111 protein-coding genes, 1 other RNA gene and 1 riboswitch are annotated in these 108,676 nt (G+C 63.1%); of the genes, 67 read left to right on the plus strand and 45 right to left on the minus strand.

From position 1 onward, the window contains the following. From LB558_RS27980 to LB558_RS28015, 8 genes are all read left to right on the plus strand, one after another. The coding region (locus tag LB558_RS27980; RefSeq protein WP_224700505.1) for an ATP-binding cassette domain-containing protein at window positions 1-1,098 on the plus strand (1,098 nt) is incomplete at its 5' end. Further along, window positions 1,098-1,826: an ABC transporter ATP-binding protein gene (locus tag LB558_RS27985; protein WP_127260487.1), complete on the plus strand. Its 729-nt coding sequence runs from the start codon at window positions 1,098-1,100 to the stop codon at window positions 1,824-1,826. The genes LB558_RS27980 and LB558_RS27985, both read left to right, overlap by 1 nt. A gap of 111 nt (window positions 1,827-1,937) precedes the next feature. Continuing rightward, window positions 1,938-2,285, plus strand: coding sequence for a DUF6867 family protein (locus tag LB558_RS27990; RefSeq protein ID WP_023811804.1), 348 nt, complete (start codon window positions 1,938-1,940; stop codon window positions 2,283-2,285). A 137-nt stretch (window positions 2,286-2,422) separates the two neighbouring features. After that, entirely contained in the window at window positions 2,423-3,541 is a 1,119-nt protein-coding gene (locus LB558_RS27995) for a branched-chain amino acid ABC transporter substrate-binding protein (protein ID WP_224700506.1), read from the plus strand. 290 nt (window positions 3,542-3,831) lie between these two features. After that, on the plus strand, window positions 3,832-7,290 hold the full coding sequence (gene pyc / locus LB558_RS28000) for a pyruvate carboxylase (RefSeq protein ID WP_224700508.1): 3,459 nt from the start codon (window positions 3,832-3,834) through the stop codon (window positions 7,288-7,290). Window positions 7,291-7,446: 156 nt separating this feature from the next. Continuing rightward, window positions 7,447-7,707, plus strand: a complete 261-nt coding sequence (locus LB558_RS28005; protein ID WP_013529099.1) for a DUF2312 domain-containing protein — start codon at window positions 7,447-7,449, stop codon at window positions 7,705-7,707. A gap of 50 nt (window positions 7,708-7,757) precedes the next feature. Further along, window positions 7,758-8,198: a DUF4268 domain-containing protein gene (locus LB558_RS28010; RefSeq protein ID WP_224700509.1), complete on the plus strand. Its 441-nt coding sequence runs from the start codon at window positions 7,758-7,760 to the stop codon at window positions 8,196-8,198. Between the two features lie 7 nt (window positions 8,199-8,205). Beyond that, a complete protein-coding gene (locus LB558_RS28015; protein WP_224700510.1) occupies window positions 8,206-8,517 on the plus strand; it encodes a hypothetical protein in 312 nt (103 codons plus the stop codon). Between the two features lie 93 nt (window positions 8,518-8,610). Here LB558_RS28015 and msrB read toward each other — a convergent pair whose 3' ends face one another. From msrB to LB558_RS28040, 5 genes are all read right to left on the minus strand, one after another. Then, window positions 8,611-9,015 (minus strand): peptide-methionine (R)-S-oxide reductase MsrB, encoded by a 405-nt coding sequence (gene msrB, locus LB558_RS28020; RefSeq protein WP_013529102.1) that lies wholly within the window; start codon window positions 9,013-9,015, stop codon window positions 8,611-8,613. Between the two features lie 196 nt (window positions 9,016-9,211). Beyond that, complete coding sequence (locus LB558_RS28025; protein WP_224700511.1) at window positions 9,212-10,009, minus strand: MBL fold metallo-hydrolase; 798 nt, start codon at window positions 10,007-10,009, stop codon at window positions 9,212-9,214. 19 nt (window positions 10,010-10,028) lie between these two features. Then, the gene (locus LB558_RS28030) at window positions 10,029-11,219 is read right to left on the minus strand and encodes a vWA domain-containing protein (RefSeq protein ID WP_224700512.1); all 1,191 of its coding nucleotides are present in this window, start codon (window positions 11,217-11,219) and stop codon (window positions 10,029-10,031) included. 7 nt (window positions 11,220-11,226) lie between these two features. Beyond that, a complete protein-coding gene (locus tag LB558_RS28035) occupies window positions 11,227-11,673 on the minus strand; it encodes a GNAT family N-acetyltransferase (protein ID WP_224700513.1) in 447 nt (148 codons plus the stop codon). Window positions 11,674-11,764: 91 nt separating this feature from the next. Further along, window positions 11,765-12,604 (minus strand): AAA family ATPase, encoded by an 840-nt coding sequence (locus LB558_RS28040; protein WP_224700514.1) that lies wholly within the window; start codon window positions 12,602-12,604, stop codon window positions 11,765-11,767. Window positions 12,605-12,752: 148 nt separating this feature from the next. Between LB558_RS28040 and ssrS the strand changes: the two genes are divergently transcribed. The 4 genes from ssrS to LB558_RS28060 all read left to right on the plus strand — a co-directional run bounded on the left by ssrS (window position 12,753) and on the right by LB558_RS28060 (window position 15,316). Next, window positions 12,753-12,908, plus strand: a non-coding RNA gene (ssrS, locus tag LB558_RS28045) — 6S RNA. Between the two features lie 96 nt (window positions 12,909-13,004). Continuing rightward, window positions 13,005-13,592, plus strand: a complete 588-nt coding sequence (locus LB558_RS28050; RefSeq protein WP_224700515.1) for a 5-formyltetrahydrofolate cyclo-ligase — start codon at window positions 13,005-13,007, stop codon at window positions 13,590-13,592. 63 nt (window positions 13,593-13,655) lie between these two features. Next, complete coding sequence (locus LB558_RS28055) at window positions 13,656-14,480, plus strand: YmdB family metallophosphoesterase (protein WP_027037218.1); 825 nt, start codon at window positions 13,656-13,658, stop codon at window positions 14,478-14,480. Between the two features lie 74 nt (window positions 14,481-14,554). Then, on the plus strand, window positions 14,555-15,316 hold the full coding sequence (locus tag LB558_RS28060; protein ID WP_224700516.1) for a TerC family protein: 762 nt from the start codon (window positions 14,555-14,557) through the stop codon (window positions 15,314-15,316). A 16-nt stretch (window positions 15,317-15,332) separates the two neighbouring features. Here LB558_RS28060 and LB558_RS28065 read toward each other — a convergent pair whose 3' ends face one another. From LB558_RS28065 to LB558_RS28075, 3 genes are read right to left on the minus strand one after another with little or no spacing between them, the layout of a single operon-like run. Next, window positions 15,333-15,800: an SRPBCC family protein gene (locus LB558_RS28065; protein ID WP_224700517.1), complete on the minus strand. Its 468-nt coding sequence runs from the start codon at window positions 15,798-15,800 to the stop codon at window positions 15,333-15,335. 26 nt (window positions 15,801-15,826) lie between these two features. Beyond that, a complete protein-coding gene (locus tag LB558_RS28070) occupies window positions 15,827-16,189 on the minus strand; it encodes a VOC family protein (protein WP_127411811.1) in 363 nt (120 codons plus the stop codon). Window positions 16,190-16,209: 20 nt separating this feature from the next. Continuing rightward, on the minus strand, window positions 16,210-16,692 hold the full coding sequence (locus tag LB558_RS28075; protein WP_224700518.1) for an SRPBCC domain-containing protein: 483 nt from the start codon (window positions 16,690-16,692) through the stop codon (window positions 16,210-16,212). A gap of 52 nt (window positions 16,693-16,744) precedes the next feature. Here LB558_RS28075 and LB558_RS28080 point away from each other — a divergent pair, with 52 nt between their 5' ends. The 3 genes from LB558_RS28080 (at window position 16,745) to LB558_RS28090 (ending at window position 18,348) form a co-directional block, all read left to right on the plus strand. Beyond that, window positions 16,745-17,068: an ArsR/SmtB family transcription factor gene (locus LB558_RS28080; protein WP_224700519.1), complete on the plus strand. Its 324-nt coding sequence runs from the start codon at window positions 16,745-16,747 to the stop codon at window positions 17,066-17,068. Between the two features lie 213 nt (window positions 17,069-17,281). Then, entirely contained in the window at window positions 17,282-18,031 is a 750-nt protein-coding gene (locus tag LB558_RS28085) for a YebC/PmpR family DNA-binding transcriptional regulator (protein WP_224700520.1), read from the plus strand. A 20-nt stretch (window positions 18,032-18,051) separates the two neighbouring features. Continuing rightward, entirely contained in the window at window positions 18,052-18,348 is a 297-nt protein-coding gene (locus LB558_RS28090) for a SelT/SelW/SelH family protein (RefSeq protein WP_224700521.1), read from the plus strand. Here the strand turns inward: LB558_RS28090 and LB558_RS28095 are convergent. Next, window positions 18,321-18,515: a hypothetical protein gene (locus LB558_RS28095; RefSeq protein WP_224700522.1), complete on the minus strand. Its 195-nt coding sequence runs from the start codon at window positions 18,513-18,515 to the stop codon at window positions 18,321-18,323. The two genes, LB558_RS28090 and LB558_RS28095, sit on opposite strands and share 28 nt — an antisense overlap. Window positions 18,516-18,536: 21 nt before the next feature. Then, entirely contained in the window at window positions 18,537-19,016 is a 480-nt protein-coding gene (locus LB558_RS28100; protein ID WP_224700523.1) for a DUF1772 domain-containing protein, read from the minus strand. A gap of 119 nt (window positions 19,017-19,135) precedes the next feature. Here LB558_RS28100 and LB558_RS28105 point away from each other — a divergent pair, with 119 nt between their 5' ends. Next, window positions 19,136-19,777 carry a TetR/AcrR family transcriptional regulator gene (locus LB558_RS28105; RefSeq protein WP_224700524.1) on the plus strand — a complete coding sequence of 214 codons (642 nt, stop codon included), beginning with the start codon at window positions 19,136-19,138 and terminating at the stop codon, window positions 19,775-19,777. 127 nt (window positions 19,778-19,904) lie between these two features. On the opposite strand, the gene rpmE is transcribed toward LB558_RS28105, so the two are convergent. Continuing rightward, the gene (gene rpmE / locus LB558_RS28110) at window positions 19,905-20,126 is read right to left on the minus strand and encodes a 50S ribosomal protein L31 (RefSeq protein ID WP_023811830.1); all 222 of its coding nucleotides are present in this window, start codon (window positions 20,124-20,126) and stop codon (window positions 19,905-19,907) included. Window positions 20,127-20,332: 206 nt separating this feature from the next. On the opposite strand from rpmE, the gene LB558_RS28115 reads away from it, so the two are divergent. Beyond that, complete coding sequence (locus LB558_RS28115) at window positions 20,333-22,132, plus strand: ABC transporter transmembrane domain-containing protein (RefSeq protein ID WP_224700525.1); 1,800 nt, start codon at window positions 20,333-20,335, stop codon at window positions 22,130-22,132. A gap of 37 nt (window positions 22,133-22,169) precedes the next feature. Here LB558_RS28115 and LB558_RS28120 read toward each other — a convergent pair whose 3' ends face one another. Beyond that, entirely contained in the window at window positions 22,170-23,657 is a 1,488-nt protein-coding gene (locus LB558_RS28120) for a carboxypeptidase M32 (RefSeq protein WP_224700526.1), read from the minus strand. 243 nt (window positions 23,658-23,900) lie between these two features. Between LB558_RS28120 and LB558_RS28125 the strand changes: the two genes are divergently transcribed. After that, a complete protein-coding gene (locus tag LB558_RS28125; RefSeq protein ID WP_224700527.1) occupies window positions 23,901-24,254 on the plus strand; it encodes a DUF1304 domain-containing protein in 354 nt (117 codons plus the stop codon). Between the two features lie 58 nt (window positions 24,255-24,312). Here LB558_RS28125 and LB558_RS28130 read toward each other — a convergent pair whose 3' ends face one another. The 9 genes from LB558_RS28130 to LB558_RS28170 form a co-directional block, all read right to left on the minus strand. Continuing rightward, on the minus strand, window positions 24,313-24,750 hold the full coding sequence (locus tag LB558_RS28130; protein WP_224700528.1) for a hypothetical protein: 438 nt from the start codon (window positions 24,748-24,750) through the stop codon (window positions 24,313-24,315). A gap of 237 nt (window positions 24,751-24,987) precedes the next feature. Beyond that, complete coding sequence (locus tag LB558_RS28135) at window positions 24,988-26,019, minus strand: peptidoglycan -binding protein (RefSeq protein ID WP_063173252.1); 1,032 nt, start codon at window positions 26,017-26,019, stop codon at window positions 24,988-24,990. Between the two features lies 1 nt (window position 26,020). Next, window positions 26,021-27,046: a MotA/TolQ/ExbB proton channel family protein gene (locus LB558_RS28140; RefSeq protein WP_127261658.1), complete on the minus strand. Its 1,026-nt coding sequence runs from the start codon at window positions 27,044-27,046 to the stop codon at window positions 26,021-26,023. A 104-nt stretch (window positions 27,047-27,150) separates the two neighbouring features. Beyond that, complete coding sequence (trhA, locus tag LB558_RS28145) at window positions 27,151-27,837, minus strand: PAQR family membrane homeostasis protein TrhA (RefSeq protein WP_224700529.1); 687 nt, start codon at window positions 27,835-27,837, stop codon at window positions 27,151-27,153. Window positions 27,838-27,942: 105 nt separating this feature from the next. Beyond that, entirely contained in the window at window positions 27,943-28,743 is an 801-nt protein-coding gene (locus LB558_RS28150) for an inositol monophosphatase family protein (protein WP_224700530.1), read from the minus strand. Between the two features lie 86 nt (window positions 28,744-28,829). Then, window positions 28,830-29,396, minus strand: a complete 567-nt coding sequence (efp, locus tag LB558_RS28155; protein ID WP_013529127.1) for an elongation factor P — start codon at window positions 29,394-29,396, stop codon at window positions 28,830-28,832. Between the two features lie 173 nt (window positions 29,397-29,569). After that, the gene (locus LB558_RS28160; RefSeq protein ID WP_224700531.1) at window positions 29,570-30,604 is read right to left on the minus strand and encodes a tetratricopeptide repeat protein; all 1,035 of its coding nucleotides are present in this window, start codon (window positions 30,602-30,604) and stop codon (window positions 29,570-29,572) included. A gap of 1 nt (window position 30,605) precedes the next feature. Beyond that, entirely contained in the window at window positions 30,606-31,253 is a 648-nt protein-coding gene (locus LB558_RS28165) for a thiamine phosphate synthase (protein WP_224700532.1), read from the minus strand. A 135-nt stretch (window positions 31,254-31,388) separates the two neighbouring features. Beyond that, complete coding sequence (locus LB558_RS28170) at window positions 31,389-32,306, minus strand: DMT family transporter (RefSeq protein ID WP_224700533.1); 918 nt, start codon at window positions 32,304-32,306, stop codon at window positions 31,389-31,391. A 133-nt stretch (window positions 32,307-32,439) separates the two neighbouring features. Between LB558_RS28170 and LB558_RS28175 the strand changes: the two genes are divergently transcribed. From LB558_RS28175 to LB558_RS28185, 3 genes are all read left to right on the plus strand, one after another. Beyond that, window positions 32,440-32,946 carry an Lrp/AsnC family transcriptional regulator gene (locus tag LB558_RS28175; protein ID WP_224700534.1) on the plus strand — a complete coding sequence of 169 codons (507 nt, stop codon included), beginning with the start codon at window positions 32,440-32,442 and terminating at the stop codon, window positions 32,944-32,946. A gap of 65 nt (window positions 32,947-33,011) precedes the next feature. Then, window positions 33,012-33,743: a class I SAM-dependent methyltransferase gene (locus LB558_RS28180; RefSeq protein WP_224700535.1), complete on the plus strand. Its 732-nt coding sequence runs from the start codon at window positions 33,012-33,014 to the stop codon at window positions 33,741-33,743. A gap of 117 nt (window positions 33,744-33,860) precedes the next feature. Continuing rightward, a complete protein-coding gene (locus tag LB558_RS28185) occupies window positions 33,861-34,631 on the plus strand; it encodes a sulfite exporter TauE/SafE family protein (RefSeq protein ID WP_224700536.1) in 771 nt (256 codons plus the stop codon). A gap of 35 nt (window positions 34,632-34,666) precedes the next feature. Here LB558_RS28185 and LB558_RS28190 read toward each other — a convergent pair whose 3' ends face one another. Continuing rightward, window positions 34,667-35,218, minus strand: coding sequence for a DUF2269 family protein (locus LB558_RS28190; protein ID WP_224700537.1), 552 nt, complete (start codon window positions 35,216-35,218; stop codon window positions 34,667-34,669). A 579-nt stretch (window positions 35,219-35,797) separates the two neighbouring features. On the opposite strand from LB558_RS28190, the gene LB558_RS28195 reads away from it, so the two are divergent. From LB558_RS28195 to LB558_RS28225, 7 genes are all read left to right on the plus strand, one after another. Further along, on the plus strand, window positions 35,798-36,331 hold the full coding sequence (locus LB558_RS28195) for a DUF1465 family protein (RefSeq protein ID WP_109664757.1): 534 nt from the start codon (window positions 35,798-35,800) through the stop codon (window positions 36,329-36,331). 76 nt (window positions 36,332-36,407) lie between these two features. Beyond that, window positions 36,408-36,917, plus strand: a complete 510-nt coding sequence (gene ruvC, locus LB558_RS28200; protein ID WP_224700538.1) for a crossover junction endodeoxyribonuclease RuvC — start codon at window positions 36,408-36,410, stop codon at window positions 36,915-36,917. A gap of 62 nt (window positions 36,918-36,979) precedes the next feature. After that, window positions 36,980-37,231 carry an AbrB/MazE/SpoVT family DNA-binding domain-containing protein gene (locus LB558_RS28205; RefSeq protein ID WP_224700539.1) on the plus strand — a complete coding sequence of 84 codons (252 nt, stop codon included), beginning with the start codon at window positions 36,980-36,982 and terminating at the stop codon, window positions 37,229-37,231. A 2-nt stretch (window positions 37,232-37,233) separates the two neighbouring features. After that, complete coding sequence (locus LB558_RS28210) at window positions 37,234-37,647, plus strand: type II toxin-antitoxin system VapC family toxin (protein WP_224700540.1); 414 nt, start codon at window positions 37,234-37,236, stop codon at window positions 37,645-37,647. 15 nt (window positions 37,648-37,662) lie between these two features. Next, window positions 37,663-38,283, plus strand: a complete 621-nt coding sequence (gene ruvA, locus LB558_RS28215) for a Holliday junction branch migration protein RuvA (RefSeq protein WP_224700541.1) — start codon at window positions 37,663-37,665, stop codon at window positions 38,281-38,283. Between the two features lie 43 nt (window positions 38,284-38,326). Further along, the gene (ruvB, locus tag LB558_RS28220; protein ID WP_127261675.1) at window positions 38,327-39,364 is read left to right on the plus strand and encodes a Holliday junction branch migration DNA helicase RuvB; all 1,038 of its coding nucleotides are present in this window, start codon (window positions 38,327-38,329) and stop codon (window positions 39,362-39,364) included. 159 nt (window positions 39,365-39,523) lie between these two features. After that, a complete protein-coding gene (locus tag LB558_RS28225) occupies window positions 39,524-40,420 on the plus strand; it encodes a metallophosphoesterase (protein ID WP_224700542.1) in 897 nt (298 codons plus the stop codon). Window positions 40,421-40,487: 67 nt separating this feature from the next. Here LB558_RS28225 and LB558_RS28230 read toward each other — a convergent pair whose 3' ends face one another. Further along, entirely contained in the window at window positions 40,488-41,738 is a 1,251-nt protein-coding gene (locus tag LB558_RS28230) for a glycoside hydrolase family 5 protein (protein ID WP_224700543.1), read from the minus strand. 56 nt (window positions 41,739-41,794) lie between these two features. Between LB558_RS28230 and ybgC the strand changes: the two genes are divergently transcribed. The 10 genes from ybgC (at window position 41,795) to ftsH (ending at window position 52,216) form a co-directional block, all read left to right on the plus strand. Beyond that, a complete protein-coding gene (gene ybgC, locus LB558_RS28235) occupies window positions 41,795-42,277 on the plus strand; it encodes a tol-pal system-associated acyl-CoA thioesterase (protein WP_224700544.1) in 483 nt (160 codons plus the stop codon). A 271-nt stretch (window positions 42,278-42,548) separates the two neighbouring features. After that, window positions 42,549-43,259, plus strand: a complete 711-nt coding sequence (gene tolQ, locus LB558_RS28240) for a protein TolQ (protein ID WP_127260357.1) — start codon at window positions 42,549-42,551, stop codon at window positions 43,257-43,259. Window positions 43,260-43,269: 10 nt separating this feature from the next. Beyond that, window positions 43,270-43,722 (plus strand): protein TolR, encoded by a 453-nt coding sequence (gene tolR, locus LB558_RS28245; protein ID WP_023811855.1) that lies wholly within the window; start codon window positions 43,270-43,272, stop codon window positions 43,720-43,722. Window positions 43,723-43,729: 7 nt separating this feature from the next. Beyond that, window positions 43,730-44,887 (plus strand): energy transducer TonB, encoded by a 1,158-nt coding sequence (locus tag LB558_RS28250; protein ID WP_224700545.1) that lies wholly within the window; start codon window positions 43,730-43,732, stop codon window positions 44,885-44,887. Window positions 44,888-44,926: 39 nt separating this feature from the next. Then, window positions 44,927-46,237, plus strand: a complete 1,311-nt coding sequence (gene tolB / locus LB558_RS28255) for a Tol-Pal system beta propeller repeat protein TolB (RefSeq protein WP_224700546.1) — start codon at window positions 44,927-44,929, stop codon at window positions 46,235-46,237. Window positions 46,238-46,273: 36 nt separating this feature from the next. After that, complete coding sequence (locus LB558_RS28260) at window positions 46,274-46,651, plus strand: four helix bundle protein (RefSeq protein ID WP_224700547.1); 378 nt, start codon at window positions 46,274-46,276, stop codon at window positions 46,649-46,651. A 244-nt stretch (window positions 46,652-46,895) separates the two neighbouring features. Next, a complete protein-coding gene (gene pal / locus LB558_RS28265; protein ID WP_013529149.1) occupies window positions 46,896-47,402 on the plus strand; it encodes a peptidoglycan-associated lipoprotein Pal in 507 nt (168 codons plus the stop codon). A 225-nt stretch (window positions 47,403-47,627) separates the two neighbouring features. Continuing rightward, on the plus strand, window positions 47,628-48,737 hold the full coding sequence (gene ybgF, locus LB558_RS28270) for a tol-pal system protein YbgF (RefSeq protein WP_224700548.1): 1,110 nt from the start codon (window positions 47,628-47,630) through the stop codon (window positions 48,735-48,737). 57 nt (window positions 48,738-48,794) lie between these two features. Then, entirely contained in the window at window positions 48,795-50,162 is a 1,368-nt protein-coding gene (gene tilS / locus LB558_RS28275) for a tRNA lysidine(34) synthetase TilS (protein ID WP_224700549.1), read from the plus strand. A 125-nt stretch (window positions 50,163-50,287) separates the two neighbouring features. After that, entirely contained in the window at window positions 50,288-52,216 is a 1,929-nt protein-coding gene (gene ftsH / locus LB558_RS28280; RefSeq protein WP_224700550.1) for an ATP-dependent zinc metalloprotease FtsH, read from the plus strand. Window positions 52,217-52,463: 247 nt separating this feature from the next. On the opposite strand, the gene LB558_RS28285 is transcribed toward ftsH, so the two are convergent. Further along, entirely contained in the window at window positions 52,464-52,916 is a 453-nt protein-coding gene (locus LB558_RS28285) for a hypothetical protein (protein WP_224700551.1), read from the minus strand. A gap of 240 nt (window positions 52,917-53,156) precedes the next feature. Further along, a complete protein-coding gene (locus LB558_RS28290) occupies window positions 53,157-54,017 on the minus strand; it encodes a hypothetical protein (RefSeq protein ID WP_224700552.1) in 861 nt (286 codons plus the stop codon). A gap of 367 nt (window positions 54,018-54,384) precedes the next feature. On the opposite strand from LB558_RS28290, the gene glmM reads away from it, so the two are divergent. The 7 genes from glmM to LB558_RS28325 all read left to right on the plus strand — a co-directional run bounded on the left by glmM (window position 54,385) and on the right by LB558_RS28325 (window position 61,523). Beyond that, complete coding sequence (glmM, locus tag LB558_RS28295) at window positions 54,385-55,737, plus strand: phosphoglucosamine mutase (protein WP_027037180.1); 1,353 nt, start codon at window positions 54,385-54,387, stop codon at window positions 55,735-55,737. Between the two features lie 346 nt (window positions 55,738-56,083). Further along, a complete protein-coding gene (locus LB558_RS28300) occupies window positions 56,084-56,920 on the plus strand; it encodes an outer membrane protein (RefSeq protein ID WP_224700553.1) in 837 nt (278 codons plus the stop codon). A 208-nt stretch (window positions 56,921-57,128) separates the two neighbouring features. Next, complete coding sequence (locus LB558_RS28305) at window positions 57,129-57,893, plus strand: outer membrane protein (protein ID WP_224700554.1); 765 nt, start codon at window positions 57,129-57,131, stop codon at window positions 57,891-57,893. Window positions 57,894-58,094: 201 nt separating this feature from the next. Next, on the plus strand, window positions 58,095-59,270 hold the full coding sequence (locus LB558_RS28310) for a phosphoserine transaminase (protein ID WP_224700555.1): 1,176 nt from the start codon (window positions 58,095-58,097) through the stop codon (window positions 59,268-59,270). Window positions 59,271-59,331: 61 nt separating this feature from the next. Continuing rightward, complete coding sequence (gene serA, locus LB558_RS28315) at window positions 59,332-60,933, plus strand: phosphoglycerate dehydrogenase (RefSeq protein ID WP_224700556.1); 1,602 nt, start codon at window positions 59,332-59,334, stop codon at window positions 60,931-60,933. A 94-nt stretch (window positions 60,934-61,027) separates the two neighbouring features. Further along, the gene (locus LB558_RS28320; protein WP_224700557.1) at window positions 61,028-61,255 is read left to right on the plus strand and encodes a DUF1902 domain-containing protein; all 228 of its coding nucleotides are present in this window, start codon (window positions 61,028-61,030) and stop codon (window positions 61,253-61,255) included. Between the two features lie 73 nt (window positions 61,256-61,328). Continuing rightward, window positions 61,329-61,523 carry a type II toxin-antitoxin system HicA family toxin gene (locus LB558_RS28325; protein ID WP_224700558.1) on the plus strand — a complete coding sequence of 65 codons (195 nt, stop codon included), beginning with the start codon at window positions 61,329-61,331 and terminating at the stop codon, window positions 61,521-61,523. Here LB558_RS28325 and LB558_RS28330 read toward each other — a convergent pair whose 3' ends face one another. Then, window positions 61,524-62,414 (minus strand): DMT family transporter, encoded by an 891-nt coding sequence (locus LB558_RS28330; RefSeq protein WP_224700559.1) that lies wholly within the window; start codon window positions 62,412-62,414, stop codon window positions 61,524-61,526. Window positions 62,415-62,622: 208 nt separating this feature from the next. On the opposite strand from LB558_RS28330, the gene LB558_RS28335 reads away from it, so the two are divergent. Both LB558_RS28335 and LB558_RS28340 read left to right on the plus strand, forming a co-directional pair. Then, on the plus strand, window positions 62,623-63,921 hold the full coding sequence (locus LB558_RS28335; RefSeq protein ID WP_224700560.1) for an adenylosuccinate synthase: 1,299 nt from the start codon (window positions 62,623-62,625) through the stop codon (window positions 63,919-63,921). A 77-nt stretch (window positions 63,922-63,998) separates the two neighbouring features. Then, window positions 63,999-65,657, plus strand: coding sequence for a hypothetical protein (locus tag LB558_RS28340; RefSeq protein WP_224700561.1), 1,659 nt, complete (start codon window positions 63,999-64,001; stop codon window positions 65,655-65,657). A 19-nt stretch (window positions 65,658-65,676) separates the two neighbouring features. Here LB558_RS28340 and LB558_RS28345 read toward each other — a convergent pair whose 3' ends face one another. From LB558_RS28345 to LB558_RS28360, 4 genes are all read right to left on the minus strand, one after another. Then, window positions 65,677-65,976, minus strand: coding sequence for a CcdB family protein (locus LB558_RS28345; RefSeq protein WP_224700562.1), 300 nt, complete (start codon window positions 65,974-65,976; stop codon window positions 65,677-65,679). Continuing rightward, complete coding sequence (locus LB558_RS28350) at window positions 65,976-66,218, minus strand: type II toxin-antitoxin system CcdA family antitoxin (protein ID WP_224700563.1); 243 nt, start codon at window positions 66,216-66,218, stop codon at window positions 65,976-65,978. Before LB558_RS28350 ends, LB558_RS28345 begins: the two co-directional genes overlap by 1 nt. Window positions 66,219-66,445: 227 nt before the next feature. Continuing rightward, window positions 66,446-68,266: an ABC-F family ATP-binding cassette domain-containing protein gene (locus LB558_RS28355; RefSeq protein WP_224700564.1), complete on the minus strand. Its 1,821-nt coding sequence runs from the start codon at window positions 68,264-68,266 to the stop codon at window positions 66,446-66,448. A 1-nt stretch (window position 68,267) separates the two neighbouring features. Further along, complete coding sequence (locus tag LB558_RS28360) at window positions 68,268-68,912, minus strand: thiamine diphosphokinase (RefSeq protein ID WP_224700565.1); 645 nt, start codon at window positions 68,910-68,912, stop codon at window positions 68,268-68,270. A gap of 87 nt (window positions 68,913-68,999) precedes the next feature. Beyond that, a riboswitch (TPP riboswitch) is annotated at window positions 69,000-69,114 on the plus strand. A 43-nt stretch (window positions 69,115-69,157) separates the two neighbouring features. Here LB558_RS28360 and thiB point away from each other — a divergent pair. From thiB to LB558_RS28380, 4 genes are all read left to right on the plus strand, one after another. Beyond that, window positions 69,158-70,156, plus strand: coding sequence for a thiamine ABC transporter substrate binding subunit (gene thiB, locus LB558_RS28365; RefSeq protein ID WP_224700566.1), 999 nt, complete (start codon window positions 69,158-69,160; stop codon window positions 70,154-70,156). Window positions 70,157-70,343: 187 nt separating this feature from the next. After that, window positions 70,344-71,927, plus strand: a complete 1,584-nt coding sequence (gene thiP, locus LB558_RS28370) for a thiamine/thiamine pyrophosphate ABC transporter permease (RefSeq protein WP_224700590.1) — start codon at window positions 70,344-70,346, stop codon at window positions 71,925-71,927. Then, window positions 71,920-72,720, plus strand: coding sequence for an ATP-binding cassette domain-containing protein (locus LB558_RS28375; protein ID WP_224700567.1), 801 nt, complete (start codon window positions 71,920-71,922; stop codon window positions 72,718-72,720). The genes thiP and LB558_RS28375 overlap by 8 nt, the downstream gene beginning before the upstream one ends. 213 nt (window positions 72,721-72,933) lie before the next feature. Continuing rightward, window positions 72,934-74,403 (plus strand): M48 family metalloprotease, encoded by a 1,470-nt coding sequence (locus LB558_RS28380; RefSeq protein WP_164754363.1) that lies wholly within the window; start codon window positions 72,934-72,936, stop codon window positions 74,401-74,403. Window positions 74,404-74,427: 24 nt separating this feature from the next. On the opposite strand, the gene LB558_RS28385 is transcribed toward LB558_RS28380, so the two are convergent. After that, the gene (locus LB558_RS28385; RefSeq protein WP_224700568.1) at window positions 74,428-75,291 is read right to left on the minus strand and encodes an RNA polymerase factor sigma-32; all 864 of its coding nucleotides are present in this window, start codon (window positions 75,289-75,291) and stop codon (window positions 74,428-74,430) included. Window positions 75,292-75,602: 311 nt separating this feature from the next. On the opposite strand from LB558_RS28385, the gene LB558_RS28390 reads away from it, so the two are divergent. The 3 genes from LB558_RS28390 (at window position 75,603) to LB558_RS28400 (ending at window position 77,966) form a co-directional block, all read left to right on the plus strand. After that, the gene (locus LB558_RS28390) at window positions 75,603-76,376 is read left to right on the plus strand and encodes an amino acid ABC transporter substrate-binding protein (RefSeq protein ID WP_127260379.1); all 774 of its coding nucleotides are present in this window, start codon (window positions 75,603-75,605) and stop codon (window positions 76,374-76,376) included. Window positions 76,377-76,515: 139 nt separating this feature from the next. Continuing rightward, on the plus strand, window positions 76,516-77,196 hold the full coding sequence (locus LB558_RS28395; RefSeq protein WP_127267252.1) for an amino acid ABC transporter permease: 681 nt from the start codon (window positions 76,516-76,518) through the stop codon (window positions 77,194-77,196). After that, window positions 77,193-77,966 (plus strand): amino acid ABC transporter ATP-binding protein, encoded by a 774-nt coding sequence (locus LB558_RS28400; RefSeq protein WP_224700569.1) that lies wholly within the window; start codon window positions 77,193-77,195, stop codon window positions 77,964-77,966. The genes LB558_RS28395 and LB558_RS28400 overlap by 4 nt, the downstream gene beginning before the upstream one ends. Window positions 77,967-78,049: 83 nt before the next feature. Here the strand turns inward: LB558_RS28400 and LB558_RS28405 are convergent, their stop codons facing one another. The 6 genes from LB558_RS28405 to LB558_RS28430 all read right to left on the minus strand — a co-directional run bounded on the left by LB558_RS28405 (window position 78,050) and on the right by LB558_RS28430 (window position 86,136). Continuing rightward, window positions 78,050-78,631, minus strand: a complete 582-nt coding sequence (locus tag LB558_RS28405; protein WP_013529179.1) for a CarD family transcriptional regulator — start codon at window positions 78,629-78,631, stop codon at window positions 78,050-78,052. Between the two features lie 367 nt (window positions 78,632-78,998). Then, a complete protein-coding gene (gene fdxA, locus LB558_RS28410; protein ID WP_023699302.1) occupies window positions 78,999-79,337 on the minus strand; it encodes a ferredoxin FdxA in 339 nt (112 codons plus the stop codon). A 233-nt stretch (window positions 79,338-79,570) separates the two neighbouring features. Beyond that, on the minus strand, window positions 79,571-79,957 hold the full coding sequence (locus LB558_RS28415; RefSeq protein ID WP_127297242.1) for an RNA-binding S4 domain-containing protein: 387 nt from the start codon (window positions 79,955-79,957) through the stop codon (window positions 79,571-79,573). A 16-nt stretch (window positions 79,958-79,973) separates the two neighbouring features. Then, window positions 79,974-83,399: a helicase-related protein gene (locus LB558_RS28420; RefSeq protein ID WP_224700570.1), complete on the minus strand. Its 3,426-nt coding sequence runs from the start codon at window positions 83,397-83,399 to the stop codon at window positions 79,974-79,976. Window positions 83,400-84,139: 740 nt separating this feature from the next. Further along, the gene (gene phbB / locus LB558_RS28425; protein WP_224700571.1) at window positions 84,140-84,865 is read right to left on the minus strand and encodes an acetoacetyl-CoA reductase; all 726 of its coding nucleotides are present in this window, start codon (window positions 84,863-84,865) and stop codon (window positions 84,140-84,142) included. A gap of 92 nt (window positions 84,866-84,957) precedes the next feature. Then, the gene (locus tag LB558_RS28430; RefSeq protein WP_224700572.1) at window positions 84,958-86,136 is read right to left on the minus strand and encodes an acetyl-CoA C-acetyltransferase; all 1,179 of its coding nucleotides are present in this window, start codon (window positions 86,134-86,136) and stop codon (window positions 84,958-84,960) included. A 300-nt stretch (window positions 86,137-86,436) separates the two neighbouring features. On the opposite strand from LB558_RS28430, the gene phaR reads away from it, so the two are divergent. Further along, a complete protein-coding gene (gene phaR, locus LB558_RS28435; protein ID WP_023814312.1) occupies window positions 86,437-87,048 on the plus strand; it encodes a polyhydroxyalkanoate synthesis repressor PhaR in 612 nt (203 codons plus the stop codon). Window positions 87,049-87,069: 21 nt separating this feature from the next. Here the strand turns inward: phaR and LB558_RS28440 are convergent, their stop codons facing one another. Further along, window positions 87,070-88,209: a citrate synthase gene (locus LB558_RS28440; protein WP_224700573.1), complete on the minus strand. Its 1,140-nt coding sequence runs from the start codon at window positions 88,207-88,209 to the stop codon at window positions 87,070-87,072. Between the two features lie 93 nt (window positions 88,210-88,302). Between LB558_RS28440 and LB558_RS28445 the strand changes: the two genes are divergently transcribed. The 3 genes from LB558_RS28445 (at window position 88,303) to LB558_RS28455 (ending at window position 91,541) form a co-directional block, all read left to right on the plus strand. After that, entirely contained in the window at window positions 88,303-89,391 is a 1,089-nt protein-coding gene (locus LB558_RS28445; protein WP_224700574.1) for a citrate synthase/methylcitrate synthase, read from the plus strand. 187 nt (window positions 89,392-89,578) lie between these two features. After that, window positions 89,579-90,361, plus strand: a complete 783-nt coding sequence (locus LB558_RS28450; protein ID WP_224700575.1) for a 3-hydroxybutyrate dehydrogenase — start codon at window positions 89,579-89,581, stop codon at window positions 90,359-90,361. Window positions 90,362-90,410: 49 nt separating this feature from the next. Next, window positions 90,411-91,541, plus strand: coding sequence for a patatin-like phospholipase family protein (locus LB558_RS28455; RefSeq protein ID WP_224700576.1), 1,131 nt, complete (start codon window positions 90,411-90,413; stop codon window positions 91,539-91,541). A gap of 147 nt (window positions 91,542-91,688) precedes the next feature. Here the strand turns inward: LB558_RS28455 and LB558_RS28460 are convergent, their stop codons facing one another. Continuing rightward, window positions 91,689-92,288: a TetR/AcrR family transcriptional regulator gene (locus LB558_RS28460; RefSeq protein ID WP_224700577.1), complete on the minus strand. Its 600-nt coding sequence runs from the start codon at window positions 92,286-92,288 to the stop codon at window positions 91,689-91,691. 121 nt (window positions 92,289-92,409) lie between these two features. Between LB558_RS28460 and LB558_RS28465 the strand changes: the two genes are divergently transcribed. The 6 genes from LB558_RS28465 to LB558_RS28490 all read left to right on the plus strand — a co-directional run bounded on the left by LB558_RS28465 (window position 92,410) and on the right by LB558_RS28490 (window position 100,596). Beyond that, window positions 92,410-92,871 (plus strand): (2Fe-2S)-binding protein, encoded by a 462-nt coding sequence (locus tag LB558_RS28465; RefSeq protein WP_224700578.1) that lies wholly within the window; start codon window positions 92,410-92,412, stop codon window positions 92,869-92,871. Between the two features lie 2 nt (window positions 92,872-92,873). Further along, window positions 92,874-95,147, plus strand: coding sequence for a xanthine dehydrogenase family protein molybdopterin-binding subunit (locus LB558_RS28470; protein ID WP_224700579.1), 2,274 nt, complete (start codon window positions 92,874-92,876; stop codon window positions 95,145-95,147). Beyond that, window positions 95,144-95,752, plus strand: a complete 609-nt coding sequence (locus LB558_RS28475; protein WP_224700580.1) for a hypothetical protein — start codon at window positions 95,144-95,146, stop codon at window positions 95,750-95,752. Before LB558_RS28470 ends, LB558_RS28475 begins: the two co-directional genes overlap by 4 nt. Window positions 95,753-95,905: 153 nt before the next feature. Beyond that, window positions 95,906-97,078 (plus strand): efflux RND transporter periplasmic adaptor subunit, encoded by a 1,173-nt coding sequence (locus LB558_RS28480; RefSeq protein WP_412033505.1) that lies wholly within the window; start codon window positions 95,906-95,908, stop codon window positions 97,076-97,078. Window positions 97,079-97,165: 87 nt separating this feature from the next. After that, window positions 97,166-100,345 (plus strand): efflux RND transporter permease subunit, encoded by a 3,180-nt coding sequence (locus tag LB558_RS28485; protein WP_224700581.1) that lies wholly within the window; start codon window positions 97,166-97,168, stop codon window positions 100,343-100,345. 92 nt (window positions 100,346-100,437) lie between these two features. Then, window positions 100,438-100,596, plus strand: a complete 159-nt coding sequence (locus tag LB558_RS28490) for a DUF3309 family protein (protein ID WP_224700582.1) — start codon at window positions 100,438-100,440, stop codon at window positions 100,594-100,596. Between the two features lie 61 nt (window positions 100,597-100,657). On the opposite strand, the gene LB558_RS28495 is transcribed toward LB558_RS28490, so the two are convergent. Both LB558_RS28495 and LB558_RS28500 read right to left on the minus strand, forming a co-directional pair. Continuing rightward, the gene (locus tag LB558_RS28495; protein WP_224700583.1) at window positions 100,658-101,617 is read right to left on the minus strand and encodes an SDR family oxidoreductase; all 960 of its coding nucleotides are present in this window, start codon (window positions 101,615-101,617) and stop codon (window positions 100,658-100,660) included. Between the two features lie 54 nt (window positions 101,618-101,671). Further along, window positions 101,672-101,881, minus strand: a complete 210-nt coding sequence (locus tag LB558_RS28500) for a DUF680 domain-containing protein (RefSeq protein ID WP_224700584.1) — start codon at window positions 101,879-101,881, stop codon at window positions 101,672-101,674. Between the two features lie 111 nt (window positions 101,882-101,992). On the opposite strand from LB558_RS28500, the gene LB558_RS28505 reads away from it, so the two are divergent. After that, a complete protein-coding gene (locus LB558_RS28505; RefSeq protein ID WP_224700585.1) occupies window positions 101,993-102,901 on the plus strand; it encodes a LysR family transcriptional regulator in 909 nt (302 codons plus the stop codon). Here the strand turns inward: LB558_RS28505 and LB558_RS28510 are convergent. The 3 genes from LB558_RS28510 to LB558_RS28520 all read right to left on the minus strand — a co-directional run bounded on the left by LB558_RS28510 (window position 102,865) and on the right by LB558_RS28520 (window position 105,274). Further along, on the minus strand, window positions 102,865-104,040 hold the full coding sequence (locus LB558_RS28510; protein WP_224700586.1) for an MFS transporter: 1,176 nt from the start codon (window positions 104,038-104,040) through the stop codon (window positions 102,865-102,867). The genes LB558_RS28505 and LB558_RS28510 overlap by 37 nt on opposite strands. Before the next feature lie 116 nt (window positions 104,041-104,156). Then, on the minus strand, window positions 104,157-104,465 hold the full coding sequence (locus tag LB558_RS28515; RefSeq protein ID WP_224700587.1) for a DUF1244 domain-containing protein: 309 nt from the start codon (window positions 104,463-104,465) through the stop codon (window positions 104,157-104,159). 11 nt (window positions 104,466-104,476) lie between these two features. Beyond that, window positions 104,477-105,274 carry an N-formylglutamate amidohydrolase gene (locus LB558_RS28520; protein WP_224700588.1) on the minus strand — a complete coding sequence of 266 codons (798 nt, stop codon included), beginning with the start codon at window positions 105,272-105,274 and terminating at the stop codon, window positions 104,477-104,479. A gap of 245 nt (window positions 105,275-105,519) precedes the next feature. Between LB558_RS28520 and LB558_RS28525 the strand changes: the two genes are divergently transcribed. After that, window positions 105,520-106,008 (plus strand): DUF1036 domain-containing protein, encoded by a 489-nt coding sequence (locus tag LB558_RS28525; RefSeq protein ID WP_127260459.1) that lies wholly within the window; start codon window positions 105,520-105,522, stop codon window positions 106,006-106,008. Continuing rightward, entirely contained in the window at window positions 106,005-107,441 is a 1,437-nt protein-coding gene (gene pyk, locus LB558_RS28530; RefSeq protein ID WP_224700589.1) for a pyruvate kinase, read from the plus strand. Before LB558_RS28525 ends, pyk begins: the two co-directional genes overlap by 4 nt. A 146-nt stretch (window positions 107,442-107,587) precedes the next feature. On the opposite strand, the gene LB558_RS28535 is transcribed toward pyk, so the two are convergent. Then, window positions 107,588-108,652: an alpha/beta fold hydrolase gene (locus LB558_RS28535; RefSeq protein ID WP_224700592.1), complete on the minus strand. Its 1,065-nt coding sequence runs from the start codon at window positions 108,650-108,652 to the stop codon at window positions 107,588-107,590. Between the last annotated feature and the right edge of the window lie 24 nt (window positions 108,653-108,676).

Genomic DNA, 108,676 nt, shown 5'->3' on the forward strand with positions numbered 1-108,676 from the left:
GAGCTTGCCAAGCACTGGCTGGAAAAGGCCGATCTTGTCGACCGTGCCGACGACCCGGCCGGCGACCTGCCCTATGGCGCGCAGCGCCGTCTCGAGATCGCTCGCGCCATGTGCACGGGACCCGAGCTTCTGTGCCTCGACGAGCCGGCCGCCGGCCTCAATCCGAAGGAATCGGCGGCGCTCAACGAGCTGTTGATCGACATCAAGAACACTTCCGGCGCCTCGATCCTGTTGATCGAGCACGACATGTCGGTGGTCATGCAAATCTCCGACCATGTCGTGGTGCTGGAGTATGGCCGCAAGATCTCGGACGGCAGTCCGCAGTCGGTGCGCACAGATCCGCGCGTCATCGCCGCCTATCTCGGCGTCGACGACGAGGAAGTCGAGGCGGTCCTCACCGAAGTCGGCGACGAAGATGTCATCGAACAGCTCGATACAGGGCCGGATGCCGCGCATGGTCCGGGAACATCGTCATCCTATCTCGCCGGGCCGGTGACCGACACGGTCGGCCATAGTTCGGGCGAGCGGGTTACGGTGGCCAAGGGAGCGTCAAAGGCCGGTCAGGTCGACGCCAGGTCGCTCGCCGCGGCAAACAAGGCAGCCTCGCTGGCAACCGTGCCGGCGACGAAGGCAAAGCCCGCTCCGAAAGCGACAAAGGCGGCAACCGGCACGGCGGCGAAGTCGACTGCATCCGCCAAGCCTGCGGCGAAGGCTGGAGAGATCTCCAACCGGCTGGCTGCGCCTCGCGGCGGCAAGGCCGACAATTTGACCCGCATCAAGGGCATCGGTACGGTCAACGAGAAGAAGCTCAACGATCACGGCATCTTCCACTTCGACCAGATCGGCGCCTGGAAAAAGGCCGACGTCGAGGCCGCCGAAGCCTATCTCGCCTTTGACGGACGTATCGCCCGCGAGGAATGGGTCAAACAGGCCAGGTTGCTCGGCCAGGGCAAGGACACGGAATTCTCGCGCCGCGTCGATGCGGGCAAGGTGTCGACAAGCCATGCTTCCGCAAAGACTGCAAAGGCAGCCTCCGGAAAGACCGCGAGCAAGACCGCTGCCAAGCCCGTGGCGGGCAAGCGTGGAGGGGGCAAGTGATGGCCGCGACAACGCTGCTCGATATCAAGGGCGTGCAGACCTATTACGGCAACATCCGGGCGCTGAACGGCGTCGATGTCACCGTCAACCAGGGTGAGATCGTGGCGCTGATCGGTGCCAATGGCGCCGGCAAGTCGACGCTGATGATGACCATCTTCGGCGCGCCGCGGGCTCGCGCCGGCACCATCACCTTTGCCGGCACCGACATCACCCAGATGCCGACGCACGAGATCGCACGCATGCGCATTGCCCAGTCGCCCGAGGGTCGGCGGATCTTTCCGCGCATGACGGTGATGGAAAACCTGCAGATGGGCGCCAGCCTCGACAACCTCAAGCACTATGACGAGGACGTCGAGAAGGTGTTCACGCTGTTCCCGCGCTTGAAGGAGCGCATCGCGCAGCGCGGCGGCACGCTGTCGGGCGGTGAGCAGCAGATGCTGTCGATCGGACGCGCGCTGATGGCACGGCCGAAGCTGCTTTTGCTCGACGAGCCGTCGCTGGGCCTTGCGCCGCTGATCGTCAAGCAGATCTTCGACGCCATCCGCGAACTGAACCGCACCCAGGGGCTGACCGTGTTCCTGGTCGAGCAGAACGCCTTCGGCGCGCTCAAGCTCGCCACGCGCGGCTATGTCATGGTCAACGGCAATGTGACGATGAGCGGCACCGGCAAGGAACTGCTCGCCAATCCGGAAGTGCGCGCCGCCTATCTCGAAGGCGGACACCACTGAGTTCGGAGCGGAATGCGTGCATTCGCCATTCCGCTCCAGATTGTTTGTTTGTCGCATGATCTTGTCCGGAAAGTCCGCAACTTTTCGGGATCATGCTAAGGAGACTTCACCATGCAGGGCATTCTTTACGAGGAACCCTCGATCTGGCAGTTCTTCTTCGTCACCTGTCTGCTCGGCGGCTGGGCGGCGTGGATGACGGGCAAGGCCAGTGCTCAGACGTGGCGCAGCTTCATCCAGCTGTTCGCCTATATGCTCGGCCTCGGCATCGCGATCCGCTTCATCCATCACGCGCTGTTCGGCGGCACTATGTTCTCGCTGCACTATTATGTCGTCGACACCATCGTGCTGATGATCCTCGGCTTCGTCGGCTATCAATACACGCGCACCAACCAGATGGTGACACAGTATAATTGGCTCTACGAAAGAGCTTCACTCTTGAGCTGGAAACCGAAAGGTTGACGTTCATCATTAACGCCGCCTCGAAATTGAATCGGCGTGACAAGTGCCTGAAAATCGGCAAACTATGCTTTCTGCGATAAGGGTGGGCATCGCATGAAAGCTTCATCCACGCCCACTCCGTTAATGGGAGCGTTTAAATGAAAAAGTCACTTTTGTCCGCCGTCGCCCTGACCGCGCTTGTCGCGTTCGGCGGTGCCGCGTGGGCTGATGTAATGGTGGGCGTCGCTGGCCCGGTTACCGGTCCGAATGCCGCCTTCGGCGCGCAGTTGCAGAAGGGTGCGGAAGCTGCTGTCGCCGACATCAATGCGGCTGGCGGCATCAATGGCGAGCAGATCAAGCTCGAAGTCGGCGACGACGTTTCCGATCCGAAGCAGGGCATCTCGGTCGCCAACAAGTTCGTCGGCGACGGCGTCAAGTTCGTGATCGGTCACTTCAACTCCGGCGTCTCGATCCCGGCCTCGGAAGTCTATGCGGAAAACGGCATCGTCGAAGTGACGCCTGCCGCGACCAACCCGCAGTTCACCGAACGCGGCCTGTGGAACGTGTTCCGCACCTGCGGACGCGATGACCAGCAGGGCAGCATCGCCGGTGCTTATCTGGCCGCCAACTTCAAGGATGCCAAGATCGCCGTCGTGCACGACAAGACCACCTACGGTCAGGGCCTTGCCGACGAAACCAAGAAGGCGATGAATGCCAAGGGCCTGACGGAAGTCATGTATGAAGGCATCAACGTCGGCGACAAGGACTTCTCGGCGCTGATCGCCAAGATGAAGGAAGCCGGCGTTTCGATCATCTATTGGGGCGGCCTGCACACCGAAGCCGGCCTGATCATCCGTCAGGCCGCCGACCAGGGCCTCAAGGCGACGCTGGTTTCCGGCGACGGCATCGTGTCGAACGAGTTGGCTTCGATCGCGGGCGACGCGGTTGCAGGCACGCTCAACACGTTCGGCCCGGATCCGCGTCTGATCCCCGCCAACAAGGAACTCGTCGAGAAGTTCCGCGCGCAGGGTTTCGAACCGGAAGCCTACACGCTCTACTCCTACGCAGCCATGCAGGCGATCGCCGCGGCAGCCACCGCTGCCAAGTCGAACGATCCGCAGGCGGTTGCCAAGGCGCTGCATGAAAACGGCCCGTTCAAGACCGTGCTCGGCGACCTGTCCTATGACGCCAAGGGCGACCCGACGCTGCCCGGCTACGTCATGTACGAATGGAAGAAGGGGGACGACGGCAAGTACACCTACATCCAGAAGATGTAAGCTCGTCAGTCTCCAACCATTTACGGATGCCCGGCGCCTCGCGCCGGGCATTTTCTTTTGCCATCGTCATATTCAGGGGGGCCGATGGAGCCGGGTGCTTAGCCAGGGAATGATCGTGCGTTAGCCGCAAAGCCGGCGCTTTTCGGGCTGTTTGGATGAATGCGAGAGGCCTCTGGCGCAACGATTCCATTTCAATCGGTTTAAATGGGCGTCAATTTCGTTTGCACTGCAGCATTTTCACGCTAATCATTGCGCCGATTTCTCTTCTTTCCGTCGCTGGAGCCCAGTCCTTGGCCATTACGAAGATCCTCGTCGCCAACCGGTCCGAAATCGCCATTCGCGTCTTCCGCGCGACCAACGAACTCGGCCTCAAAACCGTGGCGATCTGGGCCGAGGAAGACAAGTACTCCCTGCATCGCTTCAAGGCCGACGAGAGCTACCAGGTCGGACGCGGGCCTCATCTGACCAGGGACATGGGGCCGATCGAAAGCTATCTGTCGATCGAGGAGGTGATCCGCGTCGCCAGGCTGTCGGGTGCCGATGCTATTCATCCCGGCTACGGATTGTTGTCGGAAAGTCCCGAATTCGCCGACGCCTGTGCCGAGGCCGGCATTACCTTCATCGGGCCGAAGCCGGACACAATGCGGCGGCTCGGCAACAAGGTCGCGGCGCGCAATCTCGCCATCGAGGTCGGCGTGCCGGTGATCCCCGCCACCGATCCGTTGCCGGATGACATGGAGGCGGTCAAGAAACTGGCCAAGGAAATAGGCTATCCCGTGATGCTGAAGGCATCATGGGGTGGCGGCGGCCGCGGCATGCGCTCCATCCGTTCCGAAGCCGACCTTGCCCGTGAAGTCACGGAAGGCAAGCGCGAGGCGAAAGCCGCCTTCGGCAAGGACGAGGTCTATCTCGAAAAGCTGATCGAACGCGCTCGCCATGTCGAGGTGCAGGTGCTGGGCGACACTCATGGCAATGCGGTGCACCTGTTCGAGCGCGACTGTTCGATCCAGCGCCGCAACCAGAAGGTCGTCGAGCGGGCGCCGGCGCCATATCTCGAATTGTCGCAGCGCGAGGAGCTTTGCGGCCATGCGCTGAAGATCGCCCGCGAGACCAGCTATATCGGCGCCGGCACGGTCGAGTTCCTGCAGGACGCCGACACCGGCAGATTCTATTTCATCGAGGTCAACCCGCGCATCCAGGTCGAGCATACCGTCACCGAGCAGGTGACCGGCATCGATATCGTCAAGGCGCAGATCCATATCCTCGACGGCTTTGCCATCGGCACGCCAGAATCAGGCGTGCCGGCGCAAAAGGACATCAGGCTGAACGGCCATGCCTTGCAGTGCCGCATCACCACCGAAGATCCCGAGCACAATTTCATCCCGGACTACGGCCGCATCACCGCCTATCGCGGCGCCACCGGTTTCGGCATCCGCCTCGATGGCGGCACCGCCTATTCCGGCGCCGTCATCACCCGCTTCTACGACCCGCTGCTGGAGAAGGTCACGGCCTGGGCGCCGACGCCGGCCGAGACGATCGCGCGCATGAACCGGGCGCTGCGCGAATTCCGCATCCGCGGCGTCGCCACCAACCTGACCTTCCTCGAAGCGATCATCAACCACCCGAGCTTCGCCGACAATTCCTACACGACCAAGTTCATCGACACGACGCCGGAACTGTTCCAGCAGGTCAAGCGTCAGGATCGCGCCACCAAGCTCATCAACTATCTCGCCGACGTCAGCGTCAACGGCCATCCCGAGACGCGCGGCCGGCCGCAGCCGAAGGCCGATGCCGCGGCACCCGTGGTGCCTTACCTCAACGGCAATGTGCCCGGCGGCAGCAAGCAGAAGCTGGATGTGCTCGGGCCGGAGAAGTTCGCCGCCTGGATGCGCGATCAGAGGCAAGTTCTGGTCACCGACACGACGATGCGTGATGGCCATCAATCGTTGCTGGCGACGCGCATGCGCACGCATGACATTGCCGGCATCGCCGGTACCTATGCGCGTGCCTTGCCGCAGCTTCTATCACTGGAATGCTGGGGTGGCGCCACCTTCGACGTCGCCATGCGCTTCCTCACCGAGGATCCGTGGGAGCGGCTGTCGCTGGTGCGCGAGGCGGCGCCCAATCTGCTGTTGCAGATGCTGCTGCGCGGCGCCAATGGCGTCGGCTACACCAACTATCCCGACAATGTCGTGCAGCATTTCGTCAAACAGGCAGCAAGCGGCGGCATCGACCTGTTCCGGGTCTTCGATTGCCTGAACTGGGTCGACAATATGCGCGTCGCCATGGATGCGGTCGGCGCCGAGGGCAAGCTGATCGAAGCGGCGATCTGCTATACCGGCGACATCCTCGATCCGGCGCGGGCAAAATACGACCTCAAATACTATGTCGGCCTGGCCAGGGAATTGCAGGCGGCGGGCGCCCACATCATCGCCGTCAAGGACATGGCCGGCCTGCTGAAGCCGGCGGCGGCTCGCGTGCTGTTCAAGGCGCTGCGCGAGGCGACCGACCTGCCGATCCATTTCCACACCCACGACACGTCGGGCCTGTCGGCGGCGACGGTGCTTGCGGCGGTGGAAAGCGGCGTCGACGCCATAGACGCGGCGATGGATGCTTTCTCCGGCAACACCTCGCAGCCATGCCTTGGCTCGCTCGTCGAGGCGCTGAAGGGCACCGAACGCGACCCCGGTCTCGACCCGCAATGGATCAGGAAGATCTCGTTCTACTGGGAAGCGGTGCGCAACCAGTACGCCGCCTTCGAAAGCGATCTGAAAGGGCCGGCCTCGGAGGTCTATCTGCACGAGATGCCGGGCGGGCAGTTCACCAATCTGAAGGAACAAGCGCGCTCGCTCGGGCTGGAAACGCGCTGGCACGAGGTGGCGCAGACCTATCACGACGTCAATCTGATGTTCGGCGACATTGTCAAGGTGACGCCGTCGTCCAAGGTCGTCGGCGACATGGCATTGATGATGGTCAGCCAGGATCTCACCGTTGCCGATGTCGAAAACCCGGACAAGGATATCGCCTTCCCGGATTCGGTCGTCTCGATGCTGCGCGGCGATCTCGGCCAGTCTCCAGGCGGGTGGCCGGCGGCGCTGCAGAGGAAGGCGCTGAAGGGCGACAAGCCGATCACGGTGCGGCCCGGCTCGCTGCTCAAGCCGGCCGACCTCAAGGCCAACCGCAAGGAAATCGAGGAAAAGCTCGAGCGCAAGCTGTCTGAGTTCGAATTCGCCTCGTGGCTGATGTATCCGAAAGTGTTCACGGATTTCGCCGGCGCGCAGGAAACCTATGGGCCGGTCAGCGTCCTGCCGACGCCGACGTATTTCTACGGCATGAAGCCGGAAGACGAGATCTTCGTCGACATCGAGAAGGGCAAGACGCTGGTGGTGCGCTGCCTGGCCATCGGCGATGTTGACGAGAAGGGCATGGTCACCGTGTTCTTCGAGCTCAACGGCCAGCCGCGTCGTGTCAAGGTGCCCGACAGGGCGCATGGCGCGTCCGCCGCCAAGGCCCGCCGCAAGGCTGAGCCCGGCAACGAGGCACATGTCGGTGCACCCATGCCGGGGGTCGTCTCGGCGCTTTCGGTGGCCGCCGGCCAGGCTGTGAAGGCCGGTGACGTGCTGCTTTCCATCGAAGCGATGAAGATGGAGACGGCGCTGCATGCCGAGCGCGACGGCACGGTCGCCGAGGTGCTGGTCAAGGCGGGCGACCAGATCGATGCCAAGGATCTGCTGATCGCTTTCAATTAAGAGTTCGCAAAACGGACTGGCTGTCGGCTTCTGGCGGCAGCCCGCGTGGCTTGGTCGATAACGGCTTGACCCGCCGCCGCCGGTCGGGCATCGAACCGGCTCAAATTTTGCCGCAGTCGTCCGCGAGTCGCGGAGCCGATTCTTTTGGAGAAAAATATGGCCGACGATATCACCGATACCAGCCAGACTGTTGCCGCCGGCCAGCTGCGTGCCTTCATCGAGCGCATAGAGCGGCTCGAGGAAGAGAAGAAGACCATTTCCGACGACATCAAGGAAGTGTTCGCCGAGGCCAAGGGCACCGGCTTCGACACCAAGGCGATGCGCACGATCATCCGGCTGCGCAAGAAGGACCAGGCCGAGCGGCAGGAAGAGGAAACCATTCTCGATCTATACAAGGCCGCGCTCGGCATGGTGTAAGACTAGCCGGCCCCGGCACCGACACGGTTGCCGGAGATACGGTTTGAGCCATGAGCGAATTCGACTTCGGCGCCCGCCGCGCCTCTGAATTCCGCCAGCGCGGCTTCTGGACGCTGTTCGCCGAGCGGCACCCGGAAGAAAGGGCTCTGATGGCGAGGCGCGGACCCTGGTTCTGGCAGCGCGGGCTGCCCGATTTCGCTTTGGTCCTTTCCATGTATGTCGCGCCGGCGCAGAGCCAGGTCGGCGTCTTCTTCGGCCGCAACGAGAAGTTCGGCGCCACGCAGGCGTGGTCGCGGTTGAAACCGTTCCAGCCTGATATCGAAGCCAGGCTGAAGCTCAGACCGGAACAGAGCTGCGAGGATCTCGGCATCAATTCGATGTGGCGGGTGAACTGCTATGCCGAGGATAACTGGCCAGCCATGGCCGACTGGCTGGTGACCGAATGCTCGCGCTTCGAGCGTGCGGTAACCGAAGTCCTGGGACAGGGGTAGAGATCAGGTGTTGCCAGGAGGCGTCGGATCCTTCTTGCGCTCACGCTGGCAAGGGCTGGTGCCGCTCGACCGGCTGTTCTGGCGCGACCTTGTTCTTGTCGGCACGGCGCTCAACGTCGCATCTTTGGTGGCCGCGATCATCCTGCTCGGACTGAAGCTGCCGCTCGCGCTGGTTCTGGCGGTGCATTTCGCGCCGGTGCCCTACAACATCTTTCTGACCTTTGCCGTATGGCGAACAACGGAAAAGGCCAGTGGCGCCAAGGCCTCGCTGATGACGCTCGGCGCCACATTGTGGCTAATCCTGACGGTCGTGGCCTGAGCGGGCGTCGGCGCACCAGCCAACTTCACAGACGCAAACAAAAAAGGGCGGCCGCAGCCGCCCTTCCCACTGTTTCACGATCAAATTTCGGGTTCAGGCCGCCGGCTCGAATTTCAGCGCCACGCCGTTGATGCAATAGCGCAGGCCGGTCGGCGGCGGGCCGTCCTCGAAGACATGGCCGAGATGGCTGCCGCAACGGGCGCAATGGCATTCGGTGCGAACCATGCCGTAGCTGCGGTCGACGGTGTTTTCGACCGAACCCGGCACCGGGTCGTTGAAGCTCGGCCAGCCGGTGCCGCTCTCGAACTTCAGCTTGGATTCAAACAAGGGCTGGTCGCAGCCGACGCAGGAAAAGGTGCCGGCGCGCTTCTCGTAGAGCAAAGCGCAGCTTCCCGGCCGCTCGGTGCCGTGGCCGCGCATGACGGCATACTGCTCCGGCGTCAGCCGGGCGCGCCATTCGGCGTCGGTGCGGGTTACAGGGTAGGTGTGGGTGTCCATGTGATCTCCTCAGCCTTGCCGGCTCGCTCCTGCAGCGCCGCGCGTCCATCGGACGCGCAAAGGGCGCTGTAGTATTTTGGTTTTGCGCATGATCCTTTCCGAACCGGAGGTTCGGGATCATGCGCGGATTGCAACCTCGTATTCGCACCAAGATAGGCATTTGTTACGCGATTTGCCCGCATTTCGATCGTGATCTTTATGCGATCGCCGCCAGATAGCGATCGACCGAAGCAGCCAACGCCGCTTTTGCGCCCCCGATGACATTCTGGTTCCACCATGCACCATAGATATGGTCGAACGCGAATGGCTGCAGCGCCGCCGCGATGCGGCGCACGGCCGCTGCGTTGAGCGGAATGTAGTTCGGATAGCTGTACATGAAGCTGACGTGGCGGCGCGTCGGCGTCACCTGCAGGATATCGCCGGCCAGCAAGACGTCGCCGTCATCGCGTTTCCAGTGCAGCACCTGACCGCCGGCAAAGTGGCCACCGCAGCGGATGAGCGTCAGCGAAGGGTTTATGGCCAGCGTCTCGCCTTCCCAGCTGACGATCGCCTTGTGCGGTTGCATGATCCATTGGCGGTCATCGGCATGGAGATAGATCGGCACGCCGCCAAACGCCTCGCTCCAACAGGCCATCGCCGAATAATAATGGCAGTGCGAGATGGCGATCGCCGTCAGGCCACCGCGGCGGTTGATCTCGGCCACCGTCTCGTCGCTGACCATCGAGACGCAGTCCCACAGCACGTTGCCGTGCGGCGTCTGTGCCAGCAGCGCCCGCTGGCCAATGGCGAAGCGCGGCTCGATGCCGAAGGCGAGAACGCCGGTATCATCCTTCATCACAAGCCGGTGCCTTTCAGCAAGTTCCTCCGGCGTGATCCACGCTTGGCCCTCCCAGCGCACATATTGGCGCTCGTCCTCGCAGATCGGGCAATGTTTTGGCGGCGTCTCTGTCGCCGCGAACTGGACGCCGCATTGCAGGCAGAGGAAGCAGATCATCGGATCTCCTTGTCGGTCTTCAGTGCTTTCTTGAAAGCTGCTTGGTCGCGCCCTCAAGTCCGGCCAGCGTCAGCGGGAACATGCGGCCGCCGAAGATGTCGCGGATCATCGCAATCGAATGGGTGTAGCTCCAGTTCTTGGGGTCTTCGGGGTTCAGCCATACCGCGTTCGACCATTGCTGCAGCAGACGGCCGAGCCAGACGCTGCCTGCCTCCGGATTCCAGTGCTCGACCGAACCGCCGGGGTGAGCGATCTCGTAAGGGCTCATCGAGGCGTCGCCGACGACGATCACCTTGTAGTCCGGCCCGTATTTGTGGAGCAGGTCGAAGGTTGGAATCACCTCGGCATGCCTGCGGCGATTGTCCTTCCACACGCCCTCATAGAGGCAGTTGTGGAAATAAAAATATTCGAGCTGGCGGAATTCGGCGCGGGCGGCCGAGAACAGCTCCTCGACGCTCTTGATGTGGTCGTCCATCGAGCCGCCGACATCGAAGAACATCAAAAGCTTCACCGCGTTGCGCCGCTCTGGCCGCGTCTGCACGTCGAGGTAGCCATGTTCGGCCGTCGCGTGGATGGTGCCGGGCAGGTCGAATTCCTCCTCGGCGCCCTCGCGCACCCAGCGGCGCAGGCGCTTCAGCGCGATCTTGATGTTGCGGGTGCCGAGCTCGACCGCATCGTCGAAATTCCTGAACTCGCGTCTGTCCCACACCTTCACCGCGCGGCGGTTGCGGCCTTCATGCTGACCGATGCGCACGCCTTCGGGATTGTAGCCATAGGCGCCGAAGGGCGAGGTGCCGCCGGTGCCGATCCATTTCGAGCCGCCCTGGTGGCGGCCTTTTTGCTCCTGCAGCCGCTGTTTCAATGTCTCCATCAGTTTCTCGAAACCGCCGAGCGCCTCGACCAGCTTTTTCTCCTCGTCGGTCAGGTGCTTTTCGGCGAGGCGGCGCAACCATTCCTCGGGGATGTTGGCGACATCGACGGCATCCGGCCCGCCCAATGCTTCAATGCCCTTGAAGACATGGGCGAACACCTGATCGAAGCGGTCGATATGGCGCTCGTCCTTCACCAGCGCCGCGCGGGCGAGGTAGTAAAAACCTTCGACGTCGTAGTCGACCAGCCCGGCTTCCAGCCCCTCCAGCAGCGACAGATATTCCCGCAGCGAAACGGGAACACGAGCGGCCTTCAATTCGAGGAAGAAGGGGATGAACATTGTCTATCTACAGCAAATCATACTCGATGAAGCCCGTGCGGCGCGCGACATGATCGTAGAGATTGCGCGCCGTGGTATTGGTCTCGTGCGTCATCCAGTAGACGTTCTTGACGCCGATTTTCGCGGCTTCCTGTTTTACTGCCTCGATCAGCGCCGCGCCGATGCCCTTGCCGCGCACGTCAGGGTCGGCGAACAGGTCCTGCAGATAGCAGTTGTTTTTTTCCGACCAGCCGGAGCGGTGGTAGAGATAGTGGGTGAGGCCGACCGCCTTGCCGTCCAGCGTGGCGATGAAGCCTTTCGGCTCGAACTCACCCGCCGTGAACAGCCGCTTCCAGGTGACGGCGTAGACCTCTTCGGGAAGCTTGGTCTCGTAGAAGGTCAAATAGTCTGTCCACAGCCGCCGCCAGTCGGCATGGTCGGACTGCGCGAGCGGGCGGACGATAATCTCAGACATTTCATCTCCTTCGAAGGTTCTTGCCGAAGCTGCTTGCCTGTTCGGTTGCCGGCAACGGTCCACAGACAGGAAAGCGCTAAACGCTGCTGACCTATTGCTGCCTTCGTGTCATGAAAGCCAGCCGCTCGAACAAATGCACGTCCTGCTCGTTCTTCAGCAATGCGCCATGCAGCTTGGGCAGTGCGTTCTTCGGATCGGCGCGCAGATCCTCGGGCGCGATGTCGTCGGCGACCAGCAGCCTTATCCAGTCGAGCGCCTCGGATGTCGACGGCTTCTTCTTCAGCCCCGGCACATCGCGGATCTCATAGAATTGGGTAAGGGCTGCCCGAACCAGGTTCTGCTTGATGCCGGGATAGTGGACATCGACGATTCTGTGCAGCGTCTCGACGTCGGGAAAGCGGATGTAGTGGAAGAAGCAGCGGCGCAGGAACGCGTCCGGCAACTCCTTCTCGTTGTTGGAGGTGATGATGACGATCGGCCTGACGGCGGCGCGGATGGTTTCGCCGGTCTCGTAGACGAAGAACTCCATCCGATCGAGTTCCTGCAGGAGATCGTTGGGGAATTCGATGTCGGCCTTGTCGATCTCGTCGATCAAGAGCACGACCTTCCTGCCGGCGGCGAACGCCTCCCAGAGTTTGCCGCGTTTGATGTAGTTCCTGATGTCGTTAAAGCGCTCGTCGCCCAACTGGCTGTCGCGCAGGCGCGAGACGGCATCATACTCGTAAAGACCTTGCTGCGCCCGCGTCGTCGACTTGACGTGCCATTCGATGAGGTCGAGCCCGAGTGCAGCAGCCACCTGGCGGGCGAGTTCCGTCTTGCCGGTGCCGGGCTCGCCCTTGACCAGCAAAGGCCGCTCCAGCGCGATCGCCGCGTTGACGGCCACCATCAGATCCTTGTCGGCGACATAGGCCGCCGTGCCTTCAAAACGCATTCTTGCTCCTCGGTTGGTCATCGCGACCGTAAGGACGCGGCCGTGCCTGTGCAAGGGTGAGGTGTTGGCGGCGCGAGGGCCTGAACCCAACACGGAAAGAACGCCTGTCTCACTGGCGCTTAGCCGGCCGGCAGCCTATATTGGGCGGGACGGTCTGTGCTTCCCGGCAGGAGAACATTTTCCCCGGGGCCTTAACGATCCTTAGGGAGCTGTCCCTGGGAAGACCCGTGGGTTTTCTCACACGGCGCCCACCTACTTTGTAGGTTCCCGGGATCGCTCTCTCCACCGGTTGCGTGGATCGTCACTTATCGCCACTCGTCCCGCATTTCGGTGGATGATTGCGGAGGAAAACGTCGCTCCCAACACTCCATCCAAATCTGACCTTTTCTACCCTGGCTGCATGACCTCTCTCAAAGACCTGAAAAAGCAGCTTCGCCGTGAGGCCCTCGGACGCCGCGATGCGCTCGATGAATTCTGGCGGGTGGAGGTCGCGCTTGAAATGGCCGAGACGGCACGCGATCACCTCCATGTCGAGCCGGGCCAGATAGTTTCCGGCTTCTGGCCGATGCGTTCCGAAGTCGACGTTCGGCCGTTGATGTTTGCCTTGCGTGAAAAGGGCGCACGGCTTTGCCTGCCGGCCATTCTCGACAAGACCACCATCGTCTTTCGCGAACTGGTGCGCGACGCGCCGATGGTCGAGATGGGTTTCGGCACGGTCGGCCCGCACGAGGAAGCCGAGGTGCTCGACCCCTCGGTGATGCTGGTGCCGCTCGCCGCCTTCGATGCGCGCGGCCATCGCATCGGCTATGGTGCCGGCTATTACGACCGCGCCATCGCCAAGCTGATCGACAAGGGACAGCCGCCGCGGCTGGTCGGCATCGCCTTCGACTGCCAGGAGGTGGCAATGGTGCCGGATGAGGAACATGACGTCGTCATTCCGGAAATACTGACCGAGAGCGGGTTGCGCCGCTTCGCGCCAAAATTGTAGATAGGAGACGCATGATCTTCACTGGCGTCATGCAGCTTTCGCTGACCTTCGGTGCGGGATCATATGAGACTTCTCTTCCTCGGTGACATGGTTGGAAAGACAGGACGGACGGCGGTGTGGGAACAACTGCCCGGCCTGATCTCCGACTTCAAACTCGATTTCGTCATCGTCAATGGTGAGAACGCCGCCGGCGGCTTCGGCATCACCGAAGATATCTTTCGCGAGACGATCGCCGCCGGTGCCGATGTCGTCACCACCGGCAACCATGTCTGGGACCAGCGCGACGCGCTCGCCTTCGCGCCGCGCGAAGAGCGCTTCCTGCGCCCCTCGAACTTTCCCAAGGGCACGCCCGGGCGCGGCTCCGGTGTCTACATTGCCAGGAGCGGCGCGCGCGTGCTGGTCGCCAACATCATGGGCCGGGTGTTCATGCATCCCGAGCTCGACGATCCCTTCCAGGCCGGCGAACGCGAGCTTGCCGCCTGTCCGCTCGGCGAGCAGGCGGATGCCGTGATTATCGACTTCCATGCCGAGGCGACCTCGGAAAAAATGTGCTTCGCGCATTTCGTCGACGGTCGTGCCAGCCTCGTCGTCGGCACCCACACCCACCAGCCGACCGGCGATCACCAGATACTCAACGGCGGCACCGGTTATATTTCCGACGCCGGCATGTGCGGTGACTATGATTCCTCGCTCGGCATGGACAAGGAGGAACCGCTCAACCGGTTTCTGTCGAAAGTGCCGAAAGGCCGCTTCGAGGCGGCGACCGGACCGGCGACCTTGTGCGGCGTCGGCGTCGATATTTCCGACCGCACCGGGCTGACCGAGCGGATCGCGCCGTTTCGTCGCGGGCCGCGGCTGGAGGAAACCGCACCCTCCTTCTGGTCGTGACATTGATATAGGCACCCTTAGTACCTAACTGCCGGCGACACTGCTCTAGATCGTTAAAAGAGGGGACGACCTCCATGCAGCTCATCGAATTCCTGGCGCCGCATTTTCAATTTGTTTCCGACCCGACGGCCTGGGTCGCGCTGCTGACGCTGATCGTGCTCGAGGTCGTGCTCGGCATCGACAATCTGATCTTCATCTCGATCCTGACCAACAAGCTGCCGGAAGCACAACGGGCCCGTGCCCGCCGGCTCGGCATCTCGGCGGCGCTGATCATGCGGCTGGTGCTGCTGGCCACCATTTCGATCATCGTCCAGCTGACCACGCCGGTGTTCACGGCCTTCGGCCACGGTTTTTCCTGGCGCGACCTGATCCTGATCGCCGGCGGCCTGTTCCTGGTCTGGAAGGCGACCAAGGAGATCCATCACACGGTCGATCCCGACGACCACAAGGATACGATGATGGGCGAGACGCTGCAGATCAGCCTTGCCGGCGCGATCTTCCAGATCCTGCTGCTGGATCTCGTCTTCTCGATCGATTCGATCATCACCGCCGTCGGCATGACCGACGAGATCGCCATCATGTACATCGCCGTGATCGTGGCGGTCAGCGTGATGATGCTGGCGGCCGGGCCGCTGGCCAATTTCATCGCCAAGAACCCGAGCATCGTCATGCTGGCGCTGGGCTTCCTTCTGATGATCGGCATGACGCTGATCGCAGACGGCATGGGTTACCATGTGCCCAAGGGCTACATCTATGCGGCGATGGGCTTTTCGGCGCTGGTCGAGGGGCTCAACATGCTGGCGCGGCGGCGCAAGAAGCGGGGCGGAGGGCATTAAGGCAGGCCCTGAGCACCTAGTGCCCTGGCACGCCCTTGGGGTGACGGTCGCCGATCAGGCCGAGCGTCAGGCCCTGTTCCAGCCACGCCTTGGCACCGGCCAGCACCAGCGTGAAGCCGCCGGTTGAGCCGACGGCCTCTTTCACCTGCTCGTCGCCATCGCCGGCGAAGCCGAAATTGCGAACCTCGAGAAAGGTCGTCTCGCCAGGCATTTCGGTGAAAGTCCAGACCACGGTGGTCGGTGGATCGCTCCATTGCATGACGATCTTTTCATTGGGAACAATCTCGCTGACAGCGACCGTCGTCGACACGTCATACATGCGCCATTCCCAGCGGATCTGCTTGCCGCTGTCCAAGCGGCCGCTGCCATGGGTGAACCAGAATTTCGTGGTGATGGCAGGATCGACGATCGCCTCGAACACGTCGGCGACAGGCCGCCGGATCAGCATGCCGGCTTCGGCGGTCGGTTTTTCGTGGATGTCCATCGGATGCTCCTTTCGTGGCTTGGCGCTCACCAGGCATCGGGCTCGCGCAGCATGTGCACGATGTTGGCCGGGTTGGCGATCCAACCGCCTCGAAAGCCCTCGCCCAAGGGCTCGATAACGTCGCAACGCACGACGCCAGCCTTGGCGAGATGATCCGCAGCCGTCGAAAAATCGTCGGTAAACAGCTCCAGCCACACCTCGGCCTGGCTCATCATCGGCGCTTCATCGATCCACAGGCGGTTGGGCCCCAGCTCGAAGCCGACGGCCGGTGCCTTGTCCGTGAACGGCTTCAGGCCGACAACGTCGCGGTAGAAGGCGATCGTCGCCTCATATTGGTGCGGCGGTACCTTCATGGCGATGTTGATGCCGCCGGTGATTGTCGCGGTCATAGCTGGCTCCGTTGTCGGGTTCAAACGTTGGTCTCATTGGCGGGTTCGCCCCTCATCTCGCTGCGGTAGTAGCCGTCGCGCAAATTGATGCCGTATTCGACATAGGCTTTCATGCAGGCCAGCATCTGCGACCAGCCCTCGCAATTGAGGTAGGACTTCTTCAGGCCGACCGCACCTTCCTGCCAACCGCTCTCGGCGATGGTGACGAAGGTGCCGCCATCGTCCAGCGGTTCGAAATTCATCTCGATGCGGGTCTTGTAGGCCGGCTTGCCATCGGCATCGGTGGCATCCCAGCGCAGCACGATGCGGCGGTCCTTGATCACTTCGTCGACCTCGACCGGCACCTTGCCCCACCAGACGACGCCGGCGCCGGCTTCCAGCGGGGCGCTGGCGCCGCCGATCGTGGTGAAATAGCCGCTCAGTTTCCTCGGGTTGACGACTGCGTCGAAGACGTCGGCGACCGGCTTGCCGATGCGTCCGGAAACACTGAATCCAAGTGACATATCCACAACTCCTTCCCTTGATCGGCTCAACAATATGTTATATAAACATAACATGTCAAGCCGATCGCAAGATGACAATGTTTTCAAGGCGCTGGCGCATCCGCGCCGGCGTGAAATACTGGATCAGCTGAAGGATACACCGAAGACGACCGGCATGCTGTGCGAGGCCTTTCCCGATATCGATCGCTGCACCGTGATGCTGCATCTCAAAGTGCTGGAGGAGGCCGACCTGATCGTTGCGCGGCGCGATGGCCGCGAGCGCTGGAACCATCTCAACGCGCTGCCGATCAAGCAGATCCACGACCGCTGGATCAGCCAGTATGCCGGGCATGCCCTCAGTATCATCGACCGGCTGAAATCCGATCTGGAGGCGTGAACGTTCGCAGCAGCCCATGTCGCACGTCCCGTGCGCGGTGCGGCTGGACGAATTGAGCCGATTTAACTATAAGCCGGCCATTCCGACAGAGAACGCCGTGCTTCCACGAGGTGCACCTGGGACGCTCTGAAATTTTGAATTCGGGCATTGCGGAAGACGAGGTCAGATCACTTCGCTTCGGGATGCTCTAGCCGAGAAGACGACAGGGGTGCCATGGCTGGCCATTCACAGTTCAAGAACATCATGCACCGCAAGGGCCGCCAGGATGCGGTGCGGTCTAAAATGTTTTCCAAGCTGGCGCGCGAAATCACCGTCGCCGCCAAGAGCGGCACGCCCGATCCATCGATGAACCCGCGCTTGCGGCTGGCGATCCAGAACGCAAAGGCGGTGTCGATGCCGAAGGACAACATCCAGCGCGCCGTCAACAAGGCCTCGATGGGCGATGCAGAGAACTACGAAGCCGTGCGCTATGAGGGCTATGGTCCGGGCGGCGTCGCCGTCATCGTCGAAGTGTTGACCGACAATCGCAACCGTTCGGCCTCGAATGTGCGCGCCGCCTTCACCAAGGCCGGTGGGGCGATGGGCGAAACCGGCTCGGTGTCGTTCATGTGGGACCGCATCGGCGAGATCTATTATCCGGCATCGGCCGGCAGCGCCGACAAGGTCATGGAAGCGGCGATCGAAGCCGGCGCCGACGACGTGGAAACCGACGAGGAAGGCCACACCATCTATTGCGCCTTCGAGAATCTCGGCGAAGTGTCGAAAGCTCTGGAAACCGCGCTCGGCGAGGCAGAATCGGTGAAGCTGATCTGGCAGCCGCAGAACAACATTCCGGTCGACGAGGAGCGGGCACAGTCGCTGATGAAGCTGGTCGCCACGCTCGAGGACGACGACGACGTGCAAAGCGTCTACGCCAACTTCGAAGTCGACGACGAGACCATGGCCAAGCTCAGCGCGGCATGAGCGGAGGAGCTCAGCCCGGCATGAGCGAGCAGCTCCTCCCTGCCATCCGTATCACCTACTGCACGCAGTGCCAGTGGCTGCTGCGCGCTGGCTGGATGGCGCAGGAGCTGCTGTCGACCTTCGGCACCGATCTGGGCGAAGTGACGCTGGTGCCCGGCACCGGCGGCATCTTCACCATTTCCTGCAATGACACGCTGGTCTGGGACCGCAAGCGCGACGGCGGCTTTCCAGACGCGGCCAAACTGAAGCAACTGGTCCGCGATGTCATTGATCCGGACCGCGATCTCGGTCATTCCGATCGGAAGACAAAGGCGTAGAGCTCGCCGGCGCTTCCGTCAGTTGCGTCGCCACGCTCCGAGCCGGCGCCAATCGCAATACCCACGGCGACGCCCATCGGAAGGTCATCCAGAGCAGTGCCGATCGCGGCACCGACACCAACTCCGATGGCCATGCCGAAGGCCATATTTGCGTATTGATCCTTCATCGGTCGCTCCATCCATCGTCGTCAACGCGTGGCGAACCAGAAGGATGCCAGCGCGGCTATGCCGCTGATGGTGCGGACATGGTTCCACATCACCCATTCATTGAGGTAGCGCGACCACAGGCTTGCGCCATTGCTGCTGGCCGGATCGACGGCGGCGAGCGCATCGTTCAGCGGGACGTTGAAGATCATCGTCACCACCACGATGCCGATGAGATAGAGCAGGCTGCCGGCAATCAGCCAGAGCGAGCCCGGCTGGCTCCAGCCGATCACCGCACCGATAGCGACAACAATGCAGACGAGGGCCGTGCCGAACAGCGCTGTCATGAACAGCGGGGTCACAGCTGTGACATTGATCGAATTCATCGCGGCAATCCCGCTTGCGGCTGGCATGCGGGCGAGGCCCGGCATGACGAAGCTGGAGAAAGCAAAGAAGACGCCGCCGACGAGGCCAGAGCCGAGTGCGGCGATGAAGATGAGAGTGGGAAGAAGTTTCGCGATCATGTCAGTTGCTCCAAGCCCGTTGTGTTTTCCGGCAAACATGAATAATCCTCATGTTTGCAAAACGTGATAAACCCTCGTATTTTATGAGTCAAGCGATTTTGATGCATTTGGAGTCAGTCATGGAAGACGCGGCAGCCCCCGTTTCCGCACAGGAGCAGGTTGCTTCACCGCGCCGGGCGCCGAGCCAGCAGCGCAGCCGCGAGCGGGTCGAGCGCATGCTGGCGGCTGCCTCGGCGCTGATCGCCGAGCAAGGCAGCGATGCCATGCGCATGGGTGAGGTGGCGGAACGGGCAGGGGTGTCGATCGGCTCGCTCTACCAGTTTTTTCCGGACAAGCGGGCGATCATCTGGGCGCTGGCCGAGCGCTACACCGCCGAAAGCCAGGCCTGCATCTCAGCCGCGCTCGCCGGTGTCAGCGATGCCGAAGGGCTGGGCCGGGCGTTTACGGAACTGGTCGATATCTATTACGGGCTGTTCCTGGCGGAGCCGGTGATACGCGACATCTGGTCGGGCACGCAGGCCGACAAGGCGCTGCGCCAACTCGAACTCGCCGACAGCCGCGCCAACGCCGGGTTTCTGACCACGGTGCTCAAACGCTTGCGACCCGACGCCGATCCGGCGGCTCTCGACACCACAGCGTTCCTGGTCTGGCAGATGGGCGAAGCCGCCATGCGGCTGGCGATCTCCGTCGAGCGGCAGGAGGGCGACAGGCTGGTCGCCGCCTACAAGCGCATGGCGCTAAGGGAATTGCTGGCCCAGTAGCGCCGCGCCGCAACAAAAAACCCGCCACGGAGGCGGGTTTTGATCTGCGAAAGGTCGTTTGGCTTAAGTTCTTACTTGATGCAAGTCGTTATCCCAAAACCGCTTCGCACTTTTGGGCGACATGCAATTAGATGCCGAAACCTTCGAAACGCTTCTTGAACTTCGACAGGCGACCGCCGCGATCGAGCAGGGTCTGCTGGCCGCCGGTCCAGGCCGGGTGAGTGGTCGGGTCGATATCGAGGTTCATCGTATCGCCTTCCTTGCCCCAGGTCGAACGGGTCGTGTATTCGGTGCCGTCGGTCATGACGACCTTGATGGTGTGGTAGTCGGGATGAATAGCGCTCTTCATGGCTCGGTTCCTGGCTTGCCGGCGCGGCTGACGGGCATAAGCCTGCGTCGATGCGCCTCTTTTTAAAACTCGAAGCCGCAGCTATTGAGGAGCCACGGCTTCTAAAACGGTCGGCGAGCCTATACATCAGCCGGAATTGAATCACAAGGCCGCGGCAAGCGCATATTGAGGCGCAGACCCCAAGGGCGGCTGGAGGAAACATCGGGATGGCGCAAATCACCAGCGCAGACGAGCGCCGGCGTTCGCTCAAGCCGCTCCGGCGCCTGTTTCCGTATATCACGCACTACCGCACGCTGGTCGTCGGCGCCATCATCTCGCTGGTCATCGCGGCGGCAACCACGCTGGCGCTGCCGCTGGCGGTGCGGCGCATGATCGATCATGGCTTCTCGTCGGCCAGCACCACCTTCATCGCCGAATATTTCGCCGCCTTGGTGGCGATGGCCGCCGTACTGGCGGCAGCATCGGCCGGCCGCTACTATTTCGTCATCACGCTCGGCGAGCGCGTCGTCGCCGATATCCGGCGCGATGTGTTTGCCCATGTGACGACGCTGTCGCCTGCCTTCTTCGACACCGCCCAGTCGGGCGAAATCGTGTCGCGGCTTGCCGCCGACACGACGCAGGTCAAGTCGGCGGTCGGGGCGACCGCCTCGGTGGCGCTGCGCAACGTCATCCTTGGTCTTGGCGCGGTGGGGATGATGGTCGTCACCAGTCCGAAACTGTCGGGCCTGGTCATCGCAGCGATACCCGTCATCGTGCTGCCGCTGGTCGCTTTCGGCCGCTCGGTGCGGCGCAAATCACGCCAGGCGCAGGATACGCTGGCCGATGCCACCGCCTATGCCAGCGAGCAGATCGGCGCGGTGCGCACGCTGCAGGCCTTCACCAATGAGAAACTGGTCACCGGGCATTTCTCGGCCGCGGTGGAAGCTGCTTTCGAGGCGGCACGCTCCTCGATCTTCGCGCGCTCCTTCCTTACCTTCTTCGCCATTTTCACCATCTTCTCGTCAGTCGTGGCGGTGCTGTGGTTCGGCTCGCGCGATGTGCTCGAAGGCTCGATATCGCCGGGCACGCTCGGCCAGTTCCTGCTCTATTCGGTGTTCGCCGCCGGCGCGTTGGGGGCGTTGTCGGAAGTCTGGGGCGAGCTTGCGCAAGCGGCGGGTGCCGCCGAACGGCTGACCGAGATCCTGGCCGAGAAGCCGGCGATCCAGGCTCCCGCCGATCCAAAGCCGCTGCCGACCGTCGCCAAGGGCGCGATCGTCTTCGACAATGTCTCCTTCTCCTACCCGGCAAGGCCCGACCGCGCTGCCGTGCACGGCTTGAGCTTTCAGGTCATGCCGGGCGAGACGGTGGCGATCGTCGGGCCGTCAGGGGCCGGCAAGAGCACGGTGTTTTCGCTTATCCTGCGCTTCTACGATCCCGAAACTGGCAAGATCCTGATCGACGGCGTCGACGTGCGCGAGGCCGATCCCGTTTCGGTCCGCCAGCGCATCGCGATCGTGCCGCAGGACGTCACCATTTTCGCGGCAAGCGCTCGTGACAATATCGGTTTCGGCCGGCCGGGAGCCAACAAGGCCGAAATCGAGACGGCGGCGAAGGATGCGCTTGCCGATGAATTCATCCTCAAGCTGGAAAAAGGCTATGACAGCCAGGTCGGTGAGCGCGGCGTGACGCTGTCAGGCGGCCAGCGCCAGCGGGTTGCGATCGCCCGCGCCATCCTGCGCGACGCCCCGATCCTGCTGCTCGACGAGGCCACCTCCGCCCTCGACGCCGAGAGCGAGACGCTGGTGCAGACGGCGCTGGAACGCCTGATGCAGGGCCGCACCACGATCGTCATCGCCCACCGCCTGGCGACGGTGCTGAAGGCCGACAGGATCCTGGTCATGGATGGCGGCTCGATCGTCGAGGAAGGCACGCATCAGAGCCTTGTCGCCAAGGGCGGCATTTATGCGCGGCTGGCCAAGCTGCAGTTCGAAACCGGCGCGAGTGCTTTCAGGGGCGCGGCTGAGTAGTCAGAACCATCTTGCGTTCCTGATGTGCCGACCGTCCTTACGCGGCTCCGTAGCGCTGTTTCAGATGGTTCACGAAATAGGTGGCGTTGAGCTTTTCGCCGGTGGCGCGTTCGAGCAGGTCCGGCGTCGACCAGCGTGACCCCTGCGACCAGATCTTTTGGCGGCGCCAGTCGTTGATCACATCGAAATTGCCTTTGGCGAGATCGTCATCGGCGGCCGGATGTTCCCGCGTCAGCGCTGCCCATTGCTGCGCCGCCATCATCGCGCCCAGCGTGTAGGACGGGAAGTAGCCGAAGGCGGCCCCCGGCCAATGCACGTCCTGCATCGGCCCGTCGGCGGGGTTGTCGATGGTGGAAAGGCCGAGATAGTCGCGCATCTTGGCGTCCCAGGCTTCGGGCAGGTCGGCCACTTCAAGCTTGCCGGCGACGAGATCCTGCTCCAGTTCGTAGCGCAGGATAACATGCAGGGGATAGGTCACCTCGTCGGCATCGACCCGGATCAGTCCGCGCTCGACGCGATGCACATGCGGCAGGATATCGTCGAGTGACCAGGCTTCGCCGAGATGCTTTTCGACCACCCGCAGCGCCCAGCGCCAGAAGGCCGGGTTGCGGCCGAGCTGCTTTTCGACAAAAAGGCTCTGGCTTTCATGCACCGCCATGCCGCGCGCCTTGCCGAGCGGCCAGTGCGACCACGCCTTGGGCAGGTTCTGTTCGTAGAGCGCATGGCCGGTCTCGTGCAGCACACCCATCAGCGCCGACAGGAAATCGGAGGTCTTGTAGCGGGTGGTGATGCGCACGTCGCTCGGCACGCCGCCGCAGAAAGGGTGGTGCGACACCGACAGCGACCCGTGCGTCAGGTCGAAGCCGACCGACGCCATCATGGCAAGGCCGAGCTCGCGCTGCCGATCAATCGCATAGGTGCCCGACAGCGGCTTCAGCGGGCGCTTGCGCAGCCGCGCGTCCTGGATCGCCAGCGCCTCCGGCACGAAGCTTTTCAGGAAAGCCTTCAGGTCGGTGAAGACTGGCGTGATGTCGGCGGTGCGGTTGCCGGGATCGTACTGCTCCATCAGCGCGTCATAGGGGGCTAGGCCGAGCACGTCGGCACGCAGCGCCGCCTCCTCGCGCACCAGCGCCACGACGCCCTCCAGCGCCGGCTGGAAGCCTGCCCAGTCGTTCTTGGCGCGCAGGCCGCGCCACAGCTGCTCGCAACGCATGCGCGCGGTCGTCTGGCGTTCGACGAATTCGACCGGCAGGCAGGTCAGGTTGGTATATTGGCGCCGCAGTTCCAAGACCGCGGCGCGCTGCTCTTCACCCAACGCTTCCTGTTCGGCCACGACGATCCAGTCTGCTATCTCCGGCGCCGTCGCCCTGGTGTGGTACATACCGGCCAGTGCAGACATCGCCTCGGCGCGCTTCTCGCCACCGCCCACGGCCATGTGGGTGGCCTCGTCGGCGCCGAGGATGGCCAGCGCGTGCTCGAGCGCTTCGAGCTTGTGGCCGAGATCATCGAGTTTCTGAAAGGACATGGCGGCTTCCGTGATTGGGGACGGCGCGAAAAGACACCAACGCAAATGCGTTGGCAACCCTCAGATGCCGTCGGGCAAATGCACCTTGCGCAGGCGATGCCGCGCATGGAATGCTGACAGAGCGGTTCATCGTTTCACGGAAACGCAGAACCGCTCTATCTCTTGTTCTTGGCGCAATTCCGGACGGAAAACCGCTTCGCACTTTTCCTGGAATTGCTGCCGGCAACCAAAGAAGGGGAGCAAATGATCGGCAACATCCTTGTCGGGCTGGTGGCCTTGATCCATGCCTACGTCGTCTATCTGGAGATGGTGCTGTGGGACACGCCGCGCGGACACAAGGCTTTCAACCTGACTCCGGAATTCGCCAGTGCCTCGAAAGTGCTCGCCGCCAATCAGGGGCTCTACAACGGTTTCCTTGCCGCCGGCCTGATCTGGGGGCTTTGTCTCGGTGCGGCCGGTTTTCAGGTCAAATTGTTCTTCCTGTCGTGCGTGGCCATTGCCGGCCTCTATGGCGCGGCAACGGTTGGCCGCAAGATCCTGTTCATCCAGACCGTGCCGGCGGCGGCTGCCCTGATCGCGGTGTGGCTCGGCTGGTAAAAAGGACGCCCGCGGAATGGCTCCCGAAGGCGTCAGAGGTCCCTTCCTCTTGGACCCTTCAACCGTTCGGGTAGTTGCCGCCGTCGGAGCCGTCGCCTATCAGGAAACCGCTGCCGGTATCGATCATCAACCGCTGGTCGACATTGTCGAGACGACGCAACAGGTCGTGGTATTGCGCGGCCGGTATCCTGCCATGATAGGACGCGGCGACTTTCTCGGCCGCTTGACCGATGTGGGCCGTGCGCATTTCCAGGCGTTCCGCCACGGCCGGGGTGATGTTGTTGGCCTGTCTTGCGTCCACGATGCCCTGCCGGACGCCCTGCACCTGTGCGGTAAGCGCCTCGACACGCGGGCCGGTCATATCGGTTGGATCGGTCGCGTCGAGAGCGCCCTTGTTGTGATGGCCCGCGGCATAGGCGCCGGCAAGCGGGACGGCGATGAGGAATGCCGTGAGTGTCGCAGTTCTAAGCGAGGTCTTGGGAGTAAAAGAGCGCATCACGCGTCTCCTCTTGTAGAGGAAGGCGGCGGTTGTCCGCCTGCCTTCCGGCCTTGGGCCGTCCGGTTCCGTCGCGTCGCGATGAGGAGATTCATCGCCGGCGGTTCTCGGCCCGGGCGGGAAGCTAGGCCCGCCCTGCGACAATGTGTAATTAAAAAAAGATAATCTTTTCAGGCCTTGCCGGCCTCGACTTACGCCCTAGAGTTGAGCCGGCGAACAAGTTCGCGTGACAATGGATCAACGTTCGGTGAGCTTCAGTTCAATACGGCGGTTCTTGTTGCGCGCCTCTTCGGTGTCGGCGGGGTCGAGCGGCTGGAACTCACCGAAGCCGGCTGCTACGAGCCGGTTGGCCGGCACGCCGTTCTCGATCAGGAATTTTACCACCGAGGTCGAACGCGCCGTCGACAGCTCCCAATTGTCGCGGTAGCGGCCGGTGCCGGAGAGCGGCTTGTTGTCGGTATGGCCGTCGACGCGCAGCACCCAGTTGATCTCGGGCGGGATTTCCTTCTGCAACTCGATGATGGCGTCGGCGAGCTTTTTCATCTCGACCTTGCCGGCATCGTTGATCACCTCGGAGCCGGTCGGGAACAGCACTTCCGACTGGAAGACGAAGCGATCGCCGACGATACGGATGTTCTCGCGGTCGGCGAGGATTTCGCGCAAACGGCCGAAGAAGTCGGAGCGGTAGCGGTTCAATTCCTGCACGCGTTGCGCCAGCGCGACGTTGAGGCGACGGCCGAGATCGGCGATCTTGGTGTTGGAATCGCGGTCGCGGATTTCGGAGACGTTGAGCGCATCCTCGAGCGCGCCGATCTGCTTGCGCAGTGCCGCAATCTGCTGGTTGAGGATCTCGACCTGGCTCAGTGCCTGCTGGCTGATCTGGCGCTGGCTGTCGAGTTCGCCGCCGAGCGCCGCGGCGCGCTGGTTGGCGGCGTCGCCGGCACCGGCACCTTGCGCCAGCAGCTGTTCGAGCCGGCTCTTTTCCGCTTGCGCCGCTGACAGCGACGCCTGCAGATTGGCCAGTGAATCATCCTTGTCCTGCGCCGTCGAGCGCTCCAGCGCCAGCAACTGGGTCAGCTCGTTGATCTGCGAGTTGAGGCGCGAGAGTGCCGTATCCTTGCCGGAGATTTCGCGTCCCAGCAGGAACTGCGCCAGCACGAAGACCGTGAGCAGGAACATGATGGCCAAAAGTAGCGTCGACAGCGCGTCGACGAAGCCCGGCCAGTAGTCGATGCGGCGATCGGTACGCCGGCCCCTGGCGAGTGCCACTTCAGTGCACCCCGGGCTTCTTCAGGGCATCGGCGATCTTTTCCAGCGTGTTGCGCATCGCCTTCTGCTCGTCGGACTGGGCCTCGACCCAGTCGCGCATGATCTGCTGTTCCGAGCGCATGTTCTTGACCAGGCCGGAAATGCCGTCGGCGAGATTGGCCATGGCGGTGGCGACGCGCGGGTTGGAGCCGCCGCCATTCTCCTGCATGCTGCGCAGCCGTTCCGACAGCACCCGGATCTCGTCGGAGGATTCAGTCTTGGCCGGATCGGCGACGATGATGTCCGACGACAGGTCGGTGACCGAGGAAAGCCAGTTTTCGAGTTCGGTGTAGAAGCGCGTCTGGGCGCGGCCGGCCTGCAGGTCGAGGAAGCCGAGCACCAGCGAGCCGGAGAGGCCGAACAGCGAGGACGAGAAGGCTGTGCCCATGCCGGCCAGCGGCGCCGAAAGCCCCTGCTTCAAGGAATCGAGAACCGCGGCGGCGTCACCGGTGCCGGGATCGAGCGATTCGATGGTCTCGCGGATCGAACCGATGGTGTTCAACAGTCCCCAGAAGGTGCCGAGCAGGCCGAGGAACACCAGCAGGCCGACGAGATAGCGCGAGGTGTCGCGGCTTTCGTCGAGGCGGGTGGCGATGGAATCGAGCATGGTGCGCATCGAACTGGTCGAGAAGGCCGTCGCCGAGGAGCGGCCGATCATCGCCTTCATAGGCGCCAGCAGCACCGGTTCTGTCGTCTCCGAGCCGGCACGGAAGGAGTTGACCCAGCGCACTTCGCGAAACAGTCGCCCGACCTGGGCGAAGGCCAAAAGGATGCCGACCACCAGCACCCCGACGATCAGGCCATTGAGGCCGGGATTGCTGCCAAAAGCGGTTGAGATCTGTCGGGTGAGGATGGCGGCGATGAAGGCGACGATGACCAGGAAGATCACCATAGTCAGCAGGAAGACCTGCGGGCTTGATAATTTATGCGGGTCGTAGATCAGGACATCAGAACGTCTGCCCATGCCGAAGGATCTGAGAAAAGCCATCCGTGCCCCGTTTCCGATGCCGCCGCCGATCACGTAAACCGCGACTCTAAACGGAATTGTGACCAAATTGAATGGCGCTTGGCAATATTGCCGCGTCGATAATGTCAGAGGCGATTGATGACCAGACAGTCGACCATGGCGGCCAGATGCAGGCCGGCGCCGGCGACGACGAAACCGTGCCACAGCGCGTTGTGGAAGCGCAGCCCCTTCCAAGCGAAGAAGATGACGCCGCAGGAGTAGACGATGCCGCCGGCAACGATGAGCGCGATCGATGTCGTCGGCAGCGTCTGGACAAGCGGCTTGAACAGGATGATGCCGCTCCAGCCGATGGCGAGATAGAAGCCGATCGCCAGCCGGTCGAAACGGCCGGGCAAGAACACCTTGATGGCAATGCCCAGCACTGCCGCCGTCCAGACCAGCACGATCATCCATCGCGCCAGCGGCGAGCCTTCGAGCTGCGCCAGGAAAGGCGTATAGGTCGCGGCGATCAGCAGATAGATCGCGGCGTGGTCGAAACGCCGCAACACCCATTTTGCCGGCGACGACACCGGCCACAGATTGTAGGTCATCGACACTGAGAGCACGGTGAGCAGCGAAACCACGTAGAAGGCGGCGGCGATGTATTCGCCCGGTCCGACACGAAACGCCGCCAGCGCCAGCAGTGCGGAACCGGCCGATATCGCCAGCACGATGCCGACCGCATGGACGATACCGTCGGCGATCATCTCGGCGCGCGAATAGTGCCAGCGTCCGATGAACGGGATGTCGGGGTAGGGTTGGTTGTCGTTCACTGCCGGGTTTCCTGCGCCGCGCACCCCAATTTGGGCGCTCGCAGGGCAGTATTTCAAGCTTTCGTTGCGGTCTTGCGACTGCGGCGCATCAGCGCGGCGTGCCTGTCAACGAGGGGGGAGCGGCTTCTTCACGGCCTTCAGCAGGGCGCGCTGGATGACCTCGTTGCCGGCGACAACCGAGCCGTTGTCGAGCATGTCCTGGCCGCCATCCATGTCGGAGACGAAGCCGCCCGCCTCGCGGATCAAAAGCAGCCCGGCGGCGATGTCCCAGGCGGACAGGCCGGTTTCCCAGAAGCCATCCATGCGGCCGGCGGCGACATAGGCGAGGTCGAGCGATGCGGAGCCGAGGCGGCGGACACCGGAAACCTCGGCCATGACATTGCGCAGCTCGACGAGGAAATTGCCGTGGTGGCCGCGTCCGAGATGCGGCATGCCGCAGCCGATGACCGTGTCGACCAGCTTGGTACGGCCGGCGACGCGCAGGCGGCGGTCGTTCATGAAGGCGCCGCCGCCGCGTTCGCAGGTGTAGAGTTCGTCCATCGCCGGATTGTAGATGACGCCGGCAACGATCTGGCCCTGGCGCTCCAGCGCGATCGAAACGGCAAAGAGCGGAATGCCGTGCAGGAAATTGGTGGTGCCGTCGAGCGGGTCGATTATCCAGCGATGCTGGCCGTCGTCGCCTTCGACCACGCCGCGCTCTTCCATCAGGAAGGCATAGCCCGGCCGTGCCTTGGACAGCTCGGCGAAGACGATGTCCTCGGCCTTGCGGTCGGCCTGGCTGACATAGTCGCCGGGGCCTTTCATCGAGACCTGCAGGTTCTGCACCTCGCCGAAGTCGCGCGACAGCGAGCGGCCAGCCTTCATTGCGGCCTGGACCATGACGTTGAGAAGGGCTGAGCGTGCCATAGTGCTTTTTCCCGGTGCTGCGCTTTAAACTCTGCCTCGATGCATGTCGGTGACCCAAAACCGGGGCCACTTTTGGGCGACATGCGTCAGTCGGCGCGGCGCACGTAAGTGATTTCGTTGGTGTCGACGATGATCCGCTCGCCGGCACCGATAAAGGGCGGCACCAAGACGCGGATGCCGTTCTCCAGGATCGCCGGCTTGTAGGACGATGCCGCCGTCTGGCCCTTCACCACCGGGTCGGCCTCGGTGATGGTCAGCGTCACATAGTCGGGCAGCGAAATGCCGATCGGCCGCTCTTCGTAGAGCTGGACCGTCACCATCATGCCGTCCTGCAGGAAGGCGGCGCGATCGCCGACGAAGTCCTTGTTCAATTCGAGCTGCTCGTAGCTCTGGGTATCCATGAACACCAGTGCGTCTTCCTGCGCGTAGAGGAAGGAAAAATCCTTCAGGTCGAGCCGGATCTGTTCGACCGTCTCGGCCGAGCGGAAGCGCTCGTTGAGCTTGGTGCCGTTGATGAGGTTCTTCAGTTCGACCTGATTGTAGGCGCCGCCCTTGCCAGGCTTGACGGTGTTGGTCCTGACCGCCACCCAAAGGCCGCCATCATGCTCGATGACATAGCCGGGACGGATTTCGTTGCCATTGATCTTGGCCATGATGAGGTGATCCGGAATGATGCCAACAGCCACGCCGTTGGTATGGGATGTTCGCTGGGAAAGCGATTTCGGGCTCCCAAGACCACAAATCGCCAGAAGAGGCAAGGGAGCGGGCAGGTTGGGACCAGGCGAGGAAGCCGGGGTTACACTTGCAATGACAGCGAGAACCGCCGTCAAGGCAGCCGGTTCGCCTTCTGCAGCGCCTGCTTGGTCTGGTCGTCGTCCAGCCCCTGCAGGAAGTCGTCCATCTGCGGGTCGATGAGGCCGGCACGGCGGGCGACGACGTACCAGGCGCCGGCAAGCACCAGGTCCGGATCGGTGCCGATGCCTTGCATATAGAGCTTGGCCAGGCGGTTCTGGGCGGCGACATTGCCGCCCTCCGCCGCCTGCTTCATCCAGCCGAAGGCGGATTTCAGGTCGCGCGCACCGCCGCGGCCTTCGATCATCCAGGCGGCGAGATCGATCTGCGCGGTGTCGTAGTTCTGCCTTGCGGCCTGCGCCAGCAGGCGCCTTGCCTGGGCGTCGTCGCGTGGCTTGCCGCCGACACCGTTGGCGTAGATCTGCGACATTGCATATTGCGCGTCCGCGAGGCCGGTCGCGGCGGCGCGCTCATAGTAGGAGACCGCCTTGGCCATGCCGGCGTCGCCGGGGTCCTGCTGGACCAGCATCTGCGCAAAATTGAATTGCGCCAGCCGGTTGCCGGCTTCGGCGGCGGCCTGCATCAGGGCGTAGGCCTCTTTTCCATCCTTTTTGACATAGCGGCCGTCGAGCAGCATCAGCGCATACTGGAACTGCGATTCCGGCACACCCTGTTCGGCGGCCAAGGCGTACCATTTCGCCGCCTGCGCCGAATTGACCGGCACACCGAGACCTCGCGACAGGATCTCGGCCACCAAGGTCTGCGCCGCCGGATCGCCGTTTTGCGCCCGGACCAATGCCAGATTGTAAGCTGTCTTGTAGAGACCGCGCTGGAAGGCGCCATAGGCCGCGTCGGCGGGTTTTGCGCCGAAGCGGTCGGGATTGATGGCGTCGGCCGATGGCAGCGGCGCCGGTTCTGCCGTGGTGGCGGGCTGCGGCAATGGCTTTTCGATCGGCTTATCGGTGTGGATTTCCGGCTTGGGCTGCGGCAGAGGGATGGTCTCCGCAGCGGCAGCCTGGACCATCAGCACCGCAAGCAGAGCCTGGAGGGGAAGCGTCGCCGAGGACATTTCAGTCCTCGAAGCGCGGCGCGGTCTCGTCGAGCAGCGCGTTGGCGGTGGCGACCGCTGTCTTGGGATCGGTGCCGTCGGCGAACACGGCGCTCGACAGCGCCACGAATTCAGCGCCGGTGGCGCCCACGGCTTCGACCGAGGCGATGTCGGATCCGGCCATGACGATGCAAGGGATTTGGATCATGTCCGCCCACCATGCGCCGAGCGACAGGTTGCGCGGGTGCGGTTCCGGCTTGTTGTCGTAGCCGAAGCGGCCGAAGAAGATGTAGTCTGGCCGCGTCTCGCCAAGCTCGAGCGCGTCGTCACGCGTCTTGGCGCCTCCGGTGCCGACCATCATCTTTGCCTGGAAATGCTCGATCGTCTCGGCAAGTTCGGCCTTGGAGACCTCGACATGGATGCCATCGGCCTGGACGCGGCCGGCTATGCGGGTGTCGCCGGCGATGATGACAGCAACGCCGGCGGCTTGCGCTGCCGGCACAATCTGTTCGGCAAAAGCCTGGAAGGAGGCTTCATCCATGCCGTTCTCGGGCAGGATCAGCGAAGCGACATCGCCGCCATCGAATGCCGCGACAATACGGGGCGCCGGCACGCCGGGTGGCGCGATCAGCACGATGCGACAGCGATTGGGGGGCGTTGCTTCATTCATGGTTCTTCGGGTCCCGCGTTTCGCCTATGCCGGGCGAAGATGGTTGGATTGCGGCATAGAGCAAAGTGCCCGCCTTGAACAGGCGGGCAGCCGGGATCGCGATGTTTGATCCGCCGGGCAGCCGGCGGGGGCGCTTCACTTGATCGGGTGCGGGCTCGCGATGGGCGGTTTGCCCTTCCACAGCGTCCAGCCGAGGTTCATGCCGGCGGCGGCGATCAGGATGGCGGTGGCGCCGACGACCTGGCTCAGATGCAGCCGATGGCCGAAGGCGATGACGTCGACCAGAATGGCGACGACGGGATAGATGAACGACAGCGATCCCTGCAGATGCGTCGGCAGCTTCTGGATGGCGCCGTACATGAGTATGTACATCAGGCCGGTGTGGACGATGCCGAGCGTCGCCAGCATGGTCCAGATCCAGGCATCGGCCGGAAGCTGTGAAAGATTGGCGAAGGGCGCCAGCATGACGACGCCGACGCAGACCTGGATCAGCGCGATGAGGTGCGGCGGCGTGCCCTTGAGCTTCTTGGTGACGATGGCGGCAACGGCCCAGAAGAAAGCCGCGCCCAATGCCATGACGATGCCGGTAAAATAATCCGTGCCGGCCATGCCGGCATTGGGGCCAGCGTCGGGGGCCGACTGCACGATCAGCACCATGCCGGCGAAGGCGATGGCCAGCCAGGTCAGCTTGGTCAGGGTCAGCCGCTCGGCGAAGAACAGCGCGCCGAAGCCGACCAGCATGAAGGGCTGCGTGTTGTAGACGGCGGTGGCGATCGAGATCGATGCGCGTGAAAAAGCGCTGAACAGCAAAAGCCAGTTGACGACGATGGCGACGCCGCCGAGCGCGGCGATGCCGATGACGCGTAGCGACAGTCGGTTGCGCAGCATCCCCAACCCGGCGCAGATGATGAGCAGCGTCAGCGCGCCGAAAGCGCAACGCCAGAACACCACATCCATGATCGGCTGGCCGGACAGGACGACGAACCATCCGATCGTTCCCAGGATCGCCATTGCGGCTGACATTTCGACCGTGCCGCGTACTGTCTCGTTCACAACAAACCTCCGTATCCCTGCAACCGCTATGATCTCATGCGGCTACGCGGCTTTCCATCGGATTAGAAAAGGGGTATGGGTAAACGGCCTAATTATATTAGGTTATGGGTTCCAAATCGGCAGGAAATGTAAAATGCTGGATGACCTCGACCGAAATCTCCTTGAAATCCTGGTCAAGGATGCGCGGGCTTCGCTGAAGGAACTGGCCGCCCAGGTCGGGCTGTCGTCGCCAAGCGTCTCGGAGCGGCTGCGACGGCTGGAGGAGCGCGGCGTCATCCGGGCGTTCACTGTCGAGATCGATGCGCTGGCGCTCGGTTATACCTTGCAGGCCATCGTGCGCATCCGGCCTCTGCCCGGCAAGCTGCACATCGTGCAGAAGCTGATCGAGGACATCCCCGAATTCGGGGAATGCGACAAGGTGACGGGCGATGACTGCTTCGTCGCTCGCCTGTTCGTGCGATCGATCGGTGATCTCGACGGGATTCTCGACCGCATCGCCGACAAGGCCGAAACCAGCACCGCCATCATCAAGGCGCAGCCGATCCGGCGGCGCCCGCCGCCGCTCGATGCGGCCTCGCCGCGCGACAGGGCAAAGGTCGTGCAAGCATCCTGGGCCACGCCCTGGGTGCCAGAGGGCTGATTGCAGCGGGTGGAAAGCCGGCGGCCGGTTGGTTAGGGTGCCGTCCAAACGAGGCTGAGACGATAATGGCGCAGAACATATACGACCGTGAGGATTTCTTCGCAGGCTACAGCCAACTCGGCCGTTCGATCGAAGGGCTGGAGGGTGCCGCCGAGTGGCCGGCGCTGTGCACGATGCTGCCCGATGTCAGCGGCTTGAGGGTCCTCGATCTCGGCTGCGGCTTCGGCTGGTTCTGCCGCTGGGCAAGCGAGCATGGGGCGGCGCAGGTGCTTGGCCTGGATCTGTCGGAGAAGATGCTTGCCCGGGCAAGGGCCGCCGCCGGCCCGGATGCGGGCATACGTTATGAGACGGCCGATCTCGATCGGCTCAGCCTGCCGCAAGCCAGCTTCGATCTCGTCTACAGCTCGCTCGCCTTGCACTATCTCGAGGATGTGCTGCGTCTGTTCGGGACCGTGCATCAGGCCCTGTCGCCCGGCGGACATTTCGTCTTCTCGACCGAGCATCCGATCTTCATGGCGCCGACCAAACCCGGCTGGGTGATCGATGCCGAAGGCCGCAAGACGTGGCCTGTCGACCAATATCTGGTGGAAGGACCGCGCAGCACGGACTGGCTGGCCAAGGGTGTCGTGAAACATCACCGCACGATCGGCACCACGCTCAACGCTCTGATCCGATCCGGCTTCACCATCGACCATGTCGAGGAATTCCGGCCGACCGATGCGCAGATCGCGGCCAAACCCGAACTGGCGGAGGAACTCGAGCGGCCGATGTTCCTGCTGGTCTCGGCCCGCCGATAGACACAGGCCGGCGACGGCCGGATGTGTGGCCGCCACGCTCACATTTGCTGTCGCTCCGCCCGGCATTCTGGGCTATTCAAGCGTCGACACGCTTTCCCTCCGGACCAGCCCCCTCCCATGTCAGGCCTGCTTCTCGATCCGTGGTTCTATGCGGCCGCCCTTCCGGCGGTCATTCTGGTCGGCCTGTCCAAGGGCGGCTTCGGCGGCGCCGTCGGCTTCGTCGGCGTGCCGCTGATGGCACTGACCATGCCGCCGGTGCAGGCGGCAGCCATCCTGCTGCCGATCCTGTGCCTGATGGACATCGTCTCGGTGTGGACGTGGTGGGGCGTCTATAACAGAAAGATGCTGGTCGACATGATGCCGGGCGCCGTCATCGGCATCGGCCTTGGCTGGCTGACGGCGGCCTTGGTGACCGAAGAGGCGGTGCGGCTGATCGTCGGCGCCGTCGCCATCATCTTCGTCCTGCGCTGGCTCTATCTGCAGTTCCGCCACGGCGCCGACCACGCAGCCGCGCCCAACCGCGTGGCCGCCGCCGTCTGGGGCACGGTCGCCGGGTTCACCAGCTTCGTCGCCCATGTCGGCGGCCCGCCCTTCCAGGTCTATGCCTTGCCGATCCGGCTCGATCCGAAAGTTCTGTCGGGCACCGCCGCGATCTTCTTTGCCGCCACCAATGCGCTGAAGCTGGTTCCCTATTTCGCGCTCGGCCAGTTCGACACCGCCAATCTGACGGCGTCGGCGGTGCTGATGCCGCTGGCGCCGCTGTCGACCATCGCCGGGGCGTGGCTGGTGCGGAGGATGCGGCCGGAAACCTTCTATCCCTTCACCTACGCGACCGTGGCGGTCGTGGCGCTGAAGTTGCTGTGGGATGGCATAGCTGGGCTTATGTAGAAAGGCAGCCGCGCAGCCTTCCGTCACCATCAGGGTCAGGCAGCGCTCGGCACGAGGCGACGGTTGCCACCAAAGGCAAGTGTGGCGCCTGCCGCAACGACCAGCACCATGCCGGCGAGGATTCCGATGTCATGCACGGTCGGCTTGAGCACCATGTCGGCGATGATCACCAGCATCACCGCGTAGTCGAAGCGTGCCGCGCTCATCATCCGCTGGCCGATGGCAAGAACGGCTGGCGTGACGCCCTCCTTGGCGATCATCTCGCCCATGCGCTCGCCGGTCGGCTTGAAGATCAACATGCCGATCGAAAAGGTCGTGGCGTAGCCGGCCAGGCCGATCAGGATCCACAGATCGGAGAAGCCGACCCAGAACCAGCACATGATGAGGCCGAAGATCAGCGTCAGCATCGACATCGGCGCAAAAAACCTGCCGCCCAGCTGGCCGCTGGCGCGCATCGCCTGCAGCTTGTCCTCGATGTTGCCCGCCCGCTCGGCAAGCATGCCCAGCAGGAACAGTACGAAGCCACCGCCGACCCACAGAATGGCGGTAGTGACGTGGAGGAATTTAACGATCGAGTACCAGTCCATGGGTTGCTCCTGCAGTGTTCCGGTCAGGTTTGCGGCGGCCCGGATGGCGCCGCCGTCAGAGGAGCAGGCGTTTAGCGCGGCGCCTGTTTCGGAACGATGTCGCGTAAAAACCGGCTCTGTTTCAGCGCAATGAAAAAGCGGCTGAGATTGAGATTGTGAACGCGCTATCTGATTTCCTGTTAGCTAGCCTGACGCTGGAGATGCTGTGCTGTTACGGCACAATATGGCGGCGTTCGGTCAAAAAACATTCGCGTCGTTAAGGCTTCATTAAGCTTTACAGGTGTTTACTATGTTCATCCAGTGATCTGGATTCTTACCGAGTGGTTGGAGCCACTTTGTTTGACGCCTCCCTGTTAAACTCCTGAGAGCCGCCTTATCCGCGGCTCTTTTTTTGTCTTCATTTCCCTTTTTGTCCGCGTCTCAGCGGGGCCGCCCGACAGAGGCTTGCCGTTAACCTTCTGTTAAACATGTGCTTGCCTTCACCGGTGACGAAGCGCATTTTCAAGCTTCAGTCAGATAGGGTTCCGGGTGTATCGGCAGGGAGCCGAATCAGCCGGTTGCAAGTGCAGGGGCGTATCAATGAACGAGCCTTCGAAGGGCAGTGCGAAAACCGTCAAGCTGGCGGAACGCCGGGTTTTCTCGCAATCCTTCAAGCCGCTTTACCAGGAAGGTATGGGCCTGGTCGAACAGGCGGCGGAATATCTCGACGGCAAGGGCCGGGCCGAGGCGAAGAAACTGTCCAGGCTGGCAGCCACGCTCTACGCGGCCGAATCGATGCGGCTGACCACCAGGCTGATGCAGGTTGCCTCCTGGCTGCTTTTGCAGCGCGCCGCCAACTCCGGCGAGATGACACGCGACCAGGTGGCGTCGGAAAAGTCCAAGGTGCGTCTCGACACCGCTTCCGCCCATGACGAAGCCGCCGGGTGGGCCGAACTGCCCGAGGACTTTCTCGACCTCGTCACCCGCTCGTTGCGCCTGCAGGCGCTGGTGCGCCGCATGGACGAGGAGATCTATGGCTCCGGCGCCGTGGTCGACATGCAACCGATGGCTCGCCGCCTCAATCCGGTTTCCGACCAGATCAGCCTGCTCAACACGGCTTTCGCCCGGGGTTAAACCTCGCTCCGCCTTTCTGTTTCCGGTTTGTTCACATTTCGCTGGCATCGCTATCGGCCGGAGGTAAAGTCGGCACATGGCGGAAGCGATTCGCATCATCGGTATCGATCCGGGGCTTCGGCGCACCGGCTGGGGCATCGTCGAAAGCTTTGGCAACTCGCTGCGCTTCATTGCCTCCGGAACGGTGAAGTCCGACGACAAGGCGGCGCTGGCAACGCGGCTGTGCCAATTGCATGACGGGCTCGCCGAGATACTGCACAGCGCCATGCCGCACGAGGCGGCCGTCGAACAGACCTTCGTCAACAAGGACGCGGTGGCGACGTTGAAGCTCGGCCAGGCACGTGGCATCGCTATGCTGGTGCCGGCGCGTGCGGGCCTCGTCGTTGCCGAATATGCGCCAAACGCCGTCAAGAAGGCGGTGATCGGCGTTGGCCATGGCGACAAGAAGCAGATCCACATGATGGTGAAGGTGCTGTTGCCGAAAGCCATTTTCGATACCGAACATGCCGCCGACGCGCTGGCCATCGCCATTTGCCACGCGCATCACCGGCAAAGCGTGGCTTACCGGATGGCGCTTGCCGGGTAGCTATGTTCTTGACTTGTTCACGCAGTTGGAATATTCCTTACTTGTAAGAAAGGGTGTTTCGCATGCGCGTGACGAGCAAAGGCCAAGTGACCATTCCGCGGGATCTGCGGGAAACATTCGGGATTGGCGCCAACAGCGAAGTCATCTTTGGTATTGAGGGGGGCAAGATCACGATCACGCCGAAGCACGACAGGGGACGGCTGGCTGATCGCGAAAGACTCGATCGTTTTCTCGCTGCGCTTGACCGGCTTGAAGGCAGCGGCGATCAGACAATGAATGCTGACGATGTCATGGCTTTGACCCGGGATCGCTGATCTTGGCGACGCTTGTCGACACCAATGTGCTTATCGATGTCGCCGTTCGCGATCCCGTCTGGTCAAAGTGGTCGTGGTCCAAAATGGTGTCTGCCCTTGAGCAAGGCAGCCTGGTCATCAATCAGATCATCTACGCCGAGTTTTCGATGCGCTATGACGCGATAGACGATGTCGATGATGCCTTGCCTGAAGATGAGTTCCGGCGCGAAAGTCTCCCGTTCGAAGCGGCCTTTGCGGCGTCGAGAGCGTTCTCGGTCTATCGGCGGTTGGGCGGACCCCGAGAGAAGGTGATGCCCGACTTCCTGATTGGGGCTCACGCTGCCATCCGAGGCTATCCCATTCTTACTCGCGATCCCGCAGGTTTCAGAAAGTACTTTCCAGATGTCGAGCTCATCACGCCCGATACTCATCCCTAACGGGGGCTGCGTCCAATGATCGGCAAGCTCAAGGGCACGCTCGACGAGGTCGATGAGGATCATTGCCTCGTGGACATCCATGGCGTCGGCTACGTCGCCTATTGCTCGGCGCGCACGCTGGCCGCGCTGCCTTCGCCCGGCGAAGCGGTGGTGCTGTTCATCGAGACCTACGTGCGCGAGGACATGATACGCCTCTACGGCTTCCAGTCGCAGCTCGAGCGCGAGTGGTTCCGGCTGCTGATGAACAACGTGCCAGGTGTCGGCGCCAAGGTGGCGCTGGCCATCCTGTCGACACTGGCGCCCGCCGACCTCGCCAACGCCATTGCGCTGCGCGACATCGCCATGGTTTCGCGCGCGCCCGGCGTCGGCAAGAAAGTGGCCGAGCGCATCGTCACCGAATTGAAGAACAAGGCGCCGGCCTATGCCGGCACCGCCTCGGGCACCATCGGCCTGAAGCAGGAGCTCGGCGATGGCGTGGCCTCCGCGCCGATCACCGACGCGGTCTCGGCGCTGGTCAATCTTGGCTATTCGCGCGACACCGCCGCCAATGCGGTTTCGGCGGCGCTGAAGACGGCGGGCGAGGATGCCGATGCGCCGAAGTTGATCCGCTTCGGGCTGAAGGAACTGGCGCGGTGAACGGCCGCTTGTTCAGCTCCTTGCCGTGTGCAAGGAAGGCGGCATGAGCCTGTCGCCCCGCCTTATCACCCCGGAAAAACGCGGCGAGGATGCCGAGCAGACCTTGCGGCCGCAGACGCTCGACGATTTCGTCGGCCAGGCGGCGGTGCGGGCCAATCTCAAAGTGTTCATCGAGGCCGCCAAGGGCCGCAACGAGGCGCTCGACCATGTGCTGTTCGTCGGACCGCCCGGTCTCGGCAAGACGACGCTGGCTCAGATCATGGCGCGCGAACTCGGCGTCAATTTCCGCTCGACCTCCGGCCCGGTCATCGCCAAGGCCGGCGATCTTGCCGCACTGCTGACCAATCTCGAGGAAGGCGACGTGCTGTTCATCGACGAGATCCACCGGCTGAGCCCGGCGGTGGAGGAGATCCTCTATCCGGCGATGGAGGATTTCCAGCTCGACCTGATCATCGGCGAAGGCCCGGCGGCGCGCTCGGTCAAGATCGACCTCGCCCGCTTCACCCTGGTCGCCGCCACAACGCGGCTTGGCCTGCTCACCAACCCGCTGCGCGATCGTTTCGGCATTCCGGTGCGGCTCAATTTCTACACAGTCGAGGAGCTGGAGCAGATCGTGCGGCGCGGCGCGCGCATCCTGCAAATGCCGCTCGGCGACGATGGTGCGCTGGAGATCGCGCGGCGCGCGCGCGGCACGCCGCGCATCGCCGGCCGGCTCCTGCGCCGCGTGCGCGATTTCGCCTCGGTCGCCGGCGACGGCCATGTCGACCGCAAGATCGCCGACGAGGCGTTGACCCGGCTGGAGGTCGACGCGCTCGGCCTCGACGCGCTCGACCGCCGGTACCTCAGCATGATCGCCCGTAATTTCGGCGGCGGGCCGGTCGGCATCGAGACGATCGCCGCAGGCCTGTCCGAACCGCGCGATGCCATCGAAGACATCATCGAGCCTTATCTGATCCAGCAGGGCTTCATCCAGCGCACGCCGCGCGGCCGCATGCTGACGGCCAATGCCTGGCGCCATCTCGGCCTCGACGCGCCGAAGGATCTGGCGCAGCAGCAGATCAACCTGTTCCAGGAAGAATAGCGCTTCGGGCGACCAGGCGCAGGTTCCAGGCGATAGAGGATCGGCGAACGGCCTGCGCAAAATATCCTCAGCTTCGTCGGTTTGCCGGCGCATTCGTCGGCTTTGGTGACGATGCCATCCCGGGGCAATCTCGTTCCGATGGTTTGCCGGAGTCATGCAATGATCACCAGACGGGGGTTCCTGCGCTTCATCGGCGGGTCGGTTCTGTCGGTTGCCGCGTTCAGCGCCTATGCGGTCGGCATCGAGCCGATGCTGCTGACGCATGTGAAACGCTACGCGCTGACACCGCCGCATTGGCCTGACGGCTTGAAACTGCGCGTCGTTGCGCTTGCCGATATCCATGCCTGCCGGCCATGGATGACGCCGGACCGGATCGCCTCGTTTGTCGAAGACGCGAATGCCCTGCAGCCGGACGTGATCGTTCTGCTCGGCGACTATATCGCCGGCATGCCCTTGGTGACCGGCCCGGTGACGCCGTCACAATGGGCGTCCGCCCTGTCGAGCCTCAAGGCGCCGCTCGGCGTGCTGTCGATCCTCGGCAACCATGACTGGTGGGCCGATGGCTTCGCGCAGCGCGCCGGGGCCGGCCCGACCGTAGCGCGCAAGGCCCTGGAGAAAGTCGGCATCCCGGTGCTGGAGAACGATCTCGTGCGCCTGGAGAAGGACGGGCAAGGTTTCTGGATCACCGGGCTCGCCGACCAGTTGGCGCTGCTGCCGACCAGGGATCGCGCAGGCTTCACCGGACTGGACGATCTCGACGGCACGTTGGCCAAGGTCAGCGACACTTCGCCAGTCATCCTGCTTGCGCACGAGCCCGATATTTTTCCGAAAGTGCCGTGGCGGGTCTCGCTGACCCTGTCCGGCCACACCCATGGCGGACAAGTGCGGCTGTTCGGCTATTCGCCTGTCGTGCCGTCTCGTTTCGGCAACCGCTATGCCTATGGCCATGTTGTCGAGAACGACCGCAATTTGATCGTCTCTGGCGGGCTCGGCTTCAGCATTCTGCCTGTGCGTTTCGGAATGCGCCCCGAAATCCTGTCAGTCGATCTTGGCTAGAGCATGATCCCGAAAAGTGGGAACCGGTTTTCGGAAAAGATTATGCTCCAACAAGATCCAGATCGCCTCAGTGAAGCGATTTGATCGCGTCCATGACGTCGGGCTCGGCCTTGTCGCCGTTGAAGGCATCCACGATGCCGAAGGCGCCGCCATAGCTCCACACCGACCATGAGAAGCCATGCGCTTCGGCGCGCGCGATCATGTCTTTGACATAGGCGGCGCGGTACTCGGCCGGCATCGCATAGGCGCTGCCGTATTCCTGGCGGATCATGCCGAATTCGCCCAGCGTGATGTTTTCATGCTTGACGCCGTTGGCCTTCGCCCAGGCCTCGACCTTTTCGAATGGCGCATCCATCAGGCCGAGCAGTTTGTCGGGACTGTCCATGCTGGCGACCTGTTCGTCGAGATAGGCAAGCAGGCCGCTCTGCCTTGTCCAGGGCGCCTCGGCCTTGATCCTGGCGCGAATGGTGTCGAGCGCCACATCCAACTGTGCCTTTGACACCGAGGTCAACGGATAGGGCAGGCCGGTCACATAGGGGATGAAGTCGCCGGCCCAGGTCGCGCCTTGGTGAGTGAGCAGGAACGGATCGTAGGAGTGGAAGGTCCAGATGACGTTGTCGTCCGGGATCGTCTTCGGGTCGATCTTGTCCAGCGAGCTTGCGGCGGAGTAGCAGGCGCCGGTCAGCACCAGCGTCAGTTTCGTCGCCGAGGATCGTGCCGCGGCGAACAGTTTGCGCTGGCGGTCCGGCCACAGGCTGGTGCCGTCGCTGTCGCAATCGACGATCGGTTCGTTCATCGGCTCGAAAGCCACTTGAGCGGGATCTTCACTCGCCAGCGTGCGGGCCATCCTGCGCACCATCTCGACATAGGCGTCGAAGGTCCGTGGGTCGTCCATCACTTGCGCCATGCCGATCTTGCGGCTGCCGCCGGCCGGGATCAGGTGCATGTCGACGACCACCCTCAGCCCGGCGCGGTTGATCATGCGCACCGAGTCCAGCACGCTGGCATAGAGATCGTCGCGCAACGCCACGGTCTGGGCGGACAGCAAAGGCGACGGGTCGACCGGCATGCGCAGGAAATCGAAGCCCGCATGCTTCAGTGCCTTGAGATCGTCCTCTCGAAGGAATTTCCGCCATTCCGGATAGGGCAGGACGGCCTTGGCGTCGCCCCACTGGTCTTCGCCTGGCCACGTGACCCACTGGTCGAGGTTGAGGCCCCGCCTCATCGAGAAGCTCGCTGCCTGGCTTGGCAGCGCCAGACCCACGAGCATTAGCAACGCCGCCATCAAGGTCTTGATCATCGCCGTCAACAGTGCCATCCGATGCTAGGTCGCGCGGGAACAGGTGCCTCGTCGGGACTGAAAAAGGAAGCGCAATGGGCGATCATGGTGAATCGGCGACGCTGCTGGCCGGCATTTCCGGTGCGCTGACGCCGTTCGGCCACCGGCTGATGGCGCGGGTCTATTATGCCGACACCGATTTCTCCGGCGTCGTCTACCACGCACGCTATCTCGAATTCTTCGAACGCGGCCGCTCCGACTATCTCCGGCTTACCGGCGTGCATCACACCGAACTTGCCGACGGCAAGCATGGCGAGAGAATAGTCTGGGTGGTGCGCCGCATGGAGATCGACTTTCGCGGCCCCGCCCGTATCGACGACATCCTGACGGTCGACACCCGCACCGAGGAGATTTCCGGTGCGCGCATCTTCATGGCGCAGCAGCTCAAGCGCGGCGATGAGGTGCTGGTCGAGGCCAAGGTCGAAGCGGCGATCATCGGCGAGAATGGCCGCCCAAGGCGCTTTCCCAAGGAATGGATGGCGGCATTCATGCCCAAGGCCCTGCCCGCTGCAGATTAGGCCATTGCTATCAACAGGATGATTTGCGCCTTGCCACTGGGCGTGGCAATGCGCCGCGCCTTATATACTAACCCATCCTTAACCATAACGGTTCATGAAGAGATTGGTGAAGATTGGCGTTATCCGAGCGCCTTCCTTTCACCAATATTTGCCCTGAAAAGGCCGAGAACGGCACAGTTTGGGGTTGTTCCGGTAGCTTCGTGCGAACCGACCACAAGGGATGCCAGGGGCCAGCCGCCAGCTTCGCCCGGAAAATCTTAAGGACGTAACGATGGAAAATATCGCACTCGCCGATCCGGGCGCGCAATTGTCGGTTTGGTCGCTGTTCGTTTCGGCCAGTTGGGTGGTCAAGCTGGTGATGATCGGCCTGCTCTGCGCCTCGGTCTGGACCTGGGCGATCATCGTCGACAAGCTGGTTTCCTATACCCGCATGCGCGCGGCTCTCAACCGGTTCGAACAGGTGTTCTGGTCGGGACAGTCGCTGGAGGAGCTCTACCGCACGCTCGCCGACCGCAAGACCACCGGCATGGGCGCCATTTTCGTCGCTGCCATGCGCGAGTGGAAGAAGAGTTTCGAGAAGGGCGCCAAAACGCCGCTCGGCCTGCAGACCCGCATCGACAAGGCAATGGACCTGGCGCTGACGCGCGAGATGGAAAAGCTGGAAGGCCGCCTGGGTTTCCTCGCCACCACCGGCTCGGCGGCACCCTTCATCGGCCTGTTCGGCACCGTCATCGGCATCATGACGTCGTTCCAGGCGATCGCCGGCTCCAAGAATACCAGTCTCGCGGTGGTTGCGCCCGGCATCGCCGAAGCGCTGCTGGCAACGGCCATCGGCCTGCTCGCCGCCATTCCCGCCGTCATCGCCTACAACAAGCTGTCGTCCGACGCGAGCAAGATAGCAGTGCGCATGGAAGGGTTCTCCGATGAGTTCTCCGCCATACTCTCGCGCCAAATCGATGAAAAAGTGGCCCCCAAGGCCTGAGGAGTAGCAGATGGGTATGTCCATGGGCATGGGAGGACGCGGCGGGCGCGGCCACAGGCGGCGCGGCCGTCACCATGCACTGATGTCCGAGATCAACGTCACGCCGATGGTCGACGTGATGCTGGTGCTGCTGATCATCTTCATGGTCGCCGCACCAATGCTGACGGTCGGCGTGCCGATCGACCTGCCGGATACGCAGGCGAAGGCGATGAATGCCGACACGCAGCCGATCACCGTCTCGATCAACGCCGCCGGCCAGATTTATCTGCAGGAAACCGAGATCCCGATCGAGGAGCTGGTAGCCAAGCTGCAGGCGATCTCGAAGACCGGCTATGAGGAGCGCATCTTCATCCGCGGCGACAAGTCGACCGACTACGGCACGGCGATGAAGGTGATGGCCCGCATTTCGGCCGCTGGCTACAAGAACATCGGCCTGGTTTCACTGCAGGAACAGGACCAATAGACGCGCGATGAAGACCGGCCTCACCACATCGGTGATCTTGCATACGGCGGCGCTGACCTTCGGCCTGTTCACGCTGACGGCGCCGGCAGCACTTCCGTCGTCCGACGTCGAGTCGGTCGCGGTCGACATCGTGCCGATGGAAGCCATTGCGCAGACGTTGCAGGGCGACAAGAAGGCCGTGATGCATGAAAAGCCGGCACCCGTGCCGACGCAGCGCCCGGACATCGTTCCGGATGCGCAGAAGGTCGGCGAGAACAGCGTCGACACCGACAAGCCGATAACGCCGGAGGCTAAGCCGAAGCCCGTCGACATGACCTCGGCTCCGCCGCCCGCGCCGACCCCGATCGAAAAGCCGAAGCCCGAGGACGTGCCGAAGCCGCAGGAGAAGCCCAAGCCCACCCCGGCAACGGAAGTGGCGCCGGCTCCGACGCCCAAGGAAGAGGTCAAGCCCGAGCCGGTCAAGCAGCCCGACCCCAAGCCGACACCGGCCAAGCCGGCGCCGACCCCGCCGCCGCAGGACAAGACCGCCGCCATCGATCCGACGCCCGAGGTCAAGCCCGACGCCGTCGCTGAAGCTATAGCGCAGGAGCCCCCCGCCGAAGCAACGCAGCTGCCCGACTCGGCACCCGCGCCGGAAGCGCGGCCGAAGCCGCAGCCGGCGCAGGCCGAAAGCGCCAAGGCGCCTGAGCGCAAGAACGCCGACAAGCCGGTCAAGGAAGCGTCGTCGAAGCCGAAGTCCGACGACAAGCAATTCAACGCCGACGAGATTTCCGCGCTGCTCGACAAGCAGAAGCCGTCCGGTGGCGGCGCCAAGCGCTCGACCCAGCAGGCATCGCTCGGCGGCGACAAGGACCAGGGCCAGAAGCTCTCCAGGTCGGAGATGGGAGCTCTGGAAAGCCAGCTTGGCGGCTGCTGGACCCTTCCTGTCGGCCTTGAAGGTTCGGAGAATTTCGTCGTCGTCGTGCGGTTCAACCTGGATGCCTCCGGCAAGCTGGACGGGCGCCCGGCGGTCGAAACGTCAAGCGGAAACCGTCAGTTCGACGAAAGTGCGGTTCGTGCAGTGCAAAAATGCGATGTCACCGGCCTGCAGGTTCCTGCCGGCAAGCAGGACATCTGGGCCGACGTCCGCGTCACCTTCGATCCAAGGGAAATGCTCGGCCTCTAGGCCCGCGCATCCAAAAATCAGTACGAGAAGCGAGAAGACATGAAATCAATCCTCAAGCCGCTCCTGATGATCGCAGCAATGGCGATGGGCATGACCGCGGCCGGCACGCTGCCGGCGCTGGCACTCGTCGAGCTCAATGTCAACAAGGGCAATGTCGAGCCGCTGCCGATCGCCATCACGGATTTCCAGGGCGGCGACGCGCTTGGGGCGCAGATTTCGCAGATCGTCACCGCCGATTTGAAGCGTTCGGGTCTGTTCGCGCCAATCGACAAGAGCGCCTTTATCGAGAAGATCACCAACCCCGATGCAGCGCCGCGCTTCGATGACTGGAAGGTGATCAACGCGCAGGCGCTGGTTACCGGCAGCGTCAGCAAGGAAGCCGACGGCCGCATCCGCGCCCAGTACCGGTTATGGGATACCTTTGCCGGCCAGCAGATGGCTGGCGAGCAGTTCTTCGCCAACGACGCCAATCAGCGGCGTGTCGCCCATATCATCGCCGACGCCATCTATGAGCGGCTGACCGGCGAGAAGGGCTATTTCGACACCCGTGTCGTCTTCATCGACGAATCCGGCGCCAAGAATGCGCGCAAGAAGCGCCTCGCGATCATGGACCAGGACGGCGCCAATGTGCGCTATCTCTCGGACGGCAGGTCGATCGTGCTGACGCCGCGATTCTCGCCGAACCGGCAGGAAATCACCTATATGTCGTATGAAAGCGGCCAGCCGCGGGTCTATCTGCTGCAGATCGAGACCGGCCAGCGCGAACTGGTCGGCAATTTCCCCGGCATGACCTTTGCGCCGCGCTTTTCGCCCGACGGCCAGAAGGTGATCATGAGCCTGCTGCGCGATGACGGCAATTCCAACATCTTCGCTATGGACCTGCGCAGCCGTTCGACGACGCGGCTGACCAATTCGACCGCCATCGACACCTCGCCGTCCTATTCGCCCGACGGCAGCAAGGTGGTGTTCACCTCCGACCGTGGCGGCCGCGCACAGATCTACGTGATGGGTGCCGACGGCTCGGGCCAGACCCGCATCTCCTTCGGCGACGGCGTCTATTCGACACCGGTCTGGTCGCCGCGCGGCGACCTCATCGCCTTCACCAAGCAGACCGGCGGCGAATTCCAGATCGGCGTCATGAAGACCGATGGTTCGGGCGAGCGCATCCTGTCCTCCGGCTTCCAGCAGGAGGGGCCGACCTGGGCGCCGAATGGCCGCGTGCTGATGTTCTTCCGCGATTCCGCTGGTGGTCCCAAACTGGTTTCGGTCGATCTGACCGGACGCAACGAGCAATCGATCCCGACGGCGAACTTCGCTTCGGACCCCGCCTGGTCGCCGCTGCTCGAATAGGGGAATTGAAGAACTGACGAATTGAAGAACTGAAGAATGGAGAAGACTGGCAGCTACATTAAGCGCGCGAGGGATCTAGAGGTCTATAAGCGAGCTTATGCGGTTTCTCTTGACGTTCATAGGACCACGCTTGCTTTCCCGAAAATCGAGCAATACGCGCTGGCCGATCAATTGCGTCGTTCCAGCAAAGGAATTTGCGCCAATCTGGCCGAGGGATTTGCCAAACAGACCCACTCCAAGCCGGAATTCGCACGGTTCATTTCGATGGCGATGGGGTCATGCAGTGAAGTGGACACGTGGATTTCGTACGCGTTCGACCTTGGATACATCTCACAAGCGCAACTCGACGAGTGGCTACAATCCTATGCCCACATCTACGGAATGCTGGTGAATCTCAGAGAGAAGTTAAAGTGATTTCTCTCTTCAGTTCCTCAATTCCTCCATTCTTCAATCCTCTTTTTCCACGCATTGGTCGCGTTTTGGCCGTATTTCCGCCTAGGGTCCACGTGAAATGTGGCCTCACGCCAACGGCTGCGGACGGGCAGCCTAAACCAATTTTTAACCGTGTTTCTTGAATGCCGGTTAACCCAAACGTGGTTACTGGGTGATCAACGAAATCACTCAAATTAGATCACTCGAAATACGAAGGAGAGGCGGCATGGGCCGTATCGCAGCACTTACCAGAAACCCGGTCATGATCGCGCTGGTGGCGATGCTCGCCATTGCCGGTTGCGCCTCGAAGAAGACGCCGAACAACGCGGCTGACCTTGGCCTCAACGGCGCGGGTGCTGCAACACCCGGCTCGGCGCAGGACTTCACCGTCAACATCGGCGACCGCATCTTCTTCGATACGGACTCGACATCGATCCGTGCCGACGCGCAGACGACGCTCTCGCGCCAGGCACAGTGGCTGAACCAGTACAAGCAGTATGCCATCGTCGTCGAAGGCCATGCCGACGAACGCGGAACGCGCGAATACAACCTGGCGCTCGGCGCCCGCCGCGCCGCCGCCACCCGTGACTTCCTTGTCGCCAAGGGCGTCTCGGCCAGCCGTCTCAAGACCATTTCCTATGGCAAGGAACGTCCGGTCGCGGTTTGCGACGACATCTCCTGTTGGTCGCAGAACCGCCGTGCGGTCACCACGCTTAGCGGCGCTGGCTCCTGAGGCATCATGCAGCCGACCGGCGCGTCAAAGAACGCGCGGCCGTCTAGCGATAAAAATGCAACATACCTGTGCGAAAGGCGGCCCTGGGGCCGCCTTTTTCATATCCGGATGCTCGAAACAAAATTTGGCCGAAGTCTCGGCTCCTGCTATGAGCCGAGGGCGCTTGGCTGGTCCCATGCTGATTGGAAGGCGCGAACAAGCTAACGAAATCACTGCGAGAGGCACATGCATTTGAGATCGGTTCTGAGCGGCACGCTTGCGCTGCTGCTCCTATCAGGCGTCACCGCCCTGGCTAGCGGCACCGGGGCGAGCGGCACAGGGCAATCAACCGACAGCGGCTTTAACTTCCATCTGCCCAGTATCGAATTGCCCGGCTTCTTTGGTCAAAAGAGGAAACCGGACCAAGTGCAGTTGGTGCAGTCCGATCCTGCCGCTGTCACCAGCCTGGAAGAGCAGCTGCGGCAGATGAACGGCAAGATCGAGGAACTCAATTTCCAGGTCCTGCAGATGCAGGAGCAGATCCGCAAGCAGCAGGAAGACAATGAATTCCGTTTCCAGCAGCTTGAAGGCGGCGGGACGCAAGGCGGACAGCCGCCGGCGCAGAAGAAGTCGGATGCCGCCACCGGCACCGACAATGACGTGGCGGCGGCCCCGGCAATACGGGCGCCGGCCGACGCCGGCGCCGCGCCCGCCAATAATCAATCGGCAGGCGGCAAGACGGTCGAGGACGTCATAGTCGAATCTCCCGATGGCGACCCCGGCAAGGTTATTCCCGGTACGGGTGCGCCGGAAAAGAATTTCGGCACCATTACCGTCGACAAGAATGGCAATGTCATCGATGCCGGCGGCAACACACAATCGACCGCGCCGGCGCAGGACACCGCGCCAGTCGCCGGGGCGGCGCCCAAGGCCGGCAAATCCGATACGGTGGTCGCTGCGTTGCCCGCCACCAACAACCCGGAGGAACTCTACCGAAACTCCTACCAGTTCATCCTCTCGGGCGACTACGGCACCGCCGAGCAGGGTTTTCGCGACCACATCGCCCGCTTCCCCAAGGATGCGAAGGCAGCGGACGCGCATTACTGGCTGGGCGAGTCATTGCTCGGCCAGCAGAAATACCGCGATGCGGCCGAGACGTTCCTTGCCGCCAGCAAGGACTACCCGAAGGCCAAGAAAGCTCCCGACATGTTGCTGAAGCTCGGCGTGTCGCTGGTCGGTCTCAAGCAGCATGACGTTGCCTGCGCCACCTTCAGCGAGGTCGGCAAGCGCTACCCTGATATTTCCAGCGCGCTCAAGGAACGCGTCAAGCAGGAGAAGGCTCTGGCTGCCTGCTGATCCTTGTCATACATGTCGTTGTCCTGAAACCGGGATCATTTTTGGGCGACATGCATTATGCTCGACACCGAGCTGGACCTTTCGACTAACCTTTTTTCGCATATTGATTTTGCCGGTGGCGCTGTTGCGGCCGTGTCTGGCGGCAGCGACTCGACCGCCCTGCTCCTTCTTCTCAAACATCATCTCGATCGTACGGCGCCGGCAACCAGGCTGCTGGCGGTGACGATCGACCACGGTTTGCGGTCCGGTTCGGCTGCGGAAGCGCAAACAGTGGCGAAGCTGTGCGCCACACTCGGAATCTCACACCGGATCCTGACATGGTCGGGCCCCAAGCCATCGACCGGCCTGCCCGCCGCCGCTCGCGAGGCGCGCTACCGGCTGCTGGCCGAGGCGGCACAAGCCGAAGGCATCGGCATGATCCTCACCGGCCATACCGCCGACGACCAGGCGGAGACGGTGCTGATGCGGCACGCGCGGGACGAGGGCCAGGGCCATGCCGAAATGGCAGGCCGAGGACTTGCCGGCATGGCGCCGGCCACCCTCTATGACTGGCGCGAGTGGATCGTGCGGCCGCTTCTCGGGTTGCGGCGCGCGGCGCTGCGCGACGTCCTGCGCCGACAAAATGTCGGCTGGGCCGATGATCCGACCAATATCGACGCGGCCTTCGAGCGGCCGCGTGTGCGGGCCGCACTTGCCTGCGAGAGTGTCGAGCATGTGGAGGGCATGTTGATGCTCGCGGGCCAGGCCGCCCTCGAGCGCAGGCAGCTTGGCGCCAGCGCAGCCGATTTGATCGATCGCTTCGCCAGCCAGCCAGCCATCGGCCTCATCCGCCTCGATCCGTGCTTGCTCTCCCCCGGGGACGAGCGAGCGGCTGTCTATGCGTTGCGCATCCTGCTGGCCACGACCGGCGGGATTGCCTTCCTGCCGGATCAGGCCCGCAGCGAGGCGCTGTTCGGTCGGCTGAGGGCTGGATTTCTTTGCGCCACATTGTCGCGGACGGTCGTGGATTCCCGGCGCTCCGGCATCTTCCTGCGCCGCGAGGCGCGCGGCCTGCCCGCCGCCGCTGCCGGCAGCATCCTGTGGGATGGCCGCCGGCGCATCACATTGAACGACAGCAGCAGCGCATTGTTGATTGCCTCGTTAGGCACGGCAGCGGCGAAGCGGCTGGCGACGGGTGAAGGAAAAGCCCCGCCGAGCCTGATGCGCGCGGCGCTCGCGGCCGAACCGGCGTTGTGGCAGGCCGGTGAATGCCTTGGTTTGCCTGGATATGGACTGAAGTCCGCGATGGTGGAAGTGCGGCCGGTCGTTACCCCCTTCGGCCGCTTCCTGCCATCCTTCGACCTGGAGCCGGCGCGGGCCGTCGCCGGGCTGATTGGCGCGGCACCGGTTCCGCCCTTGCCTTTCAGCGGCCACAGTGCCGGCTGATGGTTGCGCGAAAGCTTAACCCAGACGTGCTGTTCTGCTTGGCAAGGGGGGACGCTCTCCCTATGTTAGGCCCAAGTTTCCTCTCATGACGCGTGTCCGCCCCGCGGATGCCAACGGGACAATTGATGAATCCGAACTATCGCAACCTCGCGCTCTGGGCGATCATAGCGGTCCTGCTCATAGCCCTGTTCAATCTGTTCCAGACGCCGCAGACGCGAGGGGCTTCCAGCGATGTGCCTTATTCGCAGTTCCTGCAGGATGTCGCGGCGGGCCGGGTCAAGACGGTGACCATCGCGGGCGCCCGCATCAGCGGCACCTACACCGATAATGCCAGCGGCTTCCAGACCTATTCGCCCGGCGATCCTTCGCTGGTCTCGCGGCTGCAGGACAAGAACGTCACCATCAATGCGCGGCCTGAAACAGACGGTTCCAATTCGCTGTTCGGCTATTTGATCTCTTGGCTGCCGATGATCCTCATCCTCGGCGTCTGGATATTCTTCATGCGCCAGATGCAGTCCGGCTCCGGCCGCGCCATGGGCTTCGGCAAGTCGAAGGCCAAGCTGCTCACCGAAGCGCATGGCCGTGTCACTTTCCAGGACGTTGCCGGCGTCGACGAAGCCAAGGAAGATCTGGAAGAGATCGTCGAGTTCCTGCGCGATCCGCAGAAATTCCAGCGGCTCGGGGGCAAGATTCCGCGCGGCGTGCTGCTCGTCGGCCCCCCGGGAACCGGCAAGACGCTGCTTGCGCGCTCGGTTGCCGGCGAAGCCAATGTGCCGTTCTTCACCATTTCCGGTTCGGACTTCGTCGAGATGTTCGTCGGCGTCGGTGCAAGCCGCGTCCGCGACATGTTCGACCAGGCCAAGAAGAACGCACCCTGCATCATCTTCATCGACGAAATCGACGCTGTGGGCCGTCATCGTGGCGCCGGCCTCGGCGGCGGCAATGACGAACGCGAGCAGACGCTGAACCAGTTGCTGGTCGAGATGGACGGCTTCGAGTCCAACGAGAGCATCATCCTGATCGCTGCCACCAACCGGCCCGACGTGCTCGATCCGGCACTGCTCAGGCCAGGCCGCTTCGACCGCCAGGTTGTGGTGCCGAACCCCGACATCGTCGGCCGCGAGAAGATACTCAAGGTGCATGTGCGCAACGTGCCGCTGGCACCCAATGTCGACCTCAAGGTAATCGCGCGCGGTACGCCGGGCTTCTCCGGCGCCGATCTGATGAACCTCGTCAACGAATCCGCGCTGATGGCGGCACGCCGCAACAAGCGCCTCGTCACCATGGCCGAATTCGAGGACGCCAAGGACAAGATCATGATGGGCGCCGAGCGCCGCTCGTCGGCCATGACGCAGGCCGAGAAGGAGCTGACTGCCTACCACGAGGCCGGCCATGCCATCCTCGCGCTCAACGTGCCGTCGGCCGACCCGTTGCACAAGGCCACCATCATCCCGCGTGGCCGGGCACTCGGCATGGTCATGCAGTTGCCGGAAGGCGACCGCTATTCGATGAGCTACAAATACATGATCTCGCGTCTCGCCATCATGATGGGTGGCCGTGTCGCCGAGGAGTTCAAGTTCGGCAAGGAAAACATCACCTCGGGCGCCTCTTCCGACATCGAGCAGGCGACCAAGCTGGCGCGTGCCATGGTGACGCGCTGGGGCTTTTCCGACAAGCTCGGCCACGTCGCCTATGGTGACAACCAGGAGGAGGTATTCCTCGGCCATTCGGTGGCGCGCACGCAGAACGTGTCGGAAGAGACCGCGCAGATTATCGACGCCGAAGTGCGCCGCCTGATCGACGAGGCCTATTCGACGGCGAAGTCCATCCTGACCAAGAAGAAGAAGGAATGGATCGCGCTGGCACAGGGCCTGCTGGAATACGAGACGCTGTCCGGCGAGGAGATCAAGCAGTTGATCGCCGGTCACAAACCCGCGCGCGACCTCGGCGACGACACGCCGCCAAGCCGTGGCTCGGCCGTGCCGAAGTCGGGTGGCCGCCGCAAGAAGGGTCCTGAGCCCGAAGGCGGTATGGAACCGCAGCCGTCGAGCTGAAGCAGGACACTGATTTCATCGAGCGCCGCGGCTTGCTCCGCGGCGTTTTTTGTTTTTGGGGTTGGGGAGGAGTTGTCCGCGACCTCGCATCTGCGACGGTGACGATTGGCGAAAGCCCAGGTGATAGCCAATCTCCCCCCTTGCGGGGGAGATTGGCACGTCGCCGCTGGCGTGCCCTCGAAGGCAACAAAAAGGCCCGCGAACCCTGCGGTTTGAGGGCCTTCTTTTCTTCAGATGTTCTTGTCGCTCAGCTCTTCAGCTTGGCATTGCACAGGCTGTAATAACCGCCGCCCTTCTGGATCCAGAGAAGGCCGTTCAACGTGCCAGCGTCCTTGTTGCCATGGTAGCCCTGCAGGCAGGTCTTCATGCGCGCCTTCGCGGGCTTTTCGGTCTTGAACTCGGCGGCCAGGTTGGTCGGGAATGTCACGCCCGCCGGCGCTACAGTGGGGGCGACCGCCGCGCTGGTTTCCTTTTTCGTCTGCGCCTCGGTTTTGACCGTATCCGCGCTGACACTGTCCGCTGCTGATGTCGCGCACTTCTCCTTGCGAAAAGCCGTCCAGTCCATGCCGTTCAGAGTGCCGCCTTCCTTGGCTGTTCGATAGGTCTCGCCGCATTCCTTCATCGTCAGTGCGCTTGCGGGGGCGACACTCCAAGCGACAAATGCGGTCGCAGCCAATACCGCCAATTTCAAACTGTGCATAAGACCCTCCTGGTTGATAATAAGTTTGACGCCCTTTTGTATATGGTTTGTTCTTTATATGTTCAACCAGAATCTTTGCGGACTACCGATGAGCTGGCGGTGGGCAGTGTAGGCGAATTGATGATGCCGGCAGCCCGGCGACATGCAGATGCGAGCAAGGCGGTGTGCGTCTTCGCGCAACAAAAAAGGCCCGCGCATCTTGGGATGCGCGGGCCTTTTTTGGAGACTATGGCTAAGCGCTCAGCTCTTCAGCTTGGCGTTGCACAGGCTGTAGAAGCCGCCGCCCTTCTGGATCCACTTCAGGCCGCCAAGCGCATTGGCGTCCTTCAGGGCATAGTACTGATCGAGGCAAGTGTGCATGCGGCCTTTCCCGGGGGTCTCGCTGGCATATTTCGGCGAGATCGCGGACGGGAAGGTGACGCCCTTGGGCGCAGCAGTGGTCGGCTTCGCCGGCTCCTTGGTGTAGTTCGCCTCGTCGGCGGCCGGCACGGTGTCGTCATCCGAGGCCCCAGCGCCGCATTCGCTCTTGCGGAAGTCGTTCCACTTCATGCCTTTCAGCGTGTTGGCCGCCTTGGCAGCCTGATACTTGGTGCTGCATTCGGCCATGGTCAGACCCTTGCCGCCATCGTCGGCGGGAGCCGCGGCAGCCTTGGTGGTTGCCGGCTTGGCGGCGGCAGCGGCGGATGCACCGGCGGCGCATTCGGACTTGCGGAAGTCGTTCCACTTCATGCCGTTCAGCGTGCCGGCAGCCTTCGCCGCCTGGTACTTAGTGCTGCATTCCTTCGCCGTCAGGCCCTTGGCCGTGCTGTCGTCCGCCGCGGCGGCAGCCTTGGCAGCCTTGGCCGGCTTCGTCTCGGCAGCCTTCGTGGTGTCGGTTGCTTTCTTGGTATCGGCCGGCTTGGCGTCGGTCGTCGCCGCGGCGTCGGTGCCGCACTGAGCCTTGCGGAATTGGTTCCAGGTCGCGCCGGCAAGTGTCCCCGCATCCTTGGCGGCGTTATACTTCGTGCTGCACTCGGCCATCGTCAGTGCGTTGGCTGGCGCGGCCAGGAACAAGGTCGCGACGGCGAGGCCGGTCAAAGTGGCAAGTCGGTGGATGAGCATAGCGTTTCTCCGTTGCAGCAGCCCATGATACGTCCCTGCAAATCAATAACGCTCAACGGTCGGTTGCGCCAGATGCTAAGTGGCGTATATATCGCCGAAAACCGGCTTCTCCCGATAAGGTGATGAAATCGTTGTCCGTTGCCTGGTTCTGAGCAAGATTTTCCTGGTGCATCCGCGCTGGAAGGCTCGAATGACTTGTATATTGCAGCATGGCAGTCTGGGCATTCAGGTTGCGGCCACGGTGTGTGCAATGCACAACAATGGTTTTCTAAGGATTGGTAACGTATAATCACACAATGTGATCATAATGCCCTGGCCAATTGTGGCATGACGTGCCGGGGAAGAAACGTCGAGGAAACTGGCTAGCATGGCAGGGAATTATTTCGGCACGGACGGCATTCGCGGGCGCGCCAACAAGTTTCCGATGACCGCGGAAATCGCGATGCGGGTCGGCATGGCCGCCGGCCTCTCCTTCCAGCGCGGCAGCCACCGACATCGTGTCGTGCTCGGCAAGGACACCAGGCTTTCCGGCTATATGATCGAAAATGCCATGGTCGCCGGTCTTTGTGCCGCCGGCATGGACGTATTCCTGCTCGGCCCGATCCCGACGCCGGCTGTCGCCATGCTGGTGCGTTCGCTGCGCGCCGATATCGGCGTCATGATCTCGGCCTCGCACAATCCCTATTACGACAACGGCATCAAGCTGTTCGGACCCGACGGCTACAAGCTCTCCGACGAAATCGAGGAGCGCATCGAGAGCATGCTCGACAAGGATATCGAACTGGCGCTCGCCGATTCCGACGGGCTTGGCCGCGCCAAGCGCGTCGACGGCGTGCATGACCGCTACATCGAATTCGCCAAGCGCACCTTGCCGCGCTCGATGTCGCTCGCGGGCTTGAGGATCGTCGTCGATTGCGCCAATGGCGCGGCCTACAAGGTGGCGCCCGAGGCCCTGTGGGAACTGGGCGCCGAAGTCGTCGCCATCAATGTCGAGCCCAACGGCTTCAACATCAACAAGGAATGCGGCTCGACCCATCCGGCCGGCCTGCAAAAGAAGGTGCACGAAGTGCGTGCCGACATCGGCATCGCGCTCGACGGCGACGCCGATCGCGTCGTCATCGTCGATGAAAACGGCGCGATCGTCGATGGTGACCAGATCATGGCGCTGATCGCCGAATCCTGGCACCAGAGCGGGCGGCTTGCCGGTGGCGGTGTCGTCTCAACCGTGATGTCCAATCTGGGCCTCGAACGCTTCCTCGGCGACATGAAGCTGCAATTGCACCGTACCAAGGTCGGCGACCGTTACGTCGTTGAGCATATGCGCGCGCATGGGCTGAATGTCGGCGGCGAACAGTCGGGCCATATCGTGCTGTCGGATTTCTCGACCACCGGCGACGGCCTTGTTTCGGCGCTGCAGGTGCTGGCCTGCATCAAACGGCAGGGCCGGCCGGTCAGCGAACTGTCGAAGAAATTCGAACCCGTGCCGCAACTCCTGAAGAACGTCCACATTTCCGGCGGCAAGCCGCTCGAGGAGGCGCCGGTCAAGGCCGCCATCGAAGACGCCCGTAACCGCCTCGGCAAGACCGGACGGCTGGTTATCCGGCCATCAGGGACAGAGCCGCTGATCCGCGTGATGGCCGAAGGCGACGACCCGCAACTGGTCGAGTCCGTGGTCAATGGCATCGTGGAAGTCATCTCGGAAACGCGCAGCGCCGCCTGACACCCACAGCGCCCGTACGCATACATTCGCCAGCTCAAAGCCCGCCTTCCCGGCGGGCTTTTCGTTCACCCGGCGATCGATACTGACCTCTGGAAATCGTAGCCCGGTTCCTAAAGCGCGTCGCGTTTGAGCGGATTCACGCGACGCGCTTTATGTCTTTGTTCTTATGCACGTCGTTCTCCCAAAACCGCGGCCACTTTTGAGCGACATGCATTAGAAGTTTCGAGATTCGTGGTTAAGCAACAGGGTTAAACGCCTTTTAACCTTTGCAATTCATTATCCACGACTGAAAGCCAATCGCATTTCGGGCGGGTTCGCCGTTCCGAGCTTCTCAGGGGTGACAAGCATGTTCAAGACAGCAAGAAAGGCCCTGCTCGCCTTCCTGTTCGCAGGCCTGGCAGGGCCGTTGTTCGCAGCCGACCTGCCGGAACCGATGGTCGAAGAGGCTCCGCCTCAGGCCGTCTACGAGCAGCCGGTCGAAGTCGGCGGCTGGTATATCCGCGGCGACATCGACTATCACAAGTCGACCGTGCGCGGCATCGACTATATGACCTACACCGTCGATCCCTGTAATTGTACGGTGACGCCTGGCACCAGAAGCTTCGATTTCGGCAAGCTCAAGGGCGGGTTCTCGCTCGGCGCCGGCGTTGGTTACAAGATCAACGACCACTTCCGGACCGACCTGACCGCCGACTACTGGTTCAAGTCGAACTTCAACGGCGGCACCTCGGATATCAATGGAACATCGACCGAAGTGTCGAAGATGAGCGCCCTGTTGCTGCTCGCCAATGCCTATGTCGATCTCGGCACCTATCACGGCATTACGCCCTATGTCGGTGCCGGCATCGGCGGTGCGCGCGTCAAGTGGGACACTGTCTACGATCCGAACACCACCGAGACCAACCCCGGCAGATCCAGCTGGCGTTTCGCCTACGGTCTGATGGCAGGCGCTTCCTACTGCCTGACCGACAAGATCATTCTCGATGCCGGCTACCGCTACTCCCATATCCAGGGCGGCCGCATGTTCGATTGGAACATCACCAGCTCCGGTCCCGGCTTCGACCGTGGCATCAACACGCACGAAGTGCGCGGTGGCCTGCGCTATCAGTTCGGTGGCAGCAACGGTTGCGCCGCGCCGGTCGTGGCCTACCAGCCCGAACCCGAGCCGATCTACACCAAGTAACACCATCTACATCACTTGAATTCTTCGAAAACCGCCCGGTCTCAGCCGGGCGGTTTTTCGGTTGACCGCCTGGAACCAACAGCGGAAATGAATTCGCTAACGCCCTGTTAGCCTTAACCCGCACTTAACCACTATGGTTAACAATGCTCCTTGAAACGATGGCTGCCGCTGCGATTGCGGGCGGCGCCAAATTCGGGAGTCGGGGACCATGAAACTTACATCGCGTATGGCGCTGGCGCTCGGTGCACTAGCCCTCCTGCCGCTGACGCCGGTGCACGCGGCCGACTACGATCCGCCGATCTATGTCGACCAGGCACCAGACTACGTCCCTGTCGAGGTCGGCTCCGGCTGGTATCTGCGCGGAGACGTCTCCTATCTGGCGCAGAAGAGCTTCGACGATCATGATTTCGCCACCGAAACCGCAGCCTTCAGCGACAAGGAAGATCCGATCTTTGCCAGCATCGGTTTCGGCTACCATTTCAACGACTATCTGCGTGCCGATCTCAATCTCGGCTATCTGCCCGGCAACGAGATCGGCGTCGGCTATGACGATTCAGCGACTGCGGCAGAGCCGACCGTGGCATCGGCATCCCTGAAGAACTACGCCTTGTCGGGCATACTCAACGGCTATGTCGATCTTGGCACCTATGTCGGCATCACACCCTATCTCGGCGCCGGTATCGGCGTCGTCCGCAGCAAGCGCAGCCTGTCGGCAAGCTATTTCACCGACAATGGCGACGACACGGACGATTTCGCCGTAAGCGACAGCAAGACCCAGTACTCGCTGGCCTACACGCTGAATGCGGGCCTCGCCTATCAGGTATCGAAAAATGTTTCCGTCGATCTGGGTTATCAGTATTTTTCCGCGCCCGACGCCGAATATGTAACCGCCGAGAGCCTGGATACCTACCCGGTTCGCAAGGGGATCAGCAATCATCAGGTCAAGCTTGGGCTCCGCTACGATCTCTGGTAGGCGCCGCGAGCACGAGGAGCAGGACGGCGGATCTTCGGGGTCCGCCGTTTGCGTTTGAAGTCACGACATCCTGATCAGGGATCGCCGGTATCCCGGCAGCGACAAAAACTTTCCTCTTGACGCCTGAAGTCTGAACGCATATCGCCGTCCGTGGGCCACCCCTCCCCAACGAGGGGCCACTATCTGGAAGGATAGACCACGATGACGACGCATACGAAGCCCGGACTCCGTCCGGCAAACCCCAATTTCTCCTCAGGTCCCTGCGCAAAACGCCCCGGCTGGTCGGTCGAGGCGCTGAAGAATGCCGCGCTCGGCCGTTCCCACCGCGCCAAGATCGGCAAGACCAAGCTCGAACAGGCGATCGAGCTGACGCGGGAGATTCTCCAGGTCCCGGCGGGTTATCGCATCGGCATCGTGCCGGCGTCGGACACCGGTGCGGTCGAGATGGCGCTGTGGTCGCTGCTCGGCGAGCGCGGCGTCGACATGGTGGCCTGGGAGAGCTTTGGCTCCGGCTGGGTCACCGACGTGGTCAAGCAGTTGAAGCTCGCCGACGTGCGCAAGATCGAAGCCGGCTACGGCGAACTGCCCGACCTCACCAAGATCGATTTCGACCGCGATGTGGTCTTCACCTGGAACGGCACCACGTCAGGTGTGCGCGTGCCGAACGGCGATTTCATTCCCGCGGACCGCAAGGGCCTGACCGTTTGCGATGCGACTTCCGCCGCGTTCGCGCAGAGGCTCGACTTCGAAAAACTCGATGTCGTCACTTTCTCCTGGCAGAAGGTGCTGGGCGGCGAGGGCGCTCACGGCATGCTGATCCTGTCGCCTCGCGCCGTCGAGCGGCTGGAAACCTACAAGCCCTCATGGCCGCTGCCGAAAATCTTCCGCCTGACCTCGGGCGGCAAGCTGATCGAAGGTATCTTCAAGGGCGAGACCATCAACACGCCCTCGATGCTGTGCGTCGAGGACTACCTCGATGCGCTCAGCTGGGCGAAGTCGACCGGCGGCCTAGACGCGCTGATCGCCAGGGCGGATGCCAATGCGGCGGTCCTAGATCGCTTTGTCGGCAAGTCCTCCTGGCTCGGCCATCTCGCCGTCCAGCCGGCGACACGGTCGAACACGTCCGTCTGCCTGTCCTTCACCGATCCGGACGTGTCCGCGCTCGATGCCGACGGGCAGGCGGCCTTCGCCAAGGGGCTGGTGTCGGTGCTCGACAAGGAAGGCGTCGCCTACGATATCGCTGCCTATCGCGACGCACCGCCCGGCCTGCGCATCTGGTGCGGCGCGACGGTCGAGACGTCGGATCTCGAAGCGCTGCTGCCCTGGCTCGACTGGGCATTCGCCGCACAGAAGGCCTCGCTCAAAGCGGCGGCCTGAGATCATTGGCGGCGGCCTTCGGGCCGCCCACTCCCATCAAATCCATTTCAAGGAGGCCGCCATGGCGCCCCGCGTTCTCGTCTCAGACAAACTCTCCCCCACCGCCGTGCAAATCTTCAAGGATCGTGGCATCGAGGTCGACTATCTGCCCGATCTCGGCAAGGACAAGGAAAAGCTCGCCGAAGTGATTGGCCAATATGATGGCCTCGCCATCCGCTCGGCGACCAAGGTCACCGAAAAGCTGATCAACGCCGCCACCAATCTCAAAGTCATCGGCCGCGCCGGCATCGGCGTCGACAATGTCGATATCCCGGCGGCAAGCCGCAAGGGCATCATCGTGATGAACACGCCCTTCGGCAACTCGATCACCACAGCCGAGCATGCGGTGGCGATGATCTTTGCGCTGGCGCGCCAGATCCCTGAAGCCAACGCCTCGACCCATGCCGGCAAATGGGAAAAGAACCGCTTCATGGGCGTCGAGATCACTGGCAAGACGCTGGGCGTCATCGGCTGCGGCAACATCGGTTCGATCGTCGCGACACGCGGCGTTGGCCTCAAGATGCACGTCATCGCCTTCGATCCGTTCCTGTCGGACAGCCGTGCCGAGGAGCTTGGCGTCGACAAGGTCGAGCTCGACGAACTGTTCGCCCGTGCCGATTTCATCACCCTGCACACGCCGCTGACCGACAAGACGCGCAACATCATCGATGCCGCGGCGATCGCCAAGATGAAGAAGGGCGTGCGCATCATCAATTGCGCACGCGGCGGTCTGATCGTCGAGGCCGACCTAGTCGCGGCGCTGAAGAGCGGCAAGGTGGCCGGCGCCGGCGTCGACGTCTTCGAGGTCGAACCGGCCGAGAACAACGAATTGTTCGGCATGGAGAATGTGGTGGCGACGCCGCATCTCGGCGCCTCGACGACGGAGGCCCAGGAGAATGTCGCGCTGCAGGTTGCCGAGCAGATGGCCGACTATCTGATCAAGGGCGCCGTCTCCAACGCCATCAACATGCCGTCGATCACCGCCGAGGAGGCACCGCGGCTGAAGCCGTTCGTCAAGCTCGCCGAGGTGCTCGGCGCCTTTGTCGGCCAGGTCACCGAGGATCCGATCAAGGAGGTGGAGATCCTGTTCGACGGCTCGACCGCGACGATGAACACGCGCGCTCTGATCAGTGCAGCACTCGCCGGGCTGATCCGGCCTCAGGTCTCCGACGTCAACATGGTGTCGGCGCCGATCATGGTTAAGGAGCGCGGCATCATCGTTGCCGAGGTCAAGCGCGACAAGTCGGGCGTGTTCGACGGCTACATCAAGCTGACAGTGAAGACCGAGCACATGACCCGCTCGATCGCCGGCACATGCTTCTCGGATGGCAAGCCGCGTTTCATTCAGATCAAGGGCATCAATCTCGATGCCGAGGTCGGCCAGCACATGCTCTACACCACCAATGCGGACGCGCCGGGCATCATCGGCCTGCTCGGCACCGTCTGCGGCGAGAATGGCGTCAACATCGCCAACTTCCAGCTCGGCCGCAACCGGCCGGGCGGCGATGCCATAGCACTGCTCTATCTCGACGCGCCGTTCCCAGAAGCCGTGCTGGAAAAGATCAAGACGCATAAGTCGATCGACTCGGCCAAGCGGCTGCAGTTCGACGTCAACGCGATGTGATCCCTGCCTCTGGCAAGGATTTGAAAGGCGCGGAACTGTCCGCGCCTTTCGTTTTTGATGCCTTGATGTATTATCTGGCTGCGGAGACACGAAGATGAAACTGGTTGTTGATGTCCGTTGGGACAACGAGGCGTCGGTCTGGTACGCGATTTCGCGAGGCAAGACCGGACTGGCGACCGAAAGCGAATCTCTCGATGATTTGCGTCAGCGGATATTGGCGGTGCTACCGGATTTGCTCGACTTAGAGGATGCCGAGGAACTCGACGTTGAACTTGTGGTTCACGACATTTCAACCGCGTCTAACCCACTCGCAGCGGAATAATCTCCACAATAAGTCTACACCTCCGAAATCCGCTTAGAATGCGCTCAAGATTCTTTGAGGCCAGTGGGTGAGAATGCAGAATTTTGCCAAGCCACTAAAGAAATTACTCACAGAGGCAGGTTGGAGATTGTTGCGGCAAGGCAAGGGCGACCATGAGGTTTGGTACAATCCCGAGACCCAACAACGCGTTACATTGGTTACGTTTTTGAAGTCCCGACATCTCGCCAACGACATTTTGAAGGACGCTGGCCTGCCAAAAGCCTTTTGACTATTTTGCTGCCTTGCGCCCGCTGTATTCGGCAAGCCCGATGCCGCCCAGCACGAGCACCAAAGCCAGTGCCTGATAGGACTGGAACGTCTCGCCGACGATCAGCACCGACAGCAGCGTGCCGAAGATCGGCACCAGATTGATGAACAGGCCGGCGCGGTTGGCGCCGATCAGTTCGTTGCCCCTGATGTAGAAGATCTGCGAAACAACCGAGGCGCCGATCGCCGTATAGACGATGACCGTCCAGCCGCGCGCGTCGGGCGTGATGACCTTGCCGGCGAGGACCTCCCACAGGAAGAACGGCAACGAGGTGACGAGTGCCGCAACCGACAGGGCCAGCATCAGGCTCTGCCAGTGCATCACCGGCTTCAGCCGCAGCCCGACCGAATAGCCGCTGTAGAGAAAGACGGCGACCAGCATGATGGCGTCGCCGAAGTTGAGTTCCAGCGTCAACAGCCGGCGCGGGTCGCCGTGGCAGGCGGTGAGGATCACGCCGGCGATGGTCAGCACGACGCCGACAATCTGCGCCCAGTTCACGCGCAGGCGGAAGAAGACGAAATTGGCTGTCATGATCAGGATCGGCATCGCCGCCTGTTCAATCGAGACATTGATCGCTGTCGTGTAGTTGAGCGCCGTGTAGAAGATGGTGTTGAACAGGGTGAAGCCGCTGGCGCCGAGGGCGACCAGCACGAACCAGTGCTTGCGGACTACCGGCCAGTCCTTCTGGATGGTCTTCCAGCCGACGGGCAGCATGATCGCCACGGCCAGCACCCAGCGCAGGAAGACCAGCGTCATTGGCGAGACATGATCGACCGCCAGCTTGCCGGCCACCGAATTTCCACCCCAAAGCAAGGTGGTAAGCAGCAGGAATATGTAGGCGCTTCGATGCATCGCGGGATTCCAGTCGCCGGAGCTGCGGTGTTTGCCGGCCTATTGCCCCCGCTCGCCCAAGTAAATGATGTCAAAGCCGAAAATTGTTGTGCCTCAGGACATTTTCGACGGCAAAGAAAGGTCGCGCTCGCGAGGTCTTGACGTTATAGAGGCCTGTCGTTTCGAACCATATTCAAGCCGCTTGGCGGCGTCTCAAGGGAAAAGAAACATGGCCAATGTGGTGGTCGTCGGCTCGCAGTGGGGTGACGAAGGCAAGGGCAAGATCGTCGACTGGCTGTCGGAGCGCGCCGATGTCGTGGTGCGTTTCCAGGGCGGCCACAATGCCGGCCATACGCTGGTCGTCGACGGCAAGGTCTACAAGCTGTCGTTGCTTCCGTCAGGCGTCGTGCGCCAGGGCAAGCTGTCCATCATCGGCAATGGCGTCGTGTTCGACCCGCACGCTTTCGTCGCCGAGGTGGCAAAACTCAAGGCGCAAGGTGTCGAAGTGGCGCCGGATCGCCTGAAAATAGCCGAAAACACAGCGCTTATCCTGTCCCTGCATCGGGAGCTGGACGGATTCCGTGAGGACGCCGCATCCAATTCCGGGACGAAGATTGGCACGACCCGTCGTGGCATCGGCCCCGCCTACGAGGACAAGGTGGGCCGGCGCGCGGTCAGGGTGATGGATTTGGCGGATTTGGAAACACTGCCCTTGAAAGTCGACAGGTTGCTGACGCACCACAATGCGCTGCGTCGCGGGCTTGGTCACGCGGAAGTCACGCATGACGCGATCATGCAGGAACTGACCTCGGTCGCTGACGACATCCTGCCCTATATGGACCGGGTCTGGAAAATCCTCGACGACAAGCGCCGGGCTGGCGAGCGCATCCTGTTCGAGGGCGCGCAGGGCACACTGCTCGATATCGACCACGGCACCTATCCGTTCGTCACCTCGTCGAACACGGTTGCCGGACAGGCCGCTGCCGGCTCCGGCGTCGGCCCAGGCGCCATCGGCTATGTGCTCGGCATCACCAAGGCCTATACGACACGCGTCGGCGAGGGTCCGTTCCCGACCGAGCAGAAGAACGAGGTCGGCGAATTCCTCGGCACGCGCGGCCATGAATTCGGCGTCGTCACCGGCCGCAAGCGCCGCTGCGGCTGGTTCGACGCGGTGCTGGTGCGCCAGGCCGTCGCTGTCAACGGCATCAAGGGCATCGCGCTGACCAAGCTCGACGTGCTCGACGGGCTGGACGAGATCAAGGTCTGCACAGGCTATCGTCTCGATGGTGAGATCATCGACTATCTGCCAGCGAGCCAAGGCGCGCAGGCACGTGTCGAACCGGTCTACGAGACGCTGGAGGGCTGGAAAGGCACCACCGCCGGCGCGCGCAGCTGGAATGATCTGCCGGCCCAGGCGGTCAAGTATGTCCGCTACATCGAGGAGCTCATCGGTGCCCCGGTCGCGCTCCTTTCCACCAGCCCCGAACGCGACGACACGATACTTGTGACCGATCCGTTTCAAGACTAGTTTCTGAAGCCTTTCCGGGCATCGCGGCTGATTTGCGGGGCCGGCGCGGAAACAAAAAAATACAGGTCGACTGAAGCATGGCAGATTTCGTTGCTGTTCTGAAAAAGGCGCTCGACAAGCATGGCGACGAGACGCCGGAAAAGCGTACGCGTATCTATGCCAGCGTTCGTACCATGCTGGCGAAGAAGCTTGCGGACTATTCGCCGCCGCTGGCCACCGAAGCCATAGCCACTCAGACGCGTTCGCTGGAAGACGCGATCGCGAGTGTCGAGCGGGACTATGCCAAGAGCGTACCGGAAACCGATCCGCTCGCGGAACTGGAACACATCTTTTCGTCGATCGATCGCAACAAGAACCAGCCGAGCCATACAAGGCAGCCGGCGAAGGCGGAATCGGCCTGGCCCGCGCCGCCCGTCACCAAGCCCGAGCCCTATCAACCCGCGCCGCCGCCTGCCGCCAAGGTCGAGCCAAGCTGGCAAAGATCGACGCCGGCGCCTGCCCAGCCGGCTCGCGCCGACACGCCTCTTCCAGGCATGAACGCCGAGGAGGCGGACGACGAGGCCGATGTCTTTTCCAGCAACGAAGACAATGAAGGGCCGGTACCGGACACCTTCCAACGCCTGCGTCCCGCCGAGCGCAAGCGCAGCTATGGCGGGCTGATCGCCGCCGTCGTCGCGTTGCTGGTCGTAGCCGGCGGCGGCTACGGCATCTGGCTGAACAAGGACGCCTTCGGCAAGATGCTGGGGTTTGGCGGCAACCAGGTCGCGAAAACCGAGCCCGTGAAGCCGGCGCCAGCCAAGCCGGCAACCGATGCCGCGGCAGCGCCTCCGGCGCCCGCGGCTGGCGGCACGGAAGCCGAAAGCACGAAATTCACCCAGCGGCTGACACCGCAGGGCAGTGAAGTCGACCCGGGTCCGGCCGGTGGGCAAAGCGGCATCGGCGAAGGCGAATCGGTCGCCGCGCTGACCACCCCGCCCTCGGCGACCAACGCACCGGCGATTTCCGCACCGGCCGCCGGACCGCCTGCCGCGACCACGCCCCCGGCGACAGATGCCGCCCCCGCAACGCCGCCTGCCACCGGAGCTGCCCCGGCAGCGCCGGCCGATGCTGCCGGCACGCCGCCAGCACCGGCAGGTGCCGTGCCGCCCGCCCCGGCAACTGCGCCTGCGGAAGCCGCTCTGCCTGTCGGCCAAAAGGCGATCTTCTATGAGGAGCGCACCAGCACCGCCCAGGGCTCCGCCGAGCCCGGCAACATCGTCTGGTCGCTGGTGCAGGAATCGCCCGGCGGCGACCTGCCGCCGGAGCCGGCGATCCGCGCCGAGGCCACCATTCCCGGCAAGGACATCCAGTTGCGCATGACCATCCGCCGCAACACCGACCAGACACTGCCGGCCAGCCATATCATCGAGATGATCTTCCTGACGCCCGACGGTTTCGAGGGCGGCGGTGTCGACAACATCCTGCGCGTCGCCATGAAGAGTTCGGAACAGGACGCCGGCAGCCCGCTGATCGGCATTCCGGCCAAGATCGCCGACGGCTTCTTCCTCGTCGCGCTCAACGACACCAAGGCCGACGAAGACGCCAATATGACCCTGCTGCGCGGCCAGGACTGGATCGACGTACCGGTCGTCTACAAGACCGGACGGCGGGCGCTGCTGACCATGGAAAAGGGCATTCCTGGCGAAAAGGTGTTCGACGAAGCGATCAAGGCCTGGCAGGCGAAGACGGCTGGCTGAGAAACGCCGTAGCCATCGTTCAGAAGCCTTGGAACAGCATGTCGAGCGCGGCGACGATGTCGTCGTGGTGCCTGGAAAGATTTCCCTCGGCATACGGCAGCTCAGAGGCCGTCAAGGCTGACATGAACTGTGTGACCATCACATGATCTTTGCCATCGATAGTAAAGGTCGGGTTTAGCCGGCGACCCGGAATCGGGGCTATATTGGGCGGCATCAACGGAATGACGACCCTGGTGCTCAACCCTTCGAGAAGGTCGGACTGAACATCCAGAAGATAGCCGCTGCCTTCCGCATTCCGATAGAGATCGTAGCGTGCCATCAAAACGGCCGGTGTTTGGCCAATGGCAGTCCGTTGCGTCTGACATATTCATTGGAGCTTTCGATGGCTTCTTTGTTTTCTTCCTGCCATCGACGCGTTTTTTCTGCCGAGATTGCTTTGGCAATGCCCTCTTCGGCGGCGCGTGAGATATTGATGCCCAACGCTTTCGCGTCGCTGATCAACTGAGAGTCGATGGACGTATTCACAGGTTGTCGCTGAGGTTTTGGCGTCGATTGAAGCATAGAGATCGCCTCCTTTTATGCGCATAATGTAGGCGCATAAAACCCCGCACGCAAACGCAAATAAAGACGGCGGTGTGATCGGGCTTGGCCCGCCCGACCCTTCGCTATGAGCTCGCAGCCCTTCGGGCGTTCTATCCCTTCGAAGGTCCACTGGACCTTTCGATTAACCGTTCGTCGCTTCAATCGACAAATCGCTGTCGATTGATCGGCCTACCGCCGAACACTCCTCACCCTTCCATCTCTTCGCGCAGCATCTCCAGTTCCAGCCACTCTTCCTCGAGCGCCGCCAGCGTGGCGCGCTCCTTATCCAGGGCGGCGATGGTTTTCTGGAAGGAGGCGGGGTCGCGCTCGTAATAGGCGGGATCGGCGATGTTGTTCTCAAGCCTCGAGATCGACCCCATCACAGCTTCGATTTTCTTGGGCAGGGATTCCAGTGCGAACTTCTGCTTGAACGACAGTTTCTTAGCCGGCCCCTTCGTCGCTGCGGCCTCGCTCTTGCCTGGTGCGGGCGCTTCGCCGTTTTCGGCCTTCGCGCGCGCCTTGCGGTCGTCCAGCCGGGTGCCGCCGCGCTGCGCCAGCATGTCGGAGTAACCGCCGGCATATTCGATCCAGCGGCCGTCACCATCCGGCGCGATCAGGCTGGTCACGGTGCGATCGAGGAAATCGCGGTCGTGGCTGACCAGGATGACCGTGCCGGCGAAGCCGGCGACCAGTTCCTGCAACAGCTCCAGCGTTTCCATGTCGAGATCGTTGGTCGGCTCATCGAGCACCAGAAGGTTTGCCGGCCGCGCCAGCACGCGCGCCAGCAGCAGGCGTGCCCGTTCGCCGCCGGAAAGCTCGCGCACCGGCGTGCGCGCCTGCTCCGGCTTGAACAGGAAATCCTTCATGTAGGAGACGACATGGCGCTGTTCGCCATTGATGACGAGGTTCTCGCCGCGCCCATCGGTGAGATACTGCGCCAGCGTCTCCTGCGGGTCGACCGCCTCGCGCTTCTGGTCCAGCGTGGCGATCTCCAGATTGGTGCCGAGCCGTATCGAGCCGGCGTCGGGCTTCATCTCGCCGGTCAGCATCTTCAACAGCGTCGTCTTGCCGACGCCGTTCGGTCCGACCAGGCCAACGCGGTCGCCGCGCTGGATGCGGGTCGAGAACCCCTTGACCACGGTGAGGTCGCCAAAACTCTTCTCGATGTTCTTGGCCTCGATCACCAGCTTGCCGGATTCGGCGGCGTCGCTGGCCACCATGGTGGCCGATCCTTCGGCGCCACGATGGCCACGGAAACGCTGGCGCATGGTTTGCAATTCGCCGAGACGGCGCATGTTGCGCTTGCGCCGCGCCGTCACACCGTAGCGCAGCCAGTGCTCCTCACGCACGATCTGGCGGCCGAGCTTGTGCTGTTCGCGCTCTTCTTCCTCCAGCACGAGGTCGCGCCATTCCTCGAAATGGCCAAAGCCCTTGTCCAGCCTGCGGGTCTGGCCGCGATCGAGCCAGACGGTGGCGCGCGACACACGCTCGAGAAAGCGGCGGTCGTGCGAGATGACGATCAGTGCCGTGGAGGTGCGGATGAGCTCTTCTTCCAGCCATTCGATCACCGAGAGGTCGAGATGGTTGGTCGGCTCATCAAGCAGCAGGATGTCGGGCTCAGGCGCCATGACGCGGGCAAGGGCGGCGCGCCTCGCCTCGCCGCCCGACAGGTCGTTCGGACGTTCCTCACCCGACAATCCGAGATGCTCCATCAGATAGCTGGCGCGGTAGGGATCGTCGGCGGGGCCAAGCCCGGCCTCGACATAGGCGCGGACAGTGGCAAAACCCTCCATGTCGGGCATCTGCGGCAGATAGCGGACGGTTGCCGAAGGCTGGCGGAACACCTCGCCATCCTGCGGCTCGATCAGGCCGGCGGCGATCTTCAGCAGCGTCGACTTGCCGGATCCGTTGCGGCCGACCAGCGCGATCTTGTCGCCGACTGAGGCCGTCAAGGCGGCACCATCGAGCAGCGGCGTGCCGCCGAAGGTCAGTTTTATCCCGTCGAGGTTGAGAAGGGGCGGGGCCATGTCAGCTTTCAGGTAAGGGATAGGGATGAGCGAGCAGCATCGCGCTGCCATGGTCCAACGCGATTTCGAGGTGGCCCTTGACCTCGTTGGAAATAGTCAGCGACGAACCGAAGGCCACCCTGACGTAAGCGAGCGGCCATTTGGCGCCGGCGACGGTCAGGCCGTCGAGCTCGGAAAAGCCGAGCACCGAAAACAGCGTGCCGTCGGCATAGTCGAAGCCGGCCGTTCCGCGCAGCAGAGGGATACCTTCCTGAGCGCCGCTGGTCAAAAGCACATCGGTCCCTGCTTCGGCCAGGCGCAAGGCAAGCGCCAGATGCAGAAAAGCGTGGTCGGCGCGCCTGCCGCCAAAGGCGCCGGCGAGCACCAGGCTGGTCGCGCCGCGTTCCAGTGCTGCGGCGATGGCAAGTTCGCCATCGGTCTGGTCCTTTTCCGTCGGGAAGGTCCGGCGCGGCACGGAAGCGAGATCGTCCGGCAGGTTCGCCGGCACGGAATCGAAATCGCCCACCCACAGTTCCGGCACGAGACCCAGCAACCGCGCATGACCGATGCCGGCGTCGGCGGCGATGACGCGGGAGCCTTCGACCTGACGGTCGAGCCGTGGCGTGCGGATGAGATCGCCGCCAAGCAGGATGGTGAATGTGCTCATATCGTGTGGCCCTTACCAGCCCGGCACGGGAAACGGAAGGCGGCAAACTCCCACTTGCATGGGGGATCGGCCCGGCCTATGTGTCGAAACGCTCTAACGGGGTGCCGGACGCGATCTTCGCGGACCGGCTGAGAGGCAGTCTCGCCAACCCGCTGAACCTGATCCGGTTTGTACCGGCGGAGGGATTAGACGTTTCGGACAGTCCGACGCCTCAATTCCTTTCAATTCGAACGAAGGAGGCGCCGATGCGCACGCTTTTATACGCTCTTGTTTCAGCAACCGTCGTGGCCTTGTCCGGGCCGGCCTTGGCCAAGGACAAGCTCACCGTCTACACCTATGAGAGTTTCACCGCCGACTGGGGTCCGGGTCCCGTGGTGAAGAAGGAGTTCGAGGCTGAATGCGGCTGCGACGTCGAGTTCGTCTCGGTCGCCGATGGCGTCGCGCTGCTCAACCGCGTCAGATTGGAAGGCGCATCGACCAAGGCCGATATCGTGCTTGGCCTCGACACCAATCTCACCGCCGATGCCAAGGCGTCAGGCCTGTTCGCGCCGCATGGCGCGGTGGCCGACGTCAATGTGCCGGGCGGCTGGAGCGACGATACGTTTGTCCCCTTCGACTACGGCTATTTCGCTGTCATCTACGACACGCAGAAGCTGAAGAACCCGCCGAAGAGCCTGAAGGAGCTGGTCGAAGGCAGTGCCGACGACAAGATCGTCATCCAGGATCCGCGCACCTCGACGCCGGGCCTCGGCCTGCTTCTGTGGGTCAAGTCGGTCTATGGCGACAAGGCGCCGGAGGCCTGGGCCAAGCTCAAGGCGAAGGTGCTGACCGTGACGCCGGGCTGGAGCGAGGCCTATGGGCTGTTCACCAAGGGCGAGGCGCCGATGGTGCTGTCCTACACGACGTCGCCGGCCTACCACATGGTCGCCGAGAACACCGAACGCTACCAGGCGGCCTCCTTCGAGGAGGGCGAGTATCTGCAGATCGAGGTGGCGGGCATCACCACGACGGGGGCAAAAAATCCGCTGGCGGCAAAGTTCATGGCCTTCATGACCGGGCCGAAGTTCCAGGATGCCATCCCCGAGACCAACTGGATGTTCCCGGCAGGCAGGACCGACAAGCCGCTCAATCCGGCCTTCGACAAACTGGTCAAGCCAACGAAGACCTTGCTGTTCAGCCCGCAAGAGGTCGCCGCCAACCGCAAGGCCTGGGTAGATGAATGGCTGGCGGTGATGAGCAAGTGAGCGCGCTCTTCACCCTCCCCCTAGTGGGGAGGGTCGATCCGCGTAGCGGAGCGGGGTGCCGACGCTGAGCCCAGAATCACCCCCGTCCCGGATCGCGGACAGCGCGTCGCGGCATCCGCGCTCCGGTCCTCCCCACAAGGGGGAGGGTGGAAAGCGCGCGCCCACTGACCCCCGCGCCAGTGCCGGCATTGTCGCGCTCGCTGCAATCGCGCTGCTGATCGGCGGCGCGTTTGCTGGCCTGCTTTTCGAGGGCGCCCATGATTTGTCGGGCGCCTGGGCAGCCTTCGACCCCTATCTGCTTCGCGTCATTCGCTTCACGCTCTGGCAGGCGGCGCTGTCGACGCTGCTTTCCGTCGGGCCGGCGTTGTTCGTGGCGCGCGCGCTGTCGCGGCATCCACGCTTCTTCGGCCGCGCCTTCATCCTGCAGCTCTTCGCGGTACCGTTGGCACTGCCGGCCATCGTCGCGGCCCTCGGCCTCCTGACGCTTTATGGCCGTGCCGGCTATTTCGCCGGCGTGCTCGCCGTGATCGGCGGTGGAAGCTGGCCGGGCATCTATGGCCTGTCCGGCATCCTCGTCGCCCATGTCTTCTTCAACCTGCCGCTGGCGACGCGGCTGTTCCTCGAGGCGCTGCAGACCATACCGACCGACCAATGGCGGCTGGCGAGCCAGCTCGGCATGGCGGCGCGGCCGGCGTTCCGGCTGATCGAATGGCCAACGCTGCGCGCTGCCCTGCCGGGGGTCGCCGGGCTTGTCTTCATGCTCTGCATCACATCCTTCACCATCGTGCTGATACTGGGCGGCGGGCCAGCCGCGACGACGCTGGAGGTCGGCATCTACCAGGCGCTTCGCTTCGATTTCGATCCCGCGCGCGCGGTCACACTGACGCTGCTGCAGATTGCCTTGACCTTTATCGTGGTGCTGGCACTGACGCGCCTGGGCGCCAACGTGGTCGGCGACACCAATTTGCCGGTCGCGCAACGTCGCTATCTCTCGGTCAATCGGAGCGAGACCTGGTTGAACGCGCTCCTCATCGTCCTGGCACTGCTGTTCGTTGTCGGACCGATGGCCGCCACTGTGATGGCCGGGCTCGGCGCCGATCTCGGCCGGCTGGCCGGTGAGGCCACTGTCCGGCAGGCGACGCTGACCAGCGTAGTGCTCGGCTTCCTGTCGGCGCTGCTCTCGGTGATGCTGTCGCTGGCGTTGACGATGGCGCGGCGGGCACTGGCGCTGAACCGCCGTGCCGGCGCAAAGACACTGCTCGAACACGCTGCCGATACAGGCGCAGGCTTTGTCTTGGTCGTGCCGCCGATCGTCGTCGGCGCCGGCTGGTTCCTGTTGTTGCGCCATGTCGGCGATGTCTTCGCCATTGCTCCGGTCATGGTCGTCACCGTCAACGCGGTGATGGCGATGCCGTTTGCCTTGCGCGCCGTCCGTCCCGCCTATGATGCGGCCAGCGAGCGTCACGAACGGCTCTGTGCACAACTCGGCATTGCGGGCTGGAACCGGCTGATGCTGGTCGACTGGCCGTCGCTGCGGCGACCGCTCGCCACGGCCTTCGCTTTCGCCATGGCGCTGTCGCTCGGCGATCTCGGCGTCATTGCCTTGTTCGGCAGTGATTCCGTGCAGACATTGCCCTACCTTCTTCTGGCGCGGATGGGCAGCTACCGCACCGAGGATGCCGCCGGCCTGGCACTGCTGCTCGGCCTCGTCTGTCTCGCCTTGATCGTGGCGGCGCACTGGCTGGGAAGGGAGAAGGCCCGCGATGCGTGAGAGGGCGGCCAACAGGCTCGAAAAGGGCGCGCCGGTGCGGCTGGACAAGGTGTCGTTCAGTTATGGTGGTCATGGCAGCTATGGCGAGGCGCCGCTTGTCTTCGACGTCGAGTTTGCCACGGCGAAGATCACCGCCATCATGGGGCCGAGCGGCTCGGGCAAGTCGACGCTGCTCAATCTGGTCGCCGGCTTCGAGACCCCACAGTCGGGCCGCGTGCTGATCGGCGATGTCGATGTCAGCGCCGAGCCGGCCTCGGCGCGGCCGGTGTCGATGGTGTTCCAGGAGAACAATCTCTTCGCGCACCTTTCCGTCGAGCAGAATGTCGGGCTCGGCCGCTCTCCATCCCTGCGGCTGATCCAGGGGGACCACGCCGCTATCGCCGAGGCGCTTGTGCGCACCGGCCTTGCGGGCAAGGAAAAGCGTCTGCCGCGCGAACTCTCCGGCGGGGAACGCCAGCGCGTCGCCCTGGCCCGCGTGCTGGTGCGCGACCGGCCGGTGTTGCTGCTCGACGAACCCTTCGCCTCGCTCGGTCCCGCGTTGCGCGACGACATGCTTGACCTGGTCGCCGCCGTTCATGCCGAGCGGGGCATGACGGTTCTGTTCGTCACCCATCAGCCGGAAGACGCCCGCCGTATCGGCGAGCATATCGTATTTCTCGACAATGGGTTGGTCGCCGCGACCGGCAAGGCGGATGATTTCTTTACCGGGGCTGGTCCGGAGGCGTTCCGGCGCTATATCGGCGCGGCTGCCGGATATTCCACATCACGCGATGTTGCCCGGAAGCGGACATAATTTACGGTCAAACCGGTCCCAGGCGATGTGGCGTTTGCTTGCCATGACCGGGGGAGTGTGGCTAGGTCCGCCCTATCGGTCGGGCACAGGCCGTGATTTGCAGCAGTTTGAGATATGGCACGTGAACATTCCGAAGATCGCCCCCGATTTTCATTGTCATGTGCCGGGACCGGAAAGGAAGCCGTTCTGGCGATCGGCGCTAACACATTGGGAATGAAACCGCTGGCGCGCTTTCTCGCGCTGGCCGGTTTTGCCGTGGCGCTGGCGAGCTGCCAGATGTTCACGCCGCCGGAAGTCCAGGAGTCCGGCTTCCAGCCTTCCGACAAGCCGATCACGGTGGACAATGTCGGCGCCAACAACAAGCTCGCCGAATTGGCCAAGGCGCAGCATCCGCGCATCCTGGCGACCTATGGCGGTGAATATTCCGACCCCAAGCTCGAGCGCATGGTCGCCAAGGTGGTCGGTAGTTTGACGGTGGTGTCCGCCAACCCGACGCAGACCTATCGCATCACCATATTGAATTCGCCCAACGTCAACGCCTTCGCGCTGCCGGGCGGCTATCTCTACATTACGCGCGGCCTGCTGGCGCTGGCCAATGATTCGGCCGAGCTTGCCGCCGTCATCGCGCATGAGATGGGCCACGTCACCGCCAATCACGGCTTGCAGCGCCAGCAGCTCGAGGCAGAGGAAGGCCTCGCGACCAAGGTCGTTTCCGACGTGCTCGGCGACAGCCCGACCGCCAAGGCGGCGTTGATCCGCGGCAAGCTGAGGCTGGCGCAATTCTCGCGCAACCAGGAGCTGGAAGCCGACGCCATCGGGATCAAGTCGATCGGCGAGGCCGGCTACGATCCTTTCGCCGCAGGCCGCTTCCTTCAGTCGATGTCGGCCTATACCGATTTCCGCTCGATCAGCGGCGCCACCGATGCCAGCCTCGACTTCCTGGCCACGCACCCCAACACGCCGCAGCGCATCGATCTGGCGCAGCGCCATGCTCGCCAGTTCGGCGCGCCGGGCGTCGGCACGCGCGACCGCGATTCCTTCCTCGCCGGCATAGACGGCCTGCTCTATGGCGACACGCCCGAGGAAGGCTATGTGCGCGGCGAAACCTTCCTGCATCCGGGTCTTGGCGTGTCGTTCACGGTGCCGGACGGCTTCATCATCGACAATTCGGCGGCAGCGGTGACGGCCACCGGCCCCGGCGACATAGCGATCCGTTTCGATGGCGTTTCCATCGACAAGAACCGGGCGCTGACCGACTATATCCGCAGCGGCTGGGTGGCTGGTCTCGTCGACAGCAGCGTCAAGCAGGAAACCATCAACGGCAATGAGGCGGCGACCGCGCATGCCGGCGCCGAAGGCTGGCAGTTCGACATTGCGGTGATCCGGGCCGGCGGCCAGGTCTACCGGCTGCTGACCGCTGCTCCTTCAGCCAGCACCTCGCTGGACACGGTGGCGCGTTCGGTCAGCGGCTCGTTCCGTATCCTGAGCGCAGCCGAAAAGGCGGCTTTGAAGCCGCTGCATATCCGCGTCGTCACTGTCCAGCCAGGGCAGACGATGGGTTCGCTTTCGGCCCAGATGGTCGGCGTCGACCGCAAGCTCGACCTGTTCCGCGTCCTCAATGCCCTGTCGCCTGGTGCCGCGGTTTCGGCCGGCGACAAGGTCAAGATCGTCACGGACAAGTAGGCGCCTCTGGACGCCCGCCGCCGTTCAGGCGGCAGTCGCCATGAACTCCGGATTCTGCTTCACCAAGGCGACCTTCAGCTTTTCCATGGCGCGGGCCTCGATCTGGCGGACGCGTTCCTTGGAGATGCCGAGGGTTTCGCCGAGCGCTTCCAGTGTCGCGCCTTCGTCGTTCAGGCGGCGCTCCTCGATGATCCTCAGCTCACGTGCATTGAGCGCGCGAAGCGCTTCCCTCAGCCAGAGCGAGCGGCGCGCGACATCGATCTTGTCGCCGACGATCTCGTCGGGCAACGGATCGTCCGAGACCAGGAAATCCATGCGCTCCGTCGAACCCGCATCGTCGGCAATCGGCATGTTGAGCGAGGAGTCGGGTGCCGAGAGGCGCGAATCCATCATAGCCACATCGGCTTCGGAGACACCAAGCGCCTCCGACACCTCGCGATAGAGTGTGGCGTTGGACAGCGGCTCCGCGCCGTTCGCCAGCCGCGCGCGCAGACGTCGCAGGTTGAAGAACAGCGCCTTCTGCGCCGAGCTGGTGCCGCCACGCACGATCGACCAGTTGCGCAGGATGTAGTCCTGCATCGAGGCCCGGATCCACCACGTCGCATAGGTCGAGAACCGCACCTCGCGCTCCGGCTCGAAGCGGGCGGCGGCTTCGAGCAGTCCGACATGACCCTCCTGGACCAGGTCGCCGAGCGGCAGCCCGTAATGGCGGAATTTGGAAGCCATGGAAATGACCAGCCGCATATGGGCGACGGTGATGCTGTGCAGCGCGTTCTGGTCGTTGTCCTCTTTCCAGAGCAATGCAAGCCGATGCTCTTCGTCACGCTCGAGGTAGGGAGCCCTCATTGCCGCGCGGACCATGATCCGTCCTGCCGTGTCTTCCATCATGAGGCGCTCCCTGGGTGGTGCGGATGACTTTGCAAACTTGGCTGGCGCCCGGGTTGAAATGGCGGCGTCGTGCCCTAGAACAGCCAGAACTGCCATGGGCGGGAAAGGTTCCGCGACCGTGGCTGCGGGATCGTGCTGCCCAACACGGTTCGCGATGGCTGCGATGACGAGTAGAAAGTGCCGTTTAGAGAATCTGGTTTCATAAATCGGGTGTTTTTGAAATTCTGTTCCTTATTTTTTTGACTTGCATCTGTCAGTTTCCAGCGCTCACAACATGCCGGTCAGCCGGCCAAGGACGGGATCACAGAAAAATGAAATGGCTCAAGTCGCTCATCATCGCCGGAACGCTGCAGGCCGTGGCTGTCACCGCAGGCCACGCCGGCGCCAATCTCGACCAGATCAAGCAGGCTGGGGTCATCAAGGTCGGCACGGAAGGCACTTATGCGCCATTCACCTATCATGACACTTCGGGCGCACTGGTCGGCTTCGACGTCGAAATCGCCAAGGCGATCGCCGACAAGCTCGGCGTCAAGGCCGAATTCCTCGAAGGCAAATGGGATGGGCTGATCGCCGGCCTCGACGCCAATCGCTATGACGCCGTCATAAATGAAGTCGGCATCACCGACGCCCGCAAGGCAAAGTACGATTTCTCCGATCCTTACATCGCCTCCAAGGCGGTGCTGATCGTGCGCGGCGACAATACCGACATCAAGAGCTTCGCCGATCTCAAGGGCAAGAAATCGGCGCAGTCGCTGACCTCGAATTTCGGCAAGCTGGCCGAAACGAACGGCGCCGAGCTGGTCGGCACCGATGGCTTCGACCAGTCGATCCAGCTGCTTCTGACCGGCCGCGCCGACGCCACGATCAATGACAGCCTGTCGTTCCTCGACTTCAAGAAGCACAAGCCCGATGCCAATGTGAAGATCGCCGCGCAAGAGGAAAACGCCGACTATTCCGGCGTCATCGTGCGCAAGGGCGATCCGGAGCTGGTCGCGGCGATCAACAAGGCGCTGGCCGATATCAAGGCCGACGGCACCTACAAGAAGATCTCCGACACCTATTTCGGCCAGGACGTTTCGAAGTAATCCATGAGGCGGGCCGGTCCGCGGCCCATAGGACACATCGAGCGGCGAGCCGTCTTTGACGGCCCGCCGCTTTTGTCGTGATATGGCCGACGCATTCTCGCCTTGACCAAGCTGCTTCGACCAATCTGGAGGGTCTTACGTGCCGCACTGGCTGCAACTGATGCTGGAGTCGCTGCCTTCGCTGTTGTGGGCGGCGCTGATCTTCACTGTGCCGCTGACGCTGTTGTCCTTCGCTCTGGGGCTGGCCGTTGGGTTGGGTGCAGCGCTTGCCCGGCTGTTTGGTCCGAAACCGCTGGTCGCGCTGGTGCGCTTCTATGTCTGGATCTTCCGCGGCACGCCGCTCCTGGTGCAACTGTTCCTGATCTTCTACGGCCTGCCGTCGGTCGGCATCCTGCTCGACGCCTTCACGGCGGCGTTGATCGGCTTCACGCTCAACATCGGCGCCTACACGTCGGAAATCATCCGTGCAGCAATAGGCTCGGTGCCGAAAGGCCAGTGGGAAGCCGCCTATTCGATCGGCATGACCTGGGGCCAAGCGATGCGGCGCACCATCCTGCCGCAAGCCGGGCGGGTCGCGGTGCCGCCGCTTTCCAACACCTTCATCTCGCTGGTCAAGGATACGTCGCTGGCCGCCGCCATCACCGTGCCGGAGATGTTCCAGGCGGCGCAGCGCATCGTCGCCACCACCTATGAGCCGCTGATCCTCTATGTCGAGGCGGCGATCCTCTATCTGGCGCTGAGTTCGGTGCTGTCGGCCTTGCAGACGCGGCTGGAAACCCGGCTCAACCGCTATGGCGGCTTCCTGGAGGCGCGCTCATGATCGGCCTCAGCAACATCGAAAAGCGCTTCGGCGACAACCTCGTGCTGAAGGGCGTGACGGTCACCATTGCCGAAGGCAGCGTCACGGCGCTGGTCGGCCCGTCGGGCGGGGGAAAAAGCACCCTGCTGCGCTGCATCAACCTCCTGGAGATCCCCACCTCCGGCACCGTGCGCATTGGCGACGAGACGCTCGCATTCCATCCCGGCGGCAGGGTTCCGGCCAAGGATGTCCAGCGCCTGCGGCTGCAGACCGGCATGGTGTTCCAGAACTTCCAGCTGTTTCCGCATCGCACCGCGATCGAGAATGTCATGGAAGGTTTGGTGACGGTGCTGAAATGGCCACCTGAGAGGGCACGCGAGCGGGCGCTGGCTTTGCTGGAGAAGGTGGGGATGGCGCACAAGACCGACGCCTGGCCGGCGACCTTGTCGGGCGGCCAGCAGCAGCGCGTGGCGATCGCCCGCGCCCTGGCGCCGTCGCCGAAAGTGCTGCTCTGCGACGAGCCGACCTCTGCGCTCGACCCGGAACTGGCGCAAGAGGTGGTGGACGTGCTTGGCAAGCTCGCCAGCGAAGGCACGACCATGGTGATGGCGACGCATGATCTGCGCCTCGCCTCCAAGATTGCCCAGGAAGTGGTGTTCCTCGATGCCGGTGTCATCGTCGAAAAGGGATCGGCCGCGGTGCTGTTCAACAACCCTGAGCAGCAGCGGACCAAGCGGTTCATTGCGACGCTGAAGCAGGAGGCTGAGAAGGAAGGCGGCGGCGAGGTGTAATGGCTGCCCTCAGCGCCACTTTCCAGAAAGCAAAAAACCCGGCGCGAGGCCGGGTTTCTCATGAATTCAAAGGGTGAGAAAGATCAGGCGGCTTCTTCCTGCTCGGCCTCTTCATTGTCGGCCTTGGCGCCACGCTTGGGGCCCTTGTTGAGGTTGACCTCGATCAAGCGCACGGCTTCGGTTTCCGACATGCGGTTGACGGCCGCGATCTCGCGGGCCATGCGGTCGAGCGCCGCCTCGTAGAGCTGACGCTCGGAATAGGACTGCTCCGGCTGGTTGTCGGCACGGTAGAGGTCGCGCACGACTTCCGAGATCGAGATCAGGTCGCCCGAATTGATCTTCGCATCATATTCCTGAGCACGGCGCGACCACATGGTGCGCTTGACGCGGGCGCGGCCCTGCACGACCTTCAGCGCGCGCTCGACATAATCCTCTTCCGACAGCTTGCGCATGCCGATGGAGGTCGCCTTGGCGACCGGCACCTTCAGGCGCATCTTGTCCTTCGAGAAGTCGATGACGAACAGTTCCAGCTTGTGTCCAGCAACTTCCTGCTCGTCGATCGAGACGATCTGGCCGACGCCGTGCGCCGGATAGACGATGTACTCGCCGGTCTTGAAACCGTGACGCGCAGCGGTGGACTTCTTCTGCGGGGTGATCGTTGCCATTACGCCCTGAACTCCTTGTTGTGGCACCGGCGTCCTGCCGGTCCGAACTCGCGCGATCGGGGAAGCCGATCGTTAGCCGCACAACAGATGAACCCATCGGAAAAGCCGGACCGGCAAACCGCGACATTGCGACCGCCTGGCCCAGATCGCTCTGGTCCGAATGGGATTTTCACCTTTCAGTGATTTGGGGCGTCTGCGCCATAAATCGACGTTGTGTCACCGGCATGTTTGGCTGATGTAACACAAAAAGTCGGAAGAATCAAGGTTTTGCTGCATACGCGAAGGCCACAGGGCGGCGCCGGCTGTCAAGCCGGTTAATGTGACGTGCCTTTTACCCAGCGTAATACCGGCCTTTGTGGCCGTGTTGTCAATCGCCTTCGCCGGGCTCTGCCGAGAAGTATTTCTCGAACTTGCCGGCCTCGCCGTCGAAGGATTTGGCGTCGGCAGGCGGTTCCTTCTTGGCGGTGATGTTGGGCCATTTGTCGGCGTATTCGGTGTTGACCTGCAGCCATTTGTCGAGGCCGGGTTCGGTGTCGGGCTTGATCGCGTCGGCCGGGCATTCCGGCTCGCAAACGCCGCAATCGATGCACTCGTCGGGGTGGATGACGAGCATGTTCTCGCCTTCGTAGAAACAGTCGACCGGACAGACTTCGATGCAGTCCATGTATTTGCATTTGATGCAATTGTCGGTCACGACATAGGTCATCGGTCGGCTCCGGGACGTCCCATTTTGTGGGCTTTTTCCGTCAGGTAACGCCTTTGTCGATCGCTTGCAAGGGTAGCCATTGCGGACGGCGCCGGTGTTTCCGGAATGGAATTCCAGACTGCAGGCCCGGCGGAAGTCGGTCATGTCCCGTAGAGCGTCTGTTTGCCGGGCTCAGTTCTCGCCTCAGGCGTGTCGTTGTCCCAGGACCGCTGCGTGTTTTGGGACGCCAGGCATCAATCTTCGCCGAGCAACCGGTCGGTCTGGCGACGTTCTTTCTTGGTTGGGCGGCCGCTACCGGCCTCGCGCAGCCCCGGAATTGCATCGGGAGGGGCTTCGCCCTTCGGTGCGGGCGGTGGCGACATATCCTCGTAGAGCGTACGGGCCTCCTCGGCCGGGCCGCGTCGCGTACCGGCGCCGAGCACCTTCCAGATAAAGATGCGCCGCTCGAGCGTGATGGTCAGGACATCGCCTGGCTTGACCTGATCGGAGGCCTGCGCTGCTTTGTCGCGATTGATGCGAACCCGGCCGGCGACGACCAGCTTTGCGGCCAGCGAGCGCGATTTCACGGCGCGTGAGAAGAACAGCCATTTGTCGATACGCTGGCGGCCTTCGGCAACCATCGAAGCGAGCCGGGTTCTACTTCTTCAGCTGGTCGCGCAGAGCGGCGAGCTTGGCGAAGGGCGAGTCCGGGTCGAAGCGCACCGGGCGCTCCTCGCGCGGCTTCGGCTGGAAGGCAGGCTTGCCGCCCCCTGGGCCTCGATCGGGACCACCTTTGCCATCCGGCCTGCCACCCTTCCAGTCGGGACGGCCTTCGCGGCGGTCGGGACGCTCGCCTTGCGGCCGGCCGTCACGCCGCTGTTCGCCTTCGGCCTGCGGCTTTGGTTTGAACTTCGAGCGGTCGAAGCGCGGCTTGCCGGCACCATCGCGCCGGCCTTCATGGACCGGCCGTTCACTTGGCGTGGCTGCGGCCGTTGCGCCGGCGGCATCCGCAGGCGCATCGCTTCGGCCGCGCGCTTGTCCGTTGCGTGGGCGATTGTTCCTGCGGTTGTCGTCGCGGTTGCGGGGGCGCTGTTCGAAACGACCCTGACGCCACAACAGGATGGGTTTTGGCGCTTCGGCTTCCGGCGCAGCTTCGCCGACGGCTGCTTCAGCCACCGCCACAGGTTCGTCCGGCGCGGCGTCCGTTGCCGGCGCGGCATTTGACACCAGCTCGGCCGGTGCAGCTTCTTCTGCCGCTGCGGCCTCAGTCTCGGCAGCTTCCGCCTCTGCCTGCGGTTCAACCGGTGCCGGTTCAGCAGCAGCCTCGGCTACAGGCGCTTCGTCCTGCACGGTTTCGACCGGAGCGTCCGCCTGTTCTTCCACGGCAGGCGCGGCAGGTTTCGCTGCGGCGTCGGAGGTGATTTCGGCCGCCGTTTCCGAAACGGCCACTGCGTCCGATGCCGGCTCCGACCCTTCGACTGCTGCCTCTGCTGCGGCATCCGTTGCCGCGGCTTCGGCCGCTTTGGCCTGCTCGGATCGTGCGGCTTCTTCCGTTGCCAGCTTCGCCACCGCTGCTTCTCGCGCGGCATTGTCCTGTGCTTCAAGCCGCGCCTTGACCTCGACGGCCGGCTTGGGCTCGGCACGGTAGCCGAGACCTTTGAGGATCTCTTCCATGTCGTCCGCGGTGGCGCCGAGGATCGACATCATCGGCGGCGTCACCATGAAGGACTGGCCGTCATAGGCGCCGTCCGGGCGCTGGCCGAGGCCGGGCTTCCAGTTGGTCGCCGGACGGATCAGATCCGCCAGCCGTTCCAGGATGTCGATGCGCACGGCGCGACGGCCGAGATTGCGGTAGCCGGCAAGCTTGTAGAAGGTCTTGTCAAAGGCCGGGTCGATGACCACCGAGGTGCGACCCGAGGCGAGCGCATGGACCACGTCGCCAAAACCTGGCTTGTCCTTACCGTCGTTCTTCAGCGCCCACAGCAATGTCACCAGTCCCGCAGGCGCCGGCTTGATCAGCGCCGGCACGAAGACATGGTAGGCGCCGAAGCGCACGCCAAGCCGGCGAAGGGCTGCGCGACCTTCCTGGTCGAGCGACTTCATCTCCTCGGCGATGTCGCGGCGGTTGATGAGGCCGAAATTCTCGACCAGCTGGAAGGCGATGCCACGGCCGATGCCGGAAATCTGGTCGGCGTTTTTCAAGTCGACCAGCGGCTTCAACAGCGACTCGATCTGGAAATTGACGAAACGCTCGGCACGCGCGGCGACCTTGTCGCGCGCCGGGCCGGTCAGCTGTTCGTCGGCCAGCAGCACCAGCCGCGGCTTCAGCGCGTCTTCGCCTGATACAAGCGTGCCGATCGGCGCGCCGATCCAGCGCAGCGTGCCGTCCGAGCCAAGCGCGATGTCGCCATTGGCCGAGGCGCCGAAGCGTTCGGCGCGCGCCTCGAACTCGGCGGCCAGCGCCTTCTGGGCAGCAGTGCGCACCGCCTTGGCGTCTTCGCCGCCGGCGGTCTGGTCGGCGGTGAAGCGGAACCCTTGCAGCTCGCCGACATGGTGGCCTTCGACAAGGACGGTTCCGGTAGGACTAATTTCGGCTTCAGGCATGGTATTTTCTCTAAGGCGCCGCATGAGGACGGAAGTCCTGCGGTCTACGAAGCGTTTCGTCAACCGCTCATGCAGCGCATCCGACAATCTGTCTTCGATTTCGCGCGTCTTTTCCTGCCAGTGTGCCTGATCGGCCAGCCAGCCGGGCCGGTTCGACACGAATGTCCAGGTGCGGATCTGGGCAATGCGATGCGACAGCGTGTCGATGTCGCCCTCGGTGGTGTCGGCGCGGCGCACCTGCTCGGCCATGTAATTCTCGTCGACGTGGCCGTGGCGTGCGAGGTCCGTGTAAATCGAGGCAATGAGGTCGGCATGTTGGGCCGGCGCGATCCTGCGGTAGTCGGGCAGCGCGCAGGCTTCCCACAGCAGCGCCACGCGCTTGGCATTTGTGGTGAGTGCGCGGATGTCCTCGTCGCGGGACAGATGCTCGAGCGCCTGTGCATCGACGGCAGGCAATGCCCGTGTCAGGCCCTCGACCGGGGCGTTGGTCTCGATCGAGCGCTTCAGCGCGTCGAGGCTGGCAAAGTCGAAATGCGCGGTGCGCCACTGCAGCACCTTCACCGGATCGAAGTCGTGGCCCTCGATCTTCTTGATCAGCTCTTCGTCCAGCGGGTCGACCTGGCCGGTGACACCGAACGTGCCGTCGCGCAGATGCCGGCCGGCGCGGCCGGCGATCTGGCCAAGCTCGGCCGCCGTCAGGTTGCGATACTGGAAGCCATCGAACTTGCGGTTCTGGGCGAAGGCGACGTGGTCGAGATCGAGGTTGAGACCCATGCCGATGGCATCGGTGGCGATGAGGTAGTCGACATCGCCGGACTGGAACAATGCCACCTGGGCGTTGCGGGTGCGCGGCGAGAGCGCGCCGAGCACGACGGCGGCACCGCCCTGCTGGCGGCGGATCAGCTCGGCGATGGCGTAGACCTCGTCGGCGGAGAAGGCGACGATTGCCGTGCGCCGCGGCAGGCGGGTCAGCTTCTTGGAGCCGGCATAGGCAAGATGCGACAGCCTTGGCCGCGTCACCACAGAGACACCCCTCAGCAGGCGCTGCAGGATACCGTGCATGGTGGCGGCACCCAGCAGCAGCGTTTCCTGGCGGCCGCGCAGGTGCAGGATGCGGTCGGTGAAGATGTGGCCGCGCTCGAGGTCCCCGGCGAGCTGCACCTCGTCGATGGCGACGAAGGCGGCGTCGGTCTCGCGCGGCATGGCCTCGACGGTGCAGACCGAATATCTGGCGCCCGACGGCTGGATCTTTTCCTCGCCGGTGATCAGCGCGACCTTGTGGGCGCCGACCTTTTCGCAGACGCGGGCGTAGACCTCGCGCGCCAGAAGCCTGAGCGGCAGGCCGATGAACCCACTCTCATGCGCCACCATGCGCTCGATGGCGAGATGGGTCTTGCCGGTGTTGGTCGGCCCCAGCACGGCGGTCACGTCGCGGCCCGACAGGATCAGCGGCTCGGTGTGTTTGGGCTGGATGTTCATTGACCTAGAATAAGGCTTCCGGGACCTGGAAATAAGGCTTTCTGGCCTCTGGTTGTCGGGAGCGTGCCTCAAGTGACGCGTATGACAGCCGACACATAGGGATTTCGGGCGCGAAGCGAAAGCGGAATGTTCCGCCAGCGGCTACAGGTGTTTTGGTCAAGCTCTCAACCGGCTGCGGATTAACGGATAGAACGAGTCTGGAACGAATCGGCGACGAATCGGTGACTCCTGCAGATTCAGCTTTTGTTCACGGCTACATGTGGATTTTGCGACCGCGAGTCGCACCACATGCTGAATCCTGGAACTGGCCCGTTTCATGCTAGAGAGGGCAAGGAGGGCGTTGCCGTTAATCTTTGCCGACAAACGATCATAATGGCTTGGTATGCCTCGCCCAAGATTATGAAATTGTTGATCTTTCCTAACCCGCGTTAAGAAATTGGCAGGCGATTCCGGCTGTCGTCGTTAACGTTCCGGTCAAAGCCGGAACGAATCGGCGACGAATCAGCGATGCCGGAATTTTCTTGGTTCGTTCACCCCAACATCTTGTGTTGTGAACAGCTTATCCACCGAGAATCCACAGGCTTGAGAACAGGTTTCGCACATGTGGCGCTATTGGCGTTAACTTTTGCGTGCCGGATTGGGTCAGCACCCGTCGCGGGCACATCGATGGGAGCCATGCCGGCAACGGAAAACGGGCCGGCGTGCCGGCCCTCGATCTCTCCGCCCACATCGCCGCGTCGTCAGGCGAAGTATTGGCCGCCATTGGCCGTGAGGGTCGAGCCGGTGATGAAGCCGGCATCTTCGGATGCGAGGAAGACGACGCAGCGCGCGATTTCTTCGGGTTCGCCGAGGCGGCCGACAGGGATCTGCGGAATGATGCGCTCGTTGAGCACCTTCTCGTCGATCGCCTTGACCATCTCGGTGGCGATGTAGCCGGGGCAGATGACGTTGACGGTGATGCCGGCGCGAGCTCCCTCCTGAGCGAGAGCTTTGCTGAAACCGATGTCGCCGGCCTTGGCGGCGGAATAGTTGACCTGGCCGGCCTGGCCTTTCTGGCCGTTGATCGAGGAGATGGTGATGACGCGGCCGAACTTGCGGTCGCGCATGCCGCTCCACAGCGGATGCGTCATGTTGAAGACACCGGACAGATTGGTGTCGATGACCTCTTTCCACTGTTCGCGCGTGATCTTGTGGAACATGGCGTCACGGGTGATGCCGGCATTGTTGACCAGCACCGAGACCGGGCCGAGATCGGCCTCGACCTGCTTGATGCCGGCGGCGCAGGAATCATAATCGGCGACCGACCATTTGTAGACGGGAATGCCGGTCTCGGCCTTGAATTTGCCAGCCGCGTCGTCATTGCCTGCGTAGTTCGCTGCAACCGAATAGCCGGCGGTCTTCAATGCGATCGAGATCGCCGCGCCGATACCGCGCGAGCCCCCTGTGACGATTGCTACCTTGGTCATGCATTTCCCCTTTTTTGATATCGCCCTGTTGTCGGGCTTGGCAGGCACTGGATACAGAACGGGCGGCTCGCGCCGCCCGGTTAGTGACTTCTTCAGAGTGCTTCGATGCACATGGCGACGCCCATGCCGCCGCCGATGCACAGGGTGGCCAGCCCCTTCTTGGCGCCGCGCCGGCGCATCTCGAAGACCAGCGTGTTGAAGACGCGGGCGCCCGAAGCGCCGATCGGGTGGCCGATGGCGATGGCGCCGCCATTGACGTTGACGATCGAGGGATCCCAGCCCATGTCCTTGTTGACGGCGCAAGCTTGCGCCGCAAAGGCTTCGTTGGCCTCGACCAGGTCGAGATCGCCGACCGACCAGCCGGCCTTTTCCAAGGCCTTGCGCGAGGCGGGAATAGGTCCGGTGCCCATGATCTGCGGATCGACGCCGGCGGTTGCCCAGGACACGATGCGCGCCAGCGGGGTGATGCCGCGCCTCACCGCTTCCGCTTCGCTCATCAGCAGCGCGCCGGCCGCGCCATCATTGATGCCGGAGGCGTTGGCGGCGGTCACCGTGCCGTCCTTGTCGAAAGCCGGCTTCAGCTTGGTCATGGCGTCGATCGTGGCGCCGTGGCGAATGTATTCGTCCTGGTCGACGATGGTGTCGCCCTTCTTGCCCTTGATGGTGACGGCGACGATCTCGTCCTTGAACTTGCCGGCCTTCTGCGCGGCCTCGGCCTTGTTCTGCGAGGCGAGCGCGAACTGGTCCTGGTCTTCGCGGGTGATCTGGAACTGACGCGCGACGTTTTCGGCGGTGTTGCCCATGTGATAGCCGTTGAAGGCATCCCACAGTCCGTCCTTGATCATGGTGTCGATCAGCTTGAAGTCGCCCATCTTGACGCCGGCGCGCAGGTGTTGGGCATGCGTCGAAAGCGACATCGATTCCTGACCGCCGGCGATGATCACCTTGGCGTCGCCGGTGGCGATCTGCTGCATGCCGAGCGCTATGGCGCGCAGACCCGAGCCGCAAACCTGATTGAGGCCCCAGGCGGTGGTTTCCTTGGGCAGGCCGGCATTGATCGATGCCTGGCGGGCCGGGTTCTGGCCTTGCGCGGCGGTCAGCACCTGGCCGAGGATGACCTCGTCGACCTCGCTTGGTTCGACGCCGGCACGTGACAGCAATTCCCTGATGACGACAGCGCCGAGCTCATGCGCCGGTGTGGCGGCGAAGGCGCCGTTGAAGGAGCCGACCGGCGTGCGCGCCGCACTGGCTATGACGATGGAAGCGGACATTTTCTTCTCCAGACTTCAAAGGGTGTTGTTCTGTCGTTGGGGACTTTTCTTGCCCTTTCCCAACCCCAAGTCAAACCGGAAATGGGCATGGCGCCCATGCGCCGCAAGCAGGTCGTGCCTAGCCGTGGCGGCCATTCGTCCATTGCTGCGCAGCATATTTTGCCTGCTATGCAGCATTTAGTGATCCCGCACTGCACAAACTGCTTGGAATTGTGAGGCTTTTGCGCATATCCTCAAAAAAGGCACAATCGTTATCGGCGGCTTACTCAGAGGCGCGCCGGTGTCCCCGGGAGGATGTAGATGGCCGCTAAAGACGATCCGATCATCATCAAGAAATACGCCAATCGCCGCCTCTACAACACCGGCACCAGCACCTATGTGACGCTCGAGGACCTCGCCGAGATGGTCAAGAAGGGCGAGGAGTTCACCGTTCAGGACGCCAAGACCGGCGATGACATCACGCATCCGGTGCTGACCCAGATCATCTTCGAACTGGAGAACAAGGACGGGCAGAACATGTTGCCGATCCCGTTCCTGCGCCAGCTCATCGCTTACTACGGCGACCAGATGCAGATGATCGTGCCGAGCTTCCTCGAACAGTCGATGCTCGCCTTCTCCAAGGAGCAGGAGCGCTTTCGCGAGCAGATGAAGGGGGCGATCGGCAAGTCGCCGCTCGACATGATGAAGATCACCACGCCGATCAAGGCGCTGGAGGAACAGACACGCCGCAACATGGAAATGTTCCAGAATGCGATGCGGCTGTTCACGCCATTCCCGCCCGCTGGCACCGCGCCAGCCGCTGCGCCGTCGCCCGAGCCGGCCAGGAAGGAAACGCCTGACAAGCCCGACGATCTTCAGGAACTGAAGGACCAGATCGCGGCCATGCAGCGCAAGCTCGACACGATGTCCTGAGCGCTTGGCGCTCTTGCGACCTTACACCAGCGCGCCCTCATAGCGGCCGCGCGGCCTGATGACACTTCCGCTTGTTATCTGTTCGACCGTGTGCGCGGCCCAGCCGACGCTGCGTGCGAGCGCAAACAGGCGGAACGGCGTATCGCGCGGCAAGCCAAGGCTGCGCGTCAGCGCCGCCAGCCCAAAGTCGATGTTGGGAAGCGCGCCGGTCGCGGCAAGGGCAGCGTCGCGCAGCGACGATAGTGTGCCGTCAACCTCGATCACCGACAGAAGCGCCGCCCCTCGGGGATCGCCGTCAGGATAGAGCTGATGACCGAACCCCGGCAGCGGCCGGTCATGACTGAGCCAGCGCCGGATCGTCGCATCGGCGCCATGCCGCGCCGCATCCTCGGCCAATTGCATCACCGCCTCGCCGGCGCCGCCATGGCGAGGGCCTGACAGCGTCGCGAGCCCTGCCAGAAGGCAAGCGGCCAGCGGCGCGCCGGTCGAGGCTGCGACGCGCGCGGCGAAGGTCGACGCGTTCAGTTCGTGATCGGCAAGCAGGACAAGCGCGCGGCGGATCGCTTCGGCGCCGTCGGCATCCACCGACCAGTCCTGCGCCAGCCGCTGATGGACCGGATCTGATCCCGCCGGTGCGCCCAGCGTGCCGGCCAGCACGCCGACCGCGTGCGCAGCATCGGCATGCAGCGAGGCGGCGCTGCGCCCAAGCGATGGGCGTCCCTGGCCGGCAAGCACGGCAAGTTGCGCAAAAGCCGAGGCTCGGCCAGCTTGATCGGGTGCGTCCGGCGATGGTGCTTCGAAAGCCACCGGTTCCGGCAGAGCCCAGAGAACGGCGGCGGCTTCTTCCAGTGAGGCGTGCCCGGAGAGCACCGCGGCGTCCTGCCCGCGATAGATGAGCCGACCGTGTGAGACGGTCGAAATCGCCGTTGCGATCGAGGGCTCGCCCCAGGCAATGGCGCTTTCAGCGATGACTGACGGGCTGCGGCCGCGTGCCCGGCGGATCGCTAGTGCGGCAATATCGTCGGCACGATACTGGCTGCGGCGCGGATCGGCGCGGTCGGGCCGCATGCCGATGCGGCCACGGCTGACGTAGGCGTAGAGCGTCTGCGCCCGCACCTTGAGGCGTTCAAGCGCTTCTTCCCGTGACAACCACTCGGACATATCGGGCTCTGATATTGATTCTATTGATCAAGATTGATGGATGTGTTGCCCACCCTTATCTCCGAGCCGGAAATGCTTCAAGGAGGCAAGGCTATGGCGAATGGGCTCGATGACGTGGTGGCGGCGGAAACCGTGCTTTCCGATGTGGATGGTCTTGGCGGCCGTCTGACGATCCGAGGTCATTCGCTGCCGGAGCTGGCCGGCCGCTGGAACTATGCGCAGGTGGTCGGGCTGCTGCTGGATGGCTTTTTCGACGATCTTCCCGGCGATGCGGACCTGACGCGGGCGCTGGGCCAGGCGCGTGCGGACGTGTTCGAACGACTGTGGCCCTCGCTGCCCTTGCTGGCGTCGCTCGATGTCTACAGCGCCATGCGTGCCGGCACGGCGTTGCTGCCGGACGGAGACACATTGACGAACGCCTTACTGCTCATCGCAGCGCCCGCCGTGCTGACGCCGGCCCTGCTGCGCCTGCAGCGCGGCGAGCAGCCGATCGCGCCGGACAGCCGGGACGATCATGCCGCCGACATGCTGAGGATGCTGAACGGCAGCGTCGCCTCGCCCGCGCTGGCGAAGGCGCTCGACACCTATCTGGTGACCGTCTGCGACCACGGTCTCAACGCATCGACCTTTGCGACGCGCGTGGTGGCCTCGACGCAGGCCGGCCTGACATCGTCCGTGCTGGCTGGGCTCGGCGCGCTCAAGGGGCCGCTGCATGGCGGCGCGCCAGGTCCGGTGATCGAGATGCTGGATGCGATCCAGGCGCATGGCGATGCCGCCGGCTGGCTGCGCGACGAGATCGCGCAAGGCAGGCGCATCATGGGCTTCGGTCACCGCGTCTACCGTGTGCGTGATCCGCGCGCCGATGTGTTGAAAGCCGTTGTGCGGCAACTCGGCAGCGAGGGTGAAACCGGCCGCCGGCTGGCCTTTGCGGAGACGGTCGAGCAAACCTCGCTCGAGGTGCTTCGGATCGCCAAGCCACAGCGCTCGCTGCAGACCAATGTCGAGTTCTACACCGCGCTGGTGCTGGAAGCGGCGGGTTTCCCGCCATCAGCCTTCAGCAATGTCTTCGCCGCCGGGCGCGTGGGCGGCTGGATTGCCCATGCGCGCGAGCAGCAGACGACCGGACGGCTGATCCGGCCGCAATCGCGTTATGTCGGGCCGGTGCCGGGTCTGGTTGCCTGAGGTTCTTTCGGCGCCTGGCTAGCGACGGGCGATCCAATCAATATCCTCCTGATGAGCGGCCGTGTGGTCGCTCATGACGAAAATTTCATCTCCCCGAAAATTCTGGCCGCTGTTATTGCGTCGCATTGAGCATATATGCTGCACTGCAACATAAGCCCGCTCTTGCCGCAACCAGAGGAATCCACCCTTGGCCACCAGGAAAACCGCAATTATCACCGGCTCCACATCGGGCATTGGCTTGGCTATCGCCCAGGCGCTGGCGGCCGAAGGCCACAACGTGGTCGTCAATTCCTTTTCCGATACGGCCGCCGACCACGCCATCACTGACGCGATCGCCAGACAGCACAAGGTGAAGACTGCCTATATCAAGGCCGACATGTCGAAGCCGGCCGAATGCCGGGCGCTGATCGCCAAGGCGACTGAGACATTCGGTTCGGTCGATATCCTGGTCAACAATGCCGGCATCCAGCATGTCGCGCCGGTGGAGGAGTTCCCGATCGAGAAATGGGATGCGATCATCGCCATCAACCTGTCGTCGGCGTTCCACACCATCGCCGCCGCCATTCCGCTGATGAAAAAGGCCGGCGGCGGCCGGATCGTCAACATCGCCTCGGCGCATGGCCTGGTCGCGTCGCCGTTCAAGTCGGCCTATGTCTCGGCCAAGCACGGCATCATGGGATTGACCAAGACCGTTGCGCTCGAACTGGCGCGTGAAAAAATCACCTGCAACGCCATCTGCCCCGGCTATGTGCTGACGCCGCTGGTCGAGGCGCAGATCCCCGACCAGATGAAAGCCCACACCATGGACCGCGAGACCGTCATCCGTGAGGTCATGCTGGACAAGCAGCCGACGAAGGAATTCGTCACGGTCGAGCAGATCGCGGCAGCGGCGGTGTTCCTGTGCTCGGATGCGGCAGCGCAGATCAACGGCACGCATCTCTCGGTCGACGGCGGCTGGACCGCCGCGTGAGGCGCAGAATTTTCTCATCGACCCAAACAGACAGATCAAGGACGACGCCATGACCAAAAACGGCAAGGCGGAGGAGACGAAGAAAATCAACGTAGCGCTTCAGGGCGGCGGCTCGCACGGGGCCTTTTCCTGGGGTGTGCTCGACTGCCTTCTGGAGGACGGACGGCTGGAGATATCAGCAGTGTCCGGCACCAGCGCCGGCGCCATGAATGCGGTGGCGCTGGCCGACGGTTTTGTCCGCGGCGGTGTCGAAGGCGCGCGGCAAAAACTCGACGATTTCTGGCGTGCGGTGGCGGCCAAGGGCCGGTTCAGCCCGGTGCAGCGCATGCCGTGGGATGTCGCCTGGGGCAACTGGTCGATCGAGAACACGCCCGGCTATCTCTTCTTCGACACCATGTCGCGGGTGTTCTCACCCTATGTCGCCAATCCGCTCGGCCTCAACCCGTTGCGCGACGTGGTGCAGCAGGAGATCGATTTCGACAATGTCCGCGCCTGCAAGTCGATGGAACTGTTCATCTCGGCGACCAATGTCGAGACCGGACAGTTGCGCGTCTTTTCCGACGGCGAGATCGACCTCGACACGGTGATGGCCTCGGCCTGCCTGCCGCAACTGTTCCGCGCCGTCGAGATCAAGGGCGTGCCCTACTGGGATGGCGGCTATGGCGGCAATCCGGCGCTTTATCCGTTCTTCAAGACGGCGGCGACCGAGGACGTGCTCCTGGTGCAAATCAATCCGGTGGTACGGGAAGGAACACCAAGGAGCGCCAACGAGATCCAGAACCGCATCGACGAGATCACCTTCAACGCCGGGCTGTTGCGCGAATTCCGCTCGATCGCCTTCGTCAAGGAACTGATCGCTGCCGGCCGTCTGCCGCAGGGCGAATACCGCGACATCCGTATGCACCGCATCGATGCCGATGAGGCGTTCAAGGACCTGTCGGCGTCATCGAAGGTCAATGCCGAATGGGCGTTCCTGACCTATCTCCGCGATCTCGGCCGCACCGCCGCCAGCGACTGGCTGGAAGAGAATTACGACGCCGTCGGCAACCGACCGACGCTCGATCTCTCCGGCGAACTCGATGACGGCTTCAAGCCGGTGCGCGGTCCAGCTCCTGGGCGGCGGGTCAAGGAATTCCTCGCTGTGCGCAAGAATCCTGAGGTGGTTCGCCGTCGGGCCTGAGCTGTGTCGATATTCAGGTGATGCCGGCCTGCAAATGGCGGTTTCTTGCGCTTCCGGTACTCACGTACCCAAAAGTACGCTCCGTTCCGGTTCTCGGAAACCACCATTTTCGGCTCGGCCTTACCTGAATCTCGGCACAGCTTGGCTTCACCCCGGTTTCAAGGTCAGGTCGATCACCCTGATCAGGGCAGCGGCCGCCTGCCGCTGCCCTTCCGGATCTCTGATCCGCGCCTTCATGCCTTCCAGCCCGTCGAGCAGCATATCGGCAAGCAGTTGCGCCGACAGGCCCCTGGCCGCCAGATCGACGCCGTTCCTGGCTGCCTCGCCCTCTATCGCGCCGCTGATGTGTTGGCCAAGCCCGCCGCGCCAGCAGCCCACCAGATCGCCAAGGCTCGATTTCATGTCCAGCAGCTCGGCGCCATGCGGCGAGGCAATGACCGCGCTCATCATCGAGATAAATGCCTCATCGATGGCTCGCATCATCCGCTCGGTGAAAGGGCCGTCGCCGGACAGGGCTAATTTTGCGGCCTCGACCGAGCGCGACAGGATCATCATGGCGATGGCCCGGAAAATGTCGGTCTTGTTCCTGAACAGAAGATAGAGCGCCGGGCGCGACATGTCTGCGGCACGGGCTATATCGTCCATGGTGGTGCGCGAGAAGCCATAGGCCAAAAACACCTTCATCGCGCCATCCAGGATACGGACGCGCTTGGGGTCTGTGGCGGCGATGTCTTCGATCTGGCTCATGGAGCAATTCTATCCTGCAAAATCTAGATTGACAAAATGACGAAATTTGTCAACCTGTATTAGCGAAATGGCCGGGAGGCCGCTTCGCCCTTGGCAGTGGACGACAACAAAGGGTATCCCCATGCGCCTCACCGTCGACGGGCAGTCATTCGATATCGATGCCGATCCGGACATGCCGCTGCTATGGGCGCTGCGCGATCTCATTGGCAAGACAGGGCCAAAATTCGGCTGCGGCATCGCCGCGTGCGGCGCCTGCACCGTGCATGTCGACGGTCAGCCGGTGCGTTCTTGCTCGCTTCCAGTTGGCCAGGTCAGCGGCGCTGTCACCACCATTGAAGGCATCGGCACAGCAGACGGACTGCATCCGGTGCAGCAGGCATGGCTGGAGGAACAGGTCGCGCAATGCGGCTATTGCCAGGCGGGCCAGATCATGAGCGCGGTGGCGCTGCTCGACGAGGTCGCCGATCCGAGCGACGCCGACATCGACAACGCCATGGGCGGCAATCTCTGCCGCTGCGGCACCTATCCGAAGATACGCTCGGCCATCAAGAAGGCCGCGGCGCTCAAGACGGCGGGGCTCTGACCATGGCCAGTGTCGGAAAGATCGCCCGCCGCACGTTTCTGATAGGCGCTACCGCCGTCGCGGGCGGCGTTGCTGTCGGCTACTACTACTATCGCAAGCCCTTCGCGAACCCGCTCGAGGCCGAGCTCGGCAAGGGCGAGGCGACGTTCAATCCCTATGTGAAGATCGGCGCCGACAACACCATCACCATCGTCGCGCCGCGCGCTGAGATGGGGCAAGGCATTTCGACGACGCTTGCCGCCATGGTCGCCGAAGAACTCGACGTCGGGCTCGACCGGGTCAAGGTCGAGCATGGACCGGCCTCCCATGCCTATTACAACGCCGCGATCCTCGAAGAGGGCGGTCCGTTCGCCTTCTTCGACGAGAGCATGACGGCGCAAGCGGTGCGCTCGGGTCTCGGCGTGGTCGGCAGGTTCCTTGCCCTGCAGGGCACGGGTGGTTCAGCTTCGACACGCGACGGTTTCGTGAAGATGCGCGAAGCGGGTGCCGCCGCCCGGCAGATGCTGATCGCGGCTGCGGCGCAAAAACTGGGTGTCGCCGCCGCCGATCTGGAAACGATCGACGGTTCGATCCTGCATAAGGCGTCCGGCAAGTCGCTGACCTATGGCGCGGTCGCCGCGGCCGCTGCCGCGATGGCGCCTCCGGCCGAAGTCAGGCTCAAGGACAAGGCCGACTGGAAGCTGCTGGGCAAGCCGCAACAGCGTATCGACATGATGGCCAAGGTCACCGGCGCACCGATCTTCGGCATCGATGTCAGGCTGCCGGACATGCTCTACGGCACGGTGAAGATGAGCCCGCGCTTCTGGTCCAAGCCGATATCAGCCGATCTCTCCAAGGCGGAGAAGATGCCGGGCGTGGTCAAAATCGTGCCGATCGAGACCAATTACGGCCACGGCTTCGGTATCATCGCTGACAACACATGGGCGGCATTCAAGGCGGCCGAGGCAATCGACGCCCAGTGGTCCGATCCCGAATACCCGCTCAGCAGCGCCGGCATTTCAGATGTGCTGAAGCAGGCGCTTGCCGCCAAGGGGTCGGTGATGCGCGACAATGGCGATGTTGATACCGCTTTTGCCGACGCGCCACGCGAAAGGATCGTCGAGGCCGACTATGCGGTGCCTTATCTGGCGCATGCGACGATGGAGCCGATGAACGCAACGGCACAATTGAAAGACGGCGCGCTCGCCATCTGGTGCGGCAACCAGGCGCCGACCCTGGTACGGCAGCTCTGCGCCAACGCGGTCGGCATCGAGCAGGACAAGGTTACCGTGCACACCACCTTCATGGGTGGCGGTTTCGGCCGGCGCGTCGAGGTGGATTACGCGCTGTGCGCCGCGCTGATGGCGAAGGAGACAGGCGGGCGTCCGATCAAGATGACCTGGACGCGTGAAGAAGACATGCGCCACGACGCCTACCGTCCGGCCGCAATCGGCAAGTTCCAGGCGCGGCTCGGCGACGATGGCATGCCGGTCGCCGTCGACATGAAGATGGCCTCGCCATCGGTGATTGCCGGCATGCTCCGCCGGCTCTTCCCCTCGATATCGCCGCTCGGTCCCGACAAGACCATCGTCGATGGCGCCTATGACCAGCCCTACACCATCCCGAACTACCGAGTCAGCGGTATCGCGGCGCCGGTCTCCATCCCTGTCGGCTCCTGGCGTTCGGTCGGCAGTTCGGTCAACGGTTTCTTCCACGAGGGCTTCATGGACGAGATCGCTGTCGCCGGGAAAGTCGACCCGGTCGAGATGCGCAAGAGACTGATGGCCAACTATCCCTCGGCGGTGAAGGTGGTGGAGAAAGTCGCCGCTATGGCGAAATGGGGTGAGGCGCTGCCCGCCGGCAAGGCCAGGGGCATGGCCTTCACGCTGTCCTTCGGCAGTTGGGTCGGCGAGATCGTCCAGGTGGCGGACACGCCGGCCGGCATCCGTATCGAGAAGGTGTGGATCGCCGCCGATGTCGGTACCGCGCTCGATCCCGGCATAATCGAGGCGCAACTGATTTCGGCCGCCATCTACGGCCTTTCGGCGGCGATGGGTCAGGAAATCACGTTCGCCGACGGCATGGTCGAACAGTCGAACTTCCACGATTTCGATGCCATGCGGATCTTCCAGTGCCCGGCCTTCGAAGTCGCCATCCTGGAAAACTTCCATAAGATGGGCGGCGTCGGCGAGGTCGGCACACCGCCGGCAGCTCCGGCGCTTGCCAATGCCATCTTCGCGCTCACCGGCAAGCGCATCCGCACGCTGCCGCTGTCGGAAACGGTGGCCTTCGCATGAAGAAGCTCCTCATCATGCTGACGCCTGCTGCCATGCTCGTGCTCGCAGCGCCGTTTGCGATCGCGCAAGAGAACCAGATGCCGGCGCTGGCGACCGTCGACGCGGCGAAAGGCCTCTCCGAATGGGACAAAATCTATGCGGTGTTCTCGCATCCGCGCTGCGCCGACTGTCATGTCGCGGACGATCGGCCGCGATGGTCGGGTGCGCACTACGGCGGTACGCGCGTTCACGCCTTCAATGTCCAGCGTGGTGCTGACGGATCGGGCTTCGGCAATCCGGGCCTGCGCTGCACGACTTGCCATTTCGCCAGCAATTCCAAGGAATTGCACGGGTCGCCCGGGGCCGAGAACTGGCATCTGGCGCCGGCCGAGATGGCCTGGTTCGGCAAATCCTCCGCCGAAATCTGCGCCCAGATCAAGGATCCTCTGCGCAACGGCAACCGCAGCCTGAAGGATATCGCGCTGCATGTTCGCGATGACAGATTGGTCGCCTGGGGCTGGGCGCCGGGGCCGGGTCGTGAGCCGGCTCCGGGCTCCGCCGAAGCGACCTATCAAGCGATCGAAAACTGGGCTGCGGCGGGCGCATCTTGCCCGGTGGCGCAATGATCTTGCAACTTTCGGACTATATTGCGGTGCGGCTTTGATGTAGAAGCGCGCTTCGCCGATCACGGCAAATTGAACACGGCCCGGCGCGCACCCATATCGGCGACGCGCCCGCGTTATGAGGACGCTGGCCGAACCCGCAGTGGAAAAACGACGATGAGAATCAGGTTTCACAAGCTTGCAGCCGTTGTTGTGCTCATTGGTTTCGCGGCGTGGATGGCGACAGGCGAGTTTTCGTCGGTCGGCAGCGTAGCCGCCAACAAAGCCAAGGCAGCCGAAGCCGAACAGGCCAAGGCGCCGGACGCGAGCAAGCCGAAGACGGCGGAAGCCGAGCCGAAGGCCCCGCTGCGCACCGTCGCGGTGGTGACGCCGCCACGCAAGACCTATGCACGCGCCATCCGCATTTCCGGGCTGACCGAAGCCGACAAGCGGGCGGTGCTGGCGACGCGCGTCGCCGGTGTCATCGACAAGCTCCCTGTCAAGCAAGGCGATCACGTCAAGACCGGCGATCTGGTGCTGATGCTTGCGGCGGAAGAGAAGATCTCGATGGTCGACAACGCCAGGCAGTTGGTGGTGCAGCGCCAGGCCGAACTGGACGCAGCCTTGCGGCTGATGAAGACCGGCAATCTGCCGAAGCTGCAGCTCGACACCGCGCGCTCGAACCTGACCTCGGCGCAGTCGCTGCTGGAAACGGCACAGGCCGAACTCGACCGCAACGAGGTCAAAGCGCCTTTCGACGGCGTTATCGACCGGGTGCCGGTGGAACTTGGCAGTTCCATCATGCAGGGCGGCGAGGTGGCGACCATCCTCAAGCTCGATCCGGTGATTGCTCGCGGCGAAGTCAGCGAGCGCGATCTCGGCTTCCTCAAGCTCGGCGACAAGGCCACCATACGGCTGGTCAGCGGCCAGTCCGTCGAAGGCACCGTGCGCTACATCAGCCGCGACGCCTCGTCGGCGACCCGCACCTTCCGCGTCGAGGTTGCAGTCCCCAATGCCGACGGCTCCGTGCCGGCCGGCATGACGGCGGAAATCGCGCTCAACGCGCAGCCGACCGACGCGGTGCTGCTGCCGCGCTCGGTTGTGACGCTCGGCGACAAGGGCGACCTCGGCATCCGCGCCTTGGGCAAGGACAACAAGGTGGCGTTCTTCCCCATCGACCTCGTCGATGACACGCCGACCGGCCTCGTCCTCGGCGGCATACCGGCCGACGCCCGCATCATCGTCGCCGGCCAGGAACTGGTGAAGGAAGGCGATCTGGTCAACCCGGTCGAGGCCGACCAGGCGACCATTAAGAAGCTGATCGGCGAGGCGACCGCCGGCACCCAGTAGCGTAGCGCAGGTCGCGACGCGCCCTCCCTGGGTGGGGACAATCGGCTGCGACGCAGCCCCTGAAGATTCAAGAAACAGGCGTTAGCCATGGATATCGTCAGACTCGCAATCAACAATGCCCGCCTGACCATCTCGGTGCTGGTGTTCCTCATCCTTGCCGGCGCGGTCGCATACCAGTCGACGCCGAAGGAAGCGGAGCCCGACGTTCCGATTCCGATGATGTATGTCAGCCTGATCTATCAGGGCATTTCGCCCGAGGATTCGGAGCGGCTTCTGCTGCGGCCGATGGAAAGCAAGCTGAAAAGCCTGAAGGGCCTCAAGGAGATGCGTTCGGCCGCCTTCCAGGGCGGCGGCTACGTGCTGGTCGAGTTCCAGCCGCAGACCAATCTGGCCACCGCGCTGCAGGACACGCGCAGCAAGGTGCAGGACGCCAAGGCCGACCTGCCGCAGGCGGCGGAAGAACCCGTCGTCACCGAAGTCAACATTTCCGAATTTCCCGTGCTCGTCGTCACGCTCTCGGGAAATCTGCCCGAACGCGTGCTGACCGCCGCCGCGCGCGAACTGCGCGACCGTATCGAGGAAGTTCCCGGCGTTCTCGAAGGCTCGCTGCAGGGTGCGCGCGACGATCTCGTCGAGGTCGTCATCGATCCGATGAAGCTGTCTTCCTATGGGCTGCAACTCGATCAATTGATCGGTGCGGTCGGCAACTCCAACAGCCTGGTCGCCGCCGGCAACATCGAAGGCTCGGAGGGCAAATACGCCGTCAAGGTGCCGTCGCTGATCGAAACGCCGGAGGATGTCGCCGCACTGCCGGTGGTCGCCGGCCCCAATGCCGTGGTGCAGGCGAAGGACATCGCGACGATCCGTTCGACCTTCAAGGATGCCGAGACGGTGACCCGCCTCAACGGCAAGCCGGCGATTGCCATCGAAGTCAAGAAGCGCATCGGCTCCAACCTGATCGACACCATTGCCAAGGTGCGGACGGTGTCCGACGAGTTCGTCAAGTCCATGCCCGAGGGCATGAACGTCACCTACACGCAGGACAAGTCGGTCTTCGTCAACCAGCTGCTCGGCGATCTGCAGAACCATGTGATGATCGCGGTCATCCTGGTGTTCATCGTCATCCTCTACGCGCTGTCCGGCCGTGCCTCGCTGCTCATCGGGCTTGCGATTCCGTCGTCCTTCCTGATCGGCATCCTGCTGCTGGCGATGATGGGCTACACGATCAACATGATCGTGCTGTTCAGCCTGATCCTGGCCGTCGGCATGCTGGTCGACGACGCCATCATCGTCACCGAGTTCGCCGAACGGCGGATGAGCGAAGGCATGCCGAAGGAGGAAGCCTTCGCGCTCGCCGCCAAGCGCATGGCCGGTCCGGTCATCGCCGCGACGATGACGCGAATCGCCGCCTTCTCGCCGCTGCTGTTCTGGCCGGGCATCATCGGTGACTTCATGAAGTACATGCCGATCACGCTGATCGTCACGCTGTCGGCCTCGATGCTGTATGCGCTTGTCTTCGCGCCGACGCTGGGTGCGATCTTCGCCAAGGCGCCACGGCATCATGAGGATGACAATCGCGACGGCTGGTACATGGCCATCGTCAAGCAGGCGGTGCGCTTCCCCATCACCGTGCTGGTGCTGACCGTCGCGCTCTTGTTCGGCGTCGGCTTTGCCTATTCGAAATATGGCGCCGGCGTCGAGTTCTTCCCGAATGTCGAGCCGGATTACGGCCTGCTCTACGTGCATGCGCGCGGCAATCTTTCGCTGGCCGAAATGGATACCGCGACCAAGATCGCGGAAGACAGGCTGCTCGGCTGGCCGGGTGTGAAGTCGGTCTACACCCGCGTCGGCAAGACGCAAGGCGGCGGCCAGGATGTTCCCGAAGACGTCGTCGGCGTCATCCAGTACGAATTCATCGACTGGCGCGAGCGCAAATCGGCGAACCATATCCTGGACGATCTGCGCGGTGTCATGGCCGGCATTCCCGGCGTCGATGTCGAGGTTCGCGTGCCGGAAGCCGGTCCGCCGACCGGCAAGCCGATCCAGATCAGGCTTTCGGCCGTAGACCCCAAGGGGCTCGACGACAAGGCCCGTGAGGTCGCGGCGCGCATCGGCAAGGTGCCCGGCGTCATCGATATTTCCGACGGCCTGCCGCCGCCCGGTGTCGACTGGGCGCTCGAGGTCGACCGTGCCAAGGCGGCGCAGTACGGCATCAGCCCAACCTCGGTCGGCACGGTGGTGCAACTGGTGACCAACGGGCTGAAGCTCTCGGAATACCGGCCTGCCGGAGCCGACGACGCCGTCGACATAAGACTGCGCCTGCCCGAGGACCGTCGCACGCTGTCGACGCTCGACGAACTCAGGGTGCAGACCTCACAAGGCTCGGTGCCGATCTCGAACTTCGTCGTGCGCAAGCCCGAGCCGACGGTCGGCATCCTCAACCGCATCGACGGCGCGCGTACGGTGGTGGTCCAGGCCAACGTCGCCGCCGGCGCCCAGGTCGCGGCTGTGCAGGAGCAGGTCACCAAGGCTGTCTCCGACATGGATCTCGGCAGCGGCATCCGCTGGAAGCTGGCCGGCTCGAACGAGGACAGCGCCGAAGCCAGCGCCTTCCTCAGCAAGGCCTTTGGGGCGGCGATCTTCCTGATCTTCCTGGTGCTTTTGGCGCAGTTCAACAAGTTCACCAGCGTCTGGCTGGTGCTGTCTTGCGTAGTCATGGCGACGATCGGCGTGTTCCTCGGGCTGCTGATAACAGGCGAGACGTTCGGCATCGTCATGTCCGGCATCGGCGTCATCGCTCTGGCCGGCGTGGTGGTGAACAACAACATCGTGCTGATCGACACCTATGACCGGCTGCGTGAAGAAGGCTGGGACAAGGTCGAGGCGGTGCTGCAGACTTGCCGCGAGCGCGCCCGTCCGGTCGTGCTGACGGCGGTGTCGGCCATTCTCGGCGTGCTGCCGATCGCCTTCGGCCTCGGGCTGGAAATCTTCCATCACGAGACGACGATCAACGCGCCGTCGACGCAATGGTGGATTTCGCTGTCCTCGGCGATCGTCTTCGGCCTGTCCTTCGCCACGGTGCTGACGCTGGTGGTGACGCCGTCGATGCTGATCGTGTTCACCCGCGCCAAGGTCAAGCCGGGCGCACGGCGCGGCTGGTTCAGCCGGCTGTTTCGGCGCGGCAAGGGCGAGATTTCCTCGACCGATGCGCCAGGGCAGGATGCCGGAGCCGAGCCGGATATCGCCTTTCCGAAAGCCGCCGAATAGACCAATGCCGATTTGACCGCAAAAGGCCGCCCGGAACAACCGGGCGGCCTTTAGCATTGTTCTTGAGCGAAACGTCGAATTGCGGGGTTCTCATGCCGATCACCACCATCATCATCATCGTCCTGATCCTTATCCTCATCGGCGTGGTGCCGGCCTGGCCGCATTCGCGCTCCTGGGGTTATGGGCCGTCGGGTATTGTCGGCGTGGTGCTGGTGGTGCTCATGGTGCTGCTGTTGATGGGACGGCTCTGAGGCGCCCTCTCAGCGGAGATTTTTTTAGTGTGCGGAGGAGCAGCGCCCGCCGTCGCGGACGTCAGGCAGCTTTCGCAACGCCGGTCACGGTGGCAATGCCGATATCCCGGAGAGCTTCAGTGACGGCCTGATCCAGCAGCGTGTGCGGGATCGTGCCGATCAACCCTTCCAGCCTTGCTGACGCCAGTTGGTGCGGTTCGAAGCGCAAATAGGACATCGACACGATCTCACGCCACATCGCCACGAACGGGCTGCCGGCGCGCAGCACCCACCAGGCCATCGAGGTCATCTTGAGCGGGCGCCCAAGCGCCTTCTCCGCAGCTGCCTTGATCTCCAGGTCGGTGACGGGATGGCCTGGGAAGTTGAAGGCTTCATAGGCGCCGAGTTTGTCCAGGTTCTGCGCCAGTCCGACGAAAGCCCTGGCCAGATCCGGCAGGTAGGCCCATTCATGGACGAGGTCGACCGGGCCGGGCGCCGTGTAGATACCCTTGTTGATCTTGGCGGCGACGACCAGGTCGAACCACGAGCCGCTGCCGGTGCCGCCGAAGAAGTCGCCGGCCCGCAAAATGATGGTGCGGACGCGGCGCGCTTCGGCCTCGCGGTGAAACAGGTCCTCCATGGCGACGCGGATGCGCCCCTTCTCGGTCGTCGGGCGAAACGGCGTGTCTTCCGTGATCACCTCCGGCATCGGCGACCCGTAATTGTATACGGTGCCTGGAAAGAGATGCAGTGCGTTGTTGGCATGGCAAGCGGCCATGACATTCTCGGCGATCGGCAGGCACTTGACCCATTCGGTGTAGATCGGGTTGAGGCCGTTGAAGATGATGTCGACACCTTCCGAGGCGCGGATCAGCGCTTCCCGGTCGAGCGCGTCACCGGCAACGGCCGTAGCGCCTTCAAGTTCAGTTGGCAGCTTGCCGTTGCGGGTGACGGCGCGGACCTCGTAGCCCGCGTCGATGAAGGCCTTGGCGACCACGCGGCCGAGCCGGCCACTGGCGCCGAGAATTGCGATCTTGGTCATTGGAAGCACTCCTGGGTTGGGATTTGCGTGGTCGGTCGGCAAGCGCGATCGGGATCAGCGGCTGCCGAAGAGGTCGCGGTTGCTGCCTTGCGTGACCGGCTGCCGGACGGCCGCATCCGGGTTGTGGATCGCAGCGGTGGTCGTGTTTTCGGTGCTGGTGACAGCCGGCTGGCTGGCGTCGTTCGAACCAAACTTGTCGCTGCCGGCAAAAGCGGCGCTGATGGAAATGAGGATGGCGGCAGTGGTGAGAGCGATCTTGGTCATCTGAGTTCTCCTGGTTGGTTGCAGTCCGTGTTGGTGTCTGCAGCCGGAATATGGTCGCTCCGAATACGAATGGAAATTGACTACAGATGGCGTTCTGATATTCATAAATGAATGACAGAAATCGACTGGAACCTGATCAAGAGCTTTGTCACCGTGGCGGAAACCGGCAGCCTGTCGGCCGCCGCGCGAAAGCTTTCGGCTAGCCAGCCGACGCTTGGCCGTCACATCGGCGAACTCGAACAGGCACTAGGTGTCACGCTGTTCCGTCGAGGACGGCACGGCTACGAACTGACGGAGGCCGGCAGCACGCTGTTCGAACGCGGCAAGGCGGTCAGCGAGCAGGCAAGCGCCTTCTCACTCCTGGCGCTGGGCTCTGTTGAGGCCATCGAAGGCACCGTGCGCATCGCCGCCAGCGAGGTCGTGGCGGCCTATGTCCTGCCTGAGATGACGATGCGGCTGGGGATCGAGGAGCCCGGCATCGAGGTCGAGATCGTTGCTTCCAACCAGGTCGAGAACCTGCTGCGTCGAGATGCCGACATCGCCATCCGCATGGTCAAGCCGGCGCAGAACGAGCTGATGGCACGCAAGGTCTGCGATATCGAGCTCTGCGCCTGCGCCGCCAAATCCTATCTCGACAGGCGCGGCCGTCCGCTAAAGCCTGCCGATCTTGTCGGCCACGATCTGGTCGGCTTCGACCGCGGCGACGAGATCATCAGGGGCTTTACCCAGCATGGCATCCCCGTCACCCGGAGCAGCTTCCGCTTCAGGGCCGACAACCAGATCGTTTTGTGGGAAGCGGTGCGGGCGGGAAACGGCATTGGCCTAGGCCAGGAGCCGCTGGTCGACAAGGATCCTTTGATGGAGAAGGTGCTGCCTGATCTGCCGCTGCCAGTTCTGCCGGTGTGGCTGGCGATGCATCGCGACGTGCGTACCAGCGTGCGCATCCGCCGTGTAGTGGATTTCCTCCATGAGGAGCTGAAACGCTATTCGGCGGGTGCCGGCGCGAATTCGGCGCGGTGAGCGAGCCCGGCCATCAGCAACACGATGATCAGCAGTCCCGACATGGTGATGAAGATCGGGCCGAAGCTGGAATGCTCGGCAACGAAGCCGATCGCCGACGGCGCCACCAGTATGCCACAGTATCCGATAGTGGTGACCACGCTCATGCCGGTGCCAGAAGACATGCCTTCCTGGTTGCCGCCGGCCGAAAAGATGATCGGCACCATATTGGCGATGCCGAAGCCGCAAAAGGCAAAGGCTGCAATGGCGAGCCAGGGCGAGGGCGCCAAGCCAGCCACCAGCATGCCGACCGCGGCTACGAGGGCCGACACGCGCAGCGTCGTCACCGCGCCGAAGCGATTGCGTATGCCGTCGCCGAAGAACCGCGTGACCGCCATGACGCCCGAAAATCCGGCGTAGGCGAGGCCGGCAACGGCGAGATCGGCGCCGAGCTCCTGGCGCAGATATAGGGCGGCCCAATCGAGCACCGCTCCTTCGGAGATCATCGCCAGCAGCGCCATCAGTCCGACCAGATAAACCAGCGGGTTTGCCGGCAGTGCGAATTTGTGGTGCTCGGCCGCCTGCGGGCTGTCTTCGGTGAGGAGATGGCGAACGGCCACCGCGATCACCGCGAAGGCAAACGCCGTTACCGCCGCCGCGTGGGCGAGGTGGCCGTAGTGCTGGATGGCAAAGCCGCCGAGGCCGCCGCCGGCGAAACCGCCGAGACTCCAGAAGCCGTGCGAGGACGACATGACGGCGCGGGAGAGCCGCCGTTCGACCACCACGGCATTGGCATTCATGGCAACGTCCATGCCACCGATCGAGCCGCCGAAGATGATCATGGCGGCGGCCGCCAGCGGTACGTTGGGCGCCAGCGCCACGACCATGAGACCGAGGCTGCCGCACAGGGCGAACCAGCGCAGCACGGTGCGCGAACCATGTCTCGAGATCAAATGGCCGCACCAGGTCATCGCGACGACGGCGCCGACCCCGAATAAGAAAATCAGCAGGCCGAGCGTGAACTTCGAAATCTCCAGCCGGGTCAGGAACACCGGAATCTGCGGCGCCCAGCTGCCCGTCAGGAAGCCGTTGGCGAGGAAAATGGCCGCGAGCGCCCATCGTCCGCGAATGGCAGTCAGCTTGGCAGTTGACGCGTTCATGAGGCGAATCCCGCTGAAAATGGCTTCGCGCGGCAAATTAGATCGATTCAATTTTCAGTCAAGGCTCTTTTGGGAAGCATTTTGAGCCATGGGCTCGAGCGATCGCTGGGGCGGCCTTAATGGTCCTTGGGGCGCCTTGCCTCGAATTCGGCCTTCTTGGCGTCGGAGGCCTCGGTCTGGTTGAGCGCCTGCCATTGCGCATAAGGCATGCCGTAGACGATCTCGCGCGACTGATCTTTGGTGAGATCGACGCCCTTGGCATTGGCTGCCTCCTGATACCAGTTCGACAGGCAGTTGCGGCAGAAGCCGGCGAGGTTCATGAGGTCGATGTTCTGCACATCGTTGCGCTCGCGCAGATGCTCGACCAGCCGGCGGAAGGCGGCCGCCTCGAAATCGCGTTGCTGCTCGTCGCTGAGTCCGGTCATCGAAACCTCCGTCATAGCGGCCCGGTGCGCGAGCCGAACATCTTCACCACATGTATATCGGGACGGCGGTCGATGGCGTCAACAATCGGCGCCAGCCGTTCGGCCCAGGCGAGCGCGCTCTTCTGGTCCGATATCAGGTCCTGTCGGATCTCGATCAGCGCATGGGCGAAGCCGTTGACGATGGCGTGCTTGTACATGGTGTCGCCGCGCAGAGCGCCGTCATAGGGTTCGTTGTCGCCGACGACGAGGTTCTTGTCCTCCGCCAGCATGTCTATCAACGGCCGCGCCACGCGGTCGTCGAGGTCCCACAGGATGCCGACGTGCCAAGGACGCTGGATTCCTTGCATGGCAGGAGTGAAGGAATGCACCGAGAAGATGAAGGGCGCCTGGGCGGAAGCCTGTGCGACCGAGGCGATCATGGCGCCGACGGCGTCGTGATAGGGCCGGTAGAACCTGTCGAGCCGCCTCTCGCGCTCCTCGGCAGCGATGGGGTAGTTCCCAGGTACGACAGTGCCGTCATAAAGCTGGCGAATGAGCGTCGGGTCGTCTTCGCCGCGATTGGGATCGATCAGCAGCCGCGAAAAATTGGCGAGCACCGCCGGCACGCCGAGCAGGGCAGCCAGTTCGCGCGTCACCGCCTCGACGCCGATGTCATAGGCGATGTGGCGGTCGAACTCGGCTGAGGGCAGGCCGAGGCTGCCGTAGTCGTCGGGAAGGTCGCGACGGGCGTGATCGCCCAACAGCACGATGCCTCGCCTGCGGTCGCCCTCGATGATGTCGAAAGGCGCGAAAACTGTGGATCGGGTCATTGGCGGGGAATGGTCTGTTCGCTGGCTTCCGGGGAGGGTGCTATCGTCATTCCACGAAGACGACGCTTGCGCAATGCCGTTGTTTGGCCAAGGTTTCCCGGGAAATCTGGCACAAGTCGGCGAATTGTGTGCCGGCGCCTTTCTAAATCGATTGGAATTGGACAAAACGGTGCGTTGACATGCGCCCGGACTTTTCCGAAAAGGGGCGCAGAGAGATGCTGATGTGGTTTTTGAGGGGTTTTCGGATGAGTTCCGCCGGCGGGCAGCGCATGCGCTCTGCCTTTGCCATGCCGCTCCTCACTCTTGCGATCGGCCTGTCGGCGATGGTCGTGGCTTCGCCGGCGCGTGCCGATTTCCGCGTCTGCAACGCCACGCAGAACCTGGTCGGCGTCGGCATCGGCTATCGCGCCAAGGCCGGCTGGATCACCGAAGGCTGGTGGCACATCGAGGGATCGAGCTGCAAGACGCTGATCGAAGGGCCGCTGTCATCAAGGTTTTACTATCTTTATGCAGAAGACGCCGAACGCGGTGGACGCTGGGACGGCCCGATCAACATGTGCGTGGCTGAAAAAGAGTTCAAGATCGCAGGCGTAACCGACTGCGTCGCCCGGGGCTTCCAGCGCGCCGGATTCCAGGAATATGACACGGGCGAACAGGCGAGCTGGATGGTCCAGCTGACCGATGAGTCCACAACGGGAGGCGCTCCAGCCGCCCCGGGAACAAACAGTCAATGAGACGTAGCCGCAAGGTCAAGATCCTAGCCACCATCGGTCCGGCCTCCTCCTCGGAGGAGATGCTGAAGAAACTGTTCGAAGCGGGCGCCGATGTGTTCCGCATCAATATGAGCCATACCGACCATGAATTGATGCGCACGCTGGTCGGACGCATCCGCGCTGTCGAGGAAGCCGTTGGCCGGCCGATCGGCATCCTCGCCGATCTGCAAGGGCCAAAGCTGCGCGTCGGCAAGTTCGCCAACGGCAAGGAAGTACTGACGCAAGGCCAGATCTTCACCCTCGACGACAATCCCGAGCCCGGCACCTCGACCAGGGTCTATCTTCCGCACCCGGAAATCCTGAGCTCGGTCGAAGCCGGCCATCGCCTGCTGATCGACGACGGCAAGCTCGAGCTGAAGGCGGTGAAGAGCGACGGCAAGTCGATCGTCTGCACCGTCGTCGCCGGTACCACGATTTCCGACAAGAAAGGCGTCAGCCTGCCCGACACCGACCTGCCGGTCGGCGCGCTGACCGAGAAGGACCGCAAGGACCTCGATGCCGTGCTGGCCACAGGCGTCGACTGGGTGGCGCTGTCCTTCGTGCAGCGTCCGGAGGATCTGGCCGAAGCGCGCAAGATCGCCCGCGGGCGGGCGCTGATCATGGCCAAGATCGAGAAGCCGCAGGCTGTCGCCCGGCTGGCCGAAATCATCGAATTGTCCGACGCGCTGATGGTCGCCCGCGGCGATCTCGGCGTCGAGATGCCGCTCGAGGCGGTGCCCGGTATCCAGAAGCAGATCACGCGCGCCGCACGCCGCGCCGGCAAGCCGGTGGTGGTTGCAACGCAGATGCTGGAATCGATGATCACGGCACCGGTGCCGACCCGTGCCGAGGTGTCCGATGTTTCGATCGCCGTCTTCGAAGGTGCCGATGCCATCATGCTGTCGGCGGAATCGGCGGCGGGTGCCTATCCCGTCGAGGCCGTGGCAATGATGAACCGTATCGCCACCAAGGTCGAGACCGATCCGACCTATGCCGGCATCATCAACGCGCAGCGCTCCGAGCCGGAAGCGACCGGCGCCGACGCCATTTCGCTGGCCGCGCGCGAGATCGCCGAAACGCTGAAGCTGTCGGCCATAATCACCTACACCGCATCAGGCACCACAGGCCTGCGCGCTGCCCGCGAGCGGCCGCAAGTGCCGATCATCGCGCTGTCGCCGATCCTCAACACGGCGAGGCGGCTGTCGCTTTTGTGGGGCACGCATTGCGTCGTCTCACCCGACGCCGTCGACCTCGACGACATGGTCAATCGCGCCTGCCGCATCGCCTTCGACGAAGGCTTCGGCAAGCCGGGCGACCGCGTCATCATCACTGCCGGCGTACCGCTGCGGACACCGGGTTCGACCAACATGCTGCGCATCGCCTATATCGGCTCGGACACACAAGTCAGCCGCTAGATTCCAAAAGCGTGTCGCCTCTGAACGGATTCGGGCGACCCACTTTAGAGCAATTCTAGGAAAAGTGTGAAGCGGTTTTCCCTCTAGAATTGCGTCAAAACAAAGAGTTAGAGCAGCTCGCCGTTTCCGTGAAACAGTGAAATGCTCTAGGTCGGCGCGAGTTCGGCCTGCGGTACCTTGATATCGGCGCATCTGCCGGCGCCGTAGGCGTCACCGGCGATGCGCGCCTCCACTGCGGTTGCCATCGCCTGCAGGTCTATACTCTTGCCGGCGACCTTCTCGATGGCGCCGACGGTCAGGTCGGGCGCGATCCAGTCTGGCTTGTGACCGAGATTGTGCACCCAGACGAGTTCGGCACCGGCAATGTCGCGCGCCAGGCCGACGGAATGGATATGTGCATAGACCACCTTGTCGCGATCGCCTGAAATGACCACGGTTGGCGCCTTGATCTCGTTGTAGCGCGGTGCGGCGCCGAGGGCATAGCGATAGAGCCCGGCGACATCGGTGGCGTTGGCACGAAAGGCTGTTGGTCGCAGCACCAGCGGGATAGAGGCCGAGCTGAGATAATTGTCCGGCACCTTGTTGGGCGAGAAAACGCAGGTGGTGGCGTCGGCCATCTGCAGTGTACCGGCCGGATAGGTCAGCGTCTCGGAAAACAGCCGGCCGAGCACCGGCATGGTGGTCAGATCGTAGTACCAGGCGGTTGCGCCGCCCGGCCATGGGTGGGTCGCCGGTGCGAGGAAGACCAGTCCAAGTGTCTTGTCTGGATGCTCGCGGCCAAAGGCCGATGTCACCACGCCGCCGAAGGAATGGCCGACGATGACAGCCTTCCCGATGCCGAGATGGTCCATCAGCGCGGCAATGGTGTTGGCCTGCGCCGATGGGTTCTCGTTGTTGGCGCCGCGGCCCGACCAGCCGTGGCCTGGCCGGTCGAAGAACAGCATTTCGGCGCGGCCTTCGAGCAAGGGACGCAGCGGCAGCATCTGGTCCCTGAGGTTGGCGCTGGCGCCGTGGATGAAGACGATCGGCGGCAGCTCGGCATTGGCGGGTGCCGGAACATGGACATAGTGGATGCGGGCGCCGTTGATGTCGGCGAATTCGCCGATCGGCGGATTGCGGCGCTCGATCAGCCATAAGCCGACGCGGGTGACGCCGACAAAGCCGAAGACAAGCGCCATCAGGAAGGCAAGGGCGGCGTAGATCAGGTTCATGGGGGAGATACGGAGGTGGAGGGG

It is taken from the genome of Mesorhizobium sp. CO1-1-8 (assembly GCF_020164875.1).
Classification (GTDB): Bacteria; Pseudomonadota; Alphaproteobacteria; order Rhizobiales; family Rhizobiaceae; genus Mesorhizobium.

What these genes read in the sequence shown, in the direction of transcription:
- LB558_RS28035 (WP_224700513.1), bottom strand. Translation starts at nt 11,673, where the DNA reads ATGTCTGAGATTATCGTCCGCCCGCTCGCGCAGTCCGACCATGCCGAC.
- LB558_RS28375 (WP_224700567.1), top strand. Translation starts at nt 71,920, where the DNA reads ATGCGTGAGAGGGCGGCCAACAGGCTCGAAAAGGGCGCGCCGGTGCGG.
- ybgC (WP_224700544.1), top strand. Translation starts at nt 41,795, where the DNA reads ATGGGCGATCATGGTGAATCGGCGACGCTGCTGGCCGGCATTTCCGGT.
- LB558_RS28195 (WP_109664757.1), top strand. Translation starts at nt 35,798, where the DNA reads ATGAACGAGCCTTCGAAGGGCAGTGCGAAAACCGTCAAGCTGGCGGAA.
- LB558_RS28075 (WP_224700518.1), bottom strand. Translation starts at nt 16,692, where the DNA reads ATGTCACTTGGATTCAGTGTTTCCGGACGCATCGGCAAGCCGGTCGCC.
- LB558_RS28060 (WP_224700516.1), top strand. Translation starts at nt 14,555, where the DNA reads ATGCAGCTCATCGAATTCCTGGCGCCGCATTTTCAATTTGTTTCCGAC.
- efp (WP_013529127.1), bottom strand. Translation starts at nt 29,396, where the DNA reads ATGGCCAAGATCAATGGCAACGAAATCCGTCCCGGCTATGTCATCGAG.
- LB558_RS28350 (WP_224700563.1), bottom strand. Translation starts at nt 66,218, where the DNA reads ATGCTTCAATCGACGCCAAAACCTCAGCGACAACCTGTGAATACGTCC.
- LB558_RS28510 (WP_224700586.1), bottom strand. Translation starts at nt 104,040, where the DNA reads ATGAACGCGTCAACTGCCAAGCTGACTGCCATTCGCGGACGATGGGCG.
- LB558_RS28055 (WP_027037218.1), top strand. Translation starts at nt 13,656, where the DNA reads ATGAGACTTCTCTTCCTCGGTGACATGGTTGGAAAGACAGGACGGACG.
- LB558_RS28205 (WP_224700539.1), top strand. Translation starts at nt 36,980, where the DNA reads ATGCGCGTGACGAGCAAAGGCCAAGTGACCATTCCGCGGGATCTGCGG.
- LB558_RS28080 (WP_224700519.1), top strand. Translation starts at nt 16,745, where the DNA reads ATGTCAAGCCGATCGCAAGATGACAATGTTTTCAAGGCGCTGGCGCAT.
- LB558_RS28505 (WP_224700585.1), top strand. Translation starts at nt 101,993, where the DNA reads ATGACAGAAATCGACTGGAACCTGATCAAGAGCTTTGTCACCGTGGCG.
- LB558_RS28420 (WP_224700570.1), bottom strand. Translation starts at nt 83,399, where the DNA reads ATGAACATCCAGCCCAAACACACCGAGCCGCTGATCCTGTCGGGCCGC.
- LB558_RS28185 (WP_224700536.1), top strand. Translation starts at nt 33,861, where the DNA reads ATGTCAGGCCTGCTTCTCGATCCGTGGTTCTATGCGGCCGCCCTTCCG.
- LB558_RS28290 (WP_224700552.1), bottom strand. Translation starts at nt 54,017, where the DNA reads ATGCTCATCCACCGACTTGCCACTTTGACCGGCCTCGCCGTCGCGACC.
- LB558_RS28380 (WP_164754363.1), top strand. Translation starts at nt 72,934, where the DNA reads ATGAAACCGCTGGCGCGCTTTCTCGCGCTGGCCGGTTTTGCCGTGGCG.
- LB558_RS28355 (WP_224700564.1), bottom strand. Translation starts at nt 68,266, where the DNA reads ATGGCCCCGCCCCTTCTCAACCTCGACGGGATAAAACTGACCTTCGGC.
- LB558_RS28085 (WP_224700520.1), top strand. Translation starts at nt 17,282, where the DNA reads ATGGCTGGCCATTCACAGTTCAAGAACATCATGCACCGCAAGGGCCGC.
- LB558_RS28455 (WP_224700576.1), top strand. Translation starts at nt 90,411, where the DNA reads ATGACCAAAAACGGCAAGGCGGAGGAGACGAAGAAAATCAACGTAGCG.
- phbB (WP_224700571.1), bottom strand. Translation starts at nt 84,865, where the DNA reads ATGACCAAGGTAGCAATCGTCACAGGGGGCTCGCGCGGTATCGGCGCG.
- msrB (WP_013529102.1), bottom strand. Translation starts at nt 9,015, where the DNA reads ATGGACACCCACACCTACCCTGTAACCCGCACCGACGCCGAATGGCGC.
- LB558_RS28090 (WP_224700521.1), top strand. Translation starts at nt 18,052, where the DNA reads ATGAGCGAGCAGCTCCTCCCTGCCATCCGTATCACCTACTGCACGCAG.
- LB558_RS28500 (WP_224700584.1), bottom strand. Translation starts at nt 101,881, where the DNA reads ATGACCAAGATCGCTCTCACCACTGCCGCCATCCTCATTTCCATCAGC.
- ybgF (WP_224700548.1), top strand. Translation starts at nt 47,628, where the DNA reads ATGCATTTGAGATCGGTTCTGAGCGGCACGCTTGCGCTGCTGCTCCTA.
- ruvA (WP_224700541.1), top strand. Translation starts at nt 37,663, where the DNA reads ATGATCGGCAAGCTCAAGGGCACGCTCGACGAGGTCGATGAGGATCAT.
- rpmE (WP_023811830.1), bottom strand. Translation starts at nt 20,126, where the DNA reads ATGAAGAGCGCTATTCATCCCGACTACCACACCATCAAGGTCGTCATG.
- LB558_RS28480 (WP_412033505.1), top strand. Translation starts at nt 95,906, where the DNA reads ATGAGAATCAGGTTTCACAAGCTTGCAGCCGTTGTTGTGCTCATTGGT.
- LB558_RS28335 (WP_224700560.1), top strand. Translation starts at nt 62,623, where the DNA reads ATGGCCAATGTGGTGGTCGTCGGCTCGCAGTGGGGTGACGAAGGCAAG.
- LB558_RS28520 (WP_224700588.1), bottom strand. Translation starts at nt 105,274, where the DNA reads ATGACCCGATCCACAGTTTTCGCGCCTTTCGACATCATCGAGGGCGAC.
- LB558_RS28125 (WP_224700527.1), top strand. Translation starts at nt 23,901, where the DNA reads ATGATCGGCAACATCCTTGTCGGGCTGGTGGCCTTGATCCATGCCTAC.
- LB558_RS28230 (WP_224700543.1), bottom strand. Translation starts at nt 41,738, where the DNA reads ATGGCACTGTTGACGGCGATGATCAAGACCTTGATGGCGGCGTTGCTA.
- LB558_RS28485 (WP_224700581.1), top strand. Translation starts at nt 97,166, where the DNA reads ATGGATATCGTCAGACTCGCAATCAACAATGCCCGCCTGACCATCTCG.
- LB558_RS28140 (WP_127261658.1), bottom strand. Translation starts at nt 27,046, where the DNA reads ATGGCTTTTCTCAGATCCTTCGGCATGGGCAGACGTTCTGATGTCCTG.
- LB558_RS28095 (WP_224700522.1), bottom strand. Translation starts at nt 18,515, where the DNA reads ATGAAGGATCAATACGCAAATATGGCCTTCGGCATGGCCATCGGAGTT.
- fdxA (WP_023699302.1), bottom strand. Translation starts at nt 79,337, where the DNA reads ATGACCTATGTCGTGACCGACAATTGCATCAAATGCAAATACATGGAC.
- tolR (WP_023811855.1), top strand. Translation starts at nt 43,270, where the DNA reads ATGGGTATGTCCATGGGCATGGGAGGACGCGGCGGGCGCGGCCACAGG.
- LB558_RS28430 (WP_224700572.1), bottom strand. Translation starts at nt 86,136, where the DNA reads ATGTCCGCTTCCATCGTCATAGCCAGTGCGGCGCGCACGCCGGTCGGC.
- LB558_RS28175 (WP_224700534.1), top strand. Translation starts at nt 32,440, where the DNA reads ATGCTGGATGACCTCGACCGAAATCTCCTTGAAATCCTGGTCAAGGAT.
- LB558_RS27985 (WP_127260487.1), top strand. Translation starts at nt 1,098, where the DNA reads ATGGCCGCGACAACGCTGCTCGATATCAAGGGCGTGCAGACCTATTAC.
- LB558_RS28120 (WP_224700526.1), bottom strand. Translation starts at nt 23,657, where the DNA reads ATGTCCTTTCAGAAACTCGATGATCTCGGCCACAAGCTCGAAGCGCTC.
- LB558_RS28160 (WP_224700531.1), bottom strand. Translation starts at nt 30,604, where the DNA reads ATGTCCTCGGCGACGCTTCCCCTCCAGGCTCTGCTTGCGGTGCTGATG.
- LB558_RS28115 (WP_224700525.1), top strand. Translation starts at nt 20,333, where the DNA reads ATGGCGCAAATCACCAGCGCAGACGAGCGCCGGCGTTCGCTCAAGCCG.
- LB558_RS28105 (WP_224700524.1), top strand. Translation starts at nt 19,136, where the DNA reads ATGGAAGACGCGGCAGCCCCCGTTTCCGCACAGGAGCAGGTTGCTTCA.
- LB558_RS28300 (WP_224700553.1), top strand. Translation starts at nt 56,084, where the DNA reads ATGTTCAAGACAGCAAGAAAGGCCCTGCTCGCCTTCCTGTTCGCAGGC.
- LB558_RS28495 (WP_224700583.1), bottom strand. Translation starts at nt 101,617, where the DNA reads ATGACCAAGATCGCAATTCTCGGCGCCAGTGGCCGGCTCGGCCGCGTG.
- LB558_RS28405 (WP_013529179.1), bottom strand. Translation starts at nt 78,631, where the DNA reads ATGGCAACGATCACCCCGCAGAAGAAGTCCACCGCTGCGCGTCACGGT.
- LB558_RS28470 (WP_224700579.1), top strand. Translation starts at nt 92,874, where the DNA reads ATGGCCAGTGTCGGAAAGATCGCCCGCCGCACGTTTCTGATAGGCGCT.
- LB558_RS28360 (WP_224700565.1), bottom strand. Translation starts at nt 68,912, where the DNA reads ATGAGCACATTCACCATCCTGCTTGGCGGCGATCTCATCCGCACGCCA.
- pal (WP_013529149.1), top strand. Translation starts at nt 46,896, where the DNA reads ATGGGCCGTATCGCAGCACTTACCAGAAACCCGGTCATGATCGCGCTG.
- ruvC (WP_224700538.1), top strand. Translation starts at nt 36,408, where the DNA reads ATGGCGGAAGCGATTCGCATCATCGGTATCGATCCGGGGCTTCGGCGC.
- LB558_RS28475 (WP_224700580.1), top strand. Translation starts at nt 95,144, where the DNA reads ATGAAGAAGCTCCTCATCATGCTGACGCCTGCTGCCATGCTCGTGCTC.
- LB558_RS28400 (WP_224700569.1), top strand. Translation starts at nt 77,193, where the DNA reads ATGATCGGCCTCAGCAACATCGAAAAGCGCTTCGGCGACAACCTCGTG.
- LB558_RS28065 (WP_224700517.1), bottom strand. Translation starts at nt 15,800, where the DNA reads ATGGACATCCACGAAAAACCGACCGCCGAAGCCGGCATGCTGATCCGG.
- LB558_RS28050 (WP_224700515.1), top strand. Translation starts at nt 13,005, where the DNA reads ATGACCTCTCTCAAAGACCTGAAAAAGCAGCTTCGCCGTGAGGCCCTC.
- LB558_RS28515 (WP_224700587.1), bottom strand. Translation starts at nt 104,465, where the DNA reads ATGACCGGACTCAGCGACGAGCAGCAACGCGATTTCGAGGCGGCCGCC.
- LB558_RS28030 (WP_224700512.1), bottom strand. Translation starts at nt 11,219, where the DNA reads ATGTTCATCCCCTTCTTCCTCGAATTGAAGGCCGCTCGTGTTCCCGTT.
- glmM (WP_027037180.1), top strand. Translation starts at nt 54,385, where the DNA reads ATGGCAGGGAATTATTTCGGCACGGACGGCATTCGCGGGCGCGCCAAC.
- LB558_RS28460 (WP_224700577.1), bottom strand. Translation starts at nt 92,288, where the DNA reads ATGAGCCAGATCGAAGACATCGCCGCCACAGACCCCAAGCGCGTCCGT.
- LB558_RS28310 (WP_224700555.1), top strand. Translation starts at nt 58,095, where the DNA reads ATGACGACGCATACGAAGCCCGGACTCCGTCCGGCAAACCCCAATTTC.
- LB558_RS28320 (WP_224700557.1), top strand. Translation starts at nt 61,028, where the DNA reads ATGAAACTGGTTGTTGATGTCCGTTGGGACAACGAGGCGTCGGTCTGG.
- LB558_RS28190 (WP_224700537.1), bottom strand. Translation starts at nt 35,218, where the DNA reads ATGGACTGGTACTCGATCGTTAAATTCCTCCACGTCACTACCGCCATT.
- LB558_RS27990 (WP_023811804.1), top strand. Translation starts at nt 1,938, where the DNA reads ATGCAGGGCATTCTTTACGAGGAACCCTCGATCTGGCAGTTCTTCTTC.
- phaR (WP_023814312.1), top strand. Translation starts at nt 86,437, where the DNA reads ATGGCCGCTAAAGACGATCCGATCATCATCAAGAAATACGCCAATCGC.
- LB558_RS28165 (WP_224700532.1), bottom strand. Translation starts at nt 31,253, where the DNA reads ATGAATGAAGCAACGCCCCCCAATCGCTGTCGCATCGTGCTGATCGCG.
- LB558_RS28260 (WP_224700547.1), top strand. Translation starts at nt 46,274, where the DNA reads ATGGAGAAGACTGGCAGCTACATTAAGCGCGCGAGGGATCTAGAGGTC.
- LB558_RS28535 (WP_224700592.1), bottom strand. Translation starts at nt 108,652, where the DNA reads ATGAACCTGATCTACGCCGCCCTTGCCTTCCTGATGGCGCTTGTCTTC.
- pyk (WP_224700589.1), top strand. Translation starts at nt 106,005, where the DNA reads ATGAGACGTAGCCGCAAGGTCAAGATCCTAGCCACCATCGGTCCGGCC.
- LB558_RS28340 (WP_224700561.1), top strand. Translation starts at nt 63,999, where the DNA reads ATGGCAGATTTCGTTGCTGTTCTGAAAAAGGCGCTCGACAAGCATGGC.
- LB558_RS28445 (WP_224700574.1), top strand. Translation starts at nt 88,303, where the DNA reads ATGGCGAATGGGCTCGATGACGTGGTGGCGGCGGAAACCGTGCTTTCC.
- LB558_RS28345 (WP_224700562.1), bottom strand. Translation starts at nt 65,976, where the DNA reads ATGGCACGCTACGATCTCTATCGGAATGCGGAAGGCAGCGGCTATCTT.
- LB558_RS28490 (WP_224700582.1), top strand. Translation starts at nt 100,438, where the DNA reads ATGCCGATCACCACCATCATCATCATCGTCCTGATCCTTATCCTCATC.
- LB558_RS28225 (WP_224700542.1), top strand. Translation starts at nt 39,524, where the DNA reads ATGATCACCAGACGGGGGTTCCTGCGCTTCATCGGCGGGTCGGTTCTG.
- LB558_RS28415 (WP_127297242.1), bottom strand. Translation starts at nt 79,957, where the DNA reads ATGGTTGCCGAAGGCCGCCAGCGTATCGACAAATGGCTGTTCTTCTCA.
- tilS (WP_224700549.1), top strand. Translation starts at nt 48,795, where the DNA reads ATGCTCGACACCGAGCTGGACCTTTCGACTAACCTTTTTTCGCATATT.
- LB558_RS28330 (WP_224700559.1), bottom strand. Translation starts at nt 62,414, where the DNA reads ATGCATCGAAGCGCCTACATATTCCTGCTGCTTACCACCTTGCTTTGG.
- ruvB (WP_127261675.1), top strand. Translation starts at nt 38,327, where the DNA reads ATGAGCCTGTCGCCCCGCCTTATCACCCCGGAAAAACGCGGCGAGGAT.
- tolB (WP_224700546.1), top strand. Translation starts at nt 44,927, where the DNA reads ATGAAATCAATCCTCAAGCCGCTCCTGATGATCGCAGCAATGGCGATG.
- LB558_RS28010 (WP_224700509.1), top strand. Translation starts at nt 7,758, where the DNA reads ATGAGCGAATTCGACTTCGGCGCCCGCCGCGCCTCTGAATTCCGCCAG.
- LB558_RS28250 (WP_224700545.1), top strand. Translation starts at nt 43,730, where the DNA reads ATGAAGACCGGCCTCACCACATCGGTGATCTTGCATACGGCGGCGCTG.
- LB558_RS28285 (WP_224700551.1), bottom strand. Translation starts at nt 52,916, where the DNA reads ATGCACAGTTTGAAATTGGCGGTATTGGCTGCGACCGCATTTGTCGCT.
- serA (WP_224700556.1), top strand. Translation starts at nt 59,332, where the DNA reads ATGGCGCCCCGCGTTCTCGTCTCAGACAAACTCTCCCCCACCGCCGTG.
- LB558_RS28070 (WP_127411811.1), bottom strand. Translation starts at nt 16,189, where the DNA reads ATGACCGCGACAATCACCGGCGGCATCAACATCGCCATGAAGGTACCG.
- LB558_RS28005 (WP_013529099.1), top strand. Translation starts at nt 7,447, where the DNA reads ATGGCCGACGATATCACCGATACCAGCCAGACTGTTGCCGCCGGCCAG.
- LB558_RS28150 (WP_224700530.1), bottom strand. Translation starts at nt 28,743, where the DNA reads ATGGCACGCTCAGCCCTTCTCAACGTCATGGTCCAGGCCGCAATGAAG.
- LB558_RS28385 (WP_224700568.1), bottom strand. Translation starts at nt 75,291, where the DNA reads ATGATGGAAGACACGGCAGGACGGATCATGGTCCGCGCGGCAATGAGG.
- LB558_RS28525 (WP_127260459.1), top strand. Translation starts at nt 105,520, where the DNA reads ATGAGTTCCGCCGGCGGGCAGCGCATGCGCTCTGCCTTTGCCATGCCG.
- tolQ (WP_127260357.1), top strand. Translation starts at nt 42,549, where the DNA reads ATGGAAAATATCGCACTCGCCGATCCGGGCGCGCAATTGTCGGTTTGG.
- LB558_RS28180 (WP_224700535.1), top strand. Translation starts at nt 33,012, where the DNA reads ATGGCGCAGAACATATACGACCGTGAGGATTTCTTCGCAGGCTACAGC.
- thiB (WP_224700566.1), top strand. Translation starts at nt 69,158, where the DNA reads ATGCGCACGCTTTTATACGCTCTTGTTTCAGCAACCGTCGTGGCCTTG.
- LB558_RS28465 (WP_224700578.1), top strand. Translation starts at nt 92,410, where the DNA reads ATGCGCCTCACCGTCGACGGGCAGTCATTCGATATCGATGCCGATCCG.
- LB558_RS28305 (WP_224700554.1), top strand. Translation starts at nt 57,129, where the DNA reads ATGAAACTTACATCGCGTATGGCGCTGGCGCTCGGTGCACTAGCCCTC.
- LB558_RS28440 (WP_224700573.1), bottom strand. Translation starts at nt 88,209, where the DNA reads ATGTCCGAGTGGTTGTCACGGGAAGAAGCGCTTGAACGCCTCAAGGTG.
- LB558_RS27995 (WP_224700506.1), top strand. Translation starts at nt 2,423, where the DNA reads ATGAAAAAGTCACTTTTGTCCGCCGTCGCCCTGACCGCGCTTGTCGCG.
- LB558_RS28325 (WP_224700558.1), top strand. Translation starts at nt 61,329, where the DNA reads ATGCAGAATTTTGCCAAGCCACTAAAGAAATTACTCACAGAGGCAGGT.
- LB558_RS28025 (WP_224700511.1), bottom strand. Translation starts at nt 10,009, where the DNA reads ATGATCTGCTTCCTCTGCCTGCAATGCGGCGTCCAGTTCGCGGCGACA.
- ftsH (WP_224700550.1), top strand. Translation starts at nt 50,288, where the DNA reads ATGAATCCGAACTATCGCAACCTCGCGCTCTGGGCGATCATAGCGGTC.
- LB558_RS28390 (WP_127260379.1), top strand. Translation starts at nt 75,603, where the DNA reads ATGAAATGGCTCAAGTCGCTCATCATCGCCGGAACGCTGCAGGCCGTG.
- LB558_RS28130 (WP_224700528.1), bottom strand. Translation starts at nt 24,750, where the DNA reads ATGCGCTCTTTTACTCCCAAGACCTCGCTTAGAACTGCGACACTCACG.
- LB558_RS28100 (WP_224700523.1), bottom strand. Translation starts at nt 19,016, where the DNA reads ATGATCGCGAAACTTCTTCCCACTCTCATCTTCATCGCCGCACTCGGC.
- LB558_RS28040 (WP_224700514.1), bottom strand. Translation starts at nt 12,604, where the DNA reads ATGCGTTTTGAAGGCACGGCGGCCTATGTCGCCGACAAGGATCTGATG.